General features: G+C 39.4%; 68 protein-coding genes and 3 pseudogenes. 29 read left to right on the top strand and 42 right to left on the bottom strand.

From position 1 onward, the window contains the following. Nucleotides 1-355 precede the first annotated feature (355 nt). Nucleotides 356-2,536, bottom strand: a complete 2,181-nt coding sequence (katG, locus tag DC53_RS16315; RefSeq protein ID WP_033028667.1) for a catalase/peroxidase HPI — start codon at nt 2,534-2,536, stop codon at nt 356-358. A gap of 657 nt (nt 2,537-3,193) precedes the next feature. Between katG and DC53_RS16320 the strand changes: the two genes are divergently transcribed. Then, entirely contained in the window at nt 3,194-4,102 is a 909-nt protein-coding gene (locus DC53_RS16320; protein WP_033016400.1) for a tetratricopeptide repeat protein, read from the top strand. Between the two features lie 20 nt (nt 4,103-4,122). Here the strand turns inward: DC53_RS16320 and DC53_RS16325 are convergent, their stop codons facing one another. The 5 genes from DC53_RS16325 to DC53_RS16345 form a co-directional block, all read right to left on the bottom strand. After that, nucleotides 4,123-4,443, bottom strand: coding sequence for a hypothetical protein (locus DC53_RS16325; RefSeq protein ID WP_007379036.1), 321 nt, complete (start codon nt 4,441-4,443; stop codon nt 4,123-4,125). 9 nt (nt 4,444-4,452) lie between these two features. Further along, nucleotides 4,453-5,214, bottom strand: coding sequence for a nuclear transport factor 2 family protein (locus tag DC53_RS16330; protein ID WP_007379035.1), 762 nt, complete (start codon nt 5,212-5,214; stop codon nt 4,453-4,455). A gap of 81 nt (nt 5,215-5,295) precedes the next feature. Continuing rightward, entirely contained in the window at nt 5,296-6,039 is a 744-nt protein-coding gene (locus DC53_RS16335) for a ferredoxin--NADP reductase (RefSeq protein WP_007379034.1), read from the bottom strand. A 1,276-nt stretch (nt 6,040-7,315) separates the two neighbouring features. Continuing rightward, complete coding sequence (gene deoD, locus DC53_RS16340; RefSeq protein WP_007376638.1) at nt 7,316-8,020, bottom strand: purine-nucleoside phosphorylase; 705 nt, start codon at nt 8,018-8,020, stop codon at nt 7,316-7,318. Continuing rightward, nucleotides 8,020-9,252, bottom strand: a complete 1,233-nt coding sequence (locus tag DC53_RS16345) for a phosphopentomutase (RefSeq protein WP_033028666.1) — start codon at nt 9,250-9,252, stop codon at nt 8,020-8,022. The genes deoD and DC53_RS16345 overlap by 1 nt, the downstream gene beginning before the upstream one ends. A 192-nt stretch (nt 9,253-9,444) precedes the next feature. Here DC53_RS16345 and udk point away from each other — a divergent pair, with 192 nt between their 5' ends. The 3 genes from udk to DC53_RS16360 all read left to right on the top strand — a co-directional run bounded on the left by udk (nt 9,445) and on the right by DC53_RS16360 (nt 12,437). Further along, nucleotides 9,445-10,077, top strand: coding sequence for a uridine kinase (gene udk / locus DC53_RS16350; protein ID WP_007376640.1), 633 nt, complete (start codon nt 9,445-9,447; stop codon nt 10,075-10,077). A 17-nt stretch (nt 10,078-10,094) separates the two neighbouring features. Next, the gene (locus DC53_RS16355) at nt 10,095-11,321 is read left to right on the top strand and encodes a NupC/NupG family nucleoside CNT transporter (RefSeq protein WP_007376641.1); all 1,227 of its coding nucleotides are present in this window, start codon (nt 10,095-10,097) and stop codon (nt 11,319-11,321) included. Between the two features lie 396 nt (nt 11,322-11,717). Continuing rightward, the gene (locus DC53_RS16360; protein ID WP_239462863.1) at nt 11,718-12,437 is read left to right on the top strand and encodes a substrate-binding periplasmic protein; all 720 of its coding nucleotides are present in this window, start codon (nt 11,718-11,720) and stop codon (nt 12,435-12,437) included. Nucleotides 12,438-12,699: 262 nt separating this feature from the next. On the opposite strand, the gene DC53_RS16365 is transcribed toward DC53_RS16360, so the two are convergent. From DC53_RS16365 to DC53_RS16420, 12 genes are all read right to left on the bottom strand, one after another. After that, nucleotides 12,700-12,909, bottom strand: a complete 210-nt coding sequence (locus tag DC53_RS16365) for a cold-shock protein (protein ID WP_002959120.1) — start codon at nt 12,907-12,909, stop codon at nt 12,700-12,702. A 240-nt stretch (nt 12,910-13,149) separates the two neighbouring features. Then, a complete protein-coding gene (locus tag DC53_RS16370) occupies nt 13,150-13,866 on the bottom strand; it encodes a hypothetical protein (protein WP_033028665.1) in 717 nt (238 codons plus the stop codon). Then, nucleotides 13,863-14,603: a hypothetical protein gene (locus tag DC53_RS16375; RefSeq protein WP_033028664.1), complete on the bottom strand. Its 741-nt coding sequence runs from the start codon at nt 14,601-14,603 to the stop codon at nt 13,863-13,865. The genes DC53_RS16370 and DC53_RS16375 overlap by 4 nt, the downstream gene beginning before the upstream one ends. Further along, nucleotides 14,590-14,943: a cupredoxin domain-containing protein gene (locus DC53_RS16380; RefSeq protein WP_033028663.1), complete on the bottom strand. Its 354-nt coding sequence runs from the start codon at nt 14,941-14,943 to the stop codon at nt 14,590-14,592. Before DC53_RS16380 ends, DC53_RS16375 begins: the two co-directional genes overlap by 14 nt. Further along, entirely contained in the window at nt 14,936-16,249 is a 1,314-nt protein-coding gene (locus DC53_RS16385; RefSeq protein WP_033028662.1) for an ATP-binding protein, read from the bottom strand. The genes DC53_RS16380 and DC53_RS16385 overlap by 8 nt, the downstream gene beginning before the upstream one ends. A gap of 26 nt (nt 16,250-16,275) precedes the next feature. Beyond that, complete coding sequence (locus DC53_RS16390; RefSeq protein ID WP_033028661.1) at nt 16,276-16,935, bottom strand: response regulator; 660 nt, start codon at nt 16,933-16,935, stop codon at nt 16,276-16,278. Nucleotides 16,936-16,943: 8 nt separating this feature from the next. Next, nucleotides 16,944-17,591 (bottom strand): tetratricopeptide repeat protein, encoded by a 648-nt coding sequence (locus DC53_RS16395; protein ID WP_033028660.1) that lies wholly within the window; start codon nt 17,589-17,591, stop codon nt 16,944-16,946. Nucleotides 17,592-17,618: 27 nt separating this feature from the next. Continuing rightward, on the bottom strand, nt 17,619-18,389 hold the full coding sequence (locus tag DC53_RS16400; protein WP_033028659.1) for an SDR family oxidoreductase: 771 nt from the start codon (nt 18,387-18,389) through the stop codon (nt 17,619-17,621). Then, a complete protein-coding gene (locus DC53_RS16405) occupies nt 18,386-19,075 on the bottom strand; it encodes an iron-containing redox enzyme family protein (protein ID WP_033028658.1) in 690 nt (229 codons plus the stop codon). Before DC53_RS16405 ends, DC53_RS16400 begins: the two co-directional genes overlap by 4 nt. Further along, nucleotides 19,068-20,537: an AMP-binding protein gene (locus tag DC53_RS16410; RefSeq protein ID WP_033028657.1), complete on the bottom strand. Its 1,470-nt coding sequence runs from the start codon at nt 20,535-20,537 to the stop codon at nt 19,068-19,070. The genes DC53_RS16405 and DC53_RS16410 overlap by 8 nt, the downstream gene beginning before the upstream one ends. Then, nucleotides 20,534-21,187: a thermostable hemolysin gene (locus tag DC53_RS16415; protein ID WP_033028656.1), complete on the bottom strand. Its 654-nt coding sequence runs from the start codon at nt 21,185-21,187 to the stop codon at nt 20,534-20,536. Before DC53_RS16415 ends, DC53_RS16410 begins: the two co-directional genes overlap by 4 nt. A 293-nt stretch (nt 21,188-21,480) precedes the next feature. Further along, on the bottom strand, nt 21,481-25,500 hold the full coding sequence (locus DC53_RS16420; RefSeq protein WP_033028655.1) for a rhombosortase-dependent M36 family metallopeptidase: 4,020 nt from the start codon (nt 25,498-25,500) through the stop codon (nt 21,481-21,483). Nucleotides 25,501-25,633: 133 nt separating this feature from the next. Here DC53_RS16420 and DC53_RS16425 point away from each other — a divergent pair, with 133 nt between their 5' ends. Further along, a complete protein-coding gene (locus DC53_RS16425) occupies nt 25,634-26,134 on the top strand; it encodes a serine protease external chaperone (protein ID WP_007376654.1) in 501 nt (166 codons plus the stop codon). A gap of 22 nt (nt 26,135-26,156) precedes the next feature. Here DC53_RS16425 and DC53_RS16430 read toward each other — a convergent pair whose 3' ends face one another. Further along, nucleotides 26,157-27,740 (bottom strand): sensor domain-containing diguanylate cyclase, encoded by a 1,584-nt coding sequence (locus DC53_RS16430; protein WP_500686495.1) that lies wholly within the window; start codon nt 27,738-27,740, stop codon nt 26,157-26,159. Nucleotides 27,741-28,053: 313 nt separating this feature from the next. Here DC53_RS16430 and DC53_RS16435 point away from each other — a divergent pair, with 313 nt between their 5' ends. The 5 genes from DC53_RS16435 (at nt 28,054) to DC53_RS16455 (ending at nt 34,638) form a co-directional block, all read left to right on the top strand. Beyond that, a complete protein-coding gene (locus DC53_RS16435; RefSeq protein ID WP_033028654.1) occupies nt 28,054-29,865 on the top strand; it encodes a glycoside hydrolase family 3 protein in 1,812 nt (603 codons plus the stop codon). Nucleotide 29,866: 1 nt separating this feature from the next. After that, a complete protein-coding gene (locus tag DC53_RS16440; protein ID WP_007376657.1) occupies nt 29,867-30,598 on the top strand; it encodes a 5-oxoprolinase subunit PxpA in 732 nt (243 codons plus the stop codon). Nucleotides 30,599-30,897: 299 nt separating this feature from the next. Next, entirely contained in the window at nt 30,898-31,584 is a 687-nt protein-coding gene (locus DC53_RS16445) for a 4'-phosphopantetheinyl transferase family protein (protein WP_007376658.1), read from the top strand. A gap of 447 nt (nt 31,585-32,031) precedes the next feature. Beyond that, on the top strand, nt 32,032-34,098 hold the full coding sequence (locus tag DC53_RS16450) for a TonB-dependent receptor (RefSeq protein WP_033028653.1): 2,067 nt from the start codon (nt 32,032-32,034) through the stop codon (nt 34,096-34,098). A gap of 78 nt (nt 34,099-34,176) precedes the next feature. Continuing rightward, a complete protein-coding gene (locus DC53_RS16455; protein ID WP_008139338.1) occupies nt 34,177-34,638 on the top strand; it encodes a hypothetical protein in 462 nt (153 codons plus the stop codon). A 260-nt stretch (nt 34,639-34,898) separates the two neighbouring features. Here DC53_RS16455 and DC53_RS16460 read toward each other — a convergent pair whose 3' ends face one another. The 9 genes from DC53_RS16460 to DC53_RS16500 form a co-directional block, all read right to left on the bottom strand. Then, nucleotides 34,899-35,702: a heme ABC transporter ATP-binding protein gene (locus DC53_RS16460; protein ID WP_033028652.1), complete on the bottom strand. Its 804-nt coding sequence runs from the start codon at nt 35,700-35,702 to the stop codon at nt 34,899-34,901. Between the two features lie 3 nt (nt 35,703-35,705). After that, a complete protein-coding gene (locus DC53_RS16465; RefSeq protein ID WP_033023434.1) occupies nt 35,706-36,758 on the bottom strand; it encodes a FecCD family ABC transporter permease in 1,053 nt (350 codons plus the stop codon). Nucleotides 36,759-36,760: 2 nt separating this feature from the next. Next, the gene (locus tag DC53_RS16470; protein WP_045984468.1) at nt 36,761-37,726 is read right to left on the bottom strand and encodes a heme/hemin ABC transporter substrate-binding protein; all 966 of its coding nucleotides are present in this window, start codon (nt 37,724-37,726) and stop codon (nt 36,761-36,763) included. A 570-nt stretch (nt 37,727-38,296) separates the two neighbouring features. Then, on the bottom strand, nt 38,297-39,511 hold the full coding sequence (gene dapE, locus DC53_RS16475; protein WP_033028651.1) for a succinyl-diaminopimelate desuccinylase: 1,215 nt from the start codon (nt 39,509-39,511) through the stop codon (nt 38,297-38,299). A gap of 195 nt (nt 39,512-39,706) precedes the next feature. After that, nucleotides 39,707-41,419 (bottom strand): (2,3-dihydroxybenzoyl)adenylate synthase, encoded by a 1,713-nt coding sequence (locus tag DC53_RS16480; RefSeq protein WP_033028650.1) that lies wholly within the window; start codon nt 41,417-41,419, stop codon nt 39,707-39,709. Further along, complete coding sequence (locus tag DC53_RS16485) at nt 41,416-43,452, bottom strand: condensation domain-containing protein (protein WP_033028649.1); 2,037 nt, start codon at nt 43,450-43,452, stop codon at nt 41,416-41,418. The genes DC53_RS16480 and DC53_RS16485 overlap by 4 nt, the downstream gene beginning before the upstream one ends. Nucleotides 43,453-43,490: 38 nt before the next feature. Beyond that, nucleotides 43,491-45,161: an amino acid adenylation domain-containing protein gene (locus tag DC53_RS16490; protein WP_157847578.1), complete on the bottom strand. Its 1,671-nt coding sequence runs from the start codon at nt 45,159-45,161 to the stop codon at nt 43,491-43,493. Nucleotide 45,162: 1 nt separating this feature from the next. Further along, complete coding sequence (locus tag DC53_RS16495) at nt 45,163-45,375, bottom strand: MbtH family protein (RefSeq protein ID WP_008139329.1); 213 nt, start codon at nt 45,373-45,375, stop codon at nt 45,163-45,165. After that, entirely contained in the window at nt 45,368-51,574 is a 6,207-nt protein-coding gene (locus DC53_RS16500) for a non-ribosomal peptide synthetase (protein WP_033028647.1), read from the bottom strand. Before DC53_RS16500 ends, DC53_RS16495 begins: the two co-directional genes overlap by 8 nt. A 130-nt stretch (nt 51,575-51,704) precedes the next feature. On the opposite strand from DC53_RS16500, the gene DC53_RS16505 reads away from it, so the two are divergent. The 3 genes from DC53_RS16505 (at nt 51,705) to DC53_RS16515 (ending at nt 56,635) form a co-directional block, all read left to right on the top strand. Continuing rightward, nucleotides 51,705-53,042 (top strand): salicylate synthase, encoded by a 1,338-nt coding sequence (locus DC53_RS16505; RefSeq protein ID WP_033028646.1) that lies wholly within the window; start codon nt 51,705-51,707, stop codon nt 53,040-53,042. Between the two features lie 130 nt (nt 53,043-53,172). Beyond that, complete coding sequence (locus tag DC53_RS16510; RefSeq protein ID WP_007376671.1) at nt 53,173-54,483, top strand: lysine N(6)-hydroxylase/L-ornithine N(5)-oxygenase family protein; 1,311 nt, start codon at nt 53,173-53,175, stop codon at nt 54,481-54,483. Between the two features lie 127 nt (nt 54,484-54,610). After that, nucleotides 54,611-56,635, top strand: a complete 2,025-nt coding sequence (locus DC53_RS16515) for a S9 family peptidase (RefSeq protein ID WP_033028645.1) — start codon at nt 54,611-54,613, stop codon at nt 56,633-56,635. An 851-nt stretch (nt 56,636-57,486) separates the two neighbouring features. On the opposite strand, the gene DC53_RS16520 is transcribed toward DC53_RS16515, so the two are convergent. Continuing rightward, on the bottom strand, nt 57,487-59,088 hold the full coding sequence (locus tag DC53_RS16520) for an isocitrate lyase (RefSeq protein ID WP_007376673.1): 1,602 nt from the start codon (nt 59,086-59,088) through the stop codon (nt 57,487-57,489). A 242-nt stretch (nt 59,089-59,330) separates the two neighbouring features. On the opposite strand from DC53_RS16520, the gene DC53_RS16525 reads away from it, so the two are divergent. Then, a complete protein-coding gene (locus DC53_RS16525; protein WP_033028644.1) occupies nt 59,331-61,511 on the top strand; it encodes a malate synthase G in 2,181 nt (726 codons plus the stop codon). Between the two features lie 226 nt (nt 61,512-61,737). Here the strand turns inward: DC53_RS16525 and DC53_RS16530 are convergent, their stop codons facing one another. The 4 genes from DC53_RS16530 to DC53_RS16545 form a co-directional block, all read right to left on the bottom strand. Continuing rightward, a complete protein-coding gene (locus tag DC53_RS16530; protein ID WP_007376676.1) occupies nt 61,738-62,463 on the bottom strand; it encodes a YebC/PmpR family DNA-binding transcriptional regulator in 726 nt (241 codons plus the stop codon). A 132-nt stretch (nt 62,464-62,595) separates the two neighbouring features. Next, nucleotides 62,596-63,201 carry an HAD family hydrolase gene (locus tag DC53_RS16535; RefSeq protein WP_007376677.1) on the bottom strand — a complete coding sequence of 202 codons (606 nt, stop codon included), beginning with the start codon at nt 63,199-63,201 and terminating at the stop codon, nt 62,596-62,598. A gap of 331 nt (nt 63,202-63,532) precedes the next feature. After that, nucleotides 63,533-64,027 carry a DUF6702 family protein gene (locus tag DC53_RS16540; RefSeq protein WP_007376678.1) on the bottom strand — a complete coding sequence of 165 codons (495 nt, stop codon included), beginning with the start codon at nt 64,025-64,027 and terminating at the stop codon, nt 63,533-63,535. Continuing rightward, entirely contained in the window at nt 64,027-66,474 is a 2,448-nt protein-coding gene (locus tag DC53_RS16545) for a M1 family metallopeptidase (protein ID WP_033028643.1), read from the bottom strand. Before DC53_RS16545 ends, DC53_RS16540 begins: the two co-directional genes overlap by 1 nt. Before the next feature lie 322 nt (nt 66,475-66,796). Here DC53_RS16545 and DC53_RS16550 point away from each other — a divergent pair, with 322 nt between their 5' ends. The 6 genes from DC53_RS16550 (at nt 66,797) to DC53_RS16575 (ending at nt 73,698) form a co-directional block, all read left to right on the top strand. Further along, a complete protein-coding gene (locus tag DC53_RS16550; protein WP_008139309.1) occupies nt 66,797-67,033 on the top strand; it encodes a hypothetical protein in 237 nt (78 codons plus the stop codon). Nucleotides 67,034-67,167: 134 nt separating this feature from the next. Next, nucleotides 67,168-67,404 carry a hypothetical protein gene (locus DC53_RS16555; protein ID WP_007376681.1) on the top strand — a complete coding sequence of 79 codons (237 nt, stop codon included), beginning with the start codon at nt 67,168-67,170 and terminating at the stop codon, nt 67,402-67,404. Nucleotides 67,405-67,483: 79 nt separating this feature from the next. Further along, nucleotides 67,484-68,731: an exonuclease SbcCD subunit D C-terminal domain-containing protein gene (locus DC53_RS16560; RefSeq protein WP_033028642.1), complete on the top strand. Its 1,248-nt coding sequence runs from the start codon at nt 67,484-67,486 to the stop codon at nt 68,729-68,731. Beyond that, nucleotides 68,728-72,378 (top strand): SbcC/MukB-like Walker B domain-containing protein, encoded by a 3,651-nt coding sequence (locus DC53_RS16565; RefSeq protein ID WP_033028641.1) that lies wholly within the window; start codon nt 68,728-68,730, stop codon nt 72,376-72,378. The genes DC53_RS16560 and DC53_RS16565 overlap by 4 nt, the downstream gene beginning before the upstream one ends. Before the next feature lie 28 nt (nt 72,379-72,406). Then, nucleotides 72,407-73,066, top strand: a complete 660-nt coding sequence (locus DC53_RS16570; RefSeq protein WP_033028640.1) for a class I SAM-dependent methyltransferase — start codon at nt 72,407-72,409, stop codon at nt 73,064-73,066. 167 nt (nt 73,067-73,233) lie between these two features. Further along, entirely contained in the window at nt 73,234-73,698 is a 465-nt protein-coding gene (locus DC53_RS16575) for a hypothetical protein (protein WP_033028639.1), read from the top strand. Between the two features lie 96 nt (nt 73,699-73,794). Here the strand turns inward: DC53_RS16575 and DC53_RS0120340 are convergent. The 3 genes and pseudogenes from DC53_RS0120340 to DC53_RS16585 all read right to left on the bottom strand — a co-directional run bounded on the left by DC53_RS0120340 (nt 73,795) and on the right by DC53_RS16585 (nt 75,221). Beyond that, nucleotides 73,795-74,187 (bottom strand): annotated as a pseudogene (locus DC53_RS0120340) (ACT domain-containing protein). A gap of 19 nt (nt 74,188-74,206) precedes the next feature. After that, a complete protein-coding gene (locus tag DC53_RS16580; RefSeq protein WP_033028637.1) occupies nt 74,207-74,764 on the bottom strand; it encodes a DUF6942 family protein in 558 nt (185 codons plus the stop codon). A gap of 1 nt (nt 74,765) precedes the next feature. Next, nucleotides 74,766-75,221 (bottom strand): YaiI/YqxD family protein, encoded by a 456-nt coding sequence (locus DC53_RS16585; RefSeq protein ID WP_002959175.1) that lies wholly within the window; start codon nt 75,219-75,221, stop codon nt 74,766-74,768. A 130-nt stretch (nt 75,222-75,351) separates the two neighbouring features. On the opposite strand from DC53_RS16585, the pseudogene DC53_RS0120335 reads away from it, so the two are divergent. Then, nucleotides 75,352-75,873, top strand: a pseudogene (locus DC53_RS0120335) (lipocalin family protein). Between the two features lie 473 nt (nt 75,874-76,346). Here DC53_RS0120335 and DC53_RS16590 read toward each other — a convergent pair. The 3 genes from DC53_RS16590 to DC53_RS16600 are packed head-to-tail and all read right to left on the bottom strand — an operon-like array spanning nt 76,347 to nt 78,633. After that, nucleotides 76,347-76,682 carry a DUF3325 domain-containing protein gene (locus tag DC53_RS16590; protein ID WP_007376694.1) on the bottom strand — a complete coding sequence of 112 codons (336 nt, stop codon included), beginning with the start codon at nt 76,680-76,682 and terminating at the stop codon, nt 76,347-76,349. Further along, on the bottom strand, nt 76,679-78,280 hold the full coding sequence (locus DC53_RS16595) for a PepSY-associated TM helix domain-containing protein (protein ID WP_033028635.1): 1,602 nt from the start codon (nt 78,278-78,280) through the stop codon (nt 76,679-76,681). Before DC53_RS16595 ends, DC53_RS16590 begins: the two co-directional genes overlap by 4 nt. Next, nucleotides 78,277-78,633: a hypothetical protein gene (locus tag DC53_RS16600; protein ID WP_033028634.1), complete on the bottom strand. Its 357-nt coding sequence runs from the start codon at nt 78,631-78,633 to the stop codon at nt 78,277-78,279. The genes DC53_RS16595 and DC53_RS16600 overlap by 4 nt, the downstream gene beginning before the upstream one ends. A gap of 345 nt (nt 78,634-78,978) precedes the next feature. Here DC53_RS16600 and DC53_RS16605 point away from each other — a divergent pair, with 345 nt between their 5' ends. From DC53_RS16605 to DC53_RS16615, 3 genes are all read left to right on the top strand, one after another. Next, nucleotides 78,979-79,335, top strand: coding sequence for a VOC family protein (locus DC53_RS16605; protein ID WP_033028633.1), 357 nt, complete (start codon nt 78,979-78,981; stop codon nt 79,333-79,335). Nucleotides 79,336-79,485: 150 nt separating this feature from the next. Then, nucleotides 79,486-80,067 (top strand): uracil-DNA glycosylase family protein, encoded by a 582-nt coding sequence (locus tag DC53_RS16610; protein WP_033028632.1) that lies wholly within the window; start codon nt 79,486-79,488, stop codon nt 80,065-80,067. Between the two features lie 304 nt (nt 80,068-80,371). Next, nucleotides 80,372-81,238 (top strand): bile acid:sodium symporter family protein, encoded by an 867-nt coding sequence (locus DC53_RS16615; RefSeq protein ID WP_033028631.1) that lies wholly within the window; start codon nt 80,372-80,374, stop codon nt 81,236-81,238. A 401-nt stretch (nt 81,239-81,639) separates the two neighbouring features. Here DC53_RS16615 and DC53_RS16620 read toward each other — a convergent pair whose 3' ends face one another. Further along, complete coding sequence (locus tag DC53_RS16620) at nt 81,640-82,014, bottom strand: type 2 periplasmic-binding domain-containing protein (RefSeq protein ID WP_239462873.1); 375 nt, start codon at nt 82,012-82,014, stop codon at nt 81,640-81,642. Between the two features lie 60 nt (nt 82,015-82,074). Here DC53_RS16620 and DC53_RS21595 point away from each other — a divergent pair. From DC53_RS21595 to DC53_RS0120330, 4 genes and pseudogenes are all read left to right on the top strand, one after another. Next, nucleotides 82,075-82,269 (top strand): annotated as a pseudogene (locus DC53_RS21595) (SDR family oxidoreductase); the annotation flags it as partial. A 325-nt stretch (nt 82,270-82,594) separates the two neighbouring features. After that, nucleotides 82,595-83,104, top strand: a complete 510-nt coding sequence (locus tag DC53_RS16625; protein WP_033028630.1) for a hypothetical protein — start codon at nt 82,595-82,597, stop codon at nt 83,102-83,104. 101 nt (nt 83,105-83,205) lie between these two features. Beyond that, nucleotides 83,206-83,973 carry a fimbrial biogenesis chaperone gene (locus DC53_RS16630; protein WP_204247270.1) on the top strand — a complete coding sequence of 256 codons (768 nt, stop codon included), beginning with the start codon at nt 83,206-83,208 and terminating at the stop codon, nt 83,971-83,973. 3 nt (nt 83,974-83,976) lie between these two features. Next, the gene (locus DC53_RS0120330) at nt 83,977-86,973 is read left to right on the top strand and encodes an SdrD B-like domain-containing protein (RefSeq protein ID WP_239462872.1); all 2,997 of its coding nucleotides are present in this window, start codon (nt 83,977-83,979) and stop codon (nt 86,971-86,973) included. Between the two features lie 249 nt (nt 86,974-87,222). On the opposite strand, the gene DC53_RS16635 is transcribed toward DC53_RS0120330, so the two are convergent. Beyond that, the gene (locus DC53_RS16635) at nt 87,223-87,555 is read right to left on the bottom strand and encodes a hypothetical protein (protein ID WP_033028627.1); all 333 of its coding nucleotides are present in this window, start codon (nt 87,553-87,555) and stop codon (nt 87,223-87,225) included. Between the two features lie 122 nt (nt 87,556-87,677). After that, on the bottom strand, nt 87,678-88,247 hold the full coding sequence (locus DC53_RS16640; RefSeq protein WP_033028626.1) for a hypothetical protein: 570 nt from the start codon (nt 88,245-88,247) through the stop codon (nt 87,678-87,680). 227 nt (nt 88,248-88,474) lie between these two features. Between DC53_RS16640 and arfB the strand changes: the two genes are divergently transcribed. Further along, a complete protein-coding gene (gene arfB, locus DC53_RS16645) occupies nt 88,475-88,888 on the top strand; it encodes an alternative ribosome rescue aminoacyl-tRNA hydrolase ArfB (protein ID WP_007376712.1) in 414 nt (137 codons plus the stop codon). Nucleotides 88,889-89,255 lie beyond the last annotated feature (367 nt).

Genomic DNA, 89,255 nt, shown 5'->3' with positions numbered 1-89,255 from the left:
TGAGCAAGCTCTACGTCTACAAATCATATTCTGAAACTTGGGTATAACCCCTGTAGACGCACAGCTTGCTGGCGTGTAAAAACGCAGTTTTTAGGGTATTAAGTAATTAGAAGCCTTGCTTCTCACGTGAGCAAGCTCAACGTCTACAAATCATATTCTGAAACCTGGGTATAAACCCTGTAGACGCGCAGCTTGCTGGCGTTTAAAAACGCAGTTTTTAGGGTATTAAGTAATTAGAAGCCTTGCTTCTCACGTGAGCAAGTTCGACGTCTACAAATATATGTTTGCCACTGCGTTATAAATGAAAAAGGGGGAGTAATTAATTACTCCCCCTTTTTTATGTTCATCGCACAGATTATTTAATATCAAACCTGTCGGTATTCATTACTTTTACCCATGCATTTACGAAGTCGTGAACAAAGCGTTCTTTGTTGTCGTCTTGCGCATAAAACTCAGCAAGTGCACGTAAAACCGAGTTTGAGCCAAATACTAAATCAACACGTGTTGCAGTCCATTTAGTTACGCCGCTTGTACGCTCTACAAGATTGTACAACCCTTTTTCAGTAGGCTCCCAGCGGTACGCCATATCCGTTAAGTTTACAAAAAAGTCATTACTTAAGGTGCCGACATTACTTGTAAATACGCCATGCTGACTGCCATTGTGGTTAGTGCCTAACACGCGCATGCCACCAAGTAATACTGACATTTCTGGTGCACTTAAACCCATCAACTGGCTACGCTCTAGTAAAAGCTCTTCCGCGGATACTACATAGTCTTTTTTCAGCCAGTTTCTAAAGCCGTCATGAATGGGTTCAAGCACATCAAACGATTCGGCATCGGTCATGTCGTCTGTTGCGTCCCCTCGTCCTGGCGCGAACGGTACGGTTACATCAACACCAGCGCTTTTAGCTGCTTGTTCTACTGCGGCTGTTCCGCCTAAAACAATTAAGTCGGCGATGCTAACTTGCTTGTTTAAACCTGCTTGTACTTTTTCAAGTGCAGCTAGTACATTTGCTAAACGTGTTGGTTCGTTACCTTGCCAATCTTTTTGTGGTGCAAGACGAATACGTGCGCCATTTGCGCCACCACGGTGATCAGAACCACGATAAGTACGAGCACTGTCCCATGCCGTGCTAATTAAATCAGCAGCGCTAACGCCGCAACTAAGTAATGTTGCTTTTAAATCACTAATTTCGGCGTTTGTGAGTGTGTAGTCAACGGTAGGTACTGGGTCTTGCCAAATAAGATCCTCGCTTGGCACATCGGCACCTAAATAACGTGATTTAGGACCTAAATCGCGGTGAGTTAATTTAAACCAAGCACGAGCAAACACATCTGAGAAGTAATCAAAATCGTTATAAAAACGCTCAATAATTTTACGATACGCGGGATCCATTTTCATGGCCATATCGGCATCAGTCATTATTGGGTTTAAAGGAATTGATGGATCTTCTACATCAACTGGCTTGTCTTCTTCTTTAATATTAACCGGCTCCCACTGATGAGCGCCAGCTGGGCTTTTTGTTAATTCCCATTCGTAGCTTAACAGTAGTTTACAGTAGTCGTTATCCCATTTAGTTGGGTGGGTAGTCCATGCCCCTTCAATACCAGAAGTTACTGTATCGCGACCAATACCACGTGTTGTGGTGTTGTTCCAACCAAGACCTTGCTCGTGTACATCAGCAGCCTCTGGCTCTGGCCCTAGGTTTTCGGCTTTACCGTTACCATGCGTTTTACCTACGGTATGCCCACCTACGGTAAGTGCTGCTGTTTCTTCATCATCCATTGCCATACGCGCAAACGTTTCGCGAACTTGTGCTGCTGTTTTAAGTGGATCGGGTACACCATTAACACCTTCTGGGTTAACGTAAATTAAGCCCATTTGTACTGCGGCTAACGGGTTTTCCATTGTGTCTGGCTTGTCTACATTGGCGTAGCGTCCGTCGCTTGGTGCGAGCCATTCTTTTTCGGCTCCCCAATATACGTCTTTTTCAGGATGCCAAATATCTTCGCGCCCGCCTGCAAACCCAAAGGTTTTTAAACCCATTGATTCGTATGCCATGTTGCCCGCTAAAATAATTAAGTCGGCCCACGAGAGTTTATTGCCGTATTTTTTCTTAATTGGCCATAATAAACGACGCGCTTTATCGAGATTGCCATTATCAGGCCATGAATTTAGCGGAGCAAAACGCTGATTAGCTGTACTGCCACCACCACGCCCGTCAGCTAGTCTGTATGATCCTGCTGAGTGCCATGCCATGCGAATCATTAAACCACCGTAATGGCCCCAATCGGCTGGCCACCACTGCTGGCTTTGCGTCATTAAGTGTTTTAAATCGGTTTTTAAGGCTTCTAAATCTAGTGTTTTAAATGCTTCAGCGTAGTTGAAATCGCTGTCATATGGAGTCGTTTTTGTATCGTGTTGATGAAGTATGTCTAAGTTAAGGGCGTTTGGCCACCAATCGGTATTTGGATTAGACGTTTTAGTATTACTACCATGCATGACCGGACATTGGCCTGCTTTAGGGTTGCTCATTCTGAAATCCTTATAGTACAAAAGTAACGGTTATTTTATTTAGTTGGTTTATAACTTAGTACACCGGCCTAAATACTTATGTGTATTTAATATAGGCTTATAAATTATGCTATACCAGCACCGAACGGCTGTTTAAAACGATTGCTGTCATTTATAATTTTGATGGATAGTTAGTTGTGCATACTTTTTACTGCACTTTCTAACTGTATTTAAAATACGAGATTAAAATATTTATCTTAACTTTTTTAGAAGACCTGTGATCGCACTGAAAAATTTCGGCGTATTGATAAGTGAAGGGCTCAAAAGTGGCTTTGATTTACTTAAGCGCACATTGGAATATCCCCCTTCACCATGAAATTATAGTTATAACGATAAAGGTGTATTACTTAAGCCCAATACACCTTTACTTTATAAACCAGATACCTTGTGTATCTTCTTATTTTAACTAACTGAATTGAGTTAAGTAATTGTTCAGCTAAATTCAGTTAGTATGCAATTTATCTCCTGTATTTCCCTGCAACTTTTGTTGTTTTAGCAGTTTTGGCCAGTTCACCTTGAACTGGCTTTTTTTTGTAAAATTTTTGGCTTCACTAGCTTTGTGCCTTTTAGCTGTGCGTGTTAAAGTTACACTCGTAATTAATTTAACTAGGCATACCAATGCGTTATTACATATCCTTACTTTTTGTTTGTTTTACATTTTTTTTGGCTACTGTGAACGCAGCAGAACAAAGGCCAGAAGTGCTCACTGCGCAAGAACAACAACATGCCCTTAGCCAACTAAAGGAGCCTATGTATAAACCACTTTTAGAACGCTACGTTTTAGATGAACTAAAAGCAGTACGACAAGATCAACAAAAGCTACGTGAAGATGTAACTAAACAAGTTACCCACGCCCAACTAGATACCGCTGATCGTGCGCTCACATACACAACCGATACCATTAATAATGTGTTTTTTATTATTACTGCCACGGCATCTATTTTGGTTTTAGTGGGTTGGAACTCGCTACGTGATGTTAAAAATAAAGTAGAAGATATTGTAAATACACGCGTAAGTGTAATTACGGATGAATACGAAGACAGATTAAAAATTCTTGAAGAAAAACTGCGTGTACGCTCTGAAGAAATACTCAGTAACCAAGAACGTATATCGGTTACCAACGAGGTTCATTCGCTATGGATGCGCGCCAATTTAGAAAGTGATTTTGCAAATAAAATTGAAATATTTGATGAAATTTTAAAACGTAAACCAGAAGATGTAGAAGCAATAGCTTATAAAGCTGACGCACTACTGGAAATTAACGAAACAGCGCAAGCAATTGAACTATGCAATCAAGCCATTGATATAGATAGTGATTATGGCTACGCATACTGGCAAAGAGCCTGTGCTTTTGCCCTAATACATGAGCATGCAGATGCCCTAGCAGATATTAAAATGGCACTAGATTACTCGCCTAATTTACGTAATGAACTATTACACGAAAGTGCATTTGCAAGCTTACACGATAACGAGAGCTTTAATACAATTGTGGCTGGTGAAGCGTCTGGAATACAATTAAATTTATAGTATGCTGCATGCAGTGCATTTTAACGTTTAAAATATAAATCTATTGCTTTAGCGAGCAGCTCGTCGAGCTGCTCTTCAAAATTATCTATATCAATATCAAAATGATTTAAGTACGCCTTAGCTTGTACTTGCGATAAGTTACGGCTATTTACACTGTATTGACGCTCATCTTTTTGTTTATCGTAACGAGGTAAAAAGACAAACAAGCCGTAATAAGGCGATTTAATATGCTTGTTAGCAAAACGGCAAAAATCTTCTATATGGTTAGCACCATCAGGCCCTAAGCAGCCTGGTTCAACTCGGTACATTAAGCGAATTTTTCTTTCGTCACTTATTTGCATAACAGTCCTTTAACGGAAAAATAAGACGCGTATTATTTTCCCGTCTTTAATTTGATAGCTCGAAATTAACTCTGAACGTTTATCTACAACGTTTTTATCAGTGGAGCATGTTTCTGATAACTCATGATCTATTACTATGTCACCATGCACTATGCGCTTAATTGGCGATGAGTGAATACATTTGAGTTTTTTAAACATTAGCCCATAACGTGCGATTAGTTTTTCTTTACCTTTAAATAATAGCTCATTTGGGAAAATATAAAACTCTACATCTTCAGAGTACACGCGAATAAACTCTTCAATGTTACGTGCGTTGTAAGCGTTGACCAATTGCTCAACCACGGCAAGTGACTCACGTGACTGCTTTGCCTTAGTTTGCTGCTTAGTAGTAAGTGCCTCTTTAGCTTGCGTAACTGCTTTTTCGGCCTCAGCAACAGCCACTGCTTTCTCTACTTTATTTTTTGGCTTTTCTACTGGCTGTGGTGCTTCGTTACCGAATACTTTTGAATCATCTGTTTTAGCGGTGTCGATTACCGGTTTTTTAAGTTCGGGCGCTTTGTATTCAAGAGTATTAATTTTATCGTTAGCATCTATTTCAGTTGCAAAGTTATCTGTGTTGGTATTTTTTGAGACTGAGTCACCTTTATTTGTAACAACTTGCTCTGCACTTTTGAGTTTTGGCTCGGTTACTTCAGGTTGTTGATCTGAGGCATAACTAATCAATGCAACTGTGGTGATTAATGAAGCTAAAATAATTGATAACGGTTTCATAACTTTCCTAATATGAACACTAAACGCGTAATGTGGTGCAACATAACAAATTTTAGAGTTTGCGGGTAGTCATTCAGCCACTTACCAGTACTGTTCGACTGTTATATGTCCAGGCTCTCTGCGCCTGTTACGCTTAAAGCTTTTCCCTATAAGAAGTTCGGTTGTGTCTTTTACCATTTGTGGATTGCCACAAATCATAAATTGGGCATTATTTGGTGCTGGATCTAATTTTACTTTATCAAATAGGCGACTACTTTGAATTGCATCAGTAATACGCCCATGTAAGCCCTCTAACGGCTCTTCTCGGCTCACAACAGGTATATAATTAAGTTGTGCTGGGTAAGCTTTTAAAAGCTCATTTATAAGCGGCTGGTAACTTAAATCACTATTAAAACGTACGCCATGCACTAAGTTTATATGCTGATACTTTTGCCATACCTCAGATTGTTGCAATATTGATAAAAATGGTCCGATTGCTGTGCCAGTGCCTAACATCCACAGCTGCTCACTTTGTGGAATTTCGTCAAGTGTAAAAAAACCTGTTGCACGGCGCTCAATTAGTACGTTGTCGCCTGGCTGTAGTTTTGCTAAGCGCGGTGATAAAAGCCCGTCAGCTACGTTGATAAGATAAAACTCTAGAGCTGAGCTATCGGGTGAATTAACGTATGAATATGCACGCGCAATGCGTTTATCATCCTCAATTATTGAAAGCTTAGTAAACTGCCCTGCTTTAAATGGCTCTACATCGGCATTAACCGTTAAGCTAAAAAGCGTTTCGTTCCACCATGTTACTTTTTTTACAGTTGCATCAACCCAATTAGACATATTTAACTCCACAATTTAGCGGTTAATCCAGTAAATTATAAAAATGTATGTGCTTTAAACACTAGCATTAACTAGGTAATAGTTATACAAAGCGCTGATGATTTTTATACAAAACAATATGCACCTTGTAGACGCGCAGCTTGCTGGCGTTTAAAAGCAAGGCTTTTAGAGTGATAGCTTGAGTATATTAAGTCATGAGAAGCTGCGCTTCTAACGTGAGCAAGCTCTACGTCTACAACAATAAGCCAAGTTTACCTTGTAGCGCGCAGCTTGCTGGCGTTTAAAGCAAGGCTTTTAGAGTGATAGTTTAAGTATATTAAGTCATGAGAAGCTGCGCTTCTAACGTGAGCAAGCTCTACGTCTACAACAACAAGCCAAGTTGCACCTTGTAGACGCGCAGCTTGCTGGCGTTTAAAGCAAAGCTTTTAATGTGATAGCTTGAGTATATTAAGTAATGAGAAGCTACGCTTCTAACGTGAGCAAGCTCTACGTCTACCACAAAAAGCCAAGCTTCCTATGTAGACGCGCAGCTTGCTGGCGTTTAAAAGCAACTCTTTTATTGAGTATATTAAGTAATGAGAAGCTGCGCTTCTAACGTGAGCAAGCTCTACGTCTACAACAATAAGCCAAGTTTACCTTGTAGACGCGCAGCTTGCTGGCGTTTAAAAGCAAGGCTTTTAGAGTGATAGCTTGAGTATATTAAGTAATGAGAAGCTGCGCTTCTAACGTGAGCAAGCTCTACGTCTACAACAATAAGCCAAGTTGCACCTTGTAGACGCGCAGGTTGCTGGCGTTTAAAAGCAAGGCTTTTAGAGTGATAGCTTGAGTATATTAAGTCATGAGAAGCTGCGCTTCTAACGTGAGCAAGCTCTACGTCTACAACAATAAGCCAAGTTCACCTTGTAGACGTGCAGCTTGCTGGCGTTTAAAAGCAACGCTTTTAGAGTGATAGCTTGAGTATATTAAGTAATGAGAAGCTGCGCTTCTAACGTGAGCAAGCTCTACGTCTACAACAATAAGCCAAGTTTACCTTGTAGCGCGCAGCTTGCTGGCGTTTAAAGCAACGCTTTTAGAGTGATCGCTTGAGTATGTTAAGTAATGAGAAGCTGCGCTTCTAACGTGAGCAAGCTCTACGTCTACAACAAGTTAGGTTTTGCCTTGTAGACGCGCATAAAAAAAGCCGCATTAGATGCGGCTTTGGAGGTTAGTCTCACTTCACTTTGGGCGTGTCTCCAAAACTTAGTGAATACGTTACCAAGGAACTGTTATGTATTATTTAAGCTATTGACTCTAATGCAATTTTAACCATTTCGTTAAACGTGCTTTGACGCTCATCAGCAGGTGTTGCTTCACCGGTGATTACGTGGTCGCTTACTGTAAATAATGCCATTGCGTTTGCGCCGTATTCAGCTGCAACGCCATATAAACCCGCCGTTTCCATATCTACTGCTAGCATGCCTAACTTGTCTAAATCTTTATAGAACGAGTCGTCTGCTTGATAGAAAGTGTCGGTTGTAAATACGTTACCTACTTTTGCTTCAATTCCTAGCTCTTTTGCAGCGTTTACGCCGTTTAAAAGTAAATCAAAGTTAGCAATTGCAGAAAAATCGTAGCCACGTACACGTGCACGATTTACGTTAGAATCTGTGCTTGCACCTTGTGCAAAAATTACGTCACGGATTTTGATATCTGTGCCAATACCGCCACACGTACCAATACGTATAATATTTTTAACGCCAAAGCTTACAATTAGCTCACGAGCATAAATAGACATTGATGGAATGCCCATACCTGAACCCATGATGCTTACTGGCTTACCTTTGTAAGTACCAGTGAAACCGTACATGTTACGAACGCCTGTAACTTGTACTGCATCATCTAAAAAGTTTTCAGCAATATATTGCGCACGTAGCGGATCGCCTGGCATTAATACTGTTTCGGCGAAATCACCAACGTTTGCACTGATATGCGGAGTACTCATTAATTGTTTTCCTTTTTATTTGGCATTGTTAGCTCATTTAAAAAGCTGTCGCCGTAATCAAGTGCAGGTAAACTAAACCACTGTGCTAGGGTTTGGCCTATATCTGCAAAACTGTTGCGTTCACCTAACGGTGTATTAATCATACCTGGTTTATATGCAATAACAGGTACGTATTCACGAGTATGCTCAGAACCTGGAAAGGTTGGGTCACAACCGTGATCTGCAGTGATCATTAATATGTCATCTGCGTCTAACTGATTTAGTATAGTTGGTAAATAGTCATCAAACTCTTTTAATGCTTTTGCGTAACCTACTGGGTTACGGCGATGACCAAATTTTTCATCAAAATCAACTAGGTTAGTAAAAATTAAGCTGCGATCTGGCGCGCTTTTCATTACTTCGCTGGTTTTTTCTAGCAAGTTCATAAGCCCAGGTGCTTTATGCTTTTGGGTTATGCCCTGATGCGCGTAAATATCTGAAATTTTACCAATACTAATTACTTCGCCGCCGTCTTTTGCTAATACGTCTAGCAATGTGGGTGCTGGCGGAAGTACTGAGTAGTCACGACGATTACCCGTTCGAGCAAAGTCTTGGCTATTTGAACCCAAAAATGGCCGCGCAATCACTCGTCCTATATTCATTTCATCAAGTAGCGCCCGTGCGATTTCGCAAACTTGATAAAGCTTCTCTAGGCCGAATGATTTTTCATGCGCGGCTATTTGAAACACGCTATCAGCTGAGGTGTAACAGATTGGTTTACCTGTTTTTACGTGTTCTTCACCTAGCTGTTCTAAAATGGTCGTTCCCGATGCATGGCAGTTGCCTAAAATACCAGGAATACCTGTGCGAGCTATAAACTCGTCAATAAACTCTTGTGGAAAACTCGGCTGTGTTTTTGGAAAATATCCCCAATCAAACAACACAGGTACGCCTGCCATTTCCCAATGACCTGATGGTGTATCTTTTCCGCTAGAAAGTTCTTTAGCGTAACCCCATGCACCTTGTGGTGTTTGGCGATCAGATATTAAACAGGTTTCTCCACCTGCAGCTTCACATGCGTCTATTAATCCTAATTTAGATAAATTAGGAAGCGACAGTGCACTGCCAGTTTCGTCGTAATATGCTTTTAGTAAGTGAGCAAATGTGTTAGCGCCAAGATCACCAAATTTATCTGCATCTGGTGCTGCACCGATTCCTAGGCTATCTGCCATTAAGATAATTGCTTTTGCCATTTTGACCTCACTTTGTTTCTAGGTGGTTACTTTATCCGCTCTTTGAATTTTCCGTACAGGACAAAAGTCCTGTTTCATAAAACCTAAACATTATAAATTTGCATTCTTGAGCGAAGCAAAAGAGATTAATCGTGTCTTTTTTGCTATTGTGATCTACCAACAATATATCCTTCTGTGTGGGTGAGAACTTTAGTGACACGAACTACTATTATAGCTATTGCAGGCGCGTCTGCGTCGGGCAAATCTCTTTTTAGCCAAACTATATACAATGAATTGGTTAACGAGCTTGAACCAGGCGCTATCGCCATTATTGAAGAAGATGCTTATTACAAGGATCAGTCGCATTTGCCGATGGCTCATCGTACGCAAACGAACTACGACCATCCTGATGCATTTGAACATGCGTTGATGCTTGAGCATTTAACGCAACTTCGTTGTGGTAACTCAGTTGAAGTACCAACCTATGACTATGCACAGCATACACGCAGCGAAAAAACTCGCCGAGTGCCTGCTGCAAAAATACTCATTGTTGAAGGTATTTTATTATTGAGTGACAAAGCGCTTAATAAAGAATTTGATATTAAGGTGTTTATAGATACACCTTTAGATATTTGCTTAATGCGCCGTATGCAGCGTGATATGGAACAACGAGGCAGAACTTTACAATCTGTTGTTGAGCAATATCAAGCAACTGTTAGACCGATGTTTTATCAATTTATTGAGCCTTCGAAACATAACGCCGATTTAGTTGTGACTCGAGGCGGTATGAACCGTGTTGCGATTGATATTATTAAAAGTAAGATAAAATATTTACTACAAGAATAACAACGGGAAACATTTGTATGACAACATTTATGAGCTTAGTTGGCATGTGCGTGCTGCTAAGCATTGCCTTTGCTGCGTCAACTAATCGCAAGGCAATTAATTTAAGAACCGTTGGCATAGCATTTGCGATGCAAATTGTTATTGGCGGTTTTGTTCTGTTTTTTGAAGCAGGAAAAAATGTATTAACGAGCATGTCAGCGGCCGTTTCATCGGTAATTGGTTATGCGAATGATGGTATTGGATTTTTATTTGGTCCACTTGCCTCACAAGATACATTAGGTTTTATTTTTGCAATTCAAGTTTTGCCCGTTATCGTGTTTTTCTCAGCATTAGTTGCTGTGCTATATCACCTTGGCATTATGGATTGGATTATTAAGATATTAGGCGGTGGTTTACAAAAATTATTGAAAACCTCACGTACTGAATCACTTTCAGCAACGGCGAATATTTTTGTTGGCCAAACTGAAGCCCCTCTTATTGTTAAACCGTTTATTGCAACGATGACTAAATCGGAATTGTTTGCAGTGATGGTAGGTGGCTTAGCCACTGTAGCAGGCTCTGTCATGGCCGGTTACGTTATTATTGGTATTGAGCTTAAGTATTTAATAGCAGCGAGCTTTATGGCTGCTCCAGGTGGTTTTTTAATGGCCAAGATGATTGTGCCAGAAACTGAAACGCCTAAAGATAACTTAGCTGATTTAGATTTAGATGACGAAGATAAGCCTGTAAATGTAATTGATGCAGCTGCATCAGGTGCGGCAAACGGCATGCATTTAGCACTTAATGTGGGTGCAATGTTACTTGCTTTTGTAGCGCTAATTGCACTATTAAACGGTTTATTAGGTGGTATTGGCGGGTGGTTTGATTACCCAACATTAACGCTTCAAGAAATATTAGGTTATGTATTTGCTCCTGTTGCATGGTTACTAGGTGTGCCATGGGATGAAGCAATTATAGCCGGCAGCTTTATTGGTCAAAAGATAGTAGTGAACGAGTTTGTTGCTTACTTAGACTTTATAAATTATCGCGATACGTTAAGCGCACACACACAAGCAATTGTTACTTTTGCTTTATGTGGGTTTGCTAACTTATCATCGATAGCCATTTTACTAGGTGGATTAGGCGGTATGGCGCCTAGTCGGCGAAAGGATATCGCGCGCTTAGGGCTCAGAGCAGTGTTAGCAGGATCTATGGCTAACCTTATGAGCGCAGCAATTGCTGGGTTTTTCCTCTCGCTAGCTTAGAAACTTATTGAGATGAAACCGGTGTTGCAAAACAAGAAGATAGCTGCTTTAAGGGGTTAAAGTACTATCTAACTTGAACGATACTTCACCAAGGGCCGCAAGGCCCTTTTATCGTTTTAGTACTTTATATTTCAAGTTATCAATCCTTTAATACTTCATACCAAGTTTAATTGGCATAAAAATTATGCGGGTTAAATCATTTTAGAACGTCGTTACACAGCCTCCTAGGCTGATTACTACAACGTGAAAACATAACTCAGCACACAATTCATATTTACACTCAAATTTAAATAAACCAATATCTTAGTCACTAATTTTCATGATTAATTTTTTGTATTTTCAATATTTTAAGCCACACTTATATAACTATATTTAACTGAATGACGATTCGCTATTGTGAAATATATTATTTATTTTCTTTTTTTTATTTACTCTGTGCATATTCAAGCAACAGAAACACTGCTTGTTGTTACAGAATTAGCACCACCGAATCAGGTATTGGTTGATGGTGAAGTAACAGGAGAAGGCACTCAATTAATTCGAGATATATTTGCAGAGGCTAAGCTAACACCTAATATACAAATGTATCCGTGGGCGCGTGCTTATAAGTTAGCAACCGAGCAAAGCAACGTTTTTATTTACAGCCTAGCAAGAACACCAGAGCGAGAAGAACAATTTTATTGGATTGCACAAGTGGGACGATTTGATTTGGGGTTTATAGCTCTCTCAGAGCGCACTGATATAGTTATTGAAGGTACCGAGCAAGCTAAAAACTACAAAATAGCGATGCAACGCAATGACTTCTCTACACAGACTCTTTTAAAACTAGGTTTTGAAGCAGTATTCACTAGCGACATTCAAAAGTCATATGATTTATTGCTCGCTAAAAAAGTAGACTTAGTTGTAGACGATCCACTTTATATGCAACAGCTAAGTGATTATTTAAAACTTGAACCCAACCATTTAAAGTTTGTATATAGAATAAACGAACTCACTGTAGGTGCTTACTTAGCAGCGAATAAAAAAACAGACGTTAATGTTGTTAATGCACTTCAGAAGGCGTTCACTGAAATGGAAAAAACAAGTGCGTTACCTTATGGAATTCAGGATAATTAATTTCTATATGGGATCTATTTAACGTTAAGAAAATTACGCTAGAACTGGGCAAAAATTTTTGTATCTAGTTGCTCTAAATAAAAATTTAACGACGTTATAATGCAGTTTAATTCGTTAAATTGCTCAAAGATTTATACAGGTTGGTATAGTGAGTAAATAAGTGGAGTTGATCTTATCTAATAAACGCAGGTAACTTTCATCAAAATTTAGACACAAAAAAAGCGCCTTAAGCGCTTTTTTTCATTTTACTTAAAAAGTAAAATTATACAGCTGTGATGTTATCAGCTTGTGGACCTTTTTGACCTTGTGAAAGAGTGAACTCTACACGTTGGCCTTCAGCTAAAGTTTTGAAACCTTCGCTTTTGATTGCTGAGAAATGTGCGAAAACGTCTGGGCCATTTTCTTGCTCGATGAAACCAAAACCTTTAGACTCGTTGAACCACTTAACTGTACCTGATACGATGTTAGACATTGTAATATCCTGATATAAAATAAAAAATATGCTCATAAGAGCGGGTGTAGCAAAAAATGAGATGGTACTTTAAAAACTTCAGGACGGTACTACAAGTATTACTTATACAACATCGAAATGGAGATTTATAGCTTACATGCTTTCTTTCTAGCTGCAGCCCACTATATAGATTTTTTAAAACATGTCAAGTACCCATCTATAATCAGAGTGATAAACAACCAAAACCGCTATCATTGGTTATTAAAATTCAAATTCTAATGCGAGCCTAAAACTATGATTTTTTTCTGATTGGCTTATCTCAGTGATAAAACCCGCTTCCCATTTTAACTGCTTTTGTCCATCAAAACGCTGCAAACCTATAAACCCTGGACCTATACCCACAAAGTCTTCACCTACGTAAACTTCAAGAGATGGCTGAAAAGCAGAACGATATCGATAGCGATATTGCGCTCTAAACTCACTTTCCCATTCATTTTGAATATCCTGCCCCCACTCGTACACTAAAAAGGCATTCATAGTTAAGCTTGTTTTACCAAACTCTTTTTCTATCACAAAACCCGACGTTGCTTCATACACATCTTCATTATGTTTTTTTTCAAGCTCAAATAATGCCCCCCAATCGGCCCATAATTTACCTTGCTCAATCAATTGCCAGCGTAGTTCAAGCTCATAAGCTTCTAAACCAAAGTCGCCGTTATCGTCTCGCTCACCAACTATATAACCTTCTAGTGCCATTGTATCGTTAATAGCACCGCCACCACCCAAACGCTGCGCTAGTATGTTGCCACTATCTGTTTGGTGCGACACCAACCGCCATTCAAACTCTCGCTCAAAAGGTAAAACATAGGGGTGATATACCTTATCAACAACAATACCATCGGCCTTAACTGGGATTGAGAATACCAACAAACAAAAAACGGTAAAGCTAAGCGCTAAATATAGGTTGAGTGCTTTCATACACGTTCCTTAGATATTGAAGCTGAAATAACATAACAAAGTGATAAAAATATCACGCTACTTGTACTATATATAAGTACACTCATTAGATCAGGGGTAGCCTCGTAACCAACAAGAGCACGCAGTACGCGGCCTAGCTCAGAGTTTTCGTTTAACAAATCACGTAAATCCCACACGGTTGCGGTGTTGGTAATTAAATCTATTTGGCTTGCCAAATCCAGTGCAACTAATAACTTAGCCGCGCTGTTAAAAGCAAGCAAAGTAAAAAGCGGATACATACCAAAACGGTGCTTAATTGCATTCATTAAAAAGTACAGCAATACGCTAAAACTTAAACAAATTCCAACACCTAATAAAGTGCCAATAAATAAGCTTTGCCCTGCATCATTACTTTGCCAAAAGCTGGTGAGGTAAATAATATAGTGGCTTAAATACATTGTTATTGTGCTTATAACCGCAATATAAAAAGCCGCTGATTTTTGCTTTATTGCAAATACTAATACAGCTATAAATATAGTAATACATAGCCCTATTTGTGAGTACTCTAGCCCTTGGTGTTCAAACCTCTGGCTCACCCATGATGCACTTTGCATGTACAAAAACGACATGAGCGCGCCAATTAATAAAGCAGATCCTATTTTTAAAGCGCTTTGTTTTTTAACTACTTGTAGTAGCACTAATAAAATAGCCACAGGTAGCAATTGATTAAGGCTCATGACTAAACTAGTTATTAGCATGCTGCGCCTCCTCATCACCAACTATTACAACGCCCCTTGCTGTATTGGGCGAAAACTCACCAAAAAATTCGTAATGCCCTTTACTAAGCGGCCCTATATAAATAATGCTTTTACGGTTTGGGTAGAGTACTTTTTCTCTGTTTAGATCAAAGCTATCAAACTCTTCTGGTGTGCTATCTTGGTTTTCTATCAATAGTTTGACTTTTTTATTCGCGGGAATGGTAATTTGCGAGGGATAAAACAAATGATCTTTTAAAATAATAAGGTACTCTTTACTCGCCGCGTTAAACGACAAGAATAGCAAACAACAAAGGCACCGATTAAATAAACGTTTAGTCACTTTTTACTCCCGTAAAAGTAACCTTAACGGTTAGTCCGCCTAAAGGGCTATTCGCTAAATGAATAGTTGCGCCATAAATAGCAATTATGTGTTGAACAATCGCCATACCTAAACCGGCACCTTGCTCGCCTGATGGATGCTGATCGCCACCTACGCGATAAAAACGATTGAATATTCGCTCTTTTTGCTCTTCAGTCATACCCGCACCGGAATCATCAATTTGCCAACTAAAGTCGTCATTACTTGATACTAATTTAATTATAATTTGACCATTATTGGGGGTGTACTTTATGGCGTTGCTAAGTAAATTAGCGATGAGTGTGGTTAATGTAAACTCATCACCATTAAGAATAAAGTCATCGCCTTCAAGACTAATGGTTTGGTTTTTTTCATCTATTTTGTCGTATTGCTCCGATACGACTTGCTGAGTAATCGCTAGCAATGATTGCTCGCTAAACTGCCTCTGCCATTGTTCAGGCTGAGTGCGCCCTAAAATTAGCATTTGCTCGACAATATTACTTAAGCGATTAATGCCCTGCGACATAGCTTGTAATTCTTGATGGTCTTGCAGATTACTTTGTTTATTAGCCAAATTATGTACGTTAATTTTTAAACTACTAAGCGGGGTACGTAACTCATGGGCTGCATCAGAGGCAAAAAATCTCTCCCGTAAGTAGGCTGTTTCTACACGCTTAAATAAGTCGTTTAAACGATTAATAACCGGTTTAATTTCCTCGTCGGTTACTTGCCAGTTAATTGGCGTAAAGTCGTTAGCTTGGCGAGACGCTAACTGCTTAGATAATCGAGTAAGAGGGGCTAATGCGTATTTAACAAAAAAGCTAATAAAAATAGCAAGCAGAGGGACTGCCCATAGCATAGGTAACATTGCAGATAAAATAACGGCTTCAGCTAATTCAAAACGCTTTGCCATAGGTTCAGCAACGATGATTTTACGGGTGTTTTTACTCATCACAAATACCCGCATACGCTGCCCTGCTACATTGGCCGTTTGAAAGCCCTCGCTAAAACTAATTTGGTTATTCGTTAAACTCGATGAGCCACTAAGTAAATTATTATTTTGCCAAATTTGATACAACAACTGAGCGCTATTATTACTTACTTGTACTGCATCTGTGCTTAGTGCCAATGGTTGCTCAATTAAAACGCCAGCTACTATTTTAAGTTCATCATCAAGCAAACTTTCGCCGTGGTGCATACTTTTTTGATAGCCTTTTACTAATGCTAAAAAGCAAGTTAGCACCATCATTGAAAGTAAAATTAAGGTCAGACGTTTACGAATAGACATTTTCAACCTCGAAAGATAAACACGCTCTAGCGCTTGCCAACCACGTAGCCAATGCCACGTAAGGTTTTAATAAAGTCGCTAGGGAATTTTTTTCTAAGGTGGTGAATGTGTACTTCTATCGCGTTAGAGCCGACTTCTTCACCCCATTGGTAAAGTTTGTTTTCGAGTTGTTGTTTTGACTGCACACGACCTTGGTTTTCCATTAACGCTTTTAAAAGCATGTATTCTTTACGCGGTAATGTCAGTGACTCTCCATTGAGTGTCACCGTATGAGCAGAGCTGTCTATGACCACCTCCCCGCATTGCAGTAAACTCGATTGAGTTTGATTAACGCGTCGACTTGCCACACGTAGTCGAGCAAATAACTCTGCAGGGTCGAACGGCTTTGCAAGGTAATCATCAGCGCCCATATCAAGACCTTGCACTTTGTCGTCTATACTGCCGCGAGCGGTTAAAATGACCACTGGAATTACTTTTTTTTGTGCTTTAATATGCTTTAAAACCAGTGAACCGTCACCATCTGGCAACCCTAAATCGAGAATAACGAGTTCAATTTCACCACTAGAAAGGCATTCTAGGGCGTGTTTTACTGTGCCACTATGCTCTACGCTATAGCCCTCTTGGCGCAAAGAGCGAATAAGCCCTTGCGCCACTAAATGATCGTCTTCAACGAGTAATAAATGCATTGTGTCGTTTATCTTTTAAGTTTTTTGTCTACTTTTGCCAATAGCTGGCTTATTGCTTGTTGACGATATTTGTCTGCTTTAGCGCGAGTATCACGGATACCCGCAGCTTGGGCTGCTAGCAAACGTGCTTTCGCTTCTTTGTAATCGCCTTCATCGTACAAGTATTCACCATATAAGTAGTTAGTATCAATGCCTTCGAGATTAAAAGCGAGTGCTTGTTTAAATAATTTTTCAGCTTTGTCATCATCACCAAAACCAATTGGCCAACCAGGTACTTTACTGTAAAGCGTTGCAAGGCTTGCGTAAGCGGAGCCATTGAGTGCAGTGCCATCAATTGAGAGCGCCTGTTCGAGTGACGTTTTTGCCTCTTTTGCTAAACCAAGTGCTCCCAACCCGCCTTTTGCACCTGCAAAACTAGCTAACACAATGCCATTCCAAATATGCGTTTGTGCCAAATTTGGGTAGTTTTTAACAAATAACGCACTTTGCTCACTTAATTGCGTGAACGCATCTATTTGCGCGTCATCTTTAAGTTCATAATTAGCGATAGCCCACTTCTGTTGAATAGCGACTAAATCTTGCGATTCGCCAGCATAGGCCGATGCAGGAAATATACTCGTGAATACTAAATATAATGCTAAGGTCATTTTATACATAATTTTATCCTCGTTGTTCATCTATTTTTAACTTAAAAAACGTTTTATTTTAGGTAGTTGTTTTGCAATGGCGTTATCTACAATACGTGGGAAAGCGCCATTAATGCGTACAAATAATTTTTCAGGAAAGCCGATAAAACGCCGTGTCTGATTAGAATCAAGAAGCGCAAGCAACTCTCTGGCAACTAATTTTGGCGAGTCCATTTTATTACCGAGCTCTTTATTCAGCGCACGGATTTTGCTGTTATTAATGGTGGTGTCAGTGGCTCTTGGCGCTAGGTAAGCGACTTTAACACCCGAACCGTTTAGTTCGCGCGAAAGCGCCTCTGTAAAACCACGTAAACCAAATTTACTCGCGCAATAAAGCGTTTGATACGGATATCCGATACTGCCAAACGATGATCCCACGTTAACAATGGTGCCTTTGGTATACTGCAACTGCCCCAAAAATAGCTGACATAATTTAATAGGCACCGACAAATTGGTACTTAGCATATTGTCTATTTGCTCAGAGCTTGTGTGCTCAAGACTTTGCATTGCATTAACACCGGCATTGTTAATTAGCAATTTAACGCCGCCTAATTGCTTTGCTTTTACAGCTAAATGAATGCGTGTTGTATCGTCGGTTAAATCGCCAATAAATATTTCACTGTCTGGGCATGTAGCACTGAGTTTTTCAAGAGCTTGAGCATTTCGCCCAACAAGGAGTAACTTCCACCCTTTTGCATATAGGGCTTTAGCAATTGCTTGTCCTATTCCACCGGTAGCGCCAGTTAATAAACACAAAGAGCTACTCATGCCTGCTTGCCTTGTATATTGGCTTTAAAAAAAGGCTCATCATCCAAACCACGAAATATATCGCCATATAAACGATAAAAGCGCTTTGCCCCATGGAGTATGGCTTGTTGATCTGCCTCGTCTGTTATTTGATTCATTAGGTTTTCAAAAAACTTTACGTGCTCTACATCAAGCGCACCATGGGACGTTAAATAACTAAATGCTTTTTGAGGTAAGCCCACAGCGTTTGCAATATTTGAAGCGGCACCATCTGCAAGTGCAATGGACGTCCCTTCAAGCACATGTACCATACCAAAAAAGCTCAATGGGTTTTTACGAGCAATAGAGTCGTACGCATAAGACACCATCATTTCAGTGGCAAATTGTGGCTGACTACACCGTACGGTTTCTTTATCAAAACCGCAGGCTGCAATATCGTTAAGTACCCACTCTTGGTGGCCAATTTCTTCTTCAATATATTCTGCGACGGCTTCGCGCAACCATTCTTGATCGTCGGTTAATCGTGCACCAACCGACATCATTAATGGCACGGTGTGCTTAACATGGTGGTACGCTTGCGCTAAAAACGAGGCGTATTCTTCAAGTGATGCTTCGCCTTTAAAAACACGCTGAATAATAGGCGCTGCGAGTAAGTAATCTTGCTCTTGCGTCGTTTGCTCTTTAAGGATGTTAAAAAAATCACTCATTAATTACTTCTCCAAATTGATAAAATTGCTCAAAAACGTCATGATACTGTTGGCTAATTGCCATTCGTTTTGGGCGATTATTTGTAGTTAACAACCCTTGTTGCACACTCAACGGAGCCGCTAAACGATGCCATTTTTGAATGCGTGCATAATCGGGCAGTTGTTTATTAATTGCGTTAATATATTGAGCTAACTCGGGGTTACATAGCTTTGAATCGGCGTAAATAATGGCACTGAGAAAAGGTCGCCCCTCACCAAACACAACCGCTTGTAAAATACCGCTTTGACTGAGTAATAGTGATTCAGGCCACTCGGCACTGATGTTGCGCCCCATGCTGGTAATAATTAGATTTTTTAATCGGCCTTTTATAAATAAAGTATTTTGACGCTGCTCGACTAGATCACCGGTGGCATACCAGTGGTTTTTATCATGCGGTGGGTGATTCAAATAACCTAAAAATATCTCACCTTTTATGAACAGCTGGCCGTCTTCAATTTTGGTTTGAAGGTGTGGAAGCACTGTTCCTGCACTGTGAAGATTATCGTTTGTTGGCGTGTTTAAGCTGACAACCGATGCGGCTTCAGATAGACCATACCCTTGGTACACCGGTAAGTTTAAGCTACGCGCTTTTACTATTAGCATTTCGCTGACAAGCGCACCACCTACTGCAATAAACTGTAACGAACTAGGCGGTTGCCACCCATCTTCTGCAAAAGTAACTAAGCATGCTAATAGTTCAGGCACTAAAATAAGCGTATTTGGCTTAACTTTATCAATCGCAGCTATAAACTGTGCGGGCTGTTTTAATGCAGTACCAACAAAGCCTAATTCATTTAACGGCATTAAATGCACTGTACCGCCACTTTTTAAAGGGGCATACACACCGGCTATATTTTCAAGCAATACAGCAAGCGGCAATAAACATAAATGAACAGGCTTTTTAATATTAATTTTATCGCACAGAGATTGAGCTACCTGCATTTGGCTATTTGCAGATAAACACACGCCCTTTGGTTGCCCAGTCGATCCTGACGTAAACGTTACTTTTTGAGTATCTGGAAAATAACTGACGGGGTTAGCTACAACGATTTCGTAAATATATAATGTGTAACACTCAAATAAAGTAATTGATGCAGTCGGCTCCCCGAGTAAAGGGTTTGGTGTGTCGCTCATAAATATATTAGCGCCGCATTGCGCTAGTACATATTGAGTTTGTTGCTCACTAAAAAAGTGAGCTATTGGCACAGCCACTTTATTAGAAACCGCAGTAGCGGCATCAATAACAAACCAAGCTGGCGTATTATCGAGCTTATAAGCGATACATTTGCCGTTAAAGCTATGTAGTATTTTTACTACTTTTTGTATTTGCTGGTTAAACTCACCACCGTTAATTTCAAGTGTTTGCTCTTTATTGTGGGCAATAATTAATGGCGATATTGCATGGGTATTATAGTAATTCATACATTCACCAACGCATTTACCAAAGAATTGATATTTGAGTGGTTTTGCTGCATCAAACTAAAAAGCATTGGGGTATTTAATACTTGTTGGTGAGCTTGATCTAAACTCACAACGCATACGGTAGGCTGATTAGCGTAGTAACTTCCCCAACTCAGCGGATGCTCAACAACAAAACTGTTTGCCACAGCAATTTCAGTACAATTAACGCCTAATAAGCGTAGCAGCGCACGTACTTTTTTAGTGGCGCAAAATACTAAATGTTTTGCTCCTACACTTTGCAGGGCTTCATTAACAACAATAAAATGCCCAAGCGTTGCTTTGCGATGTGTAGAGCATAGATTGCCAAGCTCAAATACTTTATTACGCTGTGTAGGCTCAGGTAAAAAATACTCAATGGGCTGTGCTAAGTATTGCTCTATAAATAGAGGTGCTGTTGCTTGCCTTAAACCCAATGTGCACTGCCCTTCGTTTGTCGTGTATTGGCAAAGTAATGGCATAAAAGAGGTAAGCGTGGCGTTATAAGCGACTAAAAACCCTTCTTTAACTGTGTTTTCTAACGCACTTCTATGCTCATCATTAATGCGAGCACTAACAAAGCGTGAGTTATTTTCAATATAAACGGGTGATGAAGGTAGGTGTGCTAATTGCATAAACATCGCTCATATAAAGTGTATGTTTGTAACTTAGCGAGCGAAACTTAAAGAAAACTTAAGAAAATAAATATTATACCAACCTACATAAATCTTTGATCAATTTAACGAATTAAATTGCACTATAACGTCGTTAAAAATTTTTATTTAGAACATAGATACAAAAACTTTTGCCTAGTTCTAGCGTAATTTTCTTAACGTTAAATAGTCCCCATATATAAGCAGATTGGTATTAATCAAATAAAAAAGCCCCTGAATAAATTCAGGGGCTTTTAAATAACGTTTATTTAAACTTATTTACTAACGTTTTTACGACGTCTGTTAAACCACACTAATGGGGTAAGTAATAAAGCAATAAAGCCAACACTACCACCGCTAGATTTCTTCTCGGTTACAGGTACTACAGGAACAGCTTCATTTTTTACCATTACTGTACTTTGCTGAGCTACAGTTGTCGTCCCATCACTTACCGCAACCTCAAATACAAGTTCTTCATCTGCATTTATAGAGCCAGGTGTGAAAGTCAATATTGCTGTATCTATACCCGACAGTGTTGCCGCTGTACCACTAACTTGCGTCCAAGCATAAGTTAATGCATCACCATTTCTATCTGTGGCAGTCGCTGTAATAGTGCCAGTGCCAGATTCAGTTATTTCTGCTGAATCACTCTCAACAAGTAACAATGGCATCGCGTTATCACATGATGTTGCAGCGTCTCCTGCGACTACTTTGGAGAATACAGGCGATAACACGTTAGACATTGTTAGATTATCAATCCACCAACCAAAATCAGCAACAGCCGAATCAGATGAAATACGGAAACGAATTTTAGCTTGGTTGCCATTTAAAGCATCGCCAAAATTAATTGTTTCGTAGTTGCCAAAAGCCCCATCGTCTTGAATATTACGTCCTGTAAATGTATTTCGCTCTTGGAGTGCTTGAGAGGTATTTTCAATTAGTGGGCCGTTATAACCAACACTAAATTCCCCACCCACTTGCGTTACATCCGTCCACTCGCCATCATTAACACTAATTTCTACAACACCACCATCCCAATTCTCTTCAATGAGGTAAAGGTGCCAAAATGATATTTCAAAATCACCTGAGTAACCTATTTCAAACGATTTAGACTCAACCGCCACATCAGTTTGGAAGCTATTGTTATTTAAAAACATTGCCTGAGCGCCTAAGCCAAAGCCCGCAGCATCAAAAGTGGTTATATTGCCACTGTTATCCATGCTCTGCGTACCGATAGCAGCATCCCCACCAAACATTACATTTTCGTTTAAATCAAATAATGAGGCAGCCGACACTTCCATATCATCTGAAACAGTAGCACTGACAGGTGCTTCATCTTCAAAATCTATATTTACAGTGAATGAAATTGAATCTTCTAGTGCTTCAACAATATCATCATCCGTTTCAAGCTCAGGGAAGGTTACTGCTATTTCTAATGTTTCAGCGGTGCCTGCATCATTTAAAGTAATAGTGATAGCGTCACTTGTTGATATTGCAAATGGTGCTGTTTCAGCAAAGGTAACTAACCCATCATTTTCAAGTGTTACATCATGATCGCTGATTACCGTTAACTGCGCTTTAGTCCCTGTTAAGGTTTCACTACCACGGTTAACAATGCTTACACTAATAGAACCTGTTTCACCTTTATCTAGAATATTATCGTTAGTACAATAACCAAGCTCAGCACCGTTATATGCGTTATTAACTATCACGTCGCTTAACGCGAATGTAGCAAGCTCAGATTTATCAGATTCAACAACCCCCGTTAAATCATCACTGAAACGCTCTGGCGATTCAGCTCCTAATCCCATGCCACGCTTAGCAAATGCTCCTAAAATTAATTTATAATCGGCAGGTTCAACAGCATAAGCAGCAGCTAAGATGGCATCACGCGCTTCAGTGTAAAGCGGAGCTACTGGCGTTAATTTATAGCCAGCAACAAGGTAGTCAGCCATGCGGTTTTGAGCTTCCTCAAAACCATGCTCGTTAATTAATGCTACATAACTTTCCCATAACATCGTTGCCCAAATTTCGCCTGCGGCATGTGGCGAAGCTACGCTTGTTGGTGTAATTCCAATATCAGCGCCTGCATTTTCTGTAATATGGCGGAATGATAATGCATTTACTTCGGTATCAGTTGAGTAAGGTACGCGACGAATACCGTAATAAAAGTCCTCTACAAATGTACCGCTACCATATGCCTTTTGGAATTTATCATTGCCTGTAATGTTAATATCATCAGCTTTAGCAATAAACATGAGTGAATGGAAGTCCCCCCAACCCTCGCCCATTGCGCGACCTTGGAAGTTAATTAAACCAGATGAGTTACCCACTAAACGGTTACTGATATAGTGTCCCCACTCATGAGCAATAATACCATTATCAAACGTACCATCTTTTAATGTTGCTTTAGTAAACATATCTACAGAAACAGTATCGCCCGCAGCCATTAAGTCATACATAGCATGACCATCAGCGTAATTTAATCCCATATTTGGAATAGTAACTGCATCATCTTCACCGCCCATTGGCGCTGGCTCATCTGTGTCTGGGTCATTATTCACAACAATTGCTGCTATTGCGCCCGCATTTTGTGCATTTTTTACTTTAATTGTGAAAGAACATGAGCCGCGATCGACTAACGCTATTTTACCTGCAAGATCTGCGGCATTTATAGCAGGCTCACACCCATCATTAATACTTGTTGAATCGGCTGTATTACCATCGTCTAAGCGAACAACATCCCCTTTAATATCACTAAATTGATATTGACCAAAGCCTGACTCTTGTGTTGAATCTAATAAACCTAAAGTCGCATGCGAAGTAACTGTAATACCAAAATCAACACCGACTTGTGCATCTTTACTATTGTATAAATACATTTGCATACGAGGGCTTGCACCATCTGCAGGTGTCGACATATTGGCATTGTTACGTCCTGAATTATCCTGCGCTTGTGCTTCAATTGGATCGCCTTCTATGCCTCCACGTTCAAAATTAGATAGCTGCGCAACATTTGATGTTTCATCAAAGCCGTGATCGTAGAAAAAATCATGTAAAAAGTTATTCATATAAAATAAATTAACAATTGCGGCTTTTCGATTAGCGTAACTATTAGCAACTTGATCTACTTGGTACGGATAATCAAATGTCAGATCGGCTGTGGTGTCAGCTGTAAAGTCGCCTTCACTAAAATCTTGTGGCGCAACAACATCAGCATAAGCAAATACATTGTTGCCCGATGTAGTCGTAGCATCATCAGCTAACCATGGATCCATTGTGCTTAATTTACTGTAATAAGATAACGCAACCATTGGCGCGTCTAAAATTTCAGTTTCATCAACTTGATCAGGCCCATCAGCTGGAATTACATCACCATGAGGGCTTTCCATTGGGTAGCCATCTTGATTAGCATACACGCGATAATTAAAGTCGGCTGCATGTGATTTCAAGTCTTTCTTAAAATAAACTTTGTTATTTTGAGTGCCAATTACATAGCTATAATAGTCGCTTTCAAGCGCATTTTTATCCGCAACTTCGACTTCAACATAATATGCTGACTCTAATTGTCCTGCGACTTCAAAAAATACTTTCTTCGCGCGGGGTTCACCTAATATAATTTTAGAATCATCACCTGAGGTGGCCTGATATTTAGCATATCCACCTTCGTCGCCAATCTTACGAAGCGATGCATTAATACCAGCCAATTCCAAAAGTGCAGATTGAATGCTTTGCTCAGCATTTACAAAGCCACTCAGAGCCGCAAATGATTTTTCAGCTGACGACGTATCCGCAAAATAACCAGAGCCAGCCACAAGGTTAAACTCTTTATCCATTATTAAGTTGAATTCACGATTAAAAACATCAATACCATGAACCTGCTGTTTATACTTTGCGACTATTGAGCCTCGCTTTTGCTCATGCAAATCAGTCATTACTGCTGATGATATTGTGCTTTTCTGACTGCTAATACCAGTTAGAGATTCTAAATAAAGATCCGCTGCATATTGGTTTCGTTTTGCAGGCTCAATAAGCGACATATTTGGCGCCTTTTGCCCCACCGCTTGCCATAAAAATGTGGCTTTACCCAATTGTTTGTCATAAATAGAACGATGACCAGATACTGTCGTTCGCTCAGCTAGTGCGCGTTGCTGCATTGCCGCTGGTGTTATTGCTTGAGTTTGAGAGTTTGCAGTTACATCAAAGTATTGCGCTGATTCAGCTGCGGTTAGTTGTCCTGCGGATAAAGTAGCTGCAACAATTGTTGCTACTGTGGTTAGTTTGAAATTAGACATAAAACACCCTGTTTATATTTTGTAATTTTTGTTTATTAAATGTATTTTAAATGTAATACCAAATGACAGTAGCAATAAGTCGTGTAAAAAAAAAGCTAAAAAACTCTATCTTGTATAATAAAAAGGTAAAAATATGAAACCGCCGTATTTAATAATTGCATTAATATTAACTGCTTCAGGCACTTTGACTGCCTGTAATAACAGCAAAGAGCCAGCTGCTGCAGCCGTACAACAGTCTGAGCCTCAAACTCCAACACAGGTCAGCATAAAAAATAAAACGGCAGTAGAAGATGTTAGCCAAAAAATACATCTGCAAGCAAATAGCATTATGTCATCAGGCGATAAATTGATTTTTAACTCAGAGGTATTGAAAAAGGGGGATATTGTTTTTAACCAAACGATGCAACAAAAAGGGGTCGTTACAGGAACACTTGTTCTTACGCTTGCATCTGATTTTGTACCAAAGGATTTAGCCAACAACTTTAATTTAATACGCTCGACTGCGCATAACTATATGTTACTAGTCACTCAAGACGATAATATAAAAGCCGTTGCTAAATCATTGAGTGCTTATTCTGATGTAAAAAATGTCGAAGTATCCGTAAATTACTCACCTATAGAAACCCAATTTTAAATACTGATGGTTCTATAAGTCGTTAATTTTTATCAGCTATTACACAGCAGTTTCGGCCGTGATCTTTAGCGTAATAAAGTGCTTTATCCGCATATTTGTACACTTGGTCTATATCGTTACTGTGCTCAGGCCAGGTTGCAATACCTATAGAAATAGTAATAAATCCAATAATGTCCATGTTTGTTGAGGCAACGGTTGTTCGTAGTCGTTCCGCTATTTTAAAAGCACTTTCGCTGTCTTCATTTGGTAATATGAGTACAAACTCTTCACCACCAATACGCGCTACAACATCATCCTTTCTGGATAGTTTTTTTATAATATCGGTGAGTGTTTTTAGTGCTTCATCACCTTTATGGTGGCCAAAGGTATCATTTACACGCTTGAAAAAATCGATATCAATTTCCAATATTGCAAATGGAATTTGCTTAAGCATAAGTTGATTAAGTAATCCGTTTAAACTTCTGCGGTTATGCGCCCCTGTAAGTGGGTCTGTTTGTGCATCATGGCGTAATTGGCCTATTTGAGTTTGTAAAATACTCACACCTTTTAACATGGCAAGCTTTAACCTCTGGCTTTCAAAATACCATGCTTTTATATTCTCAAAATTTTCAAAACTAGCCGGGTTATCAAGTGTATTTACTTTGTTTGCGAGTTGTTTAAGCGGCCTAGAAATAAAATGAGCAAAAAAGCCTATAAGTATAAAAGTAATAACCGCCATTGGTAACGTACGTTTGATAACTTCTATAATCAATGTATCAAGTGAGGCTAAGGTATTTTTAACTGGACGTTGCGCAATAACTCCCCAATGTGCTTTTTTTACTGGGGCGTAGCCTGCTAGCATCTCAACATTTTGGCTGCTTTTAACATTCGCAATCCCTCCTTTTCCATTAATAACATCATCTATAATTGCGTTATTATTTACATAGGTGCCGATACGAATATGATCCGGATGATAAAGTATGCGTTTATAAGAATCGACCACATATATATGTGTCCCTTCATCGTAATAATGTTGATCCAGTAAATCATTCAAAATGCTGCGCTCTTTTAAATAAAGAGATCCACCAAGATAGCCTAAATAATTCCCTGCATTGTCAAATAACGGATGGGAAATAAAAATTATCAAATTACCTGCGGCTGACATATAAGGTTTACTAATGAGCGGGCGCTTTTCTTTCAATGCTTGTATTGCGCCTGGAGAAGAAATTGTTTGCTCCATTATTTGCGGTAAAACAGGAGACGTCGCTGCAATAATACCGTTCTTGTTTATCACTACAGAATTAAAACTATTTGTTTGTAAATTTAATCTGGTTACTTCTTCTTTCAATAATTTTTCATTATTTATTTCTTGCTCTATTATTTTTGCTGAATAAGTAAGTTGCTGCATTGCAGCTTCTAAAAAATTATCGGTTGCCGAAGCCAACTTATTTGCATAAGCATAATTGCTTTTTAGTGTGTAATTCATTAACTGCTCTTTTTGCACTTGATAAGTAGAATAAAAACTACTTACTAGAGTGCTCAACGAAGCAGAAAATGCTAAAAGCAGAATGAGTAACCTTAGATTAAGTGCAGGTAGTAATTTGTACAGCAAATGTATATCGTCCACAGTACAAGGCAGTTAAAGCTTGCACTTATTATTGTATATAAAGCCTACAATTATACCCTCTTGAAAACTTATAATCTAATGTTTACAAAGACAGAAAAAATATATGTAAGTACTGATTTTCATTAAATTTAACGATATAAATTTTATCTATTCGTTACAATACGTTAATGGCTTTAGTAAAGAAAAACCATGTTTTGCAGTTGCACTAAAAAGTAGATAAGCTGCACACACTTATCTATTTTATTTAGCTTTGGAGTGTGTTTTGCTAAATAAGTATATTGTGTCGTCTATCGTTTTTTTATCTGGGTGCTTCATGCCAATACAATCCTCGTTCGCACAACCTGTACTTTCTCTTGAACAACAGCTTGGTCAAAAGCTCATGCTTGATTTTCGCTATTTTTGCGAACAAGGTACGAATAAACAATGCAGAACACCATTAACTCAATTACCAGATAAGCTTGCACACATAATTGCAAAGCATAACATTGGGGGGGTTATCTTGTTTTCTGAAAATATCCAATCAATAGAGCAAACTATTACACTGAATGCTCAACTGCAAAATGCAGCAAGTAAATCGAGTAGTAAACTACCGTTATTTATATCCATAGATCAAGAAGGTGGACGAGTAGCTAGGTTACCGCGTGATCTAGCTACTTCATTTACTGGCAACATGTCGATTGGTGCAACATATAAAAAGCACGGAACAAGCTTCGCTACAAAAACGGCAACGGTTATTGCTAAAGAGCTAAGTTCTTTGGGTATTAATGTAAACTACGCGCCTACTATCGATGTAAATATGAACCCAGATAATCCGGTAATAAACGTACGCTCTTTTGGAGAAGACCCTGTTTTAGTTGCCAAGCTTGGTGCTGAACAAGTTGCAGGATTTGAAAGCAATGGGGTTATTACGTCGTTAAAGCACTATCCTGGGCACGGCGATACCAGCGTCGATAGTCACACTGGTTTACCTATGGTAAGTCATGAAAAAGAGGTTATTTACGCTCAAGATTTAGCACCATTTAAATACATTATTGCAAAGCAAAATCCCGGTATGATCATGACGGCGCATATTCAGTATCCTGCGCTAGATAGTACAACGTTTGTAAGCGTTGATGGAAAAACCATGATAAAACCTGCAACGATGTCTCGTAAAATAGTAACCGACATTTTACGAGGAGAACTAAATTACCAAGGTGTTGTAATAACTGATGCGCTTGACATGGCTGGTATTAGCCATTTCTTTACACCCACTCAAGCGGTAATTAATACATTTTTAGCTGGTGTTGATATTGCACTAATGCCAATTGAAATTAGAACGCCAGACGATTTAATAACGTTGGATGAACTTATAAAATCACTTGCCGCAGCGGTTAAATCAGGGCAACTTGATGAGCAAGAAATAGCTAAATCAGCGCAACGTATAATATCACTTAAAAATAAGTTTAGATTAAACACTCATTTGGACCCTATCAGCGCACTTATAAATGCAAAACAAACAATTGGCAGTGCAGCACATCGTGAAATAGAAGCGCAACTAGCTGTGGAGGCTATAACGCTAGTTAAAAATAATAAAGACACTTTACCGCTTAGCCTTAAAACAGATCAGCATATTCATATTATTATGCCTGACACACGTAAGTGTATGGCAATGCAACAAGCCATTGAAGCTATAAGCACTCAAGTGCTTAACTATACTTGTAGCAGCCTGCAAGGTTTTAACCCGCAGCAAGCACATATCGATATAACCACTGCCGATATAATAATTGCAGGTAATGCGACACCAAACCAAAGTGCGGTAGAAATTGGCGGCATGGATGATTTAAAAGACGACGCTAATTTTGCACTCAATAATGCACAGCAGCCAAAAGCACTTAAATCATTACTCAGTTTTGCTAAAGCCAATAATAAAAATACCGTATTTATAAGCTTAAGAGCCCCTTACGATATTGCTGAATTTGGCAACTACGCACAAGCTGTACTTGCATCCTACGCATATAATATTGATGTCGATAAAAACGATGTTGTATCTGGCCCTGCTTTTACCGCGCTTGCAAAAGTACTACTTGGGCAGTCACCCGCCAATGGTGTATTACCTGTCACTATAAAGCAGCAAAAGGCGCACTAATATGAAACTTAACTGTGATTTAGGCGAAAGCTTTGGCGCATGGAAAATGGGCCTTGATAGCAGCGTAATGCCACATATTGATATGGCTAACATTGCCTGTGGTTTTCATGCCGGCGATGCCGATGTAATGGCAAGCACGCTCACTCTTGCAAAACAATATAACGTACAAATTGGCGCTCACCCGAGCTACCCAGATCTGCAAGGTTTTGGTAGGCGCTCAATGAATCTTAGTGCAAGCGAGCTAATAAACTGCCTACATTATCAAATTGCAGCGGTTGAAGGTATGGCAAAAGTGCAGGGATTAACACTTAGCTACGTAAAGCCACATGGTGCGCTTTATAACGACATGATGGCTGATGAAACAATATTAAACACTGTCATGCATGCCATTGCCATCTACCCAACCCCATTAAAGCTCATGCTACTTGCAACGGCTAAAGCACATAGCCATCAGCAACTTGCCAAAACATACCAATTAACATTAATTTTAGAAGCCTTCGCGGACCGTCAATATACCGATGCAGGACTGTTAGTGTCGCGAAATATTCCTGGTAGCGTGCATAATAAATCGGCACTGATTGCGCAAGTAAAACAACTGTTAACTACAGGCTGTGTAACAACTCAATCGGGAAAGGTATTACCTTTACATGCTGATAGTTTATGTGTGCATAGCGATAACGAAGCAAGCATTGCCCTTATTCAGGAGATCAAAGCTCTGTGCCAAACTCGTTAAACACTCAAAAACTAAGTAACCTGAACTCTGGTTAAGAGATTTACTACGTATTGAATCATGGTGATATTTAACTTTATTTTCTCTAGCCAGAGATTCTCAGTGAAAACAAGGCGAATTTACGCGTCAATAGCTACTCGATATAGATTTATTATCCAGAGTTCAGGTTAATTAATCATGCATATTGTACATTACGCAATGAGCTTAAGCTCAACAAAGGTCATAAACTTTACTTTATTTATTATATTTTTAACGTACCATTGAAGCGCTACTCTTAATTTTAGGAAAAATGCAAATAGCATATGGAACTTTCCCCTTATACTCAGTTTACACCCTACCTTAGCCACAGCACTTTTTGTTGTAAATTTGATAGTAACCACTTTATTGATAGTGACTTTTCGAGTTATCAGATTTTTTCACCGCTGCAACTTCAAAAAGCAGTCACAAAACGAAAGGCCGAGTATTTGGCTGGCCGATTTTGTGCGAAAAAAGTACTAAACGCACTCGGTATTTTCTCTTTTGATATTCTTTCTGGCAATGATCGCGCGCCGATATGGCCTGATAAAGTTATCGGTAGTATTACCCACACTCAAGGGATTGCAATGGCAATGGCCTCTCAGCGCACAGATATCGCTGGCATTGGTATTGATATCGAACAGCTAATGAGCGCAAAACAAGAGCGAGAGCTACAAGAACAAATTTTACACCCTAATGACTATCCTCAGTTTAGATTGTTCGCAGAGCAGGTATCACACCCGTTAACCATTATCTTCTCAGCAAAAGAAAGTATTTTTAAAGCTTTGTACGCAAGTGTGAAACAATTTTTTGGCTTTGAAGCGGCTACGCTCATTGCCTTTAATGAACAACAACTGCAATTTAAAATAACCCAAGCACTTTCACCGCAAGTGCCTAAAGACACTTACTTAACCGTATTTTACCAATGTGACAAAAATATAGTGCTCACAGAGTGCGAATTCAAAAATTCCTAGTTATACCAACCTGCATAAATCTTTGAGCAATTTAACGAATTAAATTGCACTATACGTCGTTAAAATTTTTATTTGAAACAACTAGATAAAAAATTTGTCTGGGACCTGTTTATCTTTCGAGGTTAAATTTCAGCTGTATGCTTGGTATTTAGGCAAGGCAGAGCCTATGTAGTGTGGTTATTTCCCATAAATAGGCGATAACGTTGAATAAATGCCAAACATGCGCTACCAGTAGGGTAACGCAGGAGCCCTTACCAAGCCCACTAGGTTACAAACCTCACGCCGCGATTAAATCGCCCCTAGATTGAAATAACAGCCAAACCACCTCTTTACTGATTAACAATTAAGTTAAAAATACAACATTAATTAACTTTAGTGTTGTATTTTAATACAACCAAATGTAGTATTGAAAACAATTATCATTTACATTTACAAAAAGGAATACCTGTGAAATTTAAGGATGTTTTAATCCCCCTCGCAGCACTTACATCTACTACAGCTTTAGCTAATTCTGATAACAATGACGCAGTGGATCAAATGACCGTTATTGAAGTTACTGGAGAGTTATTATCAAGAAGTCTACTACAAAGTGGTAATAGCGTTGTTGTTTTCGATAGTAAAGAACTTGAAAGCCGCCCCGAGTTAAGAACAGTAAGAGACGTATTAAGCGAAATTCCAAACATCACAATGGTCACTGGTACTGGTAAAGCTCCAACAGTAAGGGGTATTGATGGTACTGGAGCCGCAGAAAACGCGAATGCATTTTTTGCAGGCAGCAGAGCACGCTTAAACTGGCAAATTGATGGTCGTTCAGCGACTTATAACGAAATAGTTTTTGGCGATTTAGGTATTTGGGATCTAGAACAAATTGAAGTTCTCAGAGGGCCACAAAGTACTTTAGCTGGGCGTAATGCAATAGCAGGTACAATACGCGTAGAAACACAAGATCCGACGTTTGAACAAGAGTTCACAATTCGTGCTGAAGGCGGGAATTTAGACCAAAAACGACTTTCAGCTATTTATAATCAACCTCTTTCGGAGCAGTTTTCCTTACGAATTGCAGCAGATCAATTTGAACGTAGTTCATCTGTTGATTATGAATCTTACCCTGGTGTTAAAGACCCTGCTGACATGGAAGGCCGTGCAATTAGAGGGAAATTACTTTATGAGGGCGATGACAAATACGGTACACGCGTGGTTGTCACACTAACCGATAACAAATACAGTGGTCCAAATAGTGAAATCATTGATTATCCATTTGATCAGCGTCGTTCTAACTTTCCGCAACAACCCGTTCATGTTACGCATACTAAAAGCTTAGGCATTGAATACAGCGCATCATTAACTCAACAACTACAGTTAGAAGTAACGGCTTCAGCAACAGACTTTAATTTTGAACGTAAATCTACGCCAGATGGTTCTAAAGCGAATATTGATAACAAAGAGTTTGTGATAGAACCTCGTTTACGCTATCAAGGTGATAACGGCGAACAATGGGTTATTGGTAGTCGCTACTACACTTCAAAACAAGATGATTGGATCCAATTCATTGTAAAACAAAGCTTTACTGATGATTCAGATAATTTTGCAATCTACTCTGAGGGTGCCCTCCCATTTAGTGACAAATTTGAGCTAACGGCAGGTTTACGCTACGAAAAAGAAAACCGCAAACGTGAAGGCGGTGATCCTGATAGAGCGATTGCAAAAATAGAATCCGATAACGACTACAGTGCCTTATTACCTAAGCTTGGGCTCAGCTACCAAGTAAGTGATACGCATATTGTCGGTTTACAATTATCTCGCGGGTATAATGCAGGCGGCGGCGGCATTTCCTTTGGCGCACCAATTGTTAACTATGAATATGATGAAGAGTACGTAAACTCTTTAGAAATCTATGGTCGTCAGCAATGGGCTAATAACAGTATAAGCACATCTCAAAACCTGTTTTATTCGCAATATACAGACATGCAACTACCTTTTGATTTAACACCTGAAAACTCACGTGATGAAGCTTATGTAGTTAGAAATGCAGACGAAGTAACTACTATTGGTTTTGAATTTAATGCCGATTGGCAGATTAATGATCAGTTCAATCTTTATGGTGGTTTTGCACTGTTAGATTCAGAGATCACTGATTATCCAAACTCAGGCCTAGAAGGGAACTCATTACTTACGGTTCCTTCTGCTTCTATGAAATTAGGGACCACATGGCAATCAAATAATTGGGTTGTTAACGTTAGTGGCCAGTACACTGATGGCTGGTATACCAGTATTTCAAACGATGAAGGCGGTAAAACAGACGCTTTTGCGACCTTTGATACAAGTTTGAACTACGTTATCTCTGAGCAAGCTAAAGTGTATCTTTCAGTACGTAATATTTTTGATGAAGATGCTCCTGTTGCATTGTATCCAGGTACAGCACCTGCTGATAGCAATGAACCTGATACTAACTTTGATACAGCAGTATTGACCCAACCAAGAACGATTAGTGCGGGCATACAGTATACATTCTAATCAATCAGATTTTTCCACGGCAAAGCTAAATTATTTGCTGTGGAAAATCTATAAAATCAATAACAAAGGTTATTAAGTATGACAACAATTAAATACGATAGCAGCCTCTGGCCATTAGCTGTAACAGTAGCAAAGGGGGAGTGCACGCTAGCAATGCACTTAGACTCTTTAATATCATGGGATCGTTGGTTTGATAGAGCTGAAGCATTTATTGTAGTGCGTGTTTATACAGATGAAGCATCCTTACAACACCCTAAAGGGGCGGGTCCTGCAACACAAGAATGGCTTAAAAATGGTGCGGCAGAGAAAATGCAACAACTTGTTCAAGCGATGCTTATCGTTGTTCCTGAGGAGCAATATCAAAAATTGCAGAATATGAGCGTTCAAAAAGCCTTTGGTATACCTGGAGCCGTATTTAAATCACTTGATGATGCTAAAACATGGCTACAGGCATCAGCCAAAGAGATAGCGATACCTGAAAATATTGAATTACAAGATGTAGCTACACTTGTCCACTCTCATTGCGGTAATACCAATTAGCTTAATTAAGTGATCTATTTTTAGGTAAGAAAATCGTGTCGATAACAAGGCAACAAAGAGTTAATCGTCCCTCAAAGGGAAGCGCATGTTTGGTCTTTATACTGCATTATCGCCTATTTATGGGCAGTGACCACACTACATAGGCTCAGCCTTGCCTAAATACCAAACATACTGCTGCAAATTTAACCTCGAAAGATAAACAGGCCCTAGTTACCCCTTTATAAAAACACTCAATAATATGTAATCGATACAACTTAAAATCATATATTTGTGAGTGTTTTTTCCGCCACCATAATGTGGGGAAGTACATCTTCAATATCTGTTTGCAGCTTTGCATTAATATTATAAACATTACTTAAATGGCGCTGTGTTAGTACTTCTTCAGGCGAGCCATGAGCAACAACTTTTCCTTTATCAAGCATGTAAATTCGATCTGCAAAGCTCGCAGCAAGTGATAAATCATGAAGAACAGCAACAACTCCCGCGCCTTGTTTTGCCGTTGTAACGGCTTGGTTCATAACTTCATATTGATGATATAAATCTAAGCTAGCAGTTGGCTCATCAATTAATAAATAAGCATTTTTTTGCTGAGTTAAACTTGGCTGTAATTGGCACAATACACGCGCTAATTGAGTACGTTGCTTTTCACCACCAGAAAGCTGAGTAAAGCATTGCTGTGCTAGGTGAGTAATTCCTACGGCTTTCATTGCATCATTAGAGCACTGTTTCAAAGTAGCCTGCGTACACTGTTCTTGATGACTAAAATGCGCCATATCAACAACTTCATTAACGGTGAAAGGAAAATCTAACTCGTAGCTCTGGGTTAATACCGCCCTTAATTTAGCAAGCTCTAGCAAACTATACTCATTTAACTCTCGTTGATTAATATTTATCGTTCCGCCACTTAACGGCAAATCTCCTGATAATGCTTTCATTAATGATGATTTACCTGCGCCATTGGGACCAATGATAACTACAATTTCATGTGGTTTTACATAAAAATCAATATTATCCAGCAACGTTTTATGTTTAATTTTTACGCTAAGTTGATTGCCAATTAACATAGTTCACTTTGCTCCTTGGTAAGTTTTTAGCAGCATAATCAAAAAGAATGGACCGCCAATAGCACTGGTTATTAGACCAATGGGCACTTCTGCTGGTAGCATTATGGTACGGGCAAATAAATCAGCAAGGCTAAGCATTAATGCTCCCCCTAACATACAAGCTGGTAATAAATAACGGTGATCTGGGCCTAATATTAAGCGCATAATATGCGGCACTATTAAGCCAACAAAACCAATAACGCCCGTAATTGCGACGGCTGCGGCAGTGCAAAGTGCCGTATATATAAAAACCTGCTTTTTCAATTTAGTCACATTAATGCCGACATGCTTCGCTTGAGCCTCTCCTAATAAATACACGTTAAGAGGTTTAGATAAACGTAATAAACCAATACAACAACCAATAATAATACCGAGTGTTGGCATTATCATCGCAAGGTGATTCCCCGCCAAAGAGCCCATACTCCAAAATGTTAAATCACGCAATTGTTGCTCATTACTTACCAGTGTTAAGATACCGATAATAGCGTTTACAATCGCATTTACGGCAATCCCTGCCAGTAGTAGACTAACGATAGTAAAACGCCCATTTTGCGCGCCCAACCGATAGATAAACATGCATACCGCTATACAACTCAAAAATGCCCCTACAGGCACCGCATAGTAGCCTAAGTTGTCGCTAAAATTAGCAAACAAGCTTGTTCCTAATACAATAGTTGCTACTGCACCTAACGCTGCACCACTGGCAATGCCAATCAAGCCAGGATCTGCTAATGGATTTCTAAATAAAGCTTGCATTGCAGCACCGCAGGTTGCTAAACCAGCTCCAACAACCATCGAAAGTAGAATACGAGGAAGGCGGATCTGCCAAATTATAGCGTGTTTAAGCTGATCATCTACCGGTTGGGTTAGCATTAGCATCGTCTCGCGCAGCGTTATCACGACCCCTCCCTGACTTAGAGCAATAAAAAATACCAATATACAAATAATAAACAAAACAGGAATAGATAAAACCCGTATCCGTTGTTGCGCTAATAACCTATTTCCTAACGCCAGCATAACTATCGCTCGTCCTGTTGTTTTGTGCTGTTTTCAGCTAATTTTAAAAATCTATATTGATAGCCATCTGGCAAGCGTGTTTTAGGATAAAATGCATGCGCTAGTTCTACGGCCGCTTGAGGCGTTCTAGGCCCCATACTTAACAAATAGAGCGCATCAAAATTGTAAATACGTGCATTTTTTATCGCATTTGAATATTTAAAAACAGATAATATTTCAGCGCTTGGTTGCTGATCATTGGCGCCAATTCCCATACTAATAATCACATCAGGATTTAGTGCCAATGCAGCCTCGCTTGAAATCGTCTGCCAGTTAACCATTGTTTGAGCCATCATATTCACTCCACCGGCAATAGTTACCAACTCATCAGCAGTCGTCTCTGCCCCTGCAACCATAAGTTTACTACTGCGGATAACCAAAACCTTAGGTTTAGTACTTGTTTGCTCTAAAATATATGACAAGGCCTTGCGGTCCGCTTGCAAAGAGTCTGCGAGCATATTGCCCTTACTCACAACATTTAATTGTTTGGCTATTTGCTCTATTTTATTTTCAATACGCCAAAAGTTGTCGTTTTCATGCAAGATAACCAAGTTAGCGCCAGTGAGCTTTAATTGCTCAACCATTTTTTTAGGACCAATATCTGATTCAGCGAGGATAAGATCTGGATTTAATGACAACACACCTTCAACGCTTATTTTGCGAACATAGCCAATTTGTGGCTTCTGAGTTGCAGCGGCTGGATAAACACTGGTGCTATCAACGCCAACAATGCGTTGTTGTTCACCAAGGGCGTAAATAACTTCTGTTATTGAGCCCCCTGCAACCACTATTCGCTGTGGATTAACAGGCTGCGGACTTGCATGTACATAGCTATTAGCAAGTAAAGTAACAAACATAATAAATAAAATAGATAAGGGTTTCATTGATGTTAAATTTAATTTGAAAACAAAAATACTAACAGTTTTCATTTACAACTTGTAGTTTTTATTATGATTGTTTTAATGACCTATAAAATTTAGTTTAGCCTCTTAGGTAATAAGGTATGTTAGCTTTTCAGAGTTAAATTATTTCAATTTAAAGGCCATTTAATCACGGCGTAAAATGTGTAACCAAGTCGCCCCATAACGGCCCGCGTTACTCTAATAGCTGTATCCTTGTGAGAATAATTAAAATAGTGGATGACAAAAGGGTTTCATCACCGAGTCAAACCTAAATAGCAGCGAGTGTCATCCATGTTTGTCATCGCCTACTTATGGTAAATAACCACACTACATAGGCGCTACCTTGCCTAAAAATCAAACACTCGGCTGCAAATTCAACATCGAGAAGTAAATTAAAGCTTATTTTTCCCCTATTTATTTAACCTGAACTCTGGATAATAAATCTATCTCGAGCAGCTATTTTCAGCGCTAACTGCGTTGAATTTACTTGCAATAGGCCAGCTATTGACGCGTAAATTCGCCTTGTTTTCACTGAAAATCTCTGGCTAGAGAAAATAAATTTAAATATCACCATGATTCAATATGTTAGTAAATCTCTTAACCCGTGTTCAGGTTACTTAGTAACTTTTTAAACACCGTAAAATAGATATTTGTTAAATTTCCAAGCTCGCTAATATGAACTCGTTCATTTTCTTGATGGATAGTGCCGTTAGTTAAACCAAGTTCAACTACTTGCGGACAAATATCGCTAAAAAAACGGCCATCAGAAGTTCCTCCTGCAGTTGAGGTTTGAGGAAGCAAACCAGTACATTGATTAATGGCTGTTTTACACTCTTTTATTAGCGAAAGTTTATTTTTACTATTCTCTGCAGAGTAATAAGGGTTGCAAGCATGCGATGTTGTTAGTGAGAAATCATTAGTAGTTCGCGTTACAATATGAGTGACTAAATGAATTAGATCATCTTCACTGTAAGCCGTGGTATAACGAATATTTAAATTAATTATTACAGCGTCAGGTATGACATTATCGCTGCACAAGCCTGAGTCGATATGAGTGACTTGCATTGTTGTACCAAGCTGATTGCTATCTCTATTATCCCAATCAAATTTCATTAAATCTTTTACAATGCTACAGGCATGATGGATAGCATTAATGCCTTGAGTCGGATAAGCAACGTGCGCACTTTTTCCATTAACTTGAATGGCAAAACTCAACGCCCCTCTGCGTCCAATTTTTAGCATGTCACCGCACTGCTTTATTGATGTCGGTTCTCCAACAATACAATAATCCAAGTCCTGTTTTGCATCTTTAAAATGTTTTACAATTTCACATGAGCCGAATAAAGCATCGCCCTCTTCATCGCTGGTAATTAAAAACCATAGTCGCCCAACAAAGCTCCCTTCGAGTACTAGCATCTCAGCTGCAACTAAGGCTGCGGCAATACCGCCTTTCATATCTGCGATGCCTCGACCGATCAGGTAATCATTTTTAATTTCACCTGCAAAAGGTGGGGCTTGCCATTTATTAAGATTACCTGCGGGCACAACATCCGTGTGCCCACAAAAACCTAAATCGGGTCCATCACCATTAGATATAACAGCAATTAGGTTACTCACCCCATGACTTTCAAATGTATCGATTTTTGCTCCCAGCATTGATAACTTTTTTGCAATCCATGCTTGGCAACCTGCGTCATCAGGTGTTACCGATTCAAATTGCAGTAATTCACGTGCATACTCAATTACTCGACTTTGGTATTCGCTCTTTAACTCAGCCGTTAAAGTAAATTGTTCATCGATGATAAGGCTCACCTCATAATTAAATAAAGGGTATTGAGGGAGTTTGTTTCATCAACAAGTTAAACAACAAACTCCCAGTAATAACTAATACTTTAAACGCACTACCAATCCACTATTAGCCACAATCAACATCATTAGCTTGCTTATATTCAGCAGCCAGCCATTGCGGTACATCCTCTGGTGGTGATTGCGCATCATTAATTTAATTCACACTGTTTGTATTGCTTGGTGTTGCTTATTAAGCTCAAGGTGAATTTGTGCAGATAATTTTTTACGAGCAATTTTACCTATAACGGTTAATGGGATATGTTCAACGTACGCCACTGTATCTGGCAACATATAGCGTGCAACACCTTGTGCCGCTAAGTATTGCCTTACGTCTTTGAGTGCTAACTTAGGCGAATTTGGGTCTTGCGAAACAATAACTGCGCATGTTCGTTCACCGAGTTGTTCGCAAGGTAGTCCCACAACAGCAACATCTTTTATGCCATGATGGCAGGCTAAATGAGCCTCTAATGTTTCAACCGAAATAGTTTCTCCACCTCGGCGAAGAACCTCTTGGATTCGGCCTTCAACAATAAGATGACCACTGCTTAGCCGCCTTACCTGATCCCCAGTACGGTAATAACCTTCAGTAGTAAATGATTTTTGATTGGCTTGCTCGTCTTTATAATAACCACGGATTGTATATGGACCTCTGGTCAACAGCTCGCCACACTTTCCCTTTGCAACATCCTGGCCTTGTTCGTCCACCACCCTAACTTCATCCAAATCAGATAATGGACGTCCTTGAGTCTTGAGTTTTAAAACACTAGGATCTGAATTACGAGTGAAATTAAGAAGTCCTTCAGCCATGCCAAACACTTGTTGTAAATTACAATTAAGTTCATTACCGATTCTGCGAGCTGTAGCTTCATCAAGTTTAGCACCGCCAACTTGTAATAAATCAAGACATGCCGCTGGAGGTGTTACTAATGCAGCATAATTAAGCCAAGTTTTCACTAAAGTCGGCACTAACGCTGTCACCGTAACCCCTGCTTTTTCAATATACTCAAATGCAATTTCAGGACTCGGCACTGGACACATAACGACACCAGCTCCCACTTCAATCGCACCTAAAATACCTGGGCAAGCTAATGGAAAATTATGGGCCGCTGGTAATGCAACAAGATAGCGGTCTTGTGAACTCAATTCACACAGCTTAGCACTGGCTTTTATATTGTAGAGGTAATCTCTATGTGTTCTTGGAATTAACTTCGGTATTCCTGTTGTACCGCCTGAGCATAATAATAAAGCCATTTCAGCAGGATCCGCTGCGAGACCAGGAAACTCAAGTGCTGTCATTTGAGCTTCAGTTGCCTTAGTAAACCCTAGTAAAGATAATATTGACGAATGCGGTTTTAAATCTAGGCCATCCACAACAACATGTTTAAGTGTTGGGACTGTATTAAGTAGCTCATTGGCAAATGCATGACAATCGAAGCTAATCGATTGTTCACTAACAAACCAAGCACGTGCTTGTGTTAATTTCACAAAATGCAAAATTTCACGTTGTCCATGTCCAGGTAACGCCATGACAGGAATAACGCCTAGCTGGAGTAAAGCGAAAAAGGTTAATACAAATGCATTATTATTACCCATTTGCATCACCACTTTATCACCTCGCCCAAGACCAATACTGTGGCAATGCTCTACTATATTATTCACGACAGCGCTTATTTCTTGACCTGTCATCTGTTGCCATTCACCAGATTGAAGGTCGGGGCCGCTGAGCAAAATAACATCAGCATATTGCTTAAGTTTTGCAGTTAACCAATTTGCAAAGTTTTCATTTTTCCACACCCCCTGCTCTTTGTACTTTCTGCTTATTTCTTCTGGCCAAGCATATAACCCGGCTTCGGTAGGCACAAACTCAGTCACAGTGACCCCTCCATTTCCAATTCAGCACTGAGTGCGTCATCATCTAAATCTAAGATTTCACAATACACTTGAGCAATTTGTAATACTTCTTCAGCATCGCTCGAGTCAGTAATTGAAGCGGCAATGCCTGCAATAGAAGGTGAACTAAATAAGCTTTTCATGTCTATCGAATTGGATCCGAAGATTTCCCTAATTTGCGCGATTAACGAACTTGCTAAAACAGAATCCCCACCCGCAGCAAATAAGTTTTGATGAATATTACTACCATCCCCCCCGATCACTTCATGCCAAATAGAAGCTACCACACGAACTATTGGCATACTTAACGAGGTTTCATCATGTTCCACATTTTTAGTAATTACTGGCTCTTGGACCTCAGCAACGGCTCTATTTTTGGGTAACGTATCACCAATATGCGTATCCCAATAATCCGGCTCAGTGACGAGGTTCACCACGGTATTACTGAAAAAATTAAACATTGCATCGAGCACACCATCTACAAAAGCATCCTCTCGACAATCCCAGTTAATTAAAATACCACCATCAAGTTCAGTTACTTGCGCATCAAGTAATACCTGTGGCCCTTGAGAAATAATCCAAATAGGATCCCCAAAGACTCGGCGCACATTTGCATCAAATAACTCACCTAAATTTAATGCGCTTGTAAATACAACAGGCGCTGTTACTTGCTGCCCACGTGCACGCCCTAAATCTCTTAAAACATGAACTCCACCGTAGTCTGCGCGCGCTGCTCCCTCGTGCATACTAGATTGAACATCACGCGCTCGTGTCACAAAAGTTGCAGTCGGGCCAGTATCAACATCGAGAAGTATTGAACTACTAAAGTCGCCTACCACCTCTTTAATATTAGGGCCTGCGAGTGGACGTTGAAATAAAGGAACATTGAGAATAAAACGCGGATCTTTGCTCCATCCAGCCAGAGTTTCTGCCAGCACGGTTGCTAACACCACTGATGGGGTTAATCCATACTGACGACATTGCGCATATAATTGTGCTTTACGCTGCGGATCAATATTAAAATGGCGTCGTGTTGTAATAGGATGCTGCGATGAAGCTGCTTTTAAAGGCAGTAATGGACCATTGGGTAAAGAAGCTAGCTGTGTTTGCCACCACATTCCTGAGCTTTCTTTTATTGACTCCCAATTATGCTCAATGGCCATTCGGCAATCTTTATAACTCATTGCTAAATCAGCAAGTTCTACATCGGGGTCATCGTATAACAGTGCAAGATCACGCAGTAGCGTGCGATAACTAACGGCGTCTGCAGCTATCATATCAATGTCTAAATGCAGGCGACTGTTACCATTTTCTAATAAGCTTAAAGCGACCGCAAATACTTCTCCTGACTCAATATCTAACATTTGTGATGAATAGGTCGAGCGATACTGCTCTAATAACTGCTGCGCAACATCAGTAGGTTTATCTCGTAAATCATTAAAGATGACATGCACTGTATTATTACTTGGATTATGTATTTGCTGTCCGCTGGAACATACTTGTAAACGCAACGAGCTATGACGTTGAACAAGTTTCTCTATTGCTAGCGTCAAACGGGCTAAGTCTAATGGCTGTGACTTATCATTGATTGCCGACAACTCAAATTCACAATACAGATGCGCTGATACACCCCCAAGCGGTTGATTAACATCACGTCCTAACCAATAGGCATACTGCATAGGCGCAAGTGAAAAAGGCGCATGAGGAAGTTTCCCGATTTTTATTTTTGGGACCCCAAAGATAGTGTCTTGTGTATTATCAGCGAGGCTGGCAGCCGATACCCTAAGATACTCAACCCATGCCCCCACGAATGGTTTTTTAGCTAAATCTGCAAAGTTAATATCATAACCAGCCGCTCGCCAAGTTGACACTAAGTTCATTAATGTGATCGAATCAAGTCCTGCTTCAATTAGGTTACATTCTGCTGAGACAGCGCCAGGCTGTAAATTTAACGTATTACTAACGACAGCAAGTACATCTTCTAATAGCGAGGCTGAATTACTATTTTTATTCATTTGGGTAGTTTCCATTCTTAATGTTTGTCTTTACCAAATCATGTTGTTGACTTGGCGAGGATGTCTTGTTGCTTCAAACGCAGCAGCTCTAGCCGCTGTTGATGCAAAGAAGAAGTACTTTTTTGATTTGCTTGCCACTGCATAAGTAACGCTTTCTCATCCAGTTTTCCATTTACTGTTAGCGGGAATTTTTTAACAAATAGAAAGTCTGAAGGTAAATAGTGAACAGGGAGAAGCTGAGATAGATAATTTCTCAATGTTGCTATTGGTTGTGCCGTAAATGATTCCTCTGTCGCGATTAAAATAGCAATTAAGCCATCTGATAAACCACTGTCGAGGCATGGTTTTGCTATCACGGCTGCTCTTTGTATCTTTGCATGAGATTCTAAAACAACTTCTATTTCACTCGGCTCAATACGAAATCCCCTTACTTTCAATTGCCTGTCTGCGCGACCAAAATAAAAGAGTTGACCATCAATTTGCTTCGCTAAGTCACCCGAACGATACATCCGCTTCCCAGTGTGAAAAGGACTGGCAACAAATCGCATCGCGGTTAGATCAGGGCGATTGATGTAACCGAATGCCACTTGATCTCCTGCTACATAAATTTCACCAATTTCACCATCAGCCACTTTTTCTAAATTTTCATCAAGTAAAAGCACCTCCAAACTAGATAGCCCTTCACCTATTGGACTATTTTCAGTGCCACAAAGTGAATCACTTAGTGTTAGCCATGTTACGTGCACCGTTGTCTCTGTGATCCCGTACATGTTTATCAATTGCAATATTTCGCAAGGGTAAAGCTGCCACCATTTTTTTACTTTATCCAAATTAAGTGCTTCACCACCAAAGACCACTTTGCGCAAGCATAGTGGTTGCTCACTCATTTTTAGAGCCTTACTTTCTGCGTCAATTAAGGCATAAAATGCTGAAGGCGTTTGATTCAGAATAGTGACCTTTTCTGCTCTCAAATATTGCACTAAGGCGTCTGGTGACCAAATTACACTTTTTGGAATAATCGTTAGCTTGGCTCCTGTGGTCAAAGCTCCCCACACTTCCCACACCGAAAAATCAAAAGCCAGTGAATGAAACAAAGCCCAAACATCAGTATGTGTTGCATCTAATAAAGGCATTGCCGCATTAATTAAGGCCAGAACTTGCTGATGCCCTACAACAACTCCCTTAGGGTTTCCCGTCGACCCTGAAGTAAAAATAATATAAGCGAAAGCACCTGCGGCTCTGTAAACAGGTTTCTCGTGCTCATCTGGAACAAAGTTAAATTGGTCCTCGACAAACAACAAATGACTCATAGCTTTAGTAAGTGAATCGTTACCCCAAAGTGTCTTGCTCAACTCTCGCTGAGTAACAATTGCGCTAGGCTGACTACAAGCAATTATCCAATCGATCCTTTCTTTAGGGTAATCGGGATCAATCGGCACATAGCACGCTCCAAGTTGCAATATTGCTAACACGTGAATAATTTGCTCACAGTTTCTAGGCAGTATTAAAGCCACGCAGTTTCCTGTACGAACACCACTTGCATAAAGTCGATGTGATGCCAAATCAGCTTTTTGTTTAAGCGCTTTATATGTCAAGGAGCTATGTTCATCACTAACGGCGATGCGATTAGGGTGCATAACGACTTGTTCAGCAAAGGATTGATACAGGCATGCTGTACCTGCTGGCATCCCTTTGTTAATCTGCTCCATATTAATTCCCATCCATCTCTATGAGTGATTTAGGACGTAAATCTGTCCAATTATCATTTAGCCAACTCAAACAAGTATCACGTGTTTGAGGGCCAAAAACCTGCTCCCAACCAGAAGGAATAGTTAATACTTCAGGCCATAACGAATACTGTTTTTCATGATTGATAAGAACTACAAATGCCATTGATTCATCATCGAAAATATTTTCACTCATGATTTAACTCCAAAGAGACTGTTGATAGGGGGTTTAATTCGCTGTTATTAAGTTGCGCAGAATTTGCGGCTTCATGACTGAATTTGTTACAACTATCGACAACTTCTTGCAAATAGAACTCAAAATCAGTTAATAGCTGAGCGCTACGTTTTTGACCCACTGCATGCGGGTCAAAGCTCAAACGGATCTTGGTTGTTGCACCAGGGTAGATAAATAAAGCAGCGGCTTGGCCAACCGAATCTTGCCACTTAACATCCTTCAATCCTGCCAATGCAACTGGTAATGTAAGCCCTTGAGATGAATCGACTTGTTTAATTGGCTCTGCGGTTTGTGTATCCGCATCAAGGGCATTTTCAATAACTAATAAAGTATCAAAAAATTCACCAAAACGATGAGTCGCCTCCAAATTATCCAACCTAACCGGAGCTAACGCTTGCCATTCAAATTGCTCAGTTTGCAACTGCTGCAACAACGCAATTGGACTACTCAAAGGATCGGTCTTAATCCGTATTGGTACTAACTGAGTAACCAATCCAACAAGCGTTTCAATACCTGCTAACGACGCTGCACGACCAGAATCAAATAAACCAAATACGACATCGTCCTGATTAAGTGCATTACCCACTGTTTTAGCCCATGCCAATTGAAATAGCATGGCCGTAGATACATTAATCTTTGCAGCTAATGCTTTAACATCTGTGTTTACAGCAGCACAAAGCACACTAGATAATTCTTGTGAAGGAAATCGTTGCTGTCTTGTCGGGCACAATAATGAAGGGGCTTTGAAACCATTCAGCGCTTTATTCCAATATTGACAAGCTATTGTCGGATCTTGTTTTTGTAACCAATCAAGATATTGACCCCAATGTAAATTTGGATAAGCTAAAGTGGCTTCAGCACTCATTCCTCCAAGCCACTCTTGCAAAATTCGAGGGGCTGACCAACCATCAAGCAGTAAGTGATGACAATGAATCAAAATTAGCCACTGACTATCACTTATACGTATAGATAAAAATCGCATGAGTGGCGGAGCATCAAATTCAAAGCGATATTGGTACCATGCTGTGCGATGCTGCGCTAACAGTGCTTCATATTGCTCACTTGGTTCACCACGTAAATCTAAAGTTTCCCATACAGGCTCGAGTATATCGGCAGTAAAGGTAGAAAATGTTTTCACAAAAAAGCCTGATCTTAGCGCGTCATGACGGCGCAGAAGATCCGCGGCCCCTGCTTTTAAAGCACTTTCAGATATTTCTGGGTTGTGTTGATTAGAAAGAGTTATTTCCATTTGTGTTGTCCATGGATCTGCTAGTCCATGACAGTGGCGAAGCATTTCAACTTGCAGTGGCGTAGCTGGCTTAATTGTCAAATTATTACTATCAACAAGACCTTGCGCTTGTAGCTGTTGTTGTTCTTCAATAAAACAGTCGTGTAGTTGATGAAAAAGCTTATTTAACTCAGCTTTAAATCGTAGTAGATCACTATGGTGCAATTCGCTACTAGGTGCTATCGCATTAAAGTGAAGTGTTTTTATCCCTTTTTGTTGGCTGTAATAGGCTGTTAAATCTAAAGAATTTAGTAACGGCCAGTGATCGGAGCAAGCTTCAGTGAGCTGCTCAAGAAGCGGAGTTACTGACCATAAATCTGAATTGGAGGATAAATTTAAATCACCAAGAAAATTAAAACCGACTAACCATCCATTTACACCTTGTTGAGCAGGCGCGACACCACTTGATGATACAAAAGGAGAGTCTTGCTGAATAATTTGACCACACCATTTACGCAACACTGTTTCTATCAACTGGCTCGACATTTCGTCCGATTTAGTCTTTAAAACATCACTATTGAGAGCCACATAAACTTCACGGGCAAACCAGCCAATGGTCCTGCTTAAATCTTGTGTTGGTTCCTGTACTTCTCGACCATGCCGCTCTAGTACCAAGGTAGGGCAGCGATTATCTAGCGCTGGTTTTAATTTTGATGTAATAGCAGCTAAGCAACTTATAGCAGGTAATAAACTAGCCAGTGGAAGCCCTAACCTACGAGCGACAGTTAATGCAGGACATGTTTTATTATAAGGTTCCAAGCTCCAAGTTAATGTGTGAGCACTTGCCAACGTTCCCAAATTGGTTGAATTTGGCGCAGGTATATACTGCTGGCTTAATTTATTTATATGATTGGACCAACTACGCCATGATGTTGGTACAGGAGGTAATTCAAGTTTTTCATTACTCACTTGCTGATTTCGGACAATCGCAAGGTCTTCAGCCAAAATATGCCATGATGAGGCATCTATGACTAAATGGTTTATGGCAAACCAAGCCCTTTGGTTATTATTTTCATTTTCTTTAACTAACAATACGGCAACCATAACACCATTTTCAGGACTTAAATTACTGCATAGTTGTTTTGCCAACTCAGCTGCTGATAATACACCTGAGTTTTCTAAAGTGGGTAAATCAGCATTTTCAGAATACACTCTATACTTATCATCATCACACTGTTGATAAGTTTGCTCACAATAAATAGTTTGGGTATTTTCAACCGGAACATTTAGGGATAACTCCCCCGTACCCGATTGCACCAATTGAGCTCGCAACAACCCATGGCGATTAAGTAAAGCATACACAAGCTTTTTTAGTTCACCAGCCGTCATACTTTCAGGCACTACTACACTTGCTAGTTGTGCAAATCGATCAAGCGGTGTCGCTGCATTAAGGTAGCGCTGCATTAATAAAGTTGAAGTAAGCTGACCTTTATCATTACTATCGTGGTTAACCGTTTTACTATTTTGACTGTCTCCGAGGGGATCAACTTCGTGTAATTCTTTAACCAAATTCGCAATGCATTTTGCATTAAATACTTGACGAGGAGTAAGGTGGATCCCTTCTCGACGAGCGCGACTGACTAATTTTACAACTGAAATACTATCGCCACCCACTGCAAAAAATCCATCGTCAATGCCTATTGTCTCAATCCCTAAAACGTCACACACTAAATTACATAGCTTTTTCTCCAGTTCATTGCGAGGGGCTCTTTTGGCAATAACACCTAAATCTTCAGGTATCGACAGCGCTTTACGATTAATTTTTCCATTAGGTAACTTAGGTAGTTTTTTATTAATTACAAAATACTTGGGGACTAAGTGAGGGGGTAGAGCTTGCTCACATACATAGCGAAAGCGAGCTATTAAGTTTAAATTAGCCTCTTGATTATCGCTTAGTTGCTCTATTTCATTTTCAATATAACAAATTAACTCCATCGCACTTTGAGTAACTGCTCTGGCAATGACAGCGCAAGGACATTTAATTAACAGCTCAATGGTTGACTCAACTTCGAGCGGCTCAACACGAAAACCTCTAATTTTCACTTGCTCGTCTATACGGCCAATGTATTCAATATTTCCTTGAGTTGTCCATTTTACTCTATCACCACTTAGATAAAGTCTTTCACCTTGTTCAGCAAAAGGATTAGCAATAAACTTGCTTGCTGTTAAATCACTACGATCAAGGTATCCTCTTGCTAATCCAGCACCAGCAATTGCAAGCTCACCAGGCACCCCTAAAGGCGCTAATTGCAAGCAACTATCTAAAACATAAACTTGCCCTCCTGCAACCGGCCCACCTATTACCGGCTTTTCAGCGGCATTGGTTTTAGCAATCATCGCATCCACTGTTGCCTCTGTCGGGCCATATAAATTAAAGCCCAACGTACCAGGAAGGCTCTTTATACGTTGCCAAAGCTCTTGTTTTACCGATTCACCACCAAAACCCAATATTGCAGGTGTGTGAGGTTCAATAAATTGCCCATTTGTATCTGTAAGTCCTGACTGTAACCACGGTAATACTTCATCTAGCATACTGGGAGTTAACTCAATAAAATCCATTTTTTTAAGCATTATCTCTTTGGCAAGAGTGACCGCGTCTTGCATCGTATTTGCATCAAATAAATAGACTTTATGGCCTTCAAACATCCACAGTGTAGGTTGCCATGAGGCATCAAAAGCCAAAGACCAAGCATGGCCAACTTTTAGCTGATTATGTTCTACAAGCGCAGAAGCTTCGCTATAGAGATCGTGTTTATGACTAGCAATAAGGTTAACCAGCGAAGCATGTTTTACAACCACACCTTTTGGCTGCCCTGTTGAGCCGGATGTAAACGTAATACAGGCTGGATGAGATGGGCGCAATGGCCGGCATCTCTCTTCGTTTGTAAGATTAAGATCACTATTTTTTATACTTAATGCTTCATTCTCAATAACTAACAGACTGACTGTTTTAGTTTGTAATTCAGCCGCTTTAGCTGATTCAAATGAATGTGCATCACCATTATTAATTACTATATTTGGCGCCGCCAATGTAAGTACTCGGTTAATGTAATCCTCTGGATAATTTGGATCTATAGGTACAATAGCGGCACCTGCCTTGAGTGTACCAAGCATCACAACGAACCATTCCAACTGGCGAGGCATTATTATGGCAACCCGATCTTCTGGCCCAATCCCTTGCGATACTAGCCACCTTGCGACTCTATTTGCTCTTGCATTGAGCGTTAAAAAACTGAGGTCATGCAGCACGTTTTGTTGTTGCAAAACACTCTTTATCGTTTCACTGCCAACTAACTCAACGGCAGTTCGATTTGGGTATTTACTCACGGTATTCTCAAACCAAGCAACGAGCGTTGTTATTGGGCTTGCAAAAGCATCGCGTTGACCCCATTTTATTAATTGATTTTCATCGGGTAATACAGTGGTAATGTTAGCTAGTGCTATATCTGGTTCTTGGACACAATGTTTAAGTAACTGTAGCAACCGTTTCAAATGATTTGGTATGGTTTTTGGTCGATATAATGAAGCACGCCAAGTGGCTTGAAACTGAAGGCAGTTATCTTTTAATAATGCGTCAAAAGAGAGATCTGTTTGCGTTGTACCATTAAAATACTTTTCCCAATGTACATCTAAGTCATCTATTATGGGTGGAGACATCCCATGGCTTAAGAAAGTCACCATAGTGTCTAATAATGGGTTTTGCGATTCCCCTCGTTTTATTTGTAATTTTTCAAGTAATAATTCAAAGGGTAAATCTGCATGTGAAAAAGCAGCACGACATTGTGTCGCACAATCACGGATCAGTTCACGAAAACAAAGTTTATTATCAACCTTAATCCGCAGTGGAATAACATTCCCAAAATTACCTATCAGGTCACTCAGCTCAGGTAAATTACGATGCGAAGCCACTGTCCCTATCGTCACTTCTGAGGCCCTAGAAAGCCGAGTCATTAATAAAGCAATCACCGCAATAATGGCTTCAAAAGTTGTAACTTGTTCTTCTCGTGCTAACGTAAGTAGGGTTTGTGTTGTTGCTTGATCAAGATTATCACTGTGCCAGCCACCATTTTCATTTTGCTTCACTCCCCGAGGAAAGTCAGTTGGAAAATCAATAGGCTCAGGTAGCGGTGTAAGCTGCTTTTGCCAGAACGCAACCTGCTCTTTGCTTTGCTCGGAATCTTGTTGCCATTTTTCACGATGCCATTGAGCAAAATCTAAATACTGGATGGGTAAAGGAGCCCGTTGTTTAGATTCGCCGCTCTTAATTAGCCTATAGTATGTTGATAATTCATTAGAAAAAATACCAAATGACGCCCCGTCCCAAACAATATGTTGCCCTACCATAACTAAAGTGTGATGACTGTCGGTCATTTTTACGAGAGCAAGTCGAAGTGTACTCTTAGTTGCAAGATCGAAAGGTTCTGTACTTGCATGTTGTGCTATTTCTTTAAGACGTACTTCTCGCGTCTGATGATCTAAATCTTGTAAATCATATTCACACCACTGCAAAGGAAACTCATCAAGCACTTTTTGTCGAGCACCAACAATAGGGTCTGCATAATAGGAAGTTCGAAAAATACTGTGCCTGTTCACTAATTCAAAACAACTTTGCTGTAAAACACGCGCATCTAAACAACCTTTAAATTGCCACAAGACACAAACATTGTAAGCAGACGAAAGTGGGTCCAGTTGATTAAGTAACCACATCCTTTCTTGCGCATTAGAAAGTACATAACTGGTCTCATTTTTTGCTTTTGAAACTGTAAAGCTTTGATTTAATGTCGATAAAGAGTCCACATTATTATTCGGCATGATTATTTTTCGAGTTGCCGCCAATTTTCTCGCAAGCTTTAGCCTAAGTGCATTATCCATAAAACAGACCCTAAAATATAAACAATAATAATTTGCATTATTATTTACTGTAGTTATTATTGCAACACATTGATTGAAAATTAATCCCGTGTGTATGCAAAATGTATTTTGAAAAGGAGCATAAGATATTATGAAAACTAATTTTTCCAATGAAGGCACAACCCAAAGCGATGAGCAAAATTTAATCTTCGCACGAGCAGCCGCTCTAGCCGACAGTGGTATATTTAAAGAATATTTAATTTACGAAGATAACGGTGAATGTTGGTTTGCAGGGGGTATTGTTCGATCTATAACCGTATTTGCAACTCACATTGAATCTAATACCTCTGCAGGAAAAACTCAGCGCCAAGTTAACAGCGAAAACCTCTGCCAAGTCCTACAGCAAGAATTAAATACTTGGGATGGTGAGTGGCAAGCATGCGGATGGTCTAGTTTTGAATTCGCGTATGCCCTGAAATCACCAGAACTATTAACCGAAGAAGAAAAAGCAGGTCAAGAAGCGTTATTATTTATTTGTGAGCCAAAAATAACGGTATCCCTGGGGAAAAAACCAACACTCATTAAATCTAAATCCAGTGAACTTGAGCAGCAAGTACGCTTAATACTAGAAAATGCAGTTGTACGAGCACACGTTCCTTACAAAAATGTCGAAATACCAGACAATATTAATTATAAAAATGCAGTCAAAAAGTCTGTCGCCAATATTAAAAATGGTTTACTAGAAAAAGTCATACTCTCGCGTAAGGTTCCCCTACATTTTTCGCCCGATTACACTGCGACTTGGCTTCAAGGGCGTTCGATGAACACACCGGCTCGTTCATTTACAATGAATTTAGCTGGTTGGAAAATCACTGGGTTTAGTCCTGAAATTGTACTTTCAGTTGATGAAAACCGTAAAGTTACAACAGAGCCGTTAGCGGGTACTCGACGATTAGAAGGTAATCCAGAAACAGATCAAAAAATATTTGATGAATTACTAAAAGATCCAAAAGAAACCCACGAACACGCAATATCTGTGAGACTTTCAGTTGACGAAATGAATGAAGTTTGTGAACCAGAATCTGTACATGTACCACAGTTCATGGTTCAAAAAAAGCGAGGTTCTGTGCAACATTTAGCTTCGAGAGTCTGTGGCACTCTAAAAACAGAATATAACGCTTGGCATGCATTCGAAAGCCTATTCCCTGCTGTTACAGCGTCTGGTATTCAAAAGCTGGCTGCTTTTTCAGAAATACGACGACACGAAGGCAGTAGCAGAGGGCTTTATGCAGGCGCAATTTTAAAACTAGATCACACAGGCGTTATTGACGCAGCATTAGTTTTACGCAGTGTTATGAGTAAAGGCGATCAGCACTGGTTACAGGCTGGAGCCGGAATTGTACTTGATTCAACACCAGAAAGAGAACTCACCGAAACCAGTGAAAAACTAGCAAGCATTTCACCTTGGGTTGTTGAAAAAAAAAGCTAAATTAACGTAATTCATTAAATAAGGATACTTAATGAATCCTTATTCAGCTAATACCCACTGCTACACATTTTTATAAACAAAAGTAAATTTATGTAGCAGATAAAAGTTGTTTTAAACGAGGAGTTTAAGCATGGCACAGCCACTAATACCTACATACGATATCATTGGTGTCGGATTTGGCCCATCAAATATAGCTTTGGCGATTGCCTTAGAAGAAATTAAGAGCAATTCCACCACACTAAATGCCTTATTTATTGATAAACAGCGAGAATATCAATGGCATGGTGATACTATTACTAACCAAAGTGGGCTACAAGTCTCATTTTTGAAAGATCTTGTTACATTGAGAAATCCAACCAGCCCTTACTCTTTCTTAAATTATTTACATTCACATAATCGTTTAGTGGACTTCATAAATTTAAGTACTTTCTACCCAAGCAGGTTAGAATTTAATGACTACCTTCGCTGGGTTGCGGGTCATTTTTCTTCTCAATGTCAATACGGCGAAGAGGTTACCTCTATTGAGCCGGTTATGGATAATCAAAAAGTAAAATTACTCAAAGTGACAACAGCAGATACAGGTGGTACAAGTAAGATCCGTTTTACTAAATCACTTGTTATGGGCACTGGCGGAACCCCTTTAATACCGGAAGTTTTTCAACCGCTAAAACAAACCCCGCTTGTATTTCATCATACTCACTACCTATCAAAAATGGCTAAACTTATTCCAGTAAAAACAAAAGATTTACGCATTGCTATAATCGGGGGTGGGCAAAGTGCTGCGGAAGCTTTTATTGATATTGATGATAATTATCCACACGCAAAAGTTGATTTAATTATGCGTGGTAATTCGATGAAGCCAGCAGATTCAAGTCCCTATGTGAATGAAATTTTTAACCCATCATCAACAGACTCTATATTCAGTAAAACGCAGCAAGAAAGAGAAGAGCTATTAAAAGAATATAAATACGCTAATTATTCAGCTGTTGACTCATCGATGATTGAGCAAATATATAATATTTTTTATCAACAAAAAGTTGCCATGATGGAGCAACATACATATTGCCCTAACAGTGAAGTTACTGAAGCATCTGAAAAAAATGGAAAAATAACGCTGTCTATACTTGATAGAAAATCAAATCAGCATGCTACGAATAATTACGATTTAGTAATTTTAGCAACAGGGTATCAACGACCTAAAATGGCGCCTATGTTAGAACCTATTAAAGCCTATTTAGGAAACATTGATATTGATCGAAATTATCAAGTTAAAACGGACGAACGTTTTCTTCCATCGTTATTTTTGCAAGGGCGTTCAGAATCATCCCATGGTTTAAGCGACACCTTACTCTCAATACTTTCGGTAAGGTCAGCAGAAATAGCACACTCATTACAGGCAGAGTTGCAAGAACAAGCTCAACAAGCAGTTGCTTTAGCTTAATCCCTTAAAATGCATATTACTCAAATAAGTCATTATCTAAGTAATGTGCATTCATCGCAATCGGGTTTATTTTCAATCATTATTGCCTTATAACAGATGTGATACTGTTTAATAACAAGGAATAAAAATGAAGTTTATTGCCCCTTTTGCGCTTTTGGCAACAGTCAGTTTTTCAGGTTTTACGAGTCAAACAGAACAAACGCTACAACTTGAAAACGTATTCGACCTTGAATATGCGAATCAGATAGATATAACCGAAGACGGTAAAACCGTTTACTTTGTGCGTAATCGTATGGATATAAAAACAGACCGCAAAGTGGGTAATATTTGGTCTGTTGATTATAAAACTAAACAAATGCAACCATTAACCTCTGGCGTGCATATGGATTATTCGCCAGTACTCTCTCCTGATGGTCAACGCCTTGCGTTTATATCAACACGTGATGGCAGCAGCCAAATATATATAAAATGGCTTAAAACAGGTGCTATGGCAAAAATCAGTAACTTAACGAGTAGCCCTCGTGCAATTACATGGAGCCCTGATTCTAGCCAATTAATATTTAACATGTTTGTACCAAGTGCAACTTCAGCCCCCGTAAACCTGCCCGGTAAACCAAAAGGGGCAACGTGGGCAGAACCCGCTAAATTTATTGATGATGTTTATTACCGTTCAGATGGTGGCGGTTACACACAAAAAGGTTTTAGCCAATTATTTTCCATAGATGCTAACGGTGGTAATGCCAAGCGACTCACTCATGATGAGTTTGATAACGCCGGCGATGTAAGCTTTAGTAACGATGGTAAATCACTTTATTTTTCTGCAAACCGACATAAAAACAACCAGCTAAAATTCACAAATAATGAAATTTATAAACTTGATTTGGCCTCGCAAACTATAACCGAAATTACTAACCGAGATGGCCCTGATGAACAACCTAAAGTATCGCCCGATGGCCGTTACTTAGCGTACACCGGTTATGACGATATACGCACTAATTACGAAAATGCTCAACTTTATATTCGTGATTTAAAAACAGGTAACACAACTAGTTTAACGCCAAATTTTGATCGTAGCGTTGGGCAAATAAAATGGAGTGCCAATTCAAAAGGTGTGTACTTTAGTTACGCCGATAAAGGCCAAACCGCCCTCGCCTATCAACCACGCAGTGGCAAGCGTAAAATAATAACAACTCAAATTGGCAGCGTTGCCTTTGGACGCCCTTATTCTGGTGGCGACTTTGATGTAAGCGAAGATGGAGAGGTAGCCTTTACCCTTGCCGATACCCAGCGCCCTGCTGATATAGCAACAATTAAACGCGGTAAAGCCCAGCGTTTAACTACCCTTAATGCAGATGCATTGGGCGACAGAGCTTTGGCTAAAGTGGAAGAAATTTGGGTTAAATCAAGCCACGATGAACTTCCTATTCAGGGGTGGATTGCCTACCCGCCAGAATTTGATAGCAGCAAAAAATACCCGCTAATACTAGAAATTCACGGCGGCCCTGTCGCTAATTATGGCCCGCACTTTAGCGCTGAAATTCAACTGTTTGCAGCCAAAGGCAATGTCGTTTTATACATGAACCCACGTGGTAGTGATTCCTATGGTAAAGAGTTTGCACAAACTATTCATCATAATTACCCAAGTAACGATTTTGATGATTTAATGACAGGTGTTGATGCGCTAATAGCGAAAGGCTTTATTGACGAGTCTAAATTGTTTGTAACCGGTGGCTCTGGTGGCGGTGTGCTAACAGCTTGGATTGTAGGTCATACCGATCGCTTTGCTGCGGCTGTAGTTGCCAAACCGGTTATTAATTGGATCAGTTTTGTACTAACAGCAGATTTTTACCCGTTTTTTGCTGATTATTGGTTCCCAGGTAAACCATGGGATCACATTGAGCACTACATGAAACGCTCGCCTATTAGCTATGTTGGAAACGTTAAAACTCCTACTATGTTGCTCACTGGTGAATCTGACTACCGTACACCAATTTCAGAAACTGAGCAGTTTTATCAGGCATTAAAATTACAAGGTGTTGATACTGCAATGGTGCGAATTCCTAATGCTTCACATGGCATTACAGCTCGGCCATCAAACTTAATGACAAAAGTTGCTTATATTCAATGGTGGTTTGATAAACACACTAAATAATAAATTTATAGCTCAAATAAAAGCCACTTCAAATAAGTGGCTTTTATATTTACCGCTATAGTATTCAAACTGTAAACCCCCTTTACACTTCTGTGACAGTTAAATATCGGACTTAGCTAAAACTTGAGTTAGTAAAATTTCGGTTTATAACATTTTTTGTAACTTGAGTTGGTAAAAAATCGGTTTGAGTCACTGTTTATAGCCTTTCAGTTAGTAAAATTTTGTTTTATAGCACAAAGAAGTTAGTAAAAAATCGGTTTATAAATTCGTTTAGTTTGCCTATTAAAGCAAAAATCAGTCACTTACCCGCCTTTTAAAGTTGCCGTAAACGCTTTTTACAGCAAAATCACCCCAAATATACCGTTTTATGAAAGGTTAGTTAAACTCTGATCTGTAAATTGAGACAGGTAGTTAAATAGTGATCCAAAATGATTTGGCAAGGCCGTGTTGAACTTTGGTTGGTGAATTTGCAGCAGTATGTTTGGTTTTTAGGCAAGGCGGAGCTTATGTAGTGTGGTTATTCCCCATGAATAGGCGATAACGTAGCATAAATACCAAACATGCGCTGCCCTTTGGGTTCTTTCTAGGGACGATAAACTCTTTGTTGCCTACATGGATGTAGGTAAGGGGCGTGAGCAGGACGCGGAAGCTTTGCTCGGTTTTTACTTAGCCCACTAGGTTACAAACCTCGCGCCGCGATTTAATCGCCCTAGATTGAACAAATTTCAATCCACAAAGATCAACACGCCCTAGTTAAAGTCTGATCTGTAATTGTGCTTCAATGTTCTAACTTTATTTAAAGCAATAAAAAAGGGCCTATTGGCCCTTGAGTAACACTATCTAGTTAGGAATTAAAACTGGTTCATGGTGTTGTCTTCACCACCGGCTTTTAGCGCGTTATCACCAGAGAAGTATTCTTTGTGCGTATCGCCCATGTTAGACCCTGCTAAATCTTGGTGCTTAACCGATGCTTGCTCACGGCGAATTTCTTGGCGTTGTACGTCACGTACATAAGCCAGCATACCCATATCGCCAAAGTAACCTTCTGATAAAATATCAGTGCTTAGCGCAGCTGTATGGTATGTCGGCAAGGTTATTAAGTGATGGAAAATACCGGCTTCACGTGCGCCATCGCGCTGGAAGTTTTGCACTAGTAAATCGGCTGCTTGCGCAAGCTCTGTTGCATCCATTTCTGGTGCCATAAGGCCTTTATTATCGCCAAGACTTGGGTAAGCACTAAGGTCACGGCCTGCCTCTTCCCACTCTTGATACACTTGCTCACGAAACTTAAGCGTCCAGTTAAACGAAGGCGAGTTGTTGTATACCAGTTTTGCATTTGGCACGTGTTCTTTTACACGATTTACCAGTTCTGCAATTTGTTTAACATGTGGTTTTTCTGTTTCAATCCACAGTAAATCAGCGCCCGACTGCAAGCTAGTAATACAATCTAGTACTACACGATCTTTTTCCGTGCCTTCACGGAATTGGAATAAACCGTTATCTAGACGAGTTGGTTTACATAACTGGCCATTAATTTTCATTGCCGTGTCGCCTTCATTTAAGTCATCAACACCGTTAATTGGCGTGGTTTCTAAAAATGCATTGTATTGGCTTGCTAAGTCACCTGGCGTTTGCGAAACAGGTACCTTTTGCGTAAGGCTGGCACCCAATGAATCTGTACGTGCCACAATAATACCGTTATCAATACCTAGCTCTAAAAAGGCGTAACGTACTGCGTTAATTTTTGCTAAAAAGTCTTCGTGTGGAACGGTCACTTTACCCGCTTGGTGACCACATTGTTTAGCGTCAGATACTTGGTTTTCTATTTGAATGGCACACGCACCGGCTTCAATCATTTTTTTAGCCAGTAAGTAAGTTGCTTCTTCGTTACCAAAACCTGCGTCAATATCAGCAATAATTGGCACAACATGGGTTTCAAAGTTGTCTATTTTATCAATAACAGCTTGAACATCGCCTCCGTTCGCTTTTGCTTCATCTAGGTCGTTAAACAAGTGGTCTAGTTCACGTGCATCTGCTTGCTTTAAAAATGTGTAAATTTCTTCAATTAATGCAGGTACCGATGTTTTTTCGTGCATGCTTTGATCTGGCAGCGGACCAAATGCAGAGCGAAGCGCTGCAACCATCCAGCCACTTAAGTATACATAGCTGCGTTTAGTTGTTTTTTGATGGCGCTTAATAGCCATCATCATTTGTTGTGCAGTAAAACCATGCCAACAGCCTAAAGATTGTGTGTACTGGCTTGTATCTGCGTCATATGCTGCCATATCTTCACGCATTACGTCTGCTGTGTATTGTGCAATTTCAATCCCAGTACGGAAACGGTTTTGCAAGCGCATGCGGCTTGCATATTCAGGGTTGATTGCGTGCCATGCGCTACCTTGAGATTGGCAAAGAGTTGAGAGTGTGTCTGTTTCGCGTTGATATGTTGTCATAATAAAATCCTTCGAACGGGTGTGTAAATAATTTTAGTGTTGTGAGAGTGGCTACGTTGCTCATGCTCCGTAGCGCTTAAATCAACATTAGGCTCATTTTTTAGATTTAGTAAATTTATAGTTGTTATTACGGCTATATATTTTATGAATGACTAAAAAGCACTCAACATTGCTTTTTTGCGTTATTGTTGCCTTAACGCACAAGCGCACAACAACATCGCGACCGTTTAAGGAGGGCAATTATGTCCCACACTCTCACACACTCAGGACTCAGCGTAGACACACAACTCGCTGATTTTGTTAAAAGCCAATTACTCCCTGGCACTCACTTAAGTGAGCTGCAATTTTGGCAAAGCTTTGCACATATAGTTCAAACGCTTACCCCTATAAATAAGGCACTGCTTGAAAAGCGAGAGCTGCTTCAACAGCAAATAGATGACTATCATCTAGCTAATAAAACGTGGAATAGCGCCAAGTACCATGCCTTTTTACAAGATATTGGCTACTTGGTAAAAGAGCCTGCCAACTTTACAATTGAAACCCAAAATGTAGAGCCTGAAGTGGCCCTTACAGCAGGCCCTCAATTGGTTGTGCCTGTAAGTAACGCACGCTTTGCACTTAATGCCGCTAACGCGCGTTGGGGCTCGTTATACGACGCTTTATACGGTACTGATGTACTAAGCGAAGATGACGGGGCTGAAAAAGGTAATACCTACAACCCTGTTCGTGGCTTTAAGGTAATGGCCTACGCTCGCCAGTTTTTAGATAAAGCATTGCCGTTGACTAATGGCTCGCATATAGAAAGCACGAATTACTCAGTAGTAGATGGCGCACTTTTAATTACCTTGCGTGATAGCTCTCAAACCACATTAGCTGACCCATCTCAGCTTATTGGCTATCAAGGAGAAGCGCAAAATCCAACTGTAGTGTTATTAAAAAACAATGGCTTACATATAGAGCTACATATCGATCACCACCACATTATTGGCCAAGCTGATAAAGCAGGCTTAAAAGATGTAGTGCTAGAGGCCGCGCTTACCACCATTATGGATTGTGAAGATTCAGTAGCTGCGGTAGATACAGAAGATAAAGTACAAGTTTATAAAAATTGGCTTGGGTTGATGCAAGGTAGCTTAGTTGAATCGTTTAAAAAAGGCGATAAAACTGTTGAGCGCACTCTGCAAAGTGATAAAACATACACCGCACTTGATGGTGGCACAGTTACTTTAAAAGGCCGTAGCATGATGTTTGTAAGAAACGTTGGCCATTTAATGACGAACCCTGCTATTACCGATGTGTACAATCAACCGGTATTTGAAGGCATTATGGATGCGATGTTTACTGCGACCGCAGCCCTGCACGACCTAAATAAAAAAACAGGTATAAAAAATTCAAGCGCGCAAAGTATTAATATAGTTAAACCAAAAATGCATGGCCCTGAAGAGGTAGCGTTTACTAACACTTTATTTAGCTTAGTAGAGGAAGCGCTAAGCTTACCTAAAAACACGCTTAAAATGGGTATTATGGATGAAGAACGCCGCACTTCTGTAAACCTGAAAGCCTGTATTTGTGCAGCCAAAGAGCGTGTTGTATTTATAAATACTGGATTTTTAGACCGCACAGGCGATGAAATTCATACCTCTATGCAAGCGGGCGTTGTACTTCCAAAAGCACAGATTAAACAGCAACCATGGATACAAGCTTATGAGGATCGCAATGTCGATATTGGCCTTGCTTGTGGCTTGAGTCATAAAGCACAAATAGGTAAAGGCATGTGGCCAATGCCAGATAAAATGGCATTAATGATGGAGCAAAAACAAGCTCACCCTAAATCAGGCGCTAATACAGCATGGGTGCCCTCCCCTACAGCTGCTACCCTGCATGCAATGCATTATCACGATATAAACGTATTTAATGAGCAGCAAAGCATAGCTAAACGTACTATTGCTAGCCTTAATAACCTACTTACACCGCCGCTAATGGCAGACCCAAAAACGCTTTCAAAAGAAGATATTCAAAGTGAGCTAGAAAACAACGCACAAGGTATTTTAGGTTACGTTGTACGTTGGATTGATCAAGGCGTAGGCTGTTCAAAAGTACCTGACATTAACCATATTGGGCTAATGGAAGACAGAGCAACACTGCGTATTTCAAGCCAGCATATGGCTAATTGGTTGCTAAATGGCGTGTGCTCACAGGCGCAAATAAAATCAACCATGGCTAAAATGGCCAAAGTGGTTGATGGTCAAAACGAGCATGACACTGCCTATACACCCATGGCAACAGACGAAGAAACCCTTAATAACAGCATTGCGTTTCAAGCCGCTACTGCATTAGTTTTAGAAGGCGTAACACAGCCTAGTGGTTACACTGAACCATTACTGCATAGCTACCGTATTAAATACAAAGCACAACATTGTTAATCACTCCAAATTTTTAACACGAGCTTGAATTGTTTTTTGAGTCAAACCAGCCTTCGGGCTGGTTTTTTATCGCCTAGAATTAAAATAGCAGCGCTTTTATGGCATTTTAAAAATATATATATTCAAATAAGCATAATACACATGAATATCTAACATTTATTCAAACGTAAAAAAGCGTGTTTTGCATACACAAAACACGCTTTTTAAAGCTTTTAACCGTTTACGTTTAATTTTTTACAATGGCATTGTGATAAATATTTTGTACATCGTCACAATCTTCAAGCATATTTATAAACTTATCGAAGTTAGCGATAACTTCTTCGTCCTCAATTTCAATATTAACTTGAGGAATAAACGTAATTTCATCTACTTCAAAGTTAATGCCTTCAAATGCGTCTTCAAGGGCTGTTTTAGCTTTAAAGTATTCTGTTGGCGGTGCAAATACCGATATTTTACCGTCCTCGGCTTCAACGTCGGTTACATCAACATCAGCCATCATTAATGCTTCTAATACGACCTCATCGTCATCGCCTGCAAAGCCAAGTACCGCATAATGATCAAACATATGCGCTACACAGCCAGGAGTACCAATTTTTGAGTCTGTTTTAGTAAATGGCAAACGTACATCTTTGATAGTACGGTTCGGATTATCGGTCAAACAGTCAACAATAACCATGCAATTACCAGGGCCATAGCCTTCGTAACGGGCAACTGAATAGTCTTCCCCTGCTCCACCGGCTGCTTTCTCAATTGCTTTTTCAATAACGTGTGCGGGAACTTGGTCTTTTTTAGCTTTTTCGATTAGGCGGCGTAATGTTTGATTTACTTCGGGATCGGGTTCACCACTTTTTGCTGCAACGTAAATCTCTTTACCATACCTTGAGTTTATTTTCGTTTTAGCATTAGCCGTTTTGATCATAGAACTTTGACGAACTACAAATGCTCTGCCCATTTTGTGCCTCTAATGAATACGTTACGTTTTGCAGTATTTTACCAATTCAAAACGTATTGGGCTAGTTTTGTAATTTAAATAGTGTACTACTTATTACTAATTAAATTAAGTAACACGCTATTTAACATAACTCTAATTTTCTGAGTAATTATCAATTAATCCAACTAGCTCATAAAAGTCATGTAAAACGTAGTCAGCTTGATCTGCATAACCAGGAGTCACATCAGGAGCATATAAACAAGCACGCATATCTGCGTTGTGTGCAGCTTGTATGTCATATAAGTAATCACCAACGTAGAGCAAATTAGCAGAACTAATATCCCAAAGCGTAGCAATTGCATTTAATGCACTTGGATCTGGTTTTGCGGGTGCGTCGCTTCGCGTTAAAACCGTGCTGATAGGTAATGGATTATTCTGAAGTTTTATTGATGCTGCTTTATCAAAGTTTCGAGTAACTATAGCCATTGGAATTTTTTTAGCTTTTAACTGTGCAATAGCTTCGCTAACACCTGGTAATAACGTGGCATGTTGAGCATCGAGTAACTCATGCTGATGCACAATATTCATAGCTTCTTCACGCATGTAAGGTGATGGGAGTTGCGCTATAAAATCGAGTAAGTCCTGCTCACAAGGACAGCCTATTTGTGCTTTTATAAGCGAAAAATCTAATTCAGACGATACCAATGTGCCATCTAAATCAAAAATAACACCATGAATAGCCTCTACCTGAGTCGTCATATCATTCCTTGGGTGTAATAATAATTTACTAAACGTACTTTAAACATAAAATGCTCTACTACTTATGCCCAAATTATGGGGAAATAACATCAACTATATTTAAATTAATAATGCGTAAACACATCAATCAACTGATAATAAAGAAAAAATAAAAACTTAGTAATTACCTTTAGATTGCGCGAAACAAGGTAAATATACAATACAAGTTGATTAATTTTACGGTACTTTACATAGTACAGATCAATTATGAATGTATCTTAAACAAAAGAAGAGAATACGCGCACATTAATTACAGTGCGCGTAGATTGGGAAAGGTTTATTCAAATAATAATTAATTTTGCTCGAAGCGGGCTTCAAGCCATGTATCATCTTGGGCAAAGTTTAAGGTTTTAATCCTACCTTTCCCCTCAACATTAACCATATTCACCTGAGTTGGCCATAAATCACGCAGTGCACCATTACTCATTTTAATCCCTTCAATCCCTTTTGGTATAGGTGCTTCTTGGTAAACCCAAAAAAACTTTCCATCAACTTGTGCACCTACAAAGCTAAGCGGTATAGATTCACCACTTAGTGTTTGTAGCGCAACGTGCGATTCAACATACTTAGCAAAACGTTGTTGATCGGTTTTATTACTAATAATATCGATTTTGCCTTCAAATAATGTTCCTACGGCATGTTCGGTATCATGTAAATAAAAGCGATGCATTAACTCAACATTATGCGTTCGTTTGTTAAAAAGCACCGTTGTAACTGACGATTTTAGTTGATGCGCTATACTTGGCGCAGCAACTAAAAGGCAAACAATAATAAGCAAAAAGCGCATTATTGCTGCTCCTCACCGTCATCCTTTTCGTCTTTTTTCTCATCGCTTTTAAGCTCAGTTTTAATATCTTGCATGATATCGCGACTCACTTTAGCTTTACTCTTTTCCTTTTTAAACACTTCAATACGTGAAGGAATAATACGGCGAGGGTAATTGTTGTTTTCAACATCTACATCAGCTGTTTCCCAACCTGGATCGACAGTCACTGATACAAGCGGCTTGTTTTTATCGGTAACAATCAGCTTTTGAACGTTTTTATAATTACGACGCCAAATTTCAGCAGGAATATAGCGTTCTTCTTTAGTGCCATCTTCATATGTTAGCTCAAGTAATATAGGCATTACCAAACCACCTAGGTTTGAAAATTCCATTACGTAATAGTTTTTATCTTCTTCTAAAGCGCGTTCAAGCGTTTTACGCTCCCACGGCTCTAAGCCTTTTAAAAACTTGTTGTACGAGTTGCGTTCTTTATTGGTTACAGTAAAACGGTCGTTTTCGTCATAAAAATCGGTAACATCAGGGTTTTTCTCAACCCATGTTTTTTTACCTTCTGCGCGGTTACGCTCAACAAATAATGAAGTAGGCTTGTCTGCTTCAATATCGCGTAAACGGCTGTAATCAATATCAGGGTTTTTAGTGTCTAAGCGTAGTTGATATACTTTATCTAAAGAGATATCAACATGGTCTGTGGTGTAAAACCAGCCACGCCAAAACCAATCTAAATCAACACCAGAGGCTTCTTCCATTGTTCGGAAAAAATCAGCTGGGGTAGGGCGCTTGTATTTCCAGCGCTGAGCATACTCTTTAAATGCAAAGTCGAATAAGTCACGGCCTAAAATCACTTCACGTAAAATATTAAGTGCTGCGGCAGGCTTAGTATAAGCATTAGGACCTAAGCGTAATACGCTGTCTGACTGAGTCATAATTGGCACTTGGTTTTGTGACTTCATGTAGCTCACTATATCGCGAGGCTCAACACCCCAAGGAATAGTAGGATCCCATTCACGACCAGCAACACCATCTAAAAAGCTGTTTAAGCCTTCATCCATCCACGTCCATTGGCGCTCATCCGAATTTACAATCATCGGAAAGTAAATATGGCCAACTTCATGAATAACTACGCCAAGTAAAAAGCGCTTTTCAGCTTGAGAATAAGTACGAGTACCATCATCTTGCAACTTAGTACGTGGACCGTTAAAGGTGATCATTGGGTATTCCATACCACCAACGGGGCCATTAACCGACTGTGCAGTTGGGTACGGGTAATCAAAAGAATACTTAGAGTACACTTCCATTGTGTGTACTACCGCTTCAGTTGAGTACTTCTCCCATAAGTCACCACCTTCTTTAGGGAAGAACGACATTGCCATAACTAAAGGCTGAACGTCACCACCTTGCTGATAACCTTTTGCATCCCACATAAACTTACGAGACGACGCCCAAGCAAAGTCACGAACATTCTGTGCTTTAAAGTGCCACGTTTTAGTTTTGTCTGTGCCTTCTTTTTCGTTTTCTAGCGCTTCTTCTGCGTTAACAATAAATACAGGACGCTTAGATGTTTCAGCTTGCTTTAAACGTTTGCGCTGCGTACTTGTTAGTACTTTGCTCGCGTTATCAAGCTTACCTGTTGCCGATACAATGTGATCAGCAGGAACAGTAATCTCAACATCGTAATCACCAAACTCAAGCGTAAACTCACCAGAACCTAAAAATGCCTTGTTTGTCCATGCTTCGTAATCGGTATAAGCGGCTAAGCGAGGGAACCACTGAGCAATTAAGAATATGTCGTTGCCGTCTTCTTCAAAATGCTCGTAACCAGAACGTGCACCTACAGCATCTTCTTCAACAATGTTGAAGGCGAAGTTCATGCTAAATTCTACTTCTTTACCTGGTTTTAATGGCTCGTTTAAATCAACGCGCATTAAAGTATCAACAACAGTTACGCGCAGCTCTTTGCCGTCTTCGTCTTTAACACCACTAATAGTGTAACCAAGTTCGTTGTCGCTCATAAATTGCTGACGACGTAGCTCACCTAAACTTAATTTAGCAGGCTTTTGAGCTGGTAGGCTTTTTAAAGTGCTTTTAAATGTTTTTGTTGTTTCGGCAATAGAGTCACTTTTAAAAATATTTTGATCTAGCTGTAACCACAAATATTTAAGCGTATGTGGTGAGTTATTTTTATATTCAATACTTTGGCTACCCGTAATACGGTGCTTTTTTTCATCTAGCTTTACATCAATATCGTAATTAACACGTTGCTGCCAGTATTTTTCTCCTGGTTCGCCAGCCGCACTACGGTAAACATTTGGTGTTGGCAGAGCTTCGTCTAATTGACGAAACTTATCAACATAAGAACCTTTTGTTTGCTCAACTGAAGACGCCATAACAACACTCGACATTGCCAGTGGCAATACAAAAGCGCTCAGCGTAAGACCTATTTTTTTCATTGTTAGTCCTGATAAATTTTAGTAAGGGTACTTTGACAAAATAACAGCTTAGCTTCAATAAATTATCGATAAAGTGCAGCTTTTATAAGGTGGTATTCACTAACGTTTTACAGCTTTTTATTATGTATAAAACTATGACTAAAATAAACGGGAGCAAAACTGTAAAGGGGGTTTACAAAAAACACAATTACTTAGTATTAAAACAGGAACAAACAACTCAATTTATAGAGTTCATCCCTAATTCATTACAACAAACTACAGTGTAGGTATATTTGTTAACTTACATTAACTTCAAATTACATTAGTAAAAACGGAGACTGCTATGAAATTTTATATTGTTAAAAAAGATCAGCAGCTCGAAGCTATTCCAGCTGAAGAAGAATTGCTTGAAAGTTACCAAAATAATAACTACAAATACGTAAATATAGTGTCGGCATGTAACAAACAGGATGCGTTAAAACGACTCCCATCCATACAAAAAAGTAATAAGAAACGCATTATTATTGGCGTAAATATTGCTGCAATCTCAATAATATTGGCTATTTATACGATAAATTAAAAATAGTTAATATTTTTATTGATCTTTAATGCTGTTTGTATTTAAAATCGCCCACCCTTTTATTTGAGGCAAATAAATTCGTCACATTTATCCTCAAATAAATATAGATTAGTAGCAATAAATGCGGTGGACTCATGGATTTTTATATCCTAAAAAAACAACAAGAACTAATTGCTATCCCGGCAAATGAGAACAACTGTAAACAGTATCTCGATTCTGGTTATTTTTACATTGATAAAGTAGCAGCATGTAACGAAGTTAATGCTTTAAAAGTACTACAAACTAAGCAAACTAAAACACTAAAGTACCCACTAATTATGGCATTGCTAGCATTACCGATTATTTTTGTAGGCTGGTATAGTTTAACCTAATCTTAAAATGGTCCTTAGGCTTGCATCTTTAATTACCTTGGGTATATTGGCGCTCTTACTGGTTTTTTAAGAGCGCGACATGAAAGTCCTCCACACCTCAGATTGGCACCTTGGCCAACAATTTTATGAACACGGCCGCCGTGTTGAACACCAAGCCTTTTTTACATGGTTATTAGCCACTCTTGTTGAACAACAAATAGACTTACTTTTAATTGCTGGCGATATTTATCATACCGCAACTCCAAGCGCTAGCGCCGAAAATCAGCTTTACCAATTTATTAAAGACGCCAAAAAGGCATGCCCACAATTACACATAGTCATTATTGCGGGTAATCACGACTCTGCGAATCGTATTTTGGCAGCTCAGCCATTACTAGCGCAATTTGATACACACGTAGTAGGGCGCTTTGATGTCGCAATACCCGATGAAACGGTTATTACCATAAATACCAATGGTAAACGCGCTGTAATCGTCGCTATGCCATTTTTACGTGCAAGCGATGTAAGTTTACTTAGCCAAACTGAAAGCGGTCCTAGTTATTCTCAAGGCGTTGCAAAAGCTTACGAGCTTGCACTAGAACACGCTACTAATATAAACGAGCAAAACTCACCATTAATAGTTATGGGGCATTTACACGCAAAAGGCGGGGATATCTCAAGTGATTCTGAGCGTAACTTAGTAATAGGTGGTGAGGAGTCTATTTCAGCCAATGTATTTGGTAAACAAGCCAACTATGTTGCTCTTGGGCATTTACACAAAGCGCAACAAGTCGCTAAAAGCGATATTATTCGCTACAGCGGCACACCTATCCCTATGTCGTTTTCAGAGCGTAACTACACGCACCAAGTAAACGTTGTTGAGTTTATTATTGATGAAAAACAACACATTAGTACAACTGTAAACCCCCTTTACATTCCGCGCTCTGCCGATGTAATTATTTTACCAAAAGGGGAATGTGTACCATTGAGCGAACTATGCGAGCAAATTAAAGCGCTCGACACTGCACAAAATACAATAGCGCCTTATTTACGTGTAAAGCTTAAATCAAGCGATACCGACACCACGTTCAGAGAACAAATAGAACAAGCACTTGAAGGCAAGTATATTAAATTTTGTGGTATTGAACGTGTACGTGAACAATCAGCGCAAAATGACGACAACACCGTATTTGAAGATTTAAGCGAAGTTGAAATGCTCAACCCACTAAACCTATTAGAACAAGCATTCGCAAACGATAAAGACATGGCAGGGCAAAGTGTACCCGATGAGCTAAAAGCACTTTTAAGTGACGTGATAAACGAGCTTACGGAGCAAGAGCAACTATGAAAATAACCGCAGTTCGTATTCATAATTTAGCCTCAATAGTTGACGCTGAAATAGACTTTACTCAAGCCCCATTAAAAGATGCAGGCTTATTTGCGATAACAGGCGATACCGGCGCTGGTAAAAGTACTTTTTTAGATGCGATATGTTTAGCGCTTTATACAAAAACAGCACGCTTACGTGGTGATAAAGGTAACTTAATTGAGTTTAATGGCGACAGCATTAAGCTTAATGACGCACGTAATTTACTGCGCAGAGGTACATGGGAAGGCTACGCCGAGGTTGACTTTTTAGGGCAAGATAAACAGCTTTACCGTGCGCGTTATACAATTTCACGCACCCATAAAAAAGTAACAGGCAAACTTAAAGTAGCAGAGCACACCTTAGTAACCCTGCCAGAGCAAACCCTAATAGCTGACAAAAGCCACACAATAAAAGAAGTTGAGAGCAAAATAGGACTTAACTTTGAACAGTTCTCCCGTGCCGTACTTTTAGCGCAACATGAGTTTGCTGCATTTTTAAAAGCCACTGGCGATGAGCGAGCGCAGCTTTTAGAGTGTTTAACAGGCACCGATAAATTTAGCCGTATTGGCGTGCGTATTTTTGAGCGCCATAAAGAGCAAGTAGCAAAGCTTGAAGCGCTTAAAGCAGGCCTTGAAAGCTATACTTTGCTAACACCAGTAGAACTTGAGTTACAGCAAACCAAGTTAACCGATTTAAAAGCGCAAACCGAACACACTAAAAAAGAGCTGACCAAAACCGAAAAAGCACTTAACTGGTATCAGCAAGCTACAGTGCTTGAGCAAAATTTATTGCAAGCACAGCAAACTCAGCAACAAGCAAGCTCAGCGCTTGAAAGTATCGTTGTTCAAAGCGAGCAGGCAAAACAAGCCAAGCAGGCGCTTGAAATAAAAGATAACCGCAGCCGTTTTACTCAATTAACCGAGCAAAATACGGCGTTGGATCAGCAAATAACATCACTTAAAAGTGTTGATCATTTAGCGGTAATTAACGAGCGTAACACCGCCCTTGCTAAGCATACTGAGCTACTTAATAACGCCAATGAGCAAAAACAAAATGCAGCGCCTATTATAGCTAAAGCGAGAGAGCTCGACAGCAGCATTGCTTTGCAAACTCAAGCTGTAAAAGGCACAGAGTCGCAAATAACCAAAGAGCAATCTCAATTAGATGAGTTCACACAGCAGCTTAAACAAAGCAATAACGAGCTAGAACTCGCTAATACCGACTCAACTAAAGGCCAGCAATGGCTTAATGAGCATGCACAGCTGCATGTTTTAGCAAAAGACTGGAGCTACTATCAGCAAAGCTTCAATACCTACTTAAATGCACAGCAGCAATTAACCGCAAACGCTGCGCAAAGCCAAACTCTTAATAGCGAGCTTGCAGGTCAGAACGATCTTTTAAATGCGCAAAATAATAAAGTGCAGCAGTGCGAGGTGGCACTTAGTGGTGAGCAATCAACTTTACAGGCATTAAATACTCAGCTTAATGAATTTAATGCAGAGCACTGCGACGCGCAGTTAAAAAGTATTGATTACTTAAAAGAGCAGCGCGAGCGTTACGGGCAATTTAACGCAGAACTAAAACAAAGCACTCAACGCCAACACGTACTTAATCAGCAGTTAAATGAAAGCCAGCAAGCCCATACTATACTTAATCAGCATTTAATAACCAGCGAGCAAGCACTTAAAGGTAGCGAGTACGCACTTAACCAAGCGCGCTTAAGAGCCAGCGAAAACGTAGAACATTTACGCACTGAGCTTCGCCCTAATGAGCCTTGTTTAGTGTGCGGTGCAACTGAGCACCCGTATGCGGTAAATCAAAATCAGCAATTAAATAACTTAATTACTGATTTTGAAAATGCTTTTAATATAGCTAAAAAGCAATTTGACCATGCACAAAGCGAGCTGCATAAGCATCAAACTCAACATGCCGTATTAACTGCTGAACACGAACAACTTGAGCAAATAATACAAACAGCAAAAGCCAAACAGCTCGACATTAAAAATACCATGCAAGGCGCACGCACAGAGCTTAACGACTTAACGCCTGATCAGCTTGAAGTAACTTATAAGCAATTAACGCAGCAAAAAGCGCAATACTTTGAGCAGCAAAAACGCCAACGCACACTGCAAACTAAAGTAAATGAGCTACAAGCAGCACTTAAAGCAGAGCAGAAAATACAGCAGCAACTGAGTAATAAACACCTTGAGCTTACACACCAGCAAAACCAAATAACGAGTAAGCGTAGCGAGCTAAGTGCACAAATTAACGAGCTGGGTACAACGCTCAATAGCCAATTTGAAAACAGTGATTTTTGGCAGCAACTACAAGCCAATACACTTGAACTTAGCGAGCTGCACGAGCAAGTTACGCAGTATCAGCAAACTCAAACGCAACTTGAGCAAAGCCAAAAGCGCCAAGACACAGCTAATGAGCAAATAAAGCAGCTTACCCCCCTTATTAGTAAAAGCGAGCAATCGTTAAAAGCACTTAATGAAGAGCTTGTTAAAGCTAAAAATTTACTAAGCACTGTGCAAAGTAAGCGCTTAGCTTTATTTAATAACGAGCAAATAAGCGCAGACGACTACCAAGCAAAACTCACAAGTGAGCAAGAGCAAAAACAATCGCAGGTTCAAGCGAGTCAAAAAGCTTATGACGACGCTATAAAACAACGAGATGAGCACGCTATAACGCTTAAAAATGTGGAGCAACGCTTACTTGAAAACAGCCAAGAACTAGCAACACTTGAGGCACGTTATAACCAGTGGTTTACTGACTTTAAAGCGCAATATAGCAATGCAACGCACGAACAGGTCAAAATTTTACTAACGCTCAGTAGCGATACTATTAAAGCGCATTTAAATCAGCACGAGCAGTTAACTCAAGCGTTAACAGATGCAAATGCCGCATTAAAACAGCAGCAACTTACGCTTGAAAAACACAACAGTAGCGATAAACCAACACAAAATGTAGAGGCTTCAAATACTCAACTAAGTAGCTTAAACGAGCAACAAACGCAGCTGCAAAGCGCATTACTAGCGACTAATACCGCTATTGAGCAACACAACCAAAACGCAAAGTCGCTTGAAGGTAAGCAGGCTGAGTTAACTACACTTAAAACACAGGTTGATCAGTGGCACTTGCTTAATAAGGTAATTGGAGATAAAGAAGGTAAAAAAATGCGTAACTTAGCGCAGACACAGACGCTAAGAATATTACTGCACTATGCCAACAGCCACTTAAAAACACTCAACAAACGCTACGAATTAACCGCCATAGCGCAAACGCTCGACATTGCAATTATCGACCGCGACATGGCCGACGAGCAACGCTCTGTTAATACGCTCTCGGGCGGCGAGTCATTTTTAGTATCGCTAGCGCTTGCACTTGGTTTAGCATCGCTTTCGTCTAACAAAGTACAAATCAATTCTTTGTTTATTGACGAAGGGTTTGGTACGTTAGACAGCGAAACCCTAAGCATTGCAATGGACGCTTTGGATTCTTTGCAAGCACAAGGCAGAAAAGTAGGCGTTATATCGCACGTAACACAAATGAGCGAGCGTGTAGCCACTCAAGTGCATGTAGCCAAAAAGCCAGGTGGATATTCCACAGTTGAAGTTTTATAAGCAACATTACTGAAAACAAGGAGATACGATGCCAACGTTTACAGGCGAGCAAGCAACACAATACGATAGCCGCATAACCCGTTTAGTTCCTGGTTATGAATTATTACATCAGCTCACTAATGCGCAACTACAAGCAACGCTGGGCGACAATGCACATATTTTGGTAGTAGGGGCAGGCACAGGCAAAGAAGTACTTGCACTGGCTGGACTAAACCCTACGTGGCAATTTACTGCGCAAGATACATCAGCCGATATGCTTGCTATCGCACAGCAGCAATTTGATGAGCAAGGCATAACAAGCCGCGTAGATGTACATAATGGCCCCGTTGATAAGTTATCGGTTAAAGCCGATGCCGTTTTATGTTTACTAGTAATGCATTTTTTAGAAGATAACGGCGATAAAAAAGAGTTATTAAAAGCAATTAAAGGAAGCCTTAAAAAAGACGCAAACCTCTATATTGCAGATTTAATGCGCCCCGAAACTTCATTTGAGCGCGAAGCCCAGCTTACAACGTGCGCGCAATTGGGTTTAACCGAAACAGGTAAAACACAAACAGGGCACGACTTAGAAAATGAGTTTTACCCGCTTGATAGAATGCGCTTTAGCGAATTGCTAAATGAGTGCAAATTTGGCATTCCGAAGCTGTATTTTAAAGCGCTAGGTTTTAGTGGGTATGTAATAAAATAGTTTTAAATTTAAGTAATATAGCCACATAAACACCGAGTATGCTTACTCGGTGTTTTATTTTATACATACATTTACAACTTCTCACAGCTGCATACAAAGCACATACATATTTTTTATGTTTTAAGATTTACTATTTCTATATCAACATAAGCAAATAGAGAATCAACATGAAAAAATCGTTAATTGCTGTTTTACTCCTCTCGGGTTGCGCATCACAAGGTGTTGACCGTAACGGTCAAAATCAAATAATTAAACGCTATTACGCCTCGGTAGAATCTATGCAACGTGTCACACTCTCATCAGAAGTGGGTACAGGCATAGCCGCAGGAGCTGGTTTTGGGTTTGTAGATAGCTTAGATGGCAATACAGAAGAAATGATAGGTGGGGCAATAATCGGCGGGTTAGTTGGAGGGTTATTTACCGCATTGTTTGAAGGCGGCAACGATGCATATCAGTATAATCTATACGCTACCAGCGAAGGTGAATTTACCGTAATTCAAAAACAAAAACTCGATCAAAACACTCAATGCGTAGTAGTAAATGCCGGTAAAAAAATTAAGCTTGAGCCAGTAGATAAACAATACTGCGAAAATAGTCCAAATGTGTACAAAAAAGCTGATGTTGCTCTATAGCAATATCAGCTTTTGTATTGTTGTAGGTCGGTTAAGCGAAGCGCCACCCGACGCACTAATATCCACGTTACTCAGATCATTACTGTGTCAGCAACCCTAACCAATCTCTTCAAGTGCTTTCATTGCGGCTTGTGCTTTATCTGTTTGTACAAAAATATGGTCGTGATAAAACGCAGCGACCACATTAGCGCTAATGCCATGCTCAGTCAGCTTTGCAGATACCGCAGCAGTTAGCCCTACGGCCTCTAAGCTTGAATGTACGTTAAGGGTAATTAAATTATATTTACCCTCGTAAGTAATACCTGCTTTATCGGCGGTTTCAGCTTTTAAAATAAGGGTTAGCCCTTCTTCTTCAACATAAGTGGCAAGTGGCTCTAAGTGAACATAATCGGCCAATTTCCCTGCTAAGCAACAAAAAATATACTCACCTTACTTAAGCGCTGGCTGCATTGATTTTAATAATTCGTTTAACTCTAAAATTCCGGCCATGGTCGTTCCTTACAATGTGTTATTTTTTTAGCTGCGCGACTAGCTCGCTTAATCTCGCAATTTTTATATTACTTAGCTGCCTGTAATCAAAATATGGGCACACAATAATGTTGTTACTGGTGTCTATTGCAAACTCGTCGTCGAGCCAATCAAATTGTGCATGCAACTTACCCTGTTGTAATAAGTTTTTAGCGTGCGTACGCCCAGCAATTATGTGTAGCTGGTTTTTATTGCTAGTAGCTTTATTTGCACACGTAATAGTAATGTTGGGCGCGCTAAATAGCAGGGCGGTTTTACTGTTTTTTTGCAGTAAATACTCATCGCGATATTGTTGCCAAGTAGGGGCTTGTTTGGCAAATGAGTAATGCTCGCTTGGCAGGGAAAATAGCACTTTTGCATACACGTTAAACACTTTGCGCCAACCATTACCACAGTGCTGGTTTATGGTATTTATTTGCTCATTTATAACCGGTTCTAGGCATTCGAGTGTTTCAAAAAACGGCATTGGCGGCGCTTTTGCTACGTATACTGCCACGCTAAATTGCGTATCACCTAAGCCAACTAATTGTGTGTTCAAACTAGTTAGCCTTGTTTTGCGCTAAAATACGGTCGAGGTTATTTGCAAAGTTTTGGCGATCGGTTTGGCTAAGTGGCGGCGGCCCACCACTCATTTCTACGCCACTTGAGCGCATGGTATCCATAAAGTCGCGCACGTTAAGTATTGAGCGGATATTCTCGGTGGTATAAAGCTCGCCACGTGGATTGAGCGCTTGCCCGCCGTTATCAATTACTTCACTTGCTAGCGGAATATCGCCTGTAATAACTAAATCACCTTTTTCAACACGTTTTACTATTTCGTCGTCGGCTACATCAAATCCCGACGATACTTGAACGCGGCTTATGTATTTTGACGGCGGAATACGCATTGCGTGATTGGCCACTAAAATAGTCTCGATTTTCATACGCTCTGCAGCTCTAAAAAGTATTTCTTTTATAACAACAGGACACGCGTCTGCATCTACCCAAATTTTCATGCTATGGTCATTTTTATTGCTTTAGAATTAATATGATCCTATAGCAAATTTTTTTAATCGGCTAGCAAACTTTATATCCATCTATATTTAGATAATACGTACGATTTATGTAATTAAAAAAGGAGCTTACATGAAGGCTATTAAATACGGTTTACTTATTACAGGGTTATTTTTTCTTAGTGCCTGCACCAGCCCTCCGGAGGGAATAACACCCGTTAAAAACTTTGATATACAAAAATATAAAGGCAAGTGGTTTGAAATAGCGCGTCTTAATCACTCATTCGAAGAAGGTATGGAGCAAGTTACCGCGACTTATTCAATTAACGACGACGGCACAGTAAAGGTCCTTAACAAAGGGTATTTAACGGATGATAAAAAATGGGATGACGCCGAAGGCTTAGCCAAGTTTGTAGAGGGCACAGACACAGGGCATTTTTAAGTCTCGTTTTTTGGTCCATTTTATGGCGCTTACGTGATTTTTGAACTTGACCAACCCGATTATCAATATGCATTTATAACCAGTTACAACAAAGATTACTTGTGGTTTTTGTCGCGTACACCAACGGTTAGCAAAGAGCTTAAAGAACACTTTTTAACTAAAGCTAAAGAGTTGGGCTTTGCTACCGATGAAATAATTTGGGTTGAGCAATAAACAATGTAAAGCCCCTTTACAGTAGTCATAAAGGAGTCATCTAACAGTAAAGTAACTTAAATATATTATGGTTATATTGTGTACTTGCCGTGAGACAGCAAGTATTGGAAACACTGAATATCCCCTATTGTTGGCAAGCTATATAGCTTGCCATTTTTTTTGCCTAGGGCGTGTTGATCTTTGTGGATTGAAATCTGTTCAATCTAGGGGCGATTAAATCGCGGCGCGAGGTTTGTAACCTAGTGGGCTAAGTAAAAACCGAGCAACAAAGAGTTAATCGTCCCTAGAAAGAACCCTTTGGGCAGCGCATGTTTGGTATTTATGCTGCGTTATCGCCTATTTATGGGGAATAACCACACTACATAGGCTCTGCCTTGCCTAAATACCAAACAGTCTGCTGCAAATTCACCCACCAAAGATCAACACGCCCTAATATATAGGAAAATAACGGATCACGTTTTTACTAACTAAGGCTAGTTTAATGCTAAAAACAACCCACTTAGTACAACTAACACGCTATTTAAAACACTAAACCACTTTACGTAGTCTACTAAAAAATTATAAAAAACCATTATAATTAAGACACTTAGACTCATAAATCCGCAAAATAGTAATGCACCATATCCATCTTGAGTAACTAAACAAAGCACTAAGCTTAGTAAAATACTGATCCAAGCAGCTAATAACAGCTTTTTACGTTGGGATTCTGTAGGGCGTTTTTTAAATACGTCTTTAAAATGATTATACTTAGCCAGCGCAAAACAGTTAAAACTGAGCAGGCATAGGCTAAAACCGAGTAAATCAATCATGGTTTTTGCCTTTTAAGGTTATTAGATTGACTAGGGCTGATTGTTTTTGAGTTGCTTTTAGCAGTACGTAATTTTTCGGTTTGTATAAAAAACAATATACTAAATAACAAAAACAGTGCATCAAAAGTAAATAAAGCCCACTGTTTGTGCATCAAATAGCTAACTATATTACCGTTAGTTGTAAGTGCATTAATAACCGGTACGCTTAAACATGCAACAGCATTTATAGCTGCCATAACTCGCCATTGCAGTGTGTCGCGCTTTATAAGTGCTAAAAGAGCAACCGCTAGCCATGTTAAAAAGAACGCGAGTATTTCTTTATCGGCGCGCTCTGCGGTAGTTGGGCTAAGTAGTCTGTTAGCAATAAAAAATGCACACGTTGCCAGTGGAAGTCCCATAATAGTGGCTAGGTTTAACCCTTCAACTAGTTTTAAACCAAACGAAGGCTTAACGTTATTTTTAGTTCGCTCGCGAATTCGCTTAGCCCACATAATACAGCCAGAGCCAATCATTACACAGCCTGCAATACCGCCTAATACGTATAACCAGCGCAACAACCACGTAGCTAAACGCCCTGTATGCATAGAATTAAGCGATTCGTAAAGCGCTTTGCTGCTAGTTAGCTCGTCATCAGTTTTAGCGACCATTTGCCCTGTAGCACCACTAAATATTAAGCGTGGTGCTTGGTCACGTAGTGTTTTACCTGCGCTTACCAATACGGTAATTGTTGAAGCTGCCATATTTGGTTGGTTAACTTGTACGCGAGTAATATCTGCATGAGGCCACTTAGTATAAACCTGATCCAAAATACGTTGTATTGGCACCATTGGCAATTCGCCTTTGGCTTTATCGGTCATGGTGTTGCGAGGGGTTACATCGTTAAAAAAACCACGCATGCCGTTATCGTAAGTTACTTTTGCAGGGTAGGGAAACAACATAAATATGAGCGTAATCATGCCAGTGTAGGTAATCATTAAATGAAAAGGCAGGGCAAGCACAGAGCTTAAGTTATGGGTATCTAACCACGTACGGCTACCTTTGTTACGCCTAAAGCTAAACATATCTTTAAAAATACGCTTATGAATAACCACGCCCGATATAATGGCAATCAGCATAAAAAAGCTAGCAAAGCATACAATCCAGCGTGCTGTTATTGCATCCATGTAATGTAAATCATAGTGCAACCGATAAAAAAAGTTACCACCTTTAGTATCTACAAAGGGCTCAAGCTCTTGCATGGTATTAGGGTTAAGCTGCGTGTTTTCAAACTTACTGCGGCGCTGGCCTGGTTCTTTTGGCTTTGCATAACCATAAATTAAATAAGGAATACGCGGCTCAGGTAATGTAATACGCCAGCTTGATGAGTTAGCTCCATGGTTAGCTAAGTAATCAAATCCGGTAATTATTTGTTGTTTTTGCGCTTCTATACGCTGTGTTTGGGCTTGCACATTATGTATGGCTGGTTGATTCCATAAGGTTATTTCGTCTCTAAAAAAGCTAAGAGTGCCAGCAAAAAATATTAAATATAATAACCAACAAACGAGTAACCCTACCCACGTATGTAGCCAGGTCATTGAGCGGAAAAAACTGTCTTTCATAGCCAACCCTTCAATACAGCTAATAAACAAATTTGCGCACTAGTCGTTAGTAAAATACTGATCCAAACTGTTTTTAACGATTTAATATAAAACGCATAAATAAAAACTAATGCATAAATTAGAATACTTAATGATACACACAGCAGTACCGCATCTGATTTGGTCAGCGGTAATAAAAAACTCAGCAAAGCGGTACTCGCAGCCGTAAAAGAATAGCCGCCAACAATGGCAATTAAAAAGCGTAAAAACACTGAAAAACGATAGCTAAAAATAGGTGATAGTTTAAAAAATTGCGATAACAACTCAATAACGCGTAGTTTAGTGGGCTGCGCATTCAGCGGGTGTGCCTGCATAATGAATTAATCTCTTATAAATACAGCGGGTGAAAAAATAAAGCATTATTATATAGTCTACAAATACAAAAGATAGTTATTATCATTCGTGATATTTAAGTTTATCCAACCAAAAAATTTATTACTCACCTGCTCTCTGATAAAGTAATTTTTTAACATATTGAACCATAATGATATTTAAACTCACCGCAGTTAACGTTGAAAGTAACTGCTTGAGATAGATTTATTATCCAAAATTCAGGCTACTTAGTAAAATAGTGATCTCAAATAACATCAGTATATTTGATTAGCAACTAACTAAGGTTTAAGGTTGTTTATTACACTTTAATAAGAGCTTTAATAACGATGAGCGATCACGAAAAACTAAATTATGTCGAGTTCCCTGCTTATGATTTACCTGCTACTAAAACCTTTTTTAGCAATGTATTTAATTGGCAATTTACAGACTACGGCCCAGAATACACGGCGTTTAGTGGCCAAGGGCTTGATGGTGGCTTTTTTAATGCGCCGCTTAAATCGCTAACTCAAAACGGTGCTGCGCTATTGGTTTTTTATAGTAACGACATTCACGCCACGTATAAAAAAGTACAACTCCATGGTGGCACAATATTAAAACCTATTTTTGAATTTCCGGGTGGTTGCCGGTTTCATTTTGCAGAGCCGAGCGGCAATGAATTTGCTGTATGGGCAGAGAAACATTAGGTTTTAAAGGGCCTGTAGAGCGAATGAGCTTAAAGATCACGATTTTACTAACTAACGCCCGTTTTAATTAAAATAAACCGATATTTTACCAACTCATTTGTTCTAAATGGCCATTTAGGATAAAAATTAAGCATTTAAGGCCAAGTAAACATGAATAGTCACCAATTAATAGAGCAAGTTAGTAAATGCGTGATCTGTGAACCTGATTTACCTTTAGGGGCTCGCCCTGTTATACAATTTAACCCAAACGCACGCATTTTAATTGCAGGCCAAGCACCTGGAATAAAAGTTCACGAAACAGGCGTGCCATTTAACGATGCAAGCGGTAATCGCCTACGAGAATGGCTTGGGCTAACAATAGATGAATTTTACGATGCCAATAATATAGCCATTTTACCTATGGGCTTTTGTTATCCTGGTAGGGGAAAATCGGGTGATTTACCACCTCGAAAAGAATGCGCACCTACATGGCGCGAGCAATTATTGGCTGCAATACCAAATATTGAGCTGACAATAGTGCTTGGTAAATATGCACAGGCGTATCACTTACCGGACACTAAAAAAATGCCACTCACGGAGTTAGTAAAATCGTGGCGTGAGTATTGGCCAAACTATTTAGTGCTTCCTCATCCCAGTCCGCGCAATAATATATGGCTTAAAAAAAACCCGTGGTTTGAACAAGATGTACTTCCAGAACTGGGTAAACGAATTGCGACTATTTTAAATAAGTAACACTTCTAGCATTAGGATTTATTGTAAAGGGGCGTTATACCAATCCGCAATAATACTTAATCATTTTGCGGGGCTAAACGTGTCGCTACCTGTGTTAAAAAATTCTCATTTACGACTGCATGGATGCAGAAGGTAGAGCAATGCAGGAGCAATTGCCGAGAACAACTAAATAGCGAATTTTTTGCCTAGCTATCAACACGTTTTTCCATCCTCAAAATAGATCACTTAATTAAGCGAATTGGTATACAGTTAACTTAAAAATTAACACTCTAATTAAAAACAATAACAAACGAGGTTACCTAATTTGAATGCATCTATATTAACTGAAGTAATACTTCCGCTCGCCCTTGCACTTATTATGTTTGGCATGGGACTTGGGCTCACTACAAACGACTTTACCCGGTTATTTAAAAGCCCACTCGCCATCGTTATGGGTTTAATTGGCCAACTTGTAGCAATGCCTTTATTGGCATTAGGCCTATGCTATTTACTTAACTTATCAACACCTATAGCCATTGGTTTAATGATATTAGCCGCTTGTCCCGGCGGCACCATGTCAAATGTAGTAAGCCAGCTTGCTAAAGCTAACTTAGCACTTTCGGTAAGCTTAACAGCCGCTTCCACCGCTATTAGTATAATAACCACACCGTTTATTATCGGCTTTGCTATGAGCCAGTTTGCGCCAGCAGATAACGCTAGTTTTTCTATTTTGACGACATCACTTGGGTTATTTTTTATTACCTTAGTGCCTGTTGCTGTAGGTATTTGGTTACGCCATTTTAAAAATTATTTTGCTATTAAAACAGAACCGTTTTTTAGACGCTTCTCATTGTTTTTTATGCTCATTATGATTGCCGCACTAGTAATAAAAGAGCGCGCTTTATTAGTTAGCTCATTTAACGATGTATTTTGGGCATGTATAGCACTGAATGTAGGCTCGATGATTGTAGGTTGGTTAATTGCTATGTGTTCAAAATTAAATTTAACCGATTCACTAACGCTTTCTATTGAGGTTGGGATTCAAAATGCATCACTGGCTATTTTAATTGCGATTAGTTTTTTAAATAAACCAGAATACGCAGTTACTGGCGGTATTTATGGCCTGGCAATGTTTATAGGGCCACTGCTGTTAATTGGCGGATTAAAGCTTAAAAATAAACGCACCATGTAGTTATAGCTAAAAAGCAGGGCTTATTATTGCTTGTGTAAGCTCTGTTTATTCTTAAAATTTACTTTACACGGACACATTTCACTCTCCACGCTTGGACCTGTTAACCTTTGCGGATTAAAGTTTGCTCTATCTAGGGATTATTTAATCACGAGACTCGGTAACTGCTCCTGCGTCCTGATGATATCCCTTACCACCATATAGGCAATAAAGAGTAAGTCACCCCAAGGACGCCTCCAAAGAGCAGCCGCATATTTGGCATGTTTATACTAATCTGCCTATATGAGCAGATTAGTATAAACATGCCCTAGACATCTACAAATATAAATTCATTATTAGACTTTGCTGTAGACTTAAAACAAATCCACTTGAGAATGATTTTTAAGTGTCGTTATAAGCTGTACTTAACGCTTAAATATACTTTCTACTTGGCTGCGTAGCCATATTAATGCATCGTCTTTATCTGTATTTTGGTGCCAATATAAGTGCTGATAAATAGTAGGCATGGTAGTTGGTACTGGACGCGCAATTAAAGTTTCATCAAGTAGCTGACTTGCCACCATGGAGGGCAAAGTGAGTAAAAATGGTGAATTTTTTATTACCTCTTTTGCTGAAAAATACGTTTGACAACGTATAGCAACCTCACGATTTAAGCTTAACTGTAATAATGCTATATCCTCAATAACCGTACCCGTTGGTCTGTTAGATACAGCTACATGTTTGGCCGTTAAGTAATTATCTATATTTAATTGGTTTTTAAGTGAGTGATCTTTTTTCATTAATACACAAAAGTGATCGCTCGAAAGTACGGCATGGCTAATAGGTGATTTAATTGCTCTGGCAACATTAGAAGTGAAATAAACGAAAAAGTAAAAACAGTGCCCTTTATTGTCGATACTGAAACAGGCTGTAGAGCACTTGTAACAGCTATAAATAAAGAAAAAGCCAACAGCTTTATAGCAACGTGGCCATGGGCATTTTTACATTGGATTTTACGTATAGCCCCGCTGACTACACTTCGTAAAATGTCTTAAATAAACTCACGCCCCAAAATTGTTGTGGGCTTAAGTTTATCATTGCAAATAACCTAGCAATATATTAACAAAAAGAAATCCTCTTGCCTTATATCTGTAAAAAAACATACTTTTTTTTGCTTTAAAAACAACCATAAATAAATTAACCAACTTTTATTGCTAATGATTTTTTCTTATTTATCATCCTTAAAGTTGCATTTGTTAATAAAACATTTAAAAAATGCACTTCCTGTGTTTAAATTGGCGCCAATGGATTACGAGCTCTTAGAAAATGAGATTAAACAAGGACGTAATACAATAATAATTATTTAAACACGGAAAAATTATGAATAAAAAAATTTTTGCAGCAACCGCTTTACTCGCTATGACTTCGACTTCTTTACTTGCATCTAGCGAAACATTACAAGCAAGTGTAAATGGTTGGAGCGAACCAACTTTTTTAGAAAATAACAAAGTACATTTTGGTAAAATTCGTTTAGCTACAGGTTCTACTTGTACAATGGATAATGCTGGCGCAGTAACGGGCGATTGTGATGCTTCAGACTCAAACATTCAATTAGGTGGCGTAACTGTTTCAGGTTTGGCTCCAAATTCAGCAATGAACATCACTGTATCAGGCAGTACAAGTGCCAACCTTACTTTCGCTCCAGTAACGACTGCCACTGATGGTACTTCAACTGTAACAACGGCTGATACTGTTGCTTCTGCATTCACAACTGATGCAAGCGCAACTGATATCGTAATCGGTGTTTATGGTGATATGACAGTAGCTGCCGATCTTACTGCTGGCGCTGCTTATGAAGTAGACTACACTGTCGATGTATCTTTTCAGTAATATTATTTCTTATATTATTATAGCCCTAGGCTACTAATAATATAAATTGTGTGGAGCTTAATGCTCCACATTTTTGCTTTATCATGTTGTTGAGTTGTCTCATGAGTTTTAAATTTTTTCGCTGGGCAACGCTTTGCCTGACTCTTCTATCACCTCAAATTTGCAGTGCTAATCTTTCTCTATCTGAATATCGTTTATATTTTGATGGACGAACTAAAAATAATTCATTAATGATCAGAAATACATCTGATAAAAACCTCGACTTTAAACTTAGTATCACGCACAAAGACATGACCGAAGAAGGGTCACTAATAGATGCAACACCTAAGCAAGTAGAGGGTCGTTCTGCTGCTGGCATGTTACGCTTTTCTCCACGCCGTGGTTCTATAGCGCCAAAAGGCATGCAAGCTATAAGAATGACGGTACGAAAAAAAGCAGAATTACCCGCAGGAGAATACAGAGCGGTACTTAAAATAGTTGCGTCAGAAGCACCAGCCCCTAATGCAGAAGGAATAACCATACGCCCTAAAATATCTTACAGCGTTCCGGTAATTGTGCGCCATGGGCAGTTAGAAGCTGATTCGCAACTAATCAACCCGCAACTAATTAGCCAAAATGGTCGACCAACCGTTACGTTTTGGCAAACGCTAACGGGAAATCGTTCGTTATATGGCAATTTTGAACTGCTAGACAGTAATAACTTATCTGTTGGGGAAGTAACAAACGTAGCCGTTTATACGCCTTTATCGCGTCGTAAAGTCTATATTTCGTTGCAACAGCCCGTTGTCGGTCCGCTTACACTTAAATACAAAGAAAACCCCCAATATGGTGGCAATATTGAGTTAGCAATACCCGTTAATATTCAATAACACGTGTTTAAGCTAAACGCATTGCGTTATGGCGCTTTAATTAGTTTGTTGCTCATTGTTATTGTGCCTCAAACATTAGTCGCTAATGAGCTAACGCCTCTTCATCAATGGACTATTGATGAAGAGGCGTTCGTGATCGTAAATGTAAAAGTAAATGGCCGTTCAGTGGTATCCGACTTAGAAGCTTACTACACGCAATCAAATAAGCTGTTACTACCAATCAGTGTTCTTAAATCAACGATGGGGATTAACTTTAGTATTACCGAAGGGAGTTTAACTGCAACCGTTGATTCAACGAAGCTTGCACTAAGTACAACGTTATTGGCAGCTCAGTCGGTAACACCAACGGCATCTTTTTGGGCAAAAGACGATTACGATCATTACGTAGACTTATCCGTTATTAATACGCTTTTAGAAACCGACTCAATATTTGATTACTCACTCATGCAAGTCACCTTTATGAGCGATTTATTAAGCACCACAAATGATAAAAAAAACACGTCAATCACGCATAAGCAAGCTATTGACCCACAATATGATCACTTTATAGAAGATCAATATCGTCTACTTACCTACCCAATTTCTGAGTATACAATTTCATCAACTGCCTCATCTAAACAAGCACGTTATAAAGGCTTAATTAGACTCAACAGCTATTTTGATTTATTTCACCATAGAGCAGAAGTTCGGTTTAACAAAAATGAAAATAGCGACAATACATTTTTTAAAATTAGCAAAGATTTTAGTTTGACCGATGAAGATCATTCATTAGCTCGCATTCATTATCAATTGGGTGATATTCAATCTCAATCAGATCAGCTGACGACAGCTTCAAGCCAAGGCAGAGGTATTTATATCTCGAATGCCGATCCACGCTCAGCACAAAATTTTTCGTCAATAACCATTGAAGAACCCGCTTTACCCGGTTGGCAAGCTGAGCTATATCGCAATGGGCAATTTTTAGCGACCACACAAGCAAATGACGATAATTTAGTTAAGTTTATCGATATAGAAACATTTTATGGCAATAATATTTTTGAAATAAAGCTTTTTGGCCCCCAAGGTGAGCAAATTACACGCACTCAAAAATACACGATTGGGCAGGATGCCCTATCACCAGGGAAAATAAGCTATCAAGTTGAGTTAATTGAAACAGATAAAAGCGTATTTGATAACAACCAAAATACTCAAAATACATTTAGTGACACGTTTAAAGCCAGTGTTTCATATGGGATCAGTGAAAAATTAACCTATGATGCACAAATAACCCAACTAGCATCTGATGAGCGCTCTCGCTATATATCATCAGGGTTAAATATACTTACGGAGCATGGCAGCTATCGATTTTTATCTAGCAAACAACTCAATGCTGGCAGCGCTTATTATGCAGGCTTTAGGGGCTTGTTCTCTAATGATTTTTATAACGACGTAAACGTCAATTTAGAATATACCGCCTTAGATGATTTCTCGAGCGCATTGTTTTTACCACAAAATAATGTGCTTAAAAATAAATTATCGATTAGTTTAAATGGTCGTTCTGATTCGTTTGACTCTTTAAACTGGAATATGAAATGGCTTAACGAAAATCGTGAAAATAAATCAAACAACAATACATTTTCATTAGGTATCAATAAAAATCACATTGGTGGTACATGGGCTGGACGCCTTTTTTATGATGAGCAAGAAGATGAATTAACCAATCAACTTTATTCATCTATTGATATCGCTTCTTGGAAGTGGACAAATACACTCGATTGGCTGCCTATAAATGGGGGAAAGCTTGTTAGCCTGCGTAGTAATTTACGTTGGCCGCAAACACAACAGACCTTTAACCAAACCCAGTTATCGTATAACCCTGATTCATCAGCGACCGCGCAACTAAGCCATCAGTATACTTATCGCTATGATATTTTTAATGTTCAAGTCTCAGGCCAATACAATAGTCGTGGTGATTGGCGCGTGTCATTAGGTTTAAACGGCACATTTAGCTTTGATCATCTTGAGTTAGATATGGTATTTGACACTCCAAGAGCTCTTAGCGGCGGACAACTTGAAGCATCTGCTTTTATTGACTGGAACGAAAATCGAATATTTGATCAAGGTGATGAAGCATTAGAAGACGTACGCTTTACCGGTAATTATTTATGGCGAAATAAATTCACAAACAATACAGGCAAAACACTACTGCCAAGCAGTCACGGCGGGCAAGTTTTAGAGGTCGATTTACGCACTTTACCAAATCCATATTTGCAGCCTGTACTTGGAAAAATAAAAACCTACGCTCACCGAGGGGGTCAGACTAAAGTTAATGTACCAATGGTTATTTTTAATGAAGTAGAAGGGACTGTTTATTTTGCAAATAATGATAAAAGCAAACCTGTTTCAGGCGTAACCGTTTTTTTAAAGCAGACCAATGGCGACAAAGAATACACAACAACTACCGAGTACGACGGGTATTATTATTTTTCTAATGTGAATCAAGGAAACTACAAAATTGAAGTTGAAGCAAATACATTAAATATAAAAAGCCTCGTTACTAAAAACTTACCAGAGCGCGTTGTTACCTCAAAAACAGGTGATACTATTATTCTAAAAGATATCGTTCTGCAACCTAAAAACAATACAATAGACTCAATAGAGTTAGTTGATAAGCCATCAGAAAAATCTTATTTTGTTCAGCTTGGTGTATTTAAAAAATTTGAATCGGCAGTAATAGTAGCAAAAGAGATTGACTCAAAAGCGCATCCTTTAAAATTATATAAACATCAAAGCCGCAACAGTTACTATTTAGTAACAGGCCCTTATGCAAACGCCCAAGACGCGCAAACAACAATTAACCATGTCTACTCAACGCCTGCATTACATGGCAGCTTTATGGTCGACGCTAGACGTTATACATCTACAGATTGGCAACTAATGCACGCATGGGGAGAGCAAAAAAGTGATACGAAAGAGCTCTATTATTGTCAATATGCCGCGTATACCTCTAAAAAACAATAAAACCTCAATTGATAAAAGCTGATTTCCCACTGTTCACTATCAACAGAAATATTAATGGTAAAAAATATTTTTTATTACTCTCAGGCCCACATATTGAGCAACCACAGAGCGCATGTAGCGCTTTAACTAGTCGGCAAATAAACGAAGGCTCTACACCAATAAAAAAATCCTGGAGCGACTTATACAAATAACCTTAAACTAATGAGTTATTTGGCGCTTAAAATACTCATATATTAATTAAAATTAGTATTATTGAGCTGTAAAGTATGTCGTTTGTGAGAGGCCTTTTTTGTCAAGATGCGTTATACACCTTATTTCGCAGCGTGCACCCGCCGATTCTGCAATCCAATTGGATTGAGACTGTTTTTTTATATAACAAGCAGAATAAAATGCATCTTCTTTTTGTGCAGAAACAACAGCACAACGCGCATAATTACCAAGCTGCAATACTTTTATTGGAAATATTTGCTCCTGAGCAATAACTCCAGCACTAAAAGCTTGAGTTGATTTTGCGTACGTGGATACCGAAAAATACGCAGTAAAAATAAAGAATAAACCAATAACCACATGCCATTGCTTCATACATTACACCTAAAAATACAGATAATTAAATTGTAGAAGTAAATAAACTTTATGCATCTGTTTATAAATTATTTTAGGCATTAAAAAAGGTGGCAAAAGCCACCTTTTTATAAAACAAAAACTTATAGAAGTGCAAAAAGCTTTTTAAGTTGTGGCATGTACTCGCTCACAAGCTCAAGGTTACTTTCGCTAACGACTGGCCCACTTGATTTAGCGGCACTTGATGCGTTACCTAATGAGCCCATTAGCGAGCTAGCGCCTTTGTCTTTAACACTTTTCATACTTTGAAAACCACCCATTAGTTTATCTGCTGTTTCTTTATTTTCAGTAGATAAGCCAGATTTAAGGTTTTCGATGTAAGCCATAGACACTTCAGAACCGACAGTAATTAACTGCTCTGGAGTAAAACCGTAACGACTTGTTACGCCTTCAAAACTTTTGTATAAGTCTTGCTCTTTAATCATGCTAAGCGCGCTGTTAGCTAGCGAGCCTTGCTCTGATGTTGTTTGGTCAGCCGACGCACCTAACATGCTTCCTAGGTCCAGCCCTTTTAGAGAATCTTGAGCGCTCGCCCAACTTGTTACCGCTGGTAGTGCTTTCATGTAGCTTTGTAAATCACCTTCAGTGATATCTTTTGCAACACCAGAGAAGCTCATTGCTAACAAACTAAGTGATACGAGTATTTTTTTCATGCAGGCATTTCCTATTATTGTGGAGCTATTATTATATGAAGCCCTAAATAGATAGGGCTGTGCAATTAGAAACTAAATAATTGCATATGCCAATACATAATAATGTATTGGCGAGTTTTACAGTACAATTCATGGGAGTTGACCTAAAGTACTACGATTTTAGTTGATTCACCCTAAGTCAATGTACAAATGATATAATGCATTTTTGACAACGAGAGCTGAACACAATGTTAACAATTTCAAATACAGTCACAATTGATGAGTGGGAACTAGAGCTTACAGCTATTCGCTCTCAAGGTGCCGGTGGTCAAAATGTTAACAAAGTAGCAAGTGCTATACACTTACGTTTTGACATTAATCGCTCTAAATTACCTGACTTTTACAAAGAACGCTTACTCGCTTTAAAAGATTCTAGAATCACTAAAGATGGCGTTTTAATAATTAAAGCCCAAAGCCACCGGACCCAAGAATTGAACAGAGATGATGCACTTAAGCGTTTAAAAGATCTTATTTTGAGTGCAACCGTGGTGAACAAAGCTCGAAGAGCCACCAAGCCAAGTAGAAATTCTCAGCGCAAACGCATGGATAAAAAAACCAAGCACGGCCAGAACAAAGCATTGCGTGGCAGTGTGAAAATTTAACTGCTAGGCGCGCAGCTTGCTGGCGTATAAAAACGCAGTTTTTAAAATAACTTAATAATTAGAAGCCTTGCTTCTCACGTGAGCAAGCTCTACGTCTACAAAACGTGCAACCTTGTTAACTGGTAGACGCGCAGCTTGCTGGTGTATAAAAACGCAGTTTTTAAAATAGCTTAATAATCAGAAGCCTTGCTTCTCACGTGAGCAAGCTCTACGTCTACAAAATGTGCAACCTTGTTAACTGGTAGACGCGCAGCTTGCTGGCGTGTAAAAACGCAGTTTTAAACTTAATAATTAGAAGCCTTGCTTCTCACGTGAGCAAGCTCTACGTCTACAAAACGTGCAACCTTGTTAACTGGTAGACGCAAAG

This window comes from Pseudoalteromonas fuliginea (assembly GCF_000690055.1).
In the GTDB taxonomy this organism is placed as follows: domain Bacteria; phylum Pseudomonadota; class Gammaproteobacteria; order Enterobacterales; family Alteromonadaceae; genus Pseudoalteromonas; species Pseudoalteromonas fuliginea.
Note: the sequence above shows the minus strand (reverse complement) of the source record. Positions and strands in the feature narration are given on the sequence as shown.

Coding starts and splice junctions, on each gene's coding strand:
- katG (WP_033028667.1), bottom strand. CDS start 2,536: ATGAGCAACCCTAAAGCAGGCCAATGTCCGGTCATGCATGGTAGTAAT.
- DC53_RS16320 (WP_033016400.1), top strand. CDS start 3,194: ATGCGTTATTACATATCCTTACTTTTTGTTTGTTTTACATTTTTTTTG.
- DC53_RS16325 (WP_007379036.1), bottom strand. CDS start 4,443: ATGCAAATAAGTGACGAAAGAAAAATTCGCTTAATGTACCGAGTTGAA.
- DC53_RS16330 (WP_007379035.1), bottom strand. CDS start 5,214: ATGAAACCGTTATCAATTATTTTAGCTTCATTAATCACCACAGTTGCA.
- DC53_RS16335 (WP_007379034.1), bottom strand. CDS start 6,039: ATGTCTAATTGGGTTGATGCAACTGTAAAAAAAGTAACATGGTGGAAC.
- deoD (WP_007376638.1), bottom strand. CDS start 8,020: ATGAGTACTCCGCATATCAGTGCAAACGTTGGTGATTTCGCCGAAACA.
- DC53_RS16345 (WP_033028666.1), bottom strand. CDS start 9,252: ATGGCAAAAGCAATTATCTTAATGGCAGATAGCCTAGGAATCGGTGCA.
- DC53_RS16355 (WP_007376641.1), top strand. CDS start 10,095: ATGACAACATTTATGAGCTTAGTTGGCATGTGCGTGCTGCTAAGCATT.
- DC53_RS16365 (WP_002959120.1), bottom strand. CDS start 12,909: ATGTCTAACATCGTATCAGGTACAGTTAAGTGGTTCAACGAGTCTAAA.
- DC53_RS16370 (WP_033028665.1), bottom strand. CDS start 13,866: ATGAAAGCACTCAACCTATATTTAGCGCTTAGCTTTACCGTTTTTTGT.
- DC53_RS16375 (WP_033028664.1), bottom strand. CDS start 14,603: ATGCTAATAACTAGTTTAGTCATGAGCCTTAATCAATTGCTACCTGTG.
- DC53_RS16385 (WP_033028662.1), bottom strand. CDS start 16,249: ATGTCTATTCGTAAACGTCTGACCTTAATTTTACTTTCAATGATGGTG.
- DC53_RS16390 (WP_033028661.1), bottom strand. CDS start 16,935: ATGCATTTATTACTCGTTGAAGACGATCATTTAGTGGCGCAAGGGCTT.
- DC53_RS16395 (WP_033028660.1), bottom strand. CDS start 17,591: ATGTATAAAATGACCTTAGCATTATATTTAGTATTCACGAGTATATTT.
- DC53_RS16400 (WP_033028659.1), bottom strand. CDS start 18,389: ATGAGTAGCTCTTTGTGTTTATTAACTGGCGCTACCGGTGGAATAGGA.
- DC53_RS16405 (WP_033028658.1), bottom strand. CDS start 19,075: ATGAGTGATTTTTTTAACATCCTTAAAGAGCAAACGACGCAAGAGCAA.
- DC53_RS16410 (WP_033028657.1), bottom strand. CDS start 20,537: ATGAATTACTATAATACCCATGCAATATCGCCATTAATTATTGCCCAC.
- DC53_RS16415 (WP_033028656.1), bottom strand. CDS start 21,187: ATGCAATTAGCACACCTACCTTCATCACCCGTTTATATTGAAAATAAC.
- DC53_RS16420 (WP_033028655.1), bottom strand. CDS start 25,500: ATGTCTAATTTCAAACTAACCACAGTAGCAACAATTGTTGCAGCTACT.
- DC53_RS16425 (WP_007376654.1), top strand. CDS start 25,634: ATGAAACCGCCGTATTTAATAATTGCATTAATATTAACTGCTTCAGGC.
- DC53_RS16435 (WP_033028654.1), top strand. CDS start 28,054: ATGCCAATACAATCCTCGTTCGCACAACCTGTACTTTCTCTTGAACAA.
- DC53_RS16440 (WP_007376657.1), top strand. CDS start 29,867: ATGAAACTTAACTGTGATTTAGGCGAAAGCTTTGGCGCATGGAAAATG.
- DC53_RS16445 (WP_007376658.1), top strand. CDS start 30,898: ATGGAACTTTCCCCTTATACTCAGTTTACACCCTACCTTAGCCACAGC.
- DC53_RS16455 (WP_008139338.1), top strand. CDS start 34,177: ATGACAACAATTAAATACGATAGCAGCCTCTGGCCATTAGCTGTAACA.
- DC53_RS16460 (WP_033028652.1), bottom strand. CDS start 35,702: ATGTTAATTGGCAATCAACTTAGCGTAAAAATTAAACATAAAACGTTG.
- DC53_RS16465 (WP_033023434.1), bottom strand. CDS start 36,758: ATGCTGGCGTTAGGAAATAGGTTATTAGCGCAACAACGGATACGGGTT.
- DC53_RS16470 (WP_045984468.1), bottom strand. CDS start 37,726: ATGAAAACTGTTAGTATTTTTGTTTTCAAATTAAATTTAACATCAATG.
- DC53_RS16485 (WP_033028649.1), bottom strand. CDS start 43,452: ATGAATAAAAATAGTAATTCAGCCTCGCTATTAGAAGATGTACTTGCT.
- DC53_RS16490 (WP_157847578.1), bottom strand. CDS start 45,161: ATGGAGCAGATTAACAAAGGGATGCCAGCAGGTACAGCATGCCTGTAT.
- DC53_RS16495 (WP_008139329.1), bottom strand. CDS start 45,375: ATGAGTGAAAATATTTTCGATGATGAATCAATGGCATTTGTAGTTCTT.
- DC53_RS16500 (WP_033028647.1), bottom strand. CDS start 51,574: ATGGATAATGCACTTAGGCTAAAGCTTGCGAGAAAATTGGCGGCAACT.
- DC53_RS16505 (WP_033028646.1), top strand. CDS start 51,705: ATGAAAACTAATTTTTCCAATGAAGGCACAACCCAAAGCGATGAGCAA.
- DC53_RS16510 (WP_007376671.1), top strand. CDS start 53,173: ATGGCACAGCCACTAATACCTACATACGATATCATTGGTGTCGGATTT.
- DC53_RS16515 (WP_033028645.1), top strand. CDS start 54,611: ATGAAGTTTATTGCCCCTTTTGCGCTTTTGGCAACAGTCAGTTTTTCA.
- DC53_RS16520 (WP_007376673.1), bottom strand. CDS start 59,088: ATGACAACATATCAACGCGAAACAGACACACTCTCAACTCTTTGCCAA.
- DC53_RS16525 (WP_033028644.1), top strand. CDS start 59,331: ATGTCCCACACTCTCACACACTCAGGACTCAGCGTAGACACACAACTC.
- DC53_RS16530 (WP_007376676.1), bottom strand. CDS start 62,463: ATGGGCAGAGCATTTGTAGTTCGTCAAAGTTCTATGATCAAAACGGCT.
- DC53_RS16535 (WP_007376677.1), bottom strand. CDS start 63,201: ATGACGACTCAGGTAGAGGCTATTCATGGTGTTATTTTTGATTTAGAT.
- DC53_RS16540 (WP_007376678.1), bottom strand. CDS start 64,027: ATGCGCTTTTTGCTTATTATTGTTTGCCTTTTAGTTGCTGCGCCAAGT.
- DC53_RS16545 (WP_033028643.1), bottom strand. CDS start 66,474: ATGAAAAAAATAGGTCTTACGCTGAGCGCTTTTGTATTGCCACTGGCA.
- DC53_RS16550 (WP_008139309.1), top strand. CDS start 66,797: ATGAAATTTTATATTGTTAAAAAAGATCAGCAGCTCGAAGCTATTCCA.
- DC53_RS16555 (WP_007376681.1), top strand. CDS start 67,168: ATGGATTTTTATATCCTAAAAAAACAACAAGAACTAATTGCTATCCCG.
- DC53_RS16560 (WP_033028642.1), top strand. CDS start 67,484: ATGAAAGTCCTCCACACCTCAGATTGGCACCTTGGCCAACAATTTTAT.
- DC53_RS16565 (WP_033028641.1), top strand. CDS start 68,728: ATGAAAATAACCGCAGTTCGTATTCATAATTTAGCCTCAATAGTTGAC.
- DC53_RS16570 (WP_033028640.1), top strand. CDS start 72,407: ATGCCAACGTTTACAGGCGAGCAAGCAACACAATACGATAGCCGCATA.
- DC53_RS16575 (WP_033028639.1), top strand. CDS start 73,234: ATGAAAAAATCGTTAATTGCTGTTTTACTCCTCTCGGGTTGCGCATCA.
- DC53_RS16585 (WP_002959175.1), bottom strand. CDS start 75,221: ATGAAAATTTGGGTAGATGCAGACGCGTGTCCTGTTGTTATAAAAGAA.
- DC53_RS16590 (WP_007376694.1), bottom strand. CDS start 76,682: ATGATTGATTTACTCGGTTTTAGCCTATGCCTGCTCAGTTTTAACTGT.
- DC53_RS16595 (WP_033028635.1), bottom strand. CDS start 78,280: ATGAAAGACAGTTTTTTCCGCTCAATGACCTGGCTACATACGTGGGTA.
- DC53_RS16600 (WP_033028634.1), bottom strand. CDS start 78,633: ATGCAGGCACACCCGCTGAATGCGCAGCCCACTAAACTACGCGTTATT.
- DC53_RS16605 (WP_033028633.1), top strand. CDS start 78,979: ATGAGCGATCACGAAAAACTAAATTATGTCGAGTTCCCTGCTTATGAT.
- DC53_RS16610 (WP_033028632.1), top strand. CDS start 79,486: ATGAATAGTCACCAATTAATAGAGCAAGTTAGTAAATGCGTGATCTGT.
- DC53_RS16620 (WP_239462873.1), bottom strand. CDS start 82,014: ATGAAAAAAGATCACTCACTTAAAAACCAATTAAATATAGATAATTAC.
- DC53_RS16625 (WP_033028630.1), top strand. CDS start 82,595: ATGAATAAAAAAATTTTTGCAGCAACCGCTTTACTCGCTATGACTTCG.
- DC53_RS16630 (WP_204247270.1), top strand. CDS start 83,206: ATGAGTTTTAAATTTTTTCGCTGGGCAACGCTTTGCCTGACTCTTCTA.
- DC53_RS16635 (WP_033028627.1), bottom strand. CDS start 87,555: ATGAAGCAATGGCATGTGGTTATTGGTTTATTCTTTATTTTTACTGCG.
- DC53_RS16640 (WP_033028626.1), bottom strand. CDS start 88,247: ATGAAAAAAATACTCGTATCACTTAGTTTGTTAGCAATGAGCTTCTCT.
- arfB (WP_007376712.1), top strand. CDS start 88,475: ATGTTAACAATTTCAAATACAGTCACAATTGATGAGTGGGAACTAGAG.